At 62.5% G+C, this 114,000-nt stretch carries 102 protein-coding genes and 1 tRNA gene (2 of these 103 running past the window's edge); 41 read left to right on the top strand and 62 right to left on the bottom strand.

What is annotated here, in order from left to right:
• Window positions 1–41, bottom strand: partial view of an acetyltransferase domain-containing protein gene (locus FF124_RS15685; RefSeq protein WP_138749424.1) — the 5' end (the start) only. Its footprint begins 895 nt before the window's first position; the window shows 41 of its 936 coding nt (coding positions 1–41); its start codon is at window positions 39–41; its stop codon lies off the left edge, out of view.
• Window positions 38–751 (bottom strand): DUF599 domain-containing protein, encoded by a 714-nt coding sequence (locus FF124_RS15680; RefSeq protein ID WP_138749423.1) that lies wholly within the window; start codon window positions 749–751, stop codon window positions 38–40. The genes FF124_RS15685 and FF124_RS15680 overlap by 4 nt, the downstream gene beginning before the upstream one ends.
• 533 nt (window positions 752–1,284) lie before the next feature.
• On the opposite strand from FF124_RS15680, the gene FF124_RS15675 reads away from it, so the two are divergent.
• A complete protein-coding gene (locus FF124_RS15675) occupies window positions 1,285–2,697 on the top strand; it encodes an L-serine ammonia-lyase (protein ID WP_138749422.1) in 1,413 nt (470 codons plus the stop codon).
• Between the two features lie 56 nt (window positions 2,698–2,753).
• Window positions 2,754–3,188: a DUF1489 family protein gene (locus tag FF124_RS15670; protein ID WP_138749421.1), complete on the top strand. Its 435-nt coding sequence runs from the start codon at window positions 2,754–2,756 to the stop codon at window positions 3,186–3,188.
• A gap of 285 nt (window positions 3,189–3,473) precedes the next feature.
• On the opposite strand, the gene FF124_RS15665 is transcribed toward FF124_RS15670, so the two are convergent.
• The 4 genes from FF124_RS15665 to FF124_RS15650 all read right to left on the bottom strand — a co-directional run bounded on the left by FF124_RS15665 (window position 3,474) and on the right by FF124_RS15650 (window position 7,753).
• Window positions 3,474–4,250: an amino acid ABC transporter ATP-binding protein gene (locus FF124_RS15665; protein ID WP_138749420.1), complete on the bottom strand. Its 777-nt coding sequence runs from the start codon at window positions 4,248–4,250 to the stop codon at window positions 3,474–3,476.
• A gap of 24 nt (window positions 4,251–4,274) precedes the next feature.
• The gene (locus FF124_RS15660) at window positions 4,275–5,429 is read right to left on the bottom strand and encodes an amino acid ABC transporter permease (protein ID WP_138749419.1); all 1,155 of its coding nucleotides are present in this window, start codon (window positions 5,427–5,429) and stop codon (window positions 4,275–4,277) included.
• A 1-nt stretch (window position 5,430) separates the two neighbouring features.
• Window positions 5,431–6,624, bottom strand: coding sequence for an amino acid ABC transporter permease (locus tag FF124_RS15655; protein ID WP_138749418.1), 1,194 nt, complete (start codon window positions 6,622–6,624; stop codon window positions 5,431–5,433).
• 100 nt (window positions 6,625–6,724) lie between these two features.
• Window positions 6,725–7,753, bottom strand: a complete 1,029-nt coding sequence (locus tag FF124_RS15650) for an amino acid ABC transporter substrate-binding protein (protein ID WP_138749417.1) — start codon at window positions 7,751–7,753, stop codon at window positions 6,725–6,727.
• Between the two features lie 367 nt (window positions 7,754–8,120).
• Here FF124_RS15650 and FF124_RS15645 point away from each other — a divergent pair, with 367 nt between their 5' ends.
• Window positions 8,121–9,308 carry a cystathionine beta-lyase gene (locus FF124_RS15645; protein WP_138749416.1) on the top strand — a complete coding sequence of 396 codons (1,188 nt, stop codon included), beginning with the start codon at window positions 8,121–8,123 and terminating at the stop codon, window positions 9,306–9,308.
• 189 nt (window positions 9,309–9,497) lie between these two features.
• Here the strand turns inward: FF124_RS15645 and FF124_RS15640 are convergent, their stop codons facing one another.
• From FF124_RS15640 to FF124_RS15630, 3 genes are all read right to left on the bottom strand, one after another.
• Entirely contained in the window at window positions 9,498–10,199 is a 702-nt protein-coding gene (locus FF124_RS15640; RefSeq protein ID WP_138749415.1) for an SH3 domain-containing protein, read from the bottom strand.
• Window positions 10,200–10,311: 112 nt separating this feature from the next.
• Window positions 10,312–11,481, bottom strand: a complete 1,170-nt coding sequence (locus FF124_RS15635; RefSeq protein ID WP_138749414.1) for an FAD-dependent monooxygenase — start codon at window positions 11,479–11,481, stop codon at window positions 10,312–10,314.
• Between the two features lie 58 nt (window positions 11,482–11,539).
• Entirely contained in the window at window positions 11,540–11,785 is a 246-nt protein-coding gene (locus FF124_RS15630) for a zinc-finger domain-containing protein (RefSeq protein WP_138749413.1), read from the bottom strand.
• 147 nt (window positions 11,786–11,932) lie between these two features.
• Here FF124_RS15630 and FF124_RS15625 point away from each other — a divergent pair, with 147 nt between their 5' ends.
• The 4 genes from FF124_RS15625 to FF124_RS15610 all read left to right on the top strand — a co-directional run bounded on the left by FF124_RS15625 (window position 11,933) and on the right by FF124_RS15610 (window position 15,167).
• A complete protein-coding gene (locus FF124_RS15625) occupies window positions 11,933–12,712 on the top strand; it encodes an alpha/beta fold hydrolase (RefSeq protein ID WP_138749412.1) in 780 nt (259 codons plus the stop codon).
• Window positions 12,713–12,834: 122 nt separating this feature from the next.
• Window positions 12,835–13,662, top strand: a complete 828-nt coding sequence (gene cysE / locus FF124_RS15620; protein WP_138749411.1) for a serine O-acetyltransferase — start codon at window positions 12,835–12,837, stop codon at window positions 13,660–13,662.
• Between the two features lie 99 nt (window positions 13,663–13,761).
• Entirely contained in the window at window positions 13,762–13,971 is a 210-nt protein-coding gene (locus tag FF124_RS15615; RefSeq protein ID WP_106304892.1) for a DUF3126 family protein, read from the top strand.
• A gap of 374 nt (window positions 13,972–14,345) precedes the next feature.
• A complete protein-coding gene (locus tag FF124_RS15610; protein WP_138749410.1) occupies window positions 14,346–15,167 on the top strand; it encodes a sulfite exporter TauE/SafE family protein in 822 nt (273 codons plus the stop codon).
• 4 nt (window positions 15,168–15,171) lie between these two features.
• On the opposite strand, the gene FF124_RS15605 is transcribed toward FF124_RS15610, so the two are convergent.
• Both FF124_RS15605 and cobS read right to left on the bottom strand, forming a co-directional pair.
• Window positions 15,172–15,882: a TIGR02281 family clan AA aspartic protease gene (locus tag FF124_RS15605; RefSeq protein WP_246072482.1), complete on the bottom strand. Its 711-nt coding sequence runs from the start codon at window positions 15,880–15,882 to the stop codon at window positions 15,172–15,174.
• 59 nt (window positions 15,883–15,941) lie between these two features.
• Window positions 15,942–16,721 (bottom strand): adenosylcobinamide-GDP ribazoletransferase, encoded by a 780-nt coding sequence (gene cobS / locus FF124_RS15600; RefSeq protein ID WP_138749408.1) that lies wholly within the window; start codon window positions 16,719–16,721, stop codon window positions 15,942–15,944.
• A 108-nt stretch (window positions 16,722–16,829) separates the two neighbouring features.
• Here cobS and cobT point away from each other — a divergent pair, with 108 nt between their 5' ends.
• Both cobT and FF124_RS15590 read left to right on the top strand, forming a co-directional pair.
• Window positions 16,830–17,846 (top strand): nicotinate-nucleotide--dimethylbenzimidazole phosphoribosyltransferase, encoded by a 1,017-nt coding sequence (cobT, locus tag FF124_RS15595; protein ID WP_138749407.1) that lies wholly within the window; start codon window positions 16,830–16,832, stop codon window positions 17,844–17,846.
• A gap of 125 nt (window positions 17,847–17,971) precedes the next feature.
• Entirely contained in the window at window positions 17,972–18,340 is a 369-nt protein-coding gene (locus tag FF124_RS15590; protein ID WP_138749406.1) for a diacylglycerol kinase, read from the top strand.
• 9 nt (window positions 18,341–18,349) lie between these two features.
• On the opposite strand, the gene FF124_RS15585 is transcribed toward FF124_RS15590, so the two are convergent.
• Together FF124_RS15585 and FF124_RS15580 are read right to left on the bottom strand one after the other, a co-directional pair.
• Window positions 18,350–18,853: a GNAT family N-acetyltransferase gene (locus FF124_RS15585; RefSeq protein WP_138749405.1), complete on the bottom strand. Its 504-nt coding sequence runs from the start codon at window positions 18,851–18,853 to the stop codon at window positions 18,350–18,352.
• Window positions 18,854–18,868: 15 nt separating this feature from the next.
• On the bottom strand, window positions 18,869–20,596 hold the full coding sequence (locus FF124_RS15580) for a sensor histidine kinase (RefSeq protein WP_187326972.1): 1,728 nt from the start codon (window positions 20,594–20,596) through the stop codon (window positions 18,869–18,871).
• Between the two features lie 170 nt (window positions 20,597–20,766).
• Between FF124_RS15580 and FF124_RS15575 the strand changes: the two genes are divergently transcribed.
• The 4 genes from FF124_RS15575 to thrS all read left to right on the top strand — a co-directional run bounded on the left by FF124_RS15575 (window position 20,767) and on the right by thrS (window position 24,862).
• Window positions 20,767–21,393, top strand: coding sequence for a uracil-DNA glycosylase family protein (locus FF124_RS15575; RefSeq protein WP_138749403.1), 627 nt, complete (start codon window positions 20,767–20,769; stop codon window positions 21,391–21,393).
• Window positions 21,394–21,457: 64 nt separating this feature from the next.
• A complete protein-coding gene (locus FF124_RS15570) occupies window positions 21,458–21,943 on the top strand; it encodes an Lrp/AsnC family transcriptional regulator (RefSeq protein ID WP_138749402.1) in 486 nt (161 codons plus the stop codon).
• Window positions 21,944–22,056: 113 nt separating this feature from the next.
• Window positions 22,057–22,740, top strand: a complete 684-nt coding sequence (locus FF124_RS15565; RefSeq protein ID WP_138749401.1) for an outer membrane protein — start codon at window positions 22,057–22,059, stop codon at window positions 22,738–22,740.
• Window positions 22,741–22,888: 148 nt separating this feature from the next.
• Window positions 22,889–24,862 (top strand): threonine--tRNA ligase, encoded by a 1,974-nt coding sequence (thrS, locus tag FF124_RS15560; RefSeq protein WP_138749400.1) that lies wholly within the window; start codon window positions 22,889–22,891, stop codon window positions 24,860–24,862.
• Window positions 24,863–24,907: 45 nt separating this feature from the next.
• Here thrS and FF124_RS15555 read toward each other — a convergent pair whose 3' ends face one another.
• From FF124_RS15555 to FF124_RS15545, 3 genes are all read right to left on the bottom strand, one after another.
• Window positions 24,908–25,708, bottom strand: coding sequence for a glycosyltransferase family 25 protein (locus tag FF124_RS15555; RefSeq protein WP_138749399.1), 801 nt, complete (start codon window positions 25,706–25,708; stop codon window positions 24,908–24,910).
• 112 nt (window positions 25,709–25,820) lie between these two features.
• On the bottom strand, window positions 25,821–26,618 hold the full coding sequence (locus FF124_RS15550) for a glycosyltransferase family 25 protein (RefSeq protein WP_187326971.1): 798 nt from the start codon (window positions 26,616–26,618) through the stop codon (window positions 25,821–25,823).
• Window positions 26,619–26,646: 28 nt separating this feature from the next.
• Window positions 26,647–27,591, bottom strand: coding sequence for a hypothetical protein (locus tag FF124_RS15545; RefSeq protein ID WP_246072480.1), 945 nt, complete (start codon window positions 27,589–27,591; stop codon window positions 26,647–26,649).
• A 124-nt stretch (window positions 27,592–27,715) separates the two neighbouring features.
• On the opposite strand from FF124_RS15545, the gene FF124_RS15540 reads away from it, so the two are divergent.
• Together FF124_RS15540 and FF124_RS15535 are read left to right on the top strand one after the other, a co-directional pair.
• Window positions 27,716–28,300: a nitroreductase family protein gene (locus FF124_RS15540; protein WP_246072478.1), complete on the top strand. Its 585-nt coding sequence runs from the start codon at window positions 27,716–27,718 to the stop codon at window positions 28,298–28,300.
• Between the two features lies 1 nt (window position 28,301).
• Window positions 28,302–28,904: a flavin reductase family protein gene (locus FF124_RS15535; protein WP_138749396.1), complete on the top strand. Its 603-nt coding sequence runs from the start codon at window positions 28,302–28,304 to the stop codon at window positions 28,902–28,904.
• A gap of 27 nt (window positions 28,905–28,931) precedes the next feature.
• Here FF124_RS15535 and FF124_RS15530 read toward each other — a convergent pair whose 3' ends face one another.
• From FF124_RS15530 to parE, 6 genes are all read right to left on the bottom strand, one after another.
• Window positions 28,932–29,606 (bottom strand): hypothetical protein, encoded by a 675-nt coding sequence (locus FF124_RS15530; protein WP_138749395.1) that lies wholly within the window; start codon window positions 29,604–29,606, stop codon window positions 28,932–28,934.
• 154 nt (window positions 29,607–29,760) lie between these two features.
• Entirely contained in the window at window positions 29,761–30,327 is a 567-nt protein-coding gene (locus tag FF124_RS15525) for an NADPH-dependent FMN reductase (protein ID WP_138749394.1), read from the bottom strand.
• Between the two features lie 263 nt (window positions 30,328–30,590).
• The gene (locus FF124_RS15520; RefSeq protein WP_138749393.1) at window positions 30,591–31,292 is read right to left on the bottom strand and encodes a L,D-transpeptidase; all 702 of its coding nucleotides are present in this window, start codon (window positions 31,290–31,292) and stop codon (window positions 30,591–30,593) included.
• 164 nt (window positions 31,293–31,456) lie between these two features.
• Window positions 31,457–33,130: an alpha/beta hydrolase gene (locus FF124_RS15515; protein WP_138749392.1), complete on the bottom strand. Its 1,674-nt coding sequence runs from the start codon at window positions 33,128–33,130 to the stop codon at window positions 31,457–31,459.
• Between the two features lie 41 nt (window positions 33,131–33,171).
• Window positions 33,172–34,113 (bottom strand): patatin-like phospholipase family protein, encoded by a 942-nt coding sequence (locus FF124_RS15510; protein ID WP_138749391.1) that lies wholly within the window; start codon window positions 34,111–34,113, stop codon window positions 33,172–33,174.
• Window positions 34,114–34,551: 438 nt separating this feature from the next.
• Entirely contained in the window at window positions 34,552–36,606 is a 2,055-nt protein-coding gene (gene parE / locus FF124_RS15505; protein WP_138749521.1) for a DNA topoisomerase IV subunit B, read from the bottom strand.
• A 388-nt stretch (window positions 36,607–36,994) separates the two neighbouring features.
• On the opposite strand from parE, the gene tpiA reads away from it, so the two are divergent.
• From tpiA to FF124_RS15490, 3 genes are all read left to right on the top strand, one after another.
• Window positions 36,995–37,765, top strand: a complete 771-nt coding sequence (gene tpiA / locus FF124_RS15500; protein WP_138749390.1) for a triose-phosphate isomerase — start codon at window positions 36,995–36,997, stop codon at window positions 37,763–37,765.
• 311 nt (window positions 37,766–38,076) lie between these two features.
• Window positions 38,077–38,520 carry a preprotein translocase subunit SecG gene (gene secG, locus FF124_RS15495; protein WP_138749389.1) on the top strand — a complete coding sequence of 148 codons (444 nt, stop codon included), beginning with the start codon at window positions 38,077–38,079 and terminating at the stop codon, window positions 38,518–38,520.
• Between the two features lie 190 nt (window positions 38,521–38,710).
• Window positions 38,711–40,342 carry a CTP synthase gene (locus tag FF124_RS15490; RefSeq protein WP_138749388.1) on the top strand — a complete coding sequence of 544 codons (1,632 nt, stop codon included), beginning with the start codon at window positions 38,711–38,713 and terminating at the stop codon, window positions 40,340–40,342.
• A gap of 44 nt (window positions 40,343–40,386) precedes the next feature.
• Here the strand turns inward: FF124_RS15490 and FF124_RS15485 are convergent, their stop codons facing one another.
• The 6 genes from FF124_RS15485 to FF124_RS15460 form a co-directional block, all read right to left on the bottom strand.
• Window positions 40,387–42,900 (bottom strand): sensor domain-containing protein, encoded by a 2,514-nt coding sequence (locus tag FF124_RS15485; protein ID WP_138749387.1) that lies wholly within the window; start codon window positions 42,898–42,900, stop codon window positions 40,387–40,389.
• A 295-nt stretch (window positions 42,901–43,195) separates the two neighbouring features.
• Complete coding sequence (locus tag FF124_RS15480) at window positions 43,196–43,747, bottom strand: RBBP9/YdeN family alpha/beta hydrolase (RefSeq protein ID WP_138749386.1); 552 nt, start codon at window positions 43,745–43,747, stop codon at window positions 43,196–43,198.
• A 77-nt stretch (window positions 43,748–43,824) separates the two neighbouring features.
• The gene (gene purB / locus FF124_RS15475) at window positions 43,825–45,132 is read right to left on the bottom strand and encodes an adenylosuccinate lyase (protein ID WP_138749385.1); all 1,308 of its coding nucleotides are present in this window, start codon (window positions 45,130–45,132) and stop codon (window positions 43,825–43,827) included.
• 207 nt (window positions 45,133–45,339) lie between these two features.
• Entirely contained in the window at window positions 45,340–46,059 is a 720-nt protein-coding gene (locus tag FF124_RS15470; RefSeq protein ID WP_246072475.1) for a DUF2259 domain-containing protein, read from the bottom strand.
• A 35-nt stretch (window positions 46,060–46,094) separates the two neighbouring features.
• Complete coding sequence (gene rpe, locus FF124_RS15465; RefSeq protein ID WP_246072473.1) at window positions 46,095–46,760, bottom strand: ribulose-phosphate 3-epimerase; 666 nt, start codon at window positions 46,758–46,760, stop codon at window positions 46,095–46,097.
• Window positions 46,761–46,833: 73 nt separating this feature from the next.
• A complete protein-coding gene (locus tag FF124_RS15460; RefSeq protein ID WP_138749383.1) occupies window positions 46,834–47,922 on the bottom strand; it encodes a branched-chain amino acid ABC transporter substrate-binding protein in 1,089 nt (362 codons plus the stop codon).
• 144 nt (window positions 47,923–48,066) lie between these two features.
• On the opposite strand from FF124_RS15460, the gene FF124_RS15455 reads away from it, so the two are divergent.
• Window positions 48,067–48,558 carry a flavin reductase family protein gene (locus FF124_RS15455; RefSeq protein WP_138749382.1) on the top strand — a complete coding sequence of 164 codons (492 nt, stop codon included), beginning with the start codon at window positions 48,067–48,069 and terminating at the stop codon, window positions 48,556–48,558.
• Window positions 48,559–48,898: 340 nt separating this feature from the next.
• Here FF124_RS15455 and FF124_RS15450 read toward each other — a convergent pair whose 3' ends face one another.
• Entirely contained in the window at window positions 48,899–50,338 is a 1,440-nt protein-coding gene (locus FF124_RS15450) for a DEAD/DEAH box helicase (protein ID WP_138749381.1), read from the bottom strand.
• A 170-nt stretch (window positions 50,339–50,508) separates the two neighbouring features.
• Entirely contained in the window at window positions 50,509–50,979 is a 471-nt protein-coding gene (locus FF124_RS15445; protein ID WP_138749380.1) for a peroxiredoxin, read from the bottom strand.
• Window positions 50,980–51,165: 186 nt separating this feature from the next.
• Between FF124_RS15445 and FF124_RS15440 the strand changes: the two genes are divergently transcribed.
• Window positions 51,166–54,588, top strand: a complete 3,423-nt coding sequence (locus FF124_RS15440) for a YhdP family protein (protein WP_138749379.1) — start codon at window positions 51,166–51,168, stop codon at window positions 54,586–54,588.
• 54 nt (window positions 54,589–54,642) lie between these two features.
• On the opposite strand, the gene FF124_RS15435 is transcribed toward FF124_RS15440, so the two are convergent.
• The 6 genes from FF124_RS15435 to FF124_RS15410 all read right to left on the bottom strand — a co-directional run bounded on the left by FF124_RS15435 (window position 54,643) and on the right by FF124_RS15410 (window position 59,711).
• Window positions 54,643–55,353, bottom strand: a complete 711-nt coding sequence (locus tag FF124_RS15435) for a DJ-1/PfpI family protein (protein WP_138749378.1) — start codon at window positions 55,351–55,353, stop codon at window positions 54,643–54,645.
• Window positions 55,354–55,466: 113 nt separating this feature from the next.
• Complete coding sequence (locus tag FF124_RS15430; protein WP_138749377.1) at window positions 55,467–55,928, bottom strand: molybdenum cofactor biosynthesis protein MoaE; 462 nt, start codon at window positions 55,926–55,928, stop codon at window positions 55,467–55,469.
• A gap of 4 nt (window positions 55,929–55,932) precedes the next feature.
• Complete coding sequence (gene moaD, locus FF124_RS15425) at window positions 55,933–56,187, bottom strand: molybdopterin converting factor subunit 1 (protein WP_138749376.1); 255 nt, start codon at window positions 56,185–56,187, stop codon at window positions 55,933–55,935.
• Complete coding sequence (gene pgsA, locus FF124_RS15420; protein ID WP_138749375.1) at window positions 56,184–56,780, bottom strand: CDP-diacylglycerol--glycerol-3-phosphate 3-phosphatidyltransferase; 597 nt, start codon at window positions 56,778–56,780, stop codon at window positions 56,184–56,186. Before pgsA ends, moaD begins: the two co-directional genes overlap by 4 nt.
• A 139-nt stretch (window positions 56,781–56,919) precedes the next feature.
• On the bottom strand, window positions 56,920–58,944 hold the full coding sequence (gene uvrC, locus FF124_RS15415) for an excinuclease ABC subunit UvrC (RefSeq protein WP_138749374.1): 2,025 nt from the start codon (window positions 58,942–58,944) through the stop codon (window positions 56,920–56,922).
• The gene (locus tag FF124_RS15410) at window positions 58,941–59,711 is read right to left on the bottom strand and encodes an SDR family oxidoreductase (protein ID WP_138749373.1); all 771 of its coding nucleotides are present in this window, start codon (window positions 59,709–59,711) and stop codon (window positions 58,941–58,943) included. Before FF124_RS15410 ends, uvrC begins: the two co-directional genes overlap by 4 nt.
• 338 nt (window positions 59,712–60,049) lie before the next feature.
• Here FF124_RS15410 and FF124_RS15405 point away from each other — a divergent pair, with 338 nt between their 5' ends.
• On the top strand, window positions 60,050–60,685 hold the full coding sequence (locus FF124_RS15405; RefSeq protein ID WP_342777067.1) for an outer membrane protein: 636 nt from the start codon (window positions 60,050–60,052) through the stop codon (window positions 60,683–60,685).
• Between the two features lie 79 nt (window positions 60,686–60,764).
• Here the strand turns inward: FF124_RS15405 and FF124_RS15400 are convergent, their stop codons facing one another.
• On the bottom strand, window positions 60,765–61,364 hold the full coding sequence (locus FF124_RS15400) for a glutathione S-transferase (RefSeq protein WP_138749371.1): 600 nt from the start codon (window positions 61,362–61,364) through the stop codon (window positions 60,765–60,767).
• 37 nt (window positions 61,365–61,401) lie between these two features.
• The gene (locus FF124_RS15395; protein ID WP_138749370.1) at window positions 61,402–62,265 is read right to left on the bottom strand and encodes a 23S rRNA (adenine(2030)-N(6))-methyltransferase RlmJ; all 864 of its coding nucleotides are present in this window, start codon (window positions 62,263–62,265) and stop codon (window positions 61,402–61,404) included.
• A 102-nt stretch (window positions 62,266–62,367) separates the two neighbouring features.
• On the opposite strand from FF124_RS15395, the gene FF124_RS15390 reads away from it, so the two are divergent.
• On the top strand, window positions 62,368–62,970 hold the full coding sequence (locus FF124_RS15390) for an NUDIX domain-containing protein (protein WP_187326970.1): 603 nt from the start codon (window positions 62,368–62,370) through the stop codon (window positions 62,968–62,970).
• An 11-nt stretch (window positions 62,971–62,981) separates the two neighbouring features.
• Here the strand turns inward: FF124_RS15390 and FF124_RS15385 are convergent, their stop codons facing one another.
• The gene (locus FF124_RS15385) at window positions 62,982–64,577 is read right to left on the bottom strand and encodes a hypothetical protein (RefSeq protein ID WP_138749368.1); all 1,596 of its coding nucleotides are present in this window, start codon (window positions 64,575–64,577) and stop codon (window positions 62,982–62,984) included.
• An 86-nt stretch (window positions 64,578–64,663) separates the two neighbouring features.
• Window positions 64,664–65,437 (bottom strand): NAD kinase, encoded by a 774-nt coding sequence (locus FF124_RS15380; RefSeq protein WP_138749367.1) that lies wholly within the window; start codon window positions 65,435–65,437, stop codon window positions 64,664–64,666.
• A gap of 174 nt (window positions 65,438–65,611) precedes the next feature.
• Here FF124_RS15380 and FF124_RS15375 point away from each other — a divergent pair.
• Window positions 65,612–65,687: transfer RNA gene (locus tag FF124_RS15375), tRNA-Thr, on the top strand.
• Between the two features lie 199 nt (window positions 65,688–65,886).
• Window positions 65,887–67,458, top strand: coding sequence for a trigger factor (gene tig / locus FF124_RS15370; RefSeq protein WP_138749519.1), 1,572 nt, complete (start codon window positions 65,887–65,889; stop codon window positions 67,456–67,458).
• A gap of 60 nt (window positions 67,459–67,518) precedes the next feature.
• Here the strand turns inward: tig and FF124_RS15365 are convergent, their stop codons facing one another.
• The 5 genes from FF124_RS15365 to sfsA all read right to left on the bottom strand — a co-directional run bounded on the left by FF124_RS15365 (window position 67,519) and on the right by sfsA (window position 72,410).
• Window positions 67,519–68,388, bottom strand: a complete 870-nt coding sequence (locus FF124_RS15365; protein ID WP_138749366.1) for an aminoglycoside phosphotransferase family protein — start codon at window positions 68,386–68,388, stop codon at window positions 67,519–67,521.
• 3 nt (window positions 68,389–68,391) lie between these two features.
• Entirely contained in the window at window positions 68,392–69,807 is a 1,416-nt protein-coding gene (gene sthA, locus FF124_RS15360) for a Si-specific NAD(P)(+) transhydrogenase (protein ID WP_138749365.1), read from the bottom strand.
• Window positions 69,808–70,006: 199 nt separating this feature from the next.
• Window positions 70,007–70,777, bottom strand: coding sequence for a RadC family protein (gene radC, locus FF124_RS15355; protein WP_246072496.1), 771 nt, complete (start codon window positions 70,775–70,777; stop codon window positions 70,007–70,009).
• 61 nt (window positions 70,778–70,838) lie between these two features.
• On the bottom strand, window positions 70,839–71,675 hold the full coding sequence (map, locus tag FF124_RS15350) for a type I methionyl aminopeptidase (RefSeq protein ID WP_187326969.1): 837 nt from the start codon (window positions 71,673–71,675) through the stop codon (window positions 70,839–70,841).
• Window positions 71,676–71,705: 30 nt separating this feature from the next.
• A complete protein-coding gene (sfsA, locus tag FF124_RS15345; protein ID WP_138749362.1) occupies window positions 71,706–72,410 on the bottom strand; it encodes a DNA/RNA nuclease SfsA in 705 nt (234 codons plus the stop codon).
• A 175-nt stretch (window positions 72,411–72,585) separates the two neighbouring features.
• Between sfsA and FF124_RS15340 the strand changes: the two genes are divergently transcribed.
• The 6 genes from FF124_RS15340 (at window position 72,586) to recJ (ending at window position 78,656) form a co-directional block, all read left to right on the top strand.
• A complete protein-coding gene (locus tag FF124_RS15340) occupies window positions 72,586–73,083 on the top strand; it encodes a ferritin-like domain-containing protein (RefSeq protein WP_138749361.1) in 498 nt (165 codons plus the stop codon).
• 116 nt (window positions 73,084–73,199) lie between these two features.
• Entirely contained in the window at window positions 73,200–73,397 is a 198-nt protein-coding gene (locus tag FF124_RS15335; protein WP_138749360.1) for a hypothetical protein, read from the top strand.
• A 199-nt stretch (window positions 73,398–73,596) separates the two neighbouring features.
• Window positions 73,597–74,814, top strand: a complete 1,218-nt coding sequence (locus FF124_RS15330) for an LL-diaminopimelate aminotransferase (RefSeq protein WP_138749359.1) — start codon at window positions 73,597–73,599, stop codon at window positions 74,812–74,814.
• Window positions 74,815–74,965: 151 nt separating this feature from the next.
• Window positions 74,966–76,279 (top strand): homoserine dehydrogenase, encoded by a 1,314-nt coding sequence (locus tag FF124_RS15325; protein ID WP_138749358.1) that lies wholly within the window; start codon window positions 74,966–74,968, stop codon window positions 76,277–76,279.
• 241 nt (window positions 76,280–76,520) lie between these two features.
• Entirely contained in the window at window positions 76,521–76,697 is a 177-nt protein-coding gene (locus FF124_RS20600) for a hypothetical protein (protein ID WP_187326968.1), read from the top strand.
• Between the two features lie 144 nt (window positions 76,698–76,841).
• Window positions 76,842–78,656, top strand: coding sequence for a single-stranded-DNA-specific exonuclease RecJ (gene recJ, locus FF124_RS15320; protein WP_138749357.1), 1,815 nt, complete (start codon window positions 76,842–76,844; stop codon window positions 78,654–78,656).
• A gap of 53 nt (window positions 78,657–78,709) precedes the next feature.
• Here recJ and FF124_RS15315 read toward each other — a convergent pair whose 3' ends face one another.
• From FF124_RS15315 to FF124_RS15285, 6 genes are all read right to left on the bottom strand, one after another.
• Complete coding sequence (locus FF124_RS15315) at window positions 78,710–78,985, bottom strand: DUF4031 domain-containing protein (protein ID WP_210237485.1); 276 nt, start codon at window positions 78,983–78,985, stop codon at window positions 78,710–78,712.
• A gap of 324 nt (window positions 78,986–79,309) precedes the next feature.
• A complete protein-coding gene (locus FF124_RS15305; RefSeq protein ID WP_138749356.1) occupies window positions 79,310–81,700 on the bottom strand; it encodes a glycoside hydrolase family 3 N-terminal domain-containing protein in 2,391 nt (796 codons plus the stop codon).
• A gap of 23 nt (window positions 81,701–81,723) precedes the next feature.
• The gene (locus tag FF124_RS15300) at window positions 81,724–82,887 is read right to left on the bottom strand and encodes an ABC transporter ATP-binding protein (RefSeq protein ID WP_138749355.1); all 1,164 of its coding nucleotides are present in this window, start codon (window positions 82,885–82,887) and stop codon (window positions 81,724–81,726) included.
• A gap of 19 nt (window positions 82,888–82,906) precedes the next feature.
• On the bottom strand, window positions 82,907–83,743 hold the full coding sequence (locus tag FF124_RS15295; RefSeq protein WP_138749354.1) for a carbohydrate ABC transporter permease: 837 nt from the start codon (window positions 83,741–83,743) through the stop codon (window positions 82,907–82,909).
• Window positions 83,744–83,747: 4 nt separating this feature from the next.
• The gene (locus FF124_RS15290) at window positions 83,748–84,680 is read right to left on the bottom strand and encodes a carbohydrate ABC transporter permease (RefSeq protein ID WP_138749353.1); all 933 of its coding nucleotides are present in this window, start codon (window positions 84,678–84,680) and stop codon (window positions 83,748–83,750) included.
• Between the two features lie 141 nt (window positions 84,681–84,821).
• Window positions 84,822–86,114 carry an extracellular solute-binding protein gene (locus FF124_RS15285; RefSeq protein WP_138749352.1) on the bottom strand — a complete coding sequence of 431 codons (1,293 nt, stop codon included), beginning with the start codon at window positions 86,112–86,114 and terminating at the stop codon, window positions 84,822–84,824.
• A gap of 335 nt (window positions 86,115–86,449) precedes the next feature.
• Between FF124_RS15285 and FF124_RS15280 the strand changes: the two genes are divergently transcribed.
• The gene (locus tag FF124_RS15280) at window positions 86,450–87,466 is read left to right on the top strand and encodes a LacI family DNA-binding transcriptional regulator (RefSeq protein ID WP_210237484.1); all 1,017 of its coding nucleotides are present in this window, start codon (window positions 86,450–86,452) and stop codon (window positions 87,464–87,466) included.
• Window positions 87,467–87,484: 18 nt separating this feature from the next.
• On the opposite strand, the gene FF124_RS15275 is transcribed toward FF124_RS15280, so the two are convergent.
• Window positions 87,485–89,941 (bottom strand): beta-glucosidase, encoded by a 2,457-nt coding sequence (locus tag FF124_RS15275; RefSeq protein ID WP_138749351.1) that lies wholly within the window; start codon window positions 89,939–89,941, stop codon window positions 87,485–87,487.
• Window positions 89,942–89,964: 23 nt separating this feature from the next.
• Here FF124_RS15275 and FF124_RS15270 point away from each other — a divergent pair, with 23 nt between their 5' ends.
• Window positions 89,965–90,531 carry a DUF982 domain-containing protein gene (locus tag FF124_RS15270; RefSeq protein WP_138749350.1) on the top strand — a complete coding sequence of 189 codons (567 nt, stop codon included), beginning with the start codon at window positions 89,965–89,967 and terminating at the stop codon, window positions 90,529–90,531.
• Between the two features lie 124 nt (window positions 90,532–90,655).
• On the opposite strand, the gene FF124_RS15265 is transcribed toward FF124_RS15270, so the two are convergent.
• From FF124_RS15265 to FF124_RS15230, 8 genes are all read right to left on the bottom strand, one after another.
• A complete protein-coding gene (locus tag FF124_RS15265; RefSeq protein ID WP_210237483.1) occupies window positions 90,656–92,071 on the bottom strand; it encodes an aromatic amino acid transport family protein in 1,416 nt (471 codons plus the stop codon).
• Window positions 92,072–92,435: 364 nt separating this feature from the next.
• Window positions 92,436–93,203, bottom strand: coding sequence for an SDR family oxidoreductase (locus tag FF124_RS15260; RefSeq protein WP_138749349.1), 768 nt, complete (start codon window positions 93,201–93,203; stop codon window positions 92,436–92,438).
• Between the two features lie 72 nt (window positions 93,204–93,275).
• Window positions 93,276–94,022, bottom strand: coding sequence for a copper homeostasis protein CutC (locus FF124_RS15255; RefSeq protein WP_210237482.1), 747 nt, complete (start codon window positions 94,020–94,022; stop codon window positions 93,276–93,278).
• 18 nt (window positions 94,023–94,040) lie between these two features.
• Window positions 94,041–95,246, bottom strand: coding sequence for an amidohydrolase/deacetylase family metallohydrolase (locus FF124_RS15250; protein ID WP_138749347.1), 1,206 nt, complete (start codon window positions 95,244–95,246; stop codon window positions 94,041–94,043).
• A gap of 71 nt (window positions 95,247–95,317) precedes the next feature.
• Window positions 95,318–95,704 carry a RidA family protein gene (locus FF124_RS15245; protein WP_138749346.1) on the bottom strand — a complete coding sequence of 129 codons (387 nt, stop codon included), beginning with the start codon at window positions 95,702–95,704 and terminating at the stop codon, window positions 95,318–95,320.
• A 27-nt stretch (window positions 95,705–95,731) separates the two neighbouring features.
• Entirely contained in the window at window positions 95,732–96,562 is an 831-nt protein-coding gene (locus FF124_RS15240; RefSeq protein WP_138749345.1) for a carbohydrate ABC transporter permease, read from the bottom strand.
• Complete coding sequence (locus FF124_RS15235; protein ID WP_138749515.1) at window positions 96,555–97,415, bottom strand: carbohydrate ABC transporter permease; 861 nt, start codon at window positions 97,413–97,415, stop codon at window positions 96,555–96,557. Before FF124_RS15235 ends, FF124_RS15240 begins: the two co-directional genes overlap by 8 nt.
• 125 nt (window positions 97,416–97,540) lie before the next feature.
• The gene (locus tag FF124_RS15230; protein WP_138749344.1) at window positions 97,541–98,788 is read right to left on the bottom strand and encodes an ABC transporter substrate-binding protein; all 1,248 of its coding nucleotides are present in this window, start codon (window positions 98,786–98,788) and stop codon (window positions 97,541–97,543) included.
• 82 nt (window positions 98,789–98,870) lie between these two features.
• Between FF124_RS15230 and FF124_RS15225 the strand changes: the two genes are divergently transcribed.
• From FF124_RS15225 to FF124_RS20960, 8 genes are all read left to right on the top strand, one after another.
• The gene (locus FF124_RS15225; RefSeq protein ID WP_187326967.1) at window positions 98,871–100,187 is read left to right on the top strand and encodes a hypothetical protein; all 1,317 of its coding nucleotides are present in this window, start codon (window positions 98,871–98,873) and stop codon (window positions 100,185–100,187) included.
• Between the two features lies 1 nt (window position 100,188).
• Entirely contained in the window at window positions 100,189–100,983 is a 795-nt protein-coding gene (locus FF124_RS15220) for an SDR family oxidoreductase (protein ID WP_138749343.1), read from the top strand.
• Window position 100,984: 1 nt separating this feature from the next.
• Window positions 100,985–102,055, top strand: coding sequence for an ABC transporter ATP-binding protein (locus tag FF124_RS15215; protein ID WP_138749342.1), 1,071 nt, complete (start codon window positions 100,985–100,987; stop codon window positions 102,053–102,055).
• 46 nt (window positions 102,056–102,101) lie between these two features.
• Window positions 102,102–103,154 (top strand): D-TA family PLP-dependent enzyme, encoded by a 1,053-nt coding sequence (locus FF124_RS15210; RefSeq protein WP_138749341.1) that lies wholly within the window; start codon window positions 102,102–102,104, stop codon window positions 103,152–103,154.
• 8 nt (window positions 103,155–103,162) lie between these two features.
• Entirely contained in the window at window positions 103,163–104,371 is a 1,209-nt protein-coding gene (locus FF124_RS15205; protein ID WP_187326966.1) for an MFS transporter, read from the top strand.
• Window positions 104,372–104,410: 39 nt separating this feature from the next.
• Window positions 104,411–105,460: a LacI family DNA-binding transcriptional regulator gene (locus tag FF124_RS15200; protein ID WP_138749339.1), complete on the top strand. Its 1,050-nt coding sequence runs from the start codon at window positions 104,411–104,413 to the stop codon at window positions 105,458–105,460.
• A 141-nt stretch (window positions 105,461–105,601) separates the two neighbouring features.
• The gene (locus tag FF124_RS20965; RefSeq protein ID WP_342777066.1) at window positions 105,602–106,594 is read left to right on the top strand and encodes an HAD-IC family P-type ATPase; all 993 of its coding nucleotides are present in this window, start codon (window positions 105,602–105,604) and stop codon (window positions 106,592–106,594) included.
• Window positions 106,595–106,600: 6 nt separating this feature from the next.
• Complete coding sequence (locus tag FF124_RS20960) at window positions 106,601–107,452, top strand: HAD-IC family P-type ATPase (protein ID WP_342777065.1); 852 nt, start codon at window positions 106,601–106,603, stop codon at window positions 107,450–107,452.
• A 17-nt stretch (window positions 107,453–107,469) separates the two neighbouring features.
• Here FF124_RS20960 and FF124_RS15190 read toward each other — a convergent pair whose 3' ends face one another.
• Both FF124_RS15190 and FF124_RS15185 read right to left on the bottom strand, forming a co-directional pair.
• The gene (locus FF124_RS15190; RefSeq protein WP_138749338.1) at window positions 107,470–110,541 is read right to left on the bottom strand and encodes a CHAT domain-containing protein; all 3,072 of its coding nucleotides are present in this window, start codon (window positions 110,539–110,541) and stop codon (window positions 107,470–107,472) included.
• Between the two features lie 14 nt (window positions 110,542–110,555).
• Window positions 110,556–112,313: an alpha/beta hydrolase gene (locus FF124_RS15185; protein WP_138749337.1), complete on the bottom strand. Its 1,758-nt coding sequence runs from the start codon at window positions 112,311–112,313 to the stop codon at window positions 110,556–110,558.
• A gap of 151 nt (window positions 112,314–112,464) precedes the next feature.
• Here FF124_RS15185 and FF124_RS15180 point away from each other — a divergent pair, with 151 nt between their 5' ends.
• Window positions 112,465–114,000, top strand: the 5' portion of a protein-coding gene (locus tag FF124_RS15180; protein ID WP_138749336.1) for a caspase family protein. It continues 648 nt past the right edge of the window; 1,536 of the gene's 2,184 nt are visible here — the first part of the coding sequence; the start codon lies at window positions 112,465–112,467; its stop codon lies off the right edge, out of view.

Genomic DNA, 114,000 nt, shown 5'->3' with positions numbered 1-114,000 from the left:
ATGCGCCGGCTCTTCGTCGCAGGCGTCGTCTTCTCGTTCATGCGGTCTCTCCGCTTTCGCTTTGGGTGGCTTCCAGTATGGTCCGGCGCGCCTCGGAAAAATACTGGCGACGCGTCAGGATCATGAACACGAAGGCCGTCGTAGCCATGAACGCATAAGGACCGAGAAACCAGCCAAGATAGCCGATCGACAGGAAAATCGCTCTGAGCCCGGTGTTGAAGTGGCGCGCGGCGATAATGTTGACCTCGGCGATCTGCTCGGCCATCCGCTCCATGTCCTTGCCGCCTTCAGGTGTGTCGCTGCGCATCGGCAGCGCGCCGAACAGGATGGTGTTGTAATTGAACAGGCGGTAGGACCAGCCGAATTTGAAGAAGGAATAGCCGAAGATCGCCGCAAGACCGCCGGCCTTCATCTCGAATGCCGCCCGGGTCGAGGGAATGAGGCCGGGCAGGTCCTCGAACAGCATCTGCGCCCGGTCGGCCTCGCCCATCAGCGCGAAACAGCCGCCGATGGCGAAGATCGAGGTCGAGGCGAAGAAGGCGGTTCCGTTCTGCAGGCCGGAGAGGATCTGCGTGTCGATCATCCGCAGATCGCGCGAAAGCGCCGTCTTCATCCAGCGCCTGCGGTGGATCATCATGGCGGAGGTGAGGCTCGTGCGGCGGATCAGGTTGAACCGCCCGCTGACCGAACTGTCGAATACGAACCAGCAGAGAAGAAAAAAACTGAGTGCGAGAAAATCGGTGCCCGTCATGAAACCCGGCCTTCGGTCGATGCGTTTTTCCGGCGCGTACAAGGGGTTGGCGAGAGGCCCTCAGTCGCGTCACTCCTGTTGTGTCGACAGCGCGGGGGCTTTGCAAGCGGCGATCTTCAAAATTTCTCCGCATCCCCCATTGCAGTTTCTGTGACAGTTTAATAAAGCGATAACCATCGGTGCGCATCCTCCCAATAGGCGCACTGGGGTCAAGACAATCGGAGCTATTATGGAAGACACCGCGCACAAGTCCTGCTGGGGTGTAACCCTGCGGGCTGTTATCGGTTTTGGTGCTGTTCTCGGAATTGCGTATCTCGTCATCGCCGTTTGAACAGCCTATCGAATTTTCCGTAAAAACGACGGCGTTCCTGCAAGAGGGCGCCGTCGTTTTCGTTTGACGCCCGGTTTTTCTCCTTCGCATTGATTTCTGCCGCGATCAGGTGCGACCATGTCGGTGAGGCGCGCGCCTTCCTGCCGCCCGCGCCGCCAGATGACAGAATGAACGCAGCATTTTTGGCAATGGAGAGACCGGAATGTTCTTATCGGTTTTCGAGGTCTTCAAGATCGGGATCGGGCCGTCGAGTTCGCACACGATGGGGCCGATGTCGGCCGCCAACCGCTTTCTGGCGCTGCTGGCCTCCAGCGAATGGCCGCGCCCGGCAGGCGCCGTCGTCTCGCATCTTCGCGTCAGCCTCCATGGTTCGCTCGCCTTCACCGGCGTCGGCCATGCCAGCGATCGCGCCGTCATCCTTGGGCTTGCCGGCGAGCGTCCGGATACGGTCGATCCGGACCGGATGGATGCGATCATCGCTGATATCCGGCAGAAGGGCGCCGTCGAGCCCCCGGGCCACCCGTCCTATGCGTTCGACTGCGAGGCGGATGTGATCTTCAACAGGAAGGAGCCGCTGCCGGGCCACGCAAACGGCATGACCTTTTACGCGCTCAATGCCGACGGGGCGATCCTCTTGCGGCAGGTCTATTATTCCGTCGGCGGCGGATTTGTGCTGACCGATACGGAGTTGACGGCGTGGAAGGACGCGAAGGACTTTCCCGCCGGCGAGAGCGATGAGGGCACAATTCCTTTTCCCTTCCGCTCTGCCGCCGAAATGCTGGATATGGCCAAACGTTCCGGCCTGACGATTGCCGCGATGAAGCGCGCCAACGAGGAGGCGCGGATGACGCGCGGCGAACTCGATGCCGGTCTGGACGCGCTGTGGGATGCCATGCATGGCTGCATCAACCGGGGCCTCAAGGGTGAGGGCGTGCTGCCGGGCGGGCTGAACGTGCGCCGCCGCGCAGGCCAGCTTTATGACAAGCTGTCCAGGGCCAAGCTTTCCAACCAATTCGACCCGCTGATGGCCAATGACTGGCTTTCCATGTTCGCCATGGCCGTCAACGAGGAGAATGCGGCAGGCGGTCGGGTTGTCACCGCGCCGACCAATGGCGCGGCCGGCGTCGTGCCGGCGACATTGCGCTATTTCCGCGAGTTCCAGAACACGGGCGGAAAGGAGGCGACGCGCGACTTCCTTCTGACGGCAGCAGCCATCGGCGGCATCATCAAGACCAATGCCTCGATATCGGGCGCCGAAGTCGGCTGCCAGGGCGAGGTGGGCTCAGCCTCGGCCATGGCGGCGGCGGGGCTCGCAGCAGCCATGGGGGGCACGCCGGAGCAGGTGGAAAATGCTGCCGAGATCGCGCTCGAGCATCATCTTGGCATGACCTGCGATCCCATTGCCGGCCTTGTGCAGGTGCCCTGTATCGAGCGCAATGCGCTGGGCGCGGTCAAGGCGGTGACGGCCGCTTCGCTGGCGCTCAAGGGCGACGGCACCCATTTCGTGCCGCTCGACAATTGCATCGAGACCATGCGCCAGACGGGCAATGACATGCATGAGAAATACAAGGAGACCTCCACCGGCGGCCTTGCCGTCAATGTGGTGGATTGCTGACTTTTTCATGCCGTCAAAACCTTGACGATACCCCTTCGCCGCGCTTCATAAGCTCCATGAGCCTTCATATTCTGAAATTATGCGTCGGCGCGACCGGGATTGACGATTTGCGTGGCTGGGTCTCGCAAAGGTCCATGGCCGCGATTGCCGCCGGCCTCGAGCCGCACACCGTCCACACGACGCGGATGACGCCGAAGCGGCGCGACGAAATTCTCGACGGCGGTTCGCTCTACTGGGTCATCAACGGCCAGATCCGCGCGCGCCAGGCCCTGCTCGACATCACCAACCATACGGACGGGCAGGGGATCCAGCGCTGCGACCTCGTGCTTGCCCCGCAGGTCGTGGATACCGTGCCGGTGCCGCGCAAGCCGTTTCAGGGCTGGCGCTACCTTAAAGCCGAGGACGCGCCGCGCGATCTTGATTTCGGCGAGGGCGGCGAGGATATGCCCGAGGAGCTGCGTGCGGAGCTCGCGGAACTGGGACTTTTGTAGGAAGGCGTCAGAAAGGCCGACTGAAGAGTCCACCTCTAATTTGTTGGCAAAATATGTTGCAGACCGATGGGGCTCGCCAACAATTCTCCGTCACCCCGGCCTTGAGCCGGGGTCCAGGGCCTCAAAAACACCTTTTCTGTCAAGGCCTTGAATTTGACGGTCTTTCATACTTGGCCCTGGATGCCGGCTCAAGGCCGGCATGACGGCGAAAGAGATGAGGGCTATTGCCAAAAAAAGCGGGCCCCGGAGCCCGCCTTTTCCATCGTGCTCTGCTGTCGTCCCGCCTCAGTGCAAAATCTGGCTCAGGAACAGTTTTGTGCGCTCGTGCTGCGGGTTGTCGAAGAATTCGTGCGGCGAATTCTGTTCGACGATCTGGCCCTGGTCCATGAAGATCACGCGGTTGGCGACCTGGCGGGCGAAGCCCATTTCGTGGGTCACGCACAGCATGGTCATGCCTTCCTCGGCAAGACCCACCATGGTGTCGAGCACTTCCTTGATCATTTCCGGATCGAGCGCCGAGGTCGGCTCGTCAAACAGCATGATCTTCGGGCTCATGCACAGCGAACGGGCAATCGCCACGCGCTGCTGCTGGCCGCCGGAGAGCTGACCGGGATACTTGTCCGCCTGCTCGGGGATCTTCACCCGCGTCAGGTAGTGCATCGCGATTTCTTCCGCTTCCTTCTTCGGCATCTTGCGCACCCAGATCGGCGCAAGCGTGCAGTTTTCCAGGATCGTCAGATGCGGGAACAGGTTGAAGTGCTGGAACACCATGCCGACCTCGCGACGGATCTCGTCGATCTTCTTCAGATCGTCCGTCAGCTCGATATTGTCGACGATGATATTGCCCTTCTGGTGTTCCTCCAGACGGTTGATGCAGCGGATCATCGTCGACTTGCCCGAACCCGACGGCCCGGCGATGACGATGCGCTCGCCCTTCATCACTTTCAGGTTGATATCGCGCAGGACGTGGAAGTCGCCATACCATTTGTTGACGTGGATCATCTCGACCGCGACCTCGGTATCCGAGACGGTCATGTGAGAAGTGTCGACGGTTTCTACCATGAATTTATCCTCAAATACGCGAAGCTAGCTTCGGTGGCCGGTGTCGAGATGGCGTTCCATGAAGCTGGAATAACGCGACATCGCGAAGCAGAAGATGAAGAAGACAAAGCCAGCGAAGATCAGGCCGGTGATCGGCGTGACCGGCGAGGCCCAGCTTGAATCGGTGAAGTTGAACTTGATGATGCCGAGCAGATCGAACATGCCGATGATCGAGACCAGGGAGGTATCCTTGAAGATCGAGATGAACTGGTTGACGATCGCCGGAATGACCAGCTTGATCGCCTGCGGCAGGATGACGAGACGCATGGTCTGCCAGTAGCCGAGGCCAAGCGAGGCGGCACCCTCGAACTGTCCCTTGGGCATGGCCTGCAGGCCGCCGCGAATGGTCTCGGCCATATAGGCGGAGATGAACAGCGAAACGCCGACAATGGCACGCAGGAACTTGTTGATGGTCATGCCTTCCGGCAGGAACAGCGGCAGCATCACGCTCGCCATGAACAGGATGGTAATCAGCGGCACGCCGCGCACCACCTCGATGAACATGATCGACAGCGTCCGCATCACCGGCATTTTCGATCGTCGCCCCAGTGCCAGAATGATGCCGAGCGGCAGCGAGACGGCAATGGCGAAGTAAGACAGGATCAGAGTGACCATCAGCCCGCCCCAGTCCGAGGTGTCGACGACCGGAAGACCGAATACACCGCCATACAGGATAAAGAAGGAAAAGAAGGGCAGGGCTATGAAGAGAGCGAATGCGTTCCAGCCCTTGTGCGGCGCCTTGGGCATCAGCATCGGAATCAACAGGGCGGTGAACACGATTGCGACGAGGATCGGCCGCCACATTTCCGCGTCGGGATAACGCCCGAACATGATCTGGTCGAACTTGGCGCCGATGAAGGCCCAGCAGGCCCCGCTCCAGCCATCCGGCTGGACGCCGCCCTGGGCGATCGTGGCGCAGGCGGTTCGGTCGGTTCCGGTCCATGCGGCGTTGATGAACAGCCATTCCACGACGGGCGGTACGGCCCAGACCAGAAAGATGATAGCCAGGATCGACAGAAATGCGTCCTTCGGATTGGCGAAGAGGTTGGTGCGCAGCCACAGCGCAATGCTGCCGCTCTTCTGCGGGGCCGGCTCCTGGGCCTGCATTTCCTTGCGGACATAAGCGATTTCGTGCGCCATCTTATCTCTCCACCAGGGCCATCTTGGCGTTGAACCAGTTCATGAAGATCGATGTCAGAATGGAAAGCGTGAGGTAGATGATCATCCAGATGGTGACCACTTCCACGGCCTGTCCTGTCTGGTTCAAAACCGTCTTGCCGACCGCCACGATATCGGCATAGCCGATGGCAACGGCGAGCGAGGAGTTCTTCGTCAGGCTCAGATATTCACTGGTCATCGGCGGGATGATGATGCGCATGGCCTGCGGCACGACGACGAGACGCGTGACCTTGCGCGGGTGAAGGCCGAGCGCATTGGCGGCTTCGGTCTGGCCCTTGGCAACGCCCAGAATGCCGCCGCGAATGATTTCCGCCATGAAGGCGGCGGTATAGAGCGAAAGCGCCAGGTAGAGCGACATGAATTCCGGTCCAAGCACGGCGCCGCCTTGCAGGTTGAAGCGGCCCTTGACCGGAATGTCGAAGGTGACCGGCGAGCCGGCGATGAAATATCCGATCACCGGAAGGATGATCAGGATCGCAACACTCACCGAAAATGTCGGAAACTGTTGGCCCGTCGCCATCTGCCGGCGCTGTGCCCAAAGGGAAAGGGCTATGACAAGACCGATAGCAATGATGAGCGCGGCGCCGATCAGCCAGGAGCCGGGTCCGAAGACGGGGCTCGGGAAGGCGAGGCCGCGATTGTTGAGAAACATGTCCAGCGGCAACGACAGGCTGTCGCGCGCGGAGGGCAGGAGCGCCAGAACGCCGGTGTAGAAGAAGAAGATGACAAGCAGCGGCGGAATGTTGCGGAAAACCTCGACATAGACCTGGCTCAATTTGGCAATCAGCCAGTTGGAGGAGAGCCGTCCGATGCCGATGATGAAGCCGACGATGGTTGCCGTGATGATGCCCGCCACCGAAACGATGATCGTATTGACGATGCCAACCATGAGCGCACGGCCATAGGACATGTCATTGTTATAAGGGATCGGAATTTGCGCGATGTCGAAACCGGCGCGATTGTCGAGGAAGCCGAAGCCCGACGCGATGCCGGCTGCCTGAAGGTTTCGAATTGTGTTGTCGGTGACCCACCAGACGAAGGCGACGACCAGAAGCACTGTAACAAACTGGTAAACGAAGCCCCGGACAGCGGGATTATACATAAGCGCGGCAGCGCGCGATTCCTGAAAAGGAGCGTTGCTTGACGTTTCAGCCATATTTTCCCCGGTTGCCCGTCTAGGGCTATTTTTATGAAGGCACGGGGCGGGTGGCCGCCCCGTGCCGGATCCGAGACAAAATCAGAATGGAAGATCGCGCTTAGCGGATCGGCGGGCCGTACTGCAGGCCGCCATTGGTCCACAGGGCGTTGAGGCCACGCTCGATCTTCAGCTCGCTGCCCTGACCGACATCAGATTCGAAGATCTCGCCGTAATTTCCGACGGTCTTGATGATGTTGTAGGCCCATTTTTCGTCGAGACCGAGATCGGCGCCCATCTTGCCGTCTTCCTCGGTGCCGAGCAGGCGCTTGATTCCCGGATTGTCCGAGGTTTCAGCGATTTCGTCGACATTTTCCGAAGTAATGCCGAATTCTTCGGCATTGACCATGGCGTAATGGACCCAGGAGACGACGTCGCCCCACTGGTCATCGCCCTGGCGCCATGCCGGACCAAGCGGTTCCTTGGAGATGATTTCCGGCAGAATGACGTAGTTGTCCGGGTCCGAAAGGGTCAGACGGATGCCATAAAGGCCGGACTGGTCGGTCGTGTAAACGTCGCAACGGCCCTGGTTGAAGGCGTTGTTGACGTCTTCGAGGGCTTCGAAGACAACCGGGTTGTATTCCATGTCGTTCGAGGAGAAGTAGTCGGCGAGGTTCAGCTCGGTCGTGGTGCCGGACTGGACGCAGACAGCAGCGCCGGAAAGCTCCTTGGCGGACGATACGCCGAGATCCTTCGGAACCATGAAGCCCTGGCCGTCATAGTAGTTGACGGTGCGGAAATCGAGGCCCAGCGAAGTGTCGCGGGAAAGCGTCCAGGTGGTGTTGCGCGTCAGCACATCGACTTCGCCGGACTGAAGAGCCGGAAAGCGGTCGGTGGCGGTCAGAGCAACGAACTTGGCCTTGGACGGATCGCCGAAAATCGCAGCTGCGATGGCGCGGCAATAGTCAACGTCGAGACCGGACCAGTTGCCTTCGCTGTCAGGCGCGGAAAAGCCCTGGAGGCCCGTGCTGACGCCGCAGGTGACAAATCCCTTTTCCTTGACGTCATCGAGCGTCGCGGCCGAAGCACCCTGGACCCCAAGACCGAAGACTGCTGCGCCGAGAGCGACAGACAGAAGCGTCTTTTTCATTTTCCCAACCTTTGTTTATCGTTGAAACTTGAAGTTGTCCCCATGACCGTAGCCTTCGGTCAAGCAGCGACAACTGCCCGCAAACCCCTCGGTGCGAGCCCGTGTATCTCAGTCGTAATTTTCCAGATGGTCAATACTCGCCTCTCAAAAATGGTCTGATTTTGTGAAAAACGTCCATTTTCGTTCAAAAATTGGGCAACACGGCAAAATATGGGCAATTTTATGCTGGTAAATCGGGCAGGATTTCCTTTCTTTAGTCTAATCCTTTAGTCGTAATTCGGTTTTTCTCTTTGCGACTTGACCGCCCGGAAACGACGATTCAAAACAGAGCGCGACTGCACTGCCCTCAACTCAGCGGAACATCATCATGGCTTTTGAAAAGACCGCCGGCAAAAAGGCCGGAGACAACACAATTCTCGCCCATACGGGCCATGATCCGGGCGCGTTCCATGGCTTCGTCAATCCGCCCGTCGTGCATGCATCCACGGTGCTGTTTCCCGATTCCAAGACGGCTGTCAGCGGTGGGCAGAAATATACCTACGGCACCCATGGCACGCCGACGACGGATGCCCTGTGCGCCGCCCTGAACGAGATTGAGAATGCCGCAGGCACGCTGCTCTATCCGTCCGGCCTTGCCTCCATCACCATGCCCTGGCTCGCTTTCTTGCGCCCCGGAGACCACATCCTCATCGTCGATTCTGTCTATGATCCGGCCCGGCGCTTCGCCGACAAGGTGCTGACGGGCATGGGGGTCGAGGTCGAATATTATCATCCCGCGCTCGGTCTTGAGGTCGAGAAGATGTTCAAGCCCAACACCCGCCTCTTTCATACCGAGGCGCCGGGCTCGAATACGTTCGAGATGCAGGATATCCGGGCGCTGTCGGATCTTGCCCATGCCAGGGGCGCGCTCGTCTCCATGGACAATACCTGGGCGACGCCGCTTTTCTTCAAGCCCCTCGATTTTGGCGTCGATCTCTCGCTCAACGCCGCGACCAAATATCCCTCCGGCCATTCGGACGTGCTGATGGGCACCGCTTCGGCCAATGAGCGCTGTTTCGAGCAGCTGGAGGAGCACTATACCTGGACCGGCATGTGCGCCGCGCCCGATGACAGCTACCAGATCCTCCGCGGTTTGCGCACCATGGGCGTGAGGCTTGCCCACCATCAGAAAAGCGCGCTTGCCGTTGCGCTCTGGCTGGAAGAGCGGCCGGAAGTTTCCCGCGTTCTTCACCCCGCGCTGCCGTCCTTCCCTGGCCACGACATCTGGAAGCGCGATTTCACCGGCGCAAGCGGTCTCTTCTCCTTCGTGCTGAAGGCGGAGGAGGGCGCGTTCAGGGCCCGCCAGCACGCTTTCCTCGATGCGCTCGACATTTTCGGGATCGGCTATTCCTGGGGCGGCTACGAATCGCTCGCCGTGCCGGTGAACCTGTCAAACCGCACGGTTTGCACCGCGCCGGAAGACGGCCCGGTCATCCGCCTGCATATCGGGCTGGAAGATGTCGAGGATCTGAAGGCGGATCTGGAAAAGGGGCTGGCTGCGGCGAGCGCAGCATAGCCCGGTTCCGCCTTTTCGCCGAAGAGCATGCATGAAAGGCCGGACCCCATCGGGCTCCGGCCTTGATTCTTGCCGTCGCTGTTTTCCTCGCGCATCGGCTCGAAAATCGGAATCGATTTTCGAAAAGAACGATGCGTAGATTCGATAAGTTAGAGCGTCCTTTGTGCGTCCTAAAGGACGCACGGCGCTCTAGCGGCGTTCCATACGCCTGCCTTCTTCCATGCGCGGTGCCTCGCGGCGAACCGGCTCTTCGGCTCGTACTGGCGCTTCCCGGCGCACCGGTTCTTCAGCGCGAACAGCGGGCGCCTCGCGGCGGACTGGTTCCGCCGGGCGCTCTGCGGGTCGCGCCGCAGCCGGGCGGTCAGCCGGATGGGATTCCCAGACCGGGCGATAGCCGGGCGGAGCCCTCCAGCCGGGCGGCGGGCCGCGCCAGCCTGGCGGCTCGCGCCAGCCGGGCGGGGGAATGTAGGGCCTCGGCACAGGGATCGGAGGATATCTGTTCCAGTTCGGATACCAGGGATAGCTGCGATAATGATTGTCCCAATAGGCCTCGGTAAAGGCGGTGATGGTAATGCCCGCGGCAAAGGCGACGCCGGGCGAGATCGTCTGGCGCTGGTCCTGATAGACGATTTGCATATTGCCGGCGGAAAGCCAGCCGCGATAGCTCGCATAGGAGACATCGCACCAGCTATAATCCGCCAGGCACCCGTAATTGGAAAGCGTAGCGCCGGCAGGAACCACTGTGATCGACGGATAGGTCGTGGCTGGCCCGGCGCGCAGATTGACGTTCGCCGTGGCATAGGCATCGACGGCCTGAGCCCTGGCGCCCGCCGCTCCGAACGCGGTCGACAGCGCGACGGCCGCGATTGCGAAATACCCCTTCATTCCCATATGGCTTTGTTCCCCGGTTGGCTTATGAGGCCAGACGATGACGTCTGGTAACCGCAAGCTTAGCCATGCAGTCTGAAGCGAAGATGAACGGAGTTCGCTTTACGGGCGTTTGTCAGAACCGGTCGAGACCGTAGGCGTGATAGCCGTAAAGCCAGTCGAGTTCGTGCGCGAGCGTATCAGGCGAACGCAGTTTCAGCACGATGTCGCGTCCGATTCTCATCGGGCCTGAGGCATGATAGGCGAACTTGTTGAAGCTGGTGCGCTTGCGCAGCGCCGCAAGGCGCGGCTTGCGGTGGGCAACAAAGGCTTCGAAGGCCTGCGGCGCTTCCATGGTGGCCAGGAAGGCCGCCAGCTCGAAACCGTCCTCGATCGCCATGGCCGCCCCTTGCGCGGAAAACGGCATCAGCGCGTGGACGGCGTCGCCGATCCCAATCGTGTCGCTGCCATTGTGCCAGTTGCCTTCTCCCACCTCATAGAGCGGCCAGAAGGTCGGCTTGTCGGCGGAAAACAGCCGGGTGAGTTCGGGGCTCCAGCCCTTGAAGTGGCGCTCCAGCGCCATCTTCCAGCTGCTATCGACCTCGGTGTGCCAGGCCTCCCCGGCGCTGGCGCCGGCGGCGATGGCGACGAGGTTGAAGCCGCCGACATCGCGCAGCGGATAGGCCACGAGATGCGCCATCGGCCCCATGAAAGCGGTGACGCTGTCTCGCTCCAGAAAGCCGGGCGCGTCTTCCGAGGAGAGCACGAAACGCCAGGCGATATTGCCGGAAAAGCGCGCTTCCGGCGCGCCCTTGATCTGCCGGCGGCTGTGCGACCACACGCCGTCGGCGCAGATAATGACATCGGCGGGCTTTTCCGTCCTGCCGGAAAGCGTTGCCCTGTTTGCCTTGTCGATGCGGGTGCCGAGGCGCAGCGTCGTGAGCGGCTCATCGGCAACGGCGTGTTTGAGCGCCGATTGCAGCGTGGCGCGGTGCAGCGTGCCATAGGGCGCGCCCCAGCGCTTGCGCGCCTCGCCGACGGGGACATGCGCGAGTTCCCTGAGGGTCAGGCCCGAGGCCAGCGCCACTTTCTTCGGTTCCCGCCACTGGCCCTCGAGCCGGCCGAGCACGCCGATCTTCGCCAGGCAGCGCGAGGCGTTGGGAGAAACCTGCAGGCCGGCGCCGACTTCGGCAAGCGCATCGGCCTGCTCGAAGATCTCGCTGGAGATCCCGTGGCGGGCGAGCGCCAGCGCGGCTGTCAGGCCCGAAATGCCGGCGCCGATAATGGCTGCATGTGCAATCGTCATCTTCTCCTCCCGACCCCTTGTCGCGCCGTGACGAGACCGGCGCTGACCAAGGGCTAGGTCAGGCGGCGTCGACGTGGTAGGCGCAGCCGGGCGGGTTGGTCTCCTCGCCGTGAAGCGCGGGCGAGTACTTGTAGAGCGTCGAGCAATAGGAGCAGACCGCCTCATCCTCGTCGCCCATGTCGATGAAGATATGCGGATGGTCGAAGGGGGCGGATGCGCCGACGCACATGAATTCCTTGACGCCGATCTCGATGCTTCTGTGTCCGTCGTCGTTCTTGAAATGGGCGATCCCGTGGCCAGCCATAATTGTCTCCGGTTCCTTGAGCTTTCGGCCCGGACACTATAACTCTTCGCTGCAAATGTGTAGTACCCGAATTGCGATGGCGGGCGGTTTTGAACCGCCGATTTGCCGGGGTCTTTCGGGCAGATGTCGACAATGGAGACGGCCGCGATGAACCTCAACCTCCCGCACTTCGCCACATTCGAACATGACGGGCTCGAACTCGCCTTTTTCGACGAGGGAGAGGGCGCGCCGGTGCTGCTGATCCACGGCTTTGCCTCGACGGCGGCCGTCAACTGGGTGCATCCGGGCTGGCTGAAGACGCTTGGAGATGCCGGCTACCGGGTGATTGCCATCGACAATCGCGGCCATGGGCAGAGCGACAAGCCGCATGATCCCGAGGTCTATTATCCGGCGCTGATGGCCGGCGACGCGGCCGCGCTGCTCGAGCATCTCGGAATCGAGAGCGCCCATGTGATGGGCTATTCCATGGGCGCGCGGATCTCGGCCTATCTGGCGCTCGCCCATCCGGAAAAGGTGCGTTCGCTCGTCTTCGGCGGTCTCGGCATCGGCCTTTGCGACGGGGTGGGCGACTGGGACGCGATCGCGGAGGCCTTGAGAGCGCCGTCGCTTGACGACGTCACCGACGAGAAGGGCCGCATGTTCCGCGCCTTTGCCGACCAGACGAAGAGCGACCGCCTGGCCCTTGCCGCCTGCATCGAGACCTCGCGCCAGAATATTGCGCGCGCGGAGATCGGCAAGATCGCGGCGCCGACGCTGATCGGCGTCGGCACGAAGGACGATCTGGCGGGTTCGCCGCAGACGCTGGCAAGCCAGATGCAGAACGCCATCGCGCTCGATATTCCCAACCGCGACCACATGCTGGCCGTCGGCGACAAGGTGTTCAAGAAGGCGGTTCTGGAGTTTCTTGCGCGCGAGAACGATGACTGACACGAAAATCTGACCGCGCGTGCATTTGTAATCGGCCCGCAGTGATTTATATTCGCGCTCAGAAAGAGAAGCGATTTCGTTGGAAGGACAGGCGCAAAGCGCCCGAACCACAGGAGGCCACGATGGCCGCACATCCCGAAAAGACCGGTCACGAGACCAGCCTGAAGGCCGTCGATCCGATCTGGGCGAGCCTCAGGGCCGAGGCGGAATACGCGCTTGAGAAGGACCCGATCCTCGCCGCCTTTCTCTATTCGACGATCCTGAACCATACCTCGCTTGAGGATTGCGTCGTCTACCGTATCTGCGAGCGGCTCGATCATCCGGACGTGCAGGCGATCCTGCTGCGCCAGACCTTTGATGAGATGCGGCGCGATTGGCCGGAATGGGGCGATATCCTCCGGGTCGACATCCAGGCCGTCTATGACCGCGACCCGGCCTGCACCCGCTTCATGGAGCCGGTGCTCTATTTCAAGGGGTTTCATGCCATCCAGACCCACAGGCTGGCGCACTGGCTTTGGCAGAAGGGGCGCCAGGATTTCGCGCTCTACCTGCAGAGCCGGTCTTCCAGCGTGTTCCAGACCGACATCAATCCGGCCGCGAAAATGGGCAAGGGCATCTTCCTCGACCACGCCACCGGCCTTGTCGTCGGCATGACGGCAACGATCGGCGACGATGTCTCGATCCTGCAGGGCGTGACGCTCGGCGGCACGGGCAAGGAAAGCGGCGACCGCCACCCGAAGATCGGCGACAGCGTGCTGATCGGCGCCGGCGCCAAGGTTCTCGGCAACATCACCGTCGGTCATTGCTCGCGGATTGCCGCCGGCTCCGTGGTGCTGAAGCCGGTTCCGGCCAATTCGACGGTTGCGGGCGTTCCGGCGAAGGTGATCGGCACGGCCGGTTGCTCCGATCCCGCCCGTTCAATGGACCAGCTGATCGGTTCGGAAGACTGACAGCCCGACCTTGAAAAACCATCCGCCCGCGCATTTGCATTCTCGGCTCTTGCGTGTCACAAGCGCGCCAACACTTGAAGACCAGACGGAGTTCATCCCTTGAAGCCAGACGAAATCAAAAAGCTCGACTCCTATTTCAAGCGCATGTTCGGGCCGCTCTTTGCCGTCCGCGCGCGTCCGCGCAAGGACGATTCCTGCGAGGTTTACCGCGAGGACGAATTCATCGGCGTCATCTATCTCGACGACGAGGACGGCGACCGTTCCTTCAATTTCTCCATGGCGATCCTCGACGTCGATCTCGATCCCTGATCGTCGGGCGCATAGGCATGACAGGGACCGGCCGTTCGAATCGGCCGGTTTTTTTGTGTCGTTTTCGCAGTGCGGACAAAAAAGCCGGCCCGTGAGGGCCGGCAAAGGAAAAAAGCGAAAAAGCTTTGGTGATCGGAAACCGTCTTGAACATAAAAACTGAACATGCGCGGGCGCAATATCGTGAGCTGATGAAATCCAGTTCGAGGGATACCGCCGCGAAAAAGCTGCGCCGTGCATCCCCGTTTGCCCTGGCCACGAGATAGTGTAAGAAGATCACGTTTTGATGACACATCGCCAATGATAATCCGACATTCAAGAACCTTCTGACTGCGCTTTGCCGACTGCGCCCGGAAGGAGCGTGAGGGGACTACGCATGCCGCCGATTTCCGAAATCCTGCAACTCGTCGTTCTGCTGGCGGTGGCCGGCTGCGTCGCCGGTTTTCTGGCCGGCCTCTTCGGCATCGGCGGCGGCGCCGTGCTGGTGCCGGTCTTCTATCAGGCCTTTGCGCTTGCCGGCGTGGACGAGGGCGTGCGCATGAAGCTGTGCGTGGGAACCTCGCTTGCCATCATCATTCCGACCTCGCTGCGCTCATTCCAGTCGCATTACAAACGCGGCACGGTGGACATGAAGCTGCTGAAGCAATGGATCATCGCCGTGCCCTTTGGCGCCATTGTCTCGGCCATGGTCATCGCCTATGCGCCGGGCAACGTGCTGCGCGCGGCCTTTGCCGTGATCACGCTCCTGATCGGGCTGAAGATGCTCTATCCAAAGGCATCGAAATGGCGGCTGGGCGAGGACCTACCGAAGAACCCCGCTCTGTTCGGCTGCGGCTGGCTGATCGGGCTTTTGTCCGGGCTGATCGGCATTGGCGGCGGGACGCTCAACAATACCTTCATGACGCTCTATAACCGGTCGATGTTGCAGGCCGTGGCGACCTCGGCGGGCGTCGGCGTGCTGATCTCGATCCCGAGCTTCATCGGCAACGTCATCGGCGGCTGGGGGCATCCCGGGCTCCCGGTTCTGTCCACCGGCTATGTGAACTGGATCGCGGTGGCGCTGATCATCCCGATCACGCTTCTGATCGCGCCGCTCGGCGCACGCGCGGCTCATGCGGTGTCCGACCGGGTGTTGACCGCGGGTTTCGGCATATTCCTGCTGACGATCTCCGCCCGCTTCTTCATCTCGTTCTTTTGAACGCTCAATCGGTGAGGCGCAGTTCCTCGGCGCGCATGTCGACCGAGCTCAGCGTGCCGAGGAAACTCATGCCGAGCAGGCTTTGAGACAGAAGGCCCTCGCCGGCCACCATGGCACGGACGTTGCGGCGCGTGATCGGGCCGATCGCGACCTCATCAAGCGTGACCGGTGCGGCCATCGCCGTGCCGTTCGCGGTGGAGACCATCGCAGTGAAGCTAAGCGCGTCCGCATCGAAGCCGATCCGTTCCGCATCCCCGGTCGTCAGCGTCACCCGGCTTGCGCCGGTATCGACCAGCATCGCCACGCTGATGCCGTCGATTTCGACATTGGCGGTGAAATGCCCGTCTCGGCGCTTGCCGATGACCACCTGTTCCCGGCCGTCGACCGTCGTGGTCGTCATCGACATGCCGGGCACGAGACCGCCGAAGAGGCGTGCGCCGACCTCCCGGAAATCATGGCGGAAGATATAGGCGGCGGAAATGACCAGCAGGATCGCCGCCCAGATCAGCAGCGACTGGAAAACATGGCCGAAATTGCGCTGGCCCTGCAGTACGCCGGCGGCGACCAGGACGAGCAGCGGCGCGAGCCAGAGCGCGGAGGCAAATTCATCATTGGCAAGGCCGAGCGTCGTGCCATCGCCACCCGTCACCATCAACATGATCATGCCGACTGAGACGATGGCGATCAGGATCCAGAACAGGCGCAAGGCGGTCACTCCCCGTGTTGAAGGCGCGGTGGGGTCCACGCCTTGTCATCGTGACCGGATATCGGGTTTCAGACGCAAATGGCAAGGGTAACGAGGAAGGCGGTCTCGCTGATTTGTACCGTCGCGCCCAGCGTATCGCCCGTATAGCCGCCGAGACGGCGGGAGACGAACAGACTGAAGCCGAGAGCGGCGATCGCGGCGGTGCAGGTTGCGAGAAGCGATGGCCACGCCGAAGCGGTGAAGCCGGCGACGAGGAAAACGATGACAGCGCCACCAAGAACCGCGCAAAGCGCCGTCTTCCTTGCGGGACGGCCGAGCGTGGCCGCTACTCCGTCGGTGCGGGCTGACGAAAGGCTACTCCACTGGCAGACCATGGCCGCGCGTCCGGCTGCCGCTGCGGCGATGAGGAGAAGCGCTGCATTCAGCGAACCTTCTGCAACCAATGTCGCAAGCGCGACGGCCTTAAGCAGGATCGAGAGGGTGAGGGCGGTTGTACCGTAAACGCCGGTGCGGCTGTCCTTCATGATCTCAAGGGCAGCCGCACGATCCTTGCCGCCGAAAAGCCCGTCGAAGGAATCGGCAAGGCCGTCCTCGTGCAGTGCGCCGGTGACCAGCATACTGACCCCGATCGCAATCAGCGCGGCCAGCAGCGACCCTGCGCCAAGCGCCAGAAGCGCAACAAGAACAAGCGCCGGGAGCAATGTCGCGAGAACGGCGGCAATCGGGAAGGCCCAGGCTGCGCGCGCGCCGTCTGGCGCAGCGGTTTGCATTTCCGCCGGAATGGGATATCTCGTCAGGAAACCGGTTGCCACGGCGAGGTCTGTCGCTAGGCTCGTCAATCGCGTCATGATGGCATTTCCATTGCTGCTGCCGTATTGCGAGTAGGATTATGGCAGATCAGGACAACCGATGATAACCCCGTTTTACACGTGATAGTTAAAAAGGACTTACTCTAGATGGAACCCGCCGGACAGCCCTTCGATGATTTCCGCGCTCTTCTGGAGGCGCTTCCGGGGGCCGATACGCCGGCCCTTGCGGCGGCTCGCAAACGTAACTCAATTTTGACCAAACCCGAAGGTGCGCTCGGCCGTCTGGAAGAGATCGCCATGTGGCTTGCCGCCTGGAGCGGTCGCCCCCCGGCGGTGAACCGGCCCATGGTCGCCGTCTTCGCCGGCAATCACGGCATCGCGGCGAAAGGCATCACGCCCTATCCGGCGACCGTCACGCAGCAGATGGTCGGCAATTTCGAAAAGGGTGGCGCGGCGATCAACCAGATCTGCGCCTCGGTCGATCTCAGCCTCAAGATTTTCGATCTGGCGCTCGACTATCCGACCGGCGACATCACCGTGGAGCCTGCCCTTTCCGAGCGCGATTGCGCGGCGACCATGGCTTACGGCATGGAGGCGGTCGCGGGTGGGGTGGATCTGCTCTGCCTTGGTGAAATGGGGATCGGCAACACCGCGATCGCCGCAGCGATCTGTCACGGCCTTCACGGCGGCTCGGCCGCCGAGTGGGTGGGGCCGGGCACGGGCGCGGAAGGCGAGATGCTGGAGCGCAAGATCGCCGCCGTCGAACAGGCGGTCACCTTGCACAAGGACCATCTTGCCGATCCGCTGGAACTGCTGCGCAGGCTCGGCGGTCGCGAATTCGCGGCGATTGCCGGCGCGATCATTGCCGCGCGGATGCAGAAAGTGCCGGTGCTGCTCGATGGCTACGCCGTCACGGCCGCCGCCGCCGTGCTGAAGGCCATCAATCCGTCTGCCCTTGATCACTGCATGATCGCCCATGTCTCGGCCGAGCCGGGGCATCTGAAACTGATCCAGAAGCTTGGCAAGACGCCGCTTCTGGCGCTCGGCATGCGGCTTGGCGAGGGGACGGGCGCGGCGCTTGCCGCAAGCCTGGTGAAATCGGCGGCGGCCTGCCACACTGGCATGGCGACCTTTGAGGAGGCGGGCGTTTCCGGCCGGAGCTGACGGAGGCTTTGCCGGGCGCGGCATTTGTGACGCCGTTTTCCGTGCGCCATCAAAGGCTTGTCGCGAATCTGTTACATGCCGGTGGCAGATTGCGCCGACCTGCGTTTGAGCCGAGAGGAGACCGAATGGCCGAGCCGCCGATCGAGAAGAAGAAGGGCATTCGTCATCTGTTCGCAGCCGGCGGCTATTCCTGGCAGGGTTTCCTGCGGCTGCTCAGGGAAGAAGCCTTCCGTCATGAACTGATCGGCTTCGTCATCGGCCTTGCGGTCTTCGCCTTTGTCGGGGCGAGCGGCGTCGAGTTCATGATCTTCGTGATCCTGATGTTCGCACTGTTTGCCGCCGAATCGCTGAACACGGCGGTCGAGGAGATCATCGACCGGGTCTCGCCGGAGCGCTCGGTCGAGGGCAAGCACGCCAAGGACCTCGGCTCCTTCGCTACCTTCTGCCTGATCTGCAGCAATGTCATCTATGCGGTCTATGTCGTGTTCTTCTGACCGGACCGTTCACGCGCGGGGGTGGCGATAGACGAGCGTCGCAGGATGGGGGCGCTGCGCCGTTTCGTCGAGGCTTGCGCCCAGTCGTTTGGCGAGGCTGATGGAGCGGCGGTTTTCCGGATCGATATAGCTGACGATGCTTTGCTCCTCGCGCGCGGTAAAACCCCAGGCAAGCATGGCAGCGGCGGCCTCAATCGCATAGCCATGGCCCTCGGCGCCCTCATAAAGAAACCAGCCAAGCTCCAGTTCGGGAAACAGCGGTCCCTTGCACAGGGCGACCTGACCCAGGACCGCGCCGTCCTTCTTGTCTTCGAGCATCAATGCGCCATGGCCGAAGAGCTGCCACTGCGCGACGTCGTTGCTGAAATAGGACCATGCGGTATCGGGCGTATGCGGGCCGCCCATGAACTGCGCGCGCGGCGAGGCGAGAAAGGCAAGGTAGTCCGGCCAATCGGCGAAGCGCGGCGCGCGCAGGCGCAGGCGTTCGGTCTCAAGCGTGGGGATATTCGTCATGCAGTCTGCCCGCGATCAAGCCGCGTTGGCGGCTTCGTGCCGCGCGCTTTCGCGTTCGCGGTCCAGCGCCTCGATGATCTCCGCTTCCAGCTGGGCCTCGATTGCGAGATCGGAGTCGATTTCTCTGCCGCCGACATCATTGGCCACCTTGTGGGCGCGGCGCTTGAGTGCGGCTGCCAGCCGGTCTCGACCGCTGCGGCCTGATGCCGTTCCGGCGCTTTCCTCCGCCTCGATCCGGATGCTGCCGGGAATGAAGGGCATGTCATGTGCCGGCGACAGCGGCAGGGCAATGTCGTCCGTGCTGAGGCTTGCCGCCGGCAGGTCCGCCACGCGGGCCTCGGGCAATTCGATGCTCGCAAGCGTTCCCCGGCCCGGCGCGGAGCGCAGCACCAGCGCGCCCTGATGCGCCTCGATCAACTGGCGGACGATAGAAAGGCCAAGGCCGAAGCCCTCGACATGGTCTGCCGCCGCGCCGCGTGAGAAAGCGTCCGTTGCCGCCGCAAGCGCGTCCTCGTCCATGCCGCAGCCATAGTCGCGCACGCTCAGATATTGCCCGCCTTCAGCCGTGTTGCCGGCGGAAACCAGAATGTCGGAGCCTTCGGGCGAGAATTTGATCGCGTTCGACAACAGGTTGATCAGCATCTGCTTGACGGCGCGTGCGTCGGCGATGACGGGGGCAAGCCGCTCGCCGGCGTCGCAATGGATGGAGATTGCCCTGGCGGCGGCATCCGGGCCGACCATTGCCATCGAGGCATCGATGACATCGACCAGATAGACGGGCTGTTCGGTGAGCCGGTAGCCGCCGGCCTCCAGCCGGGAAAGGTCGAGCACGCTGTCGATCATGTCGAGAAGATGCGTGCCGGAACTGTGGATGTCGGAGGCATACTCCTTGTAATAAGGGTTCTTCAGCGGGCCCATCATCTCTTCTTTCATGATTTCGGAAAAGCCGATGATGGCGTTGAGCGGCGTGCGCAGATCATGCGACATGGCCGCCAGGAAGGCTGCCTTCGCCTTGTTGGCGTCTTCGGCGGTCCGGGCTGCGTCTTCCGCCTTTTCCAGGCTTTCTGCAAGCTTTCGGTTCAGCGCATCCTTTTCGCTTTCCTTCGTCAGCAGCGCCCGGTCGCCGGCGCCGAGTTGATGGCTGAAATAGGCGATGAACACCATGACGACCGCAAGGGTCGACGCGAGGCCGATGTCGAAGGGATCCCTGCCGAGATAGGCGATCGCGCCGAACGCCATCACGGCCGGCATGAACACGTGCCAGGTCGTCTTCGGCAGCGAAACCGCCCCGAGCGCCAGCAGGGAAAGCGCGATGATCACCATCGCCCCCTTGAAGAAGGGAAAGGCCGCGCCGGTGCAGGCGCTGCAGTCGAGAAGCGCGGTCAGCGCCCAGGCGGCACCTGCCAGCCAGTAGGCGCCGATGACGCGGTTGTTCCATTTGGCAAGCGTTGCGGCATCCTTGCCTTCGCGCGCCGCATTGCGGACGATGGCAAAGGCCGCGCCGTGCAGCGTCAGCGCTGCCAGGGCCCAGAGAGCGAAGACCATGTCCCTGCCGATATAGAGAAAGCCGACCGCGGTGATGACCAGCAGGATCGCAACGGCGGGAATGCCCTTTTCGATGACGGAAAGCGCGTGACGGAAGGCGTCTGCCGCAAGCGTGGCCGACGCCGCGTCGGAAGCGGCCGGGGCAAGCCCGGTCTCGGTGTCCTGAGGATCATGACGCTGTGTCGTATCGCGTTTCATGTGGGCCTCGCTGAGGTTCGCCATCGCAAATCTTGGTTGTCGCTGATAATGAACCTACGAACGAATTGTTAAGAAATACCTTCCGTAAAGGATTTGTTAGCCTTGTTTTTTAATCGGGTCGTAATCTTTGCCGCAGTTGCTGGCTCTCCTGCGGGGCGAAGGAGCGGCCAATGAGCGGAGCGGACGGGCTGTCGCACGCGATTGCACGGTGCCGGGTCTGTCGCGACTGCCCGGCAGGCGGGCCGCCGCGCCGCCTGCCGCATGAGCCGCGGCCGGTGGCGATCCTGTCCGAAACGGCGCGGATCCTGATCGCCGGCCAGGCGCCGGGTCTGCGCGTGCACGAGACCGGCATCCCTTTCAACGACCGCTCCGGCGACCGGCTGCGTGACTGGATGGGGATCGGCCGCGATGAATTCTACGATCCCGACCGCTTTGCCATCCTGCCGATGGGCTTCTGCTTTCCGGGCTATGATGCAAAGGGCAGCGACCTGCCGCCGCGAAGGGAATGCGCGCCTGAATGGCGGGAGGAAGCCATGGCGGCAATGCCGCAGATCGAGCTGGTTCTGGCGATCGGCATCTATGCGCAGAACTGGCATATGGGCGAGACCAGCCGCAAGACGTTGACCGAGACCGTCCGTAATTGGCGCGACAGCTTCCTCGCAAACCGCGCGCCGCGTATCCTGCCGCTGCCGCACCCGAGCTGGCGCAACACCGGCTGGCTGAAGAAGAACCCATGGTTTGAGGACGAGGTGCTGCCGGAACTGAAAAAGGCGATCCGGCTTTACGGCGGCGGCTGAAAATCACTCTTTCTTTCGGTGCCATTTTTGTTATAACGGCAAAAATTTTTTACGGAGAGCGGAAATGGACCGTCTGGATAGAAAGATTTTGCGCCTTCTTCAGGAAGATTCGACGTTGGCCGTTGCCGATATCGGCAAGAAGGTCGGTCTTTCCACGACCCCGTGCTGGCGTCGCATCCAGAAGATGGAGGAAGAGGGCGTGATCAAGCGGCGCGTGGCGCTGCTCGATCCGGAAAAGGTCAACGCCAATGTCACCGTCTTCGTCGCCATCCGCACCAATTCCCACTCGGTCGAATGGCTGAAGCGGTTTTCCGAGGTCATCGGCGACTTCCCCGAAGTGCTCGAGTTCTACCGCATGAGCGGCGATGTCGATTACCTGCTGCGGGTTGTGGTGCCGGATATCGCCGCCTATGACGCCTTCTACAAGCGACTGATCGCCAAGATCGAGATCCGCGATGTCTCTTCGTCCTTCGCCATGGAACAGATCAAGTTCTCGACCGAACTGCCGCTCGACTATATGGCGCTGGAGCCTTCGAAATCCGGCGACTGAGCCGCCCAAACTCAGCGGTGCCAAGTAGAAGTTGTATTATTCTTGGCCACGTGACCATTTGTTAAGCATTCGCTGTTAAACAGTCATAAAGCATAATTCGTGAGGATTGCGTTATGACGAGAGCAGTTGCGGCGGCCTTTCTGGTCGTTCTGGCCGGGGGGCCGTCACTGGCGGCGGACCTGGCGGTGACGGCGCCCGCGCCGGTTTATCAGGAAGTCTATGTCGAGGAAGAGGAACTACCGTGGGACGGTCCCTATCTCGGCCTCAGGGGCGGATATGACTGGACACACGCTCGCGGGACGATTTCGGGCGCATCCGGCAGTTCCTCTTGGTCCAACGGCATGGCCGGCGCGATCGTCGGCGCCTTTGCCGGTTACAATTTTCAGTTCGACAACAATCTCGTGGTTGGCGCCGAGATCGATGCCGACCACACTTTCGACATGAGCCAGTATGTCGCCGGCGGTGTCTCGCGCCACCACGGCATCAACTGGGGCGGATCGCTCCGGGGCCGGATCGGTTATTCCCTCGGCAATGCGCTGATCTACGGCACGGCGGGCGCTGCGGTTGCGAACTTCTATCTCGGCACGGGCTCCAAGCGTCCGCATGAGGTGATCTACGGCTACACGGTCGGCGCCGGCGTCGACTATGCCTTTACCGAGAATATCTTCGCCCGGCTTGAATATCGCTACACCGGCTATCCGAGCGCCGATTTCACCGGCTATTTCGGTGCCGGCAACAAGGCCGATCAGGAGACCTCCTCAAATACCGTCACCGCGGGCCTTGGCGTCAAGTTCTAGCGATCTTCCCCCTGCGGCAGCAATCAGACGGCCTTGCGGCTTTACGCAGGGCCGTTTTTTTACTATTGAGCGGCCTCGTTGAACTGGCCGTGCAAGACGGCCTTTCGTCCACCCGCATTCGTTGGCGGGACTGGTTTTAGGAGAAGATATGTCTGATCAGATTTCCCTCGTTTTCCCCGATGGCTCCAAGCGCGACTACGCCGCCGGCACGACTGGCCGCGACGTTGCCGAGTCAATCTCCAAATCGCTCGCCAAGAAAGCCGTCGCGATTGCCCTTGACGGCGAATTGCGCGATCTCGCCGACCCGGTCGAGGACGGCCGCATCGAGATCGTCACCCGCGCCGATGACCGCGCGCTGGAGCTGATCCGCCACGACTGCGCCCATGTGATGGCCGAAGCCGTGCAGGAATTATGGCCGGGAACGCAGGTGACCATCGGTCCGGTGATCGAGAACGGCTTTTATTACGATTTCGCCCGCGAGACGCCCTTCACGCCCGACGATCTGCCGAAGATCGAGAAGAAGATGAAGGAGATCATCAAGCGCAACGCCCCCTTCACCAAGGAGGTGTGGTCGCGCGAGAAGGCCAAGCATGTCTTCGCCGAGAAGGGCGAGGTCTACAAGGTCGAGCTTGTCGATGCGATCCCGGAAGACCAGGACGTGAAGATCTATGCGCAGGGCGACTGGTTCGACCTGTGCCGCGGTCCGCACATGACCTCCACCGGGCAGATCGGCGATGCCTTCAAGCTGATGAAGGTGGCCGGCGCCTATTGGCGCGGCGACAGCAACAACCCGATGCTGACCCGCATCTACGGCACGGCCTGGGCCGAAAAGCAGCAGCTCGATGCCTATCTCAACTTTCTTGAGGAGGCGGAAAAGCGCGACCACCGCCGGCTCGGCCGCGAGATGGACCTGTTTCATTTTCAGGAAGAAGGCCCCGGCGTCGTATTCTGGCATTCCAAGGGCTGGCGCATGTTCCAGTCGCTGACGTCCTATATGCGTCGTCGTCTCGAGGGCGAGTATGAGGAGGTCAACGCGCCGCAGGTGCTGGATACGGCCCTTTGGCGGACCTCCGGCCACTGGGAATGGTACCGCGAGAACATGTTCGCCGTTGCCTGCGCCGATGAGGAAGCCGAGGACAAGCGCGTCTTCGCGCTGAAGCCGATGAACTGCCCCGGCCATGTTCAGCTGTTCAAGCACGGGCTGAAGTCCTATCGCGAACTGCCGATCCGCTATGCTGAGTTCGGCGTCGTGCACCGCTACGAGCCCTCGGGCGCCATGCACGGGTTGATGCGCGTGCGCGGTTTTACCCAGGACGATGCGCATGTGTTCTGCACTGAGGAGCAACTTGCCGAGGAATGCCTGAAGATCAACGACCTGATCCTCTCGGTCTACGAGGATTTCGGCTTCGACGAGATCGTCGTCAAACTCTCCACGCGTCCGGAAAAACGCGTCGGCTCGGACGAGAACTGGGATCACGCCGAAGCGATCATGACCGAGGTGTTGAAGACGATCGAGGCGCAGTCCGGCGGGCGGATCAAGACCGGCATCCTGCCGGGCGAGGGCGCTTTCTACGGGCCGAAATTCGAATATACGCTGAAGGATGCGATCGGGCGGGAATGGCAGTGCGGCACCACCCAGGTGGACTTCAACCTGCCGGAACGCTTCGGCGCATTCTACATCGACTCGACGTCGGAGAAGAAAAAGCCGGTGATGGTCCACCGCGCGATCTGCGGTTCGCTGGAACGCTTCCTCGGCATCCTGATCGAGAACCACGCCGGCCATATGCCGCTGTGGTTCGCGCCGCAGCAGGTGGTGGTCGCGACCATCACCTCGGAAGCCGATGACTACGGCCGCAAGGTTGCCGAGAAGCTGCGCGCTGCCGGTCTTTCGGTCGGGACCGACTTCCGCAACGAGAAGATCAACTACAAGGTCCGCGAGCATTCGCTGGCCAAGGTGCCGGTCATTCTCGTCTGCGGCATGCGCGAGGCGGAAGACGAAGCGGTCAATATCCGCCGCCTCGGCTCGCGCGATCAGCAATCGATGTCGCTTGCCGACGCGATCGCCATGCTGACCGACGAGGCGACGCCGCCGGATCTGAAGCGCAAGCGCGCTCTGGCGTAAGGGAAAACAGGACGGCGCGGTCTCTTGGCCGCGCCGTTTTGCCTTTCATGGCCGGTACTCGACAATCGCGGCCCGGCGGCGGGCGATGACGGCCGAGATCTTGCGGGCAATCACGGCGATCCTGTCGCGCGTTCTGTTCAGCGCGATTTCCGCTGCCGAACGGCCATAGGATTTGCGCTTGCCGCGCTCCTCGATCGACGTTGCGACATCTTCCGCGCCGGCGCCGCCGGCGACATAGCGGTTCTGCACGCAAAGGGCTGGCACGACCTGCATCACGGAAAGATCGTTGCGGATGCCGGCCCTCGGATCGAACAGAGCGGCGTCGACCGGAACGAAGAGCGTCTGGCTGCGGGCCAGCATTTTTTCAGCGCCCTGCCGGGTGATCACATAGCCGGCCGAGCCGATATGGCAGCCGACGAGACGCTTGAGCGCATGCGCGCCAAGCATGACCTCCGTCTTGCGCGCCAGTTCCGCCGGCTTCATGCTGGTCTCGATCTTCACGATGTCGACGCCGGCGGGCAGGCGGCTTGCGAGGCCGTCAAGCACGGCGCGGGTTGAGGCGCTGATCTCGACATCATCCTCGAAGACGGCTGCTGCCGGCGCGCCGCTTTCCACAAGCGCGCTCCAGGCGCGGCGGTGACTGAGGTAGCAGCCGATTTCCCCGCGCGTCATCTCCCGGCTGAAGGGGGCTGGAAAGGCCGAGAGCCGGGCAACCTCGTCATCGCCGAGCAGGCGGGCATCGCTTGCCGCAAGCCGGGTGAAGTCCAGCCCGCGCGCCGCCATGATCTCCTCGATCGCGGCAAGACGGTCGGTATCCCGGTCGAGATTTATGACGAATGTGAGCAAGGACTGGCTTTCATGGGTGAGTGGGCGAGCGTTTCCGTTCGCCGGCTATATAGCCGAACTCCGGTTGGTGGGAACAGGGAAAACGGCGTCGTCGCGTCCGAAGCGTCAGCTCTCAGCGGAAGGCGACGATGCGCTTGCGGTAGCCGCGCAGGGCGTTGCGCGCCTTGAGATAGAAGGCCCTTGACCGGTCGCGAAGGCGATAGCGAAGCTGAGCGAGGTGATTTTCGCCGTAGGATTTCGTACCGCTCGGGACATTGTGCGACGGAAAACCGAGCTTATCGACATTCGTCCGCTCCGCAAGGTCATCCTGAATGCAGATCGCCGGTTCGAGCTGATAGACAATCGGCCGGCTTTCGACAGCGACCTGCGGGCTGAACATCATCGCGTCGACGCCGACGGCAAGCTTGCGGCTGTTCTCCAGCAGCTTCTCCGCACCCTTGCGGGTAACGATATAGCCTGCCGCGCCATGATGGCGCCCGGTGAGTCGCACGAGATTCCGGCCGACAACCGCACCTTCGGCCTTTTCCGGCAGGGGAACCTTCTGCAGGCAGGTCTCGAGCTTCACGATATCCGCATCATCCGGCAGCCACGTCTCGGGCGCATCGAACAGCCTGTCGATATCCTCCCCGAGATGGACATCGTCTTCGAAGATGGCGGCGACAGCGGCATCGGTTTCCAGGAACCGCTCCCAGGCATGGACATGGCTGAGATAGCAGCCGACCTGGGAGGGGCTGAGATCGAAGCTTCCGGCCGCCGGAAAGGCGAGGTGTTCGGACCGTTCCGCCTCCGACATCTTGCGGCCGTCGACGGCCGGAAGCCGCTCGAAGGCGAGGCCTTTGTCGGCGAAGATGGCAGTCGCATGCGCGAGGCGGTCGCGGTCGTCTTCGAGGTTGAGCAGGTAGATTTTCATGATCGTCTGGTCTCGCTTCGCTCCGGGCTCAATCCACGCTTTCATCCGGCAGTTCTGCCTTGTCTTCATCGAGCAGCAGCTCAACCTGGATGGATTTCACCGGCGCGACAGTGAAGTTCTTTTCATAAACGGAGTCCTTGTTGCGGGCGATTGCGGTATATTCGCCCTCTGCCAGGATCATCGAGGGGTAGGCGCTGCGGCTTTCGGTCAGGACGTCGCCGGAAGCGCCGAGCACGGTCCATGACGTGTCGGCCAGCGCCTCGCCGCCCTTTTCGGACGCAAGCGTGAGGGTGACGACGGCGGCATGCTGCTTCAGCGTCGCCTCGGTGATTTCGCCGGCCTTGACCTTGAGCCGGGCATGAGCCTCGGCGTTGAGATCGCCGTAATAGGAGACGATCTCGTAGGTCCCGGCGCGCAAGCGCAGGATGGTTTCCGGTTTGAGGTCCTCGATCACCAGCTCGCGCTTGTCGCCGCGGTCCTCATAGACGGTGAAGCGGAGGAGGTCCGGATCGGCGCGGCTGTCATCGCCGAGCGTTGCGTTGAGAACGAGGCCGCCTGCCTCGAGCACGAGGGCGACGTCCACCTTGCCCTCGCCGGTGCGTGGAACGGCGACCTTGCGCGTGGTGGAAGCGCGTCCGAAGGCGCAGTTGACGAAATATTCGCCGGCGGGCAGCTCGATCGTCTTGCTGCCGCCCTCGGCGGAGGCCACCAGCTCCAGCCGGCCACTGGCGTCGGGAACAGATTTGAACACCCGCCAGGTCAGTCCGTCGCGCATCACCGCGCCGTCCTGTGTCAGGCGCGCCTCGAAGGAGACCGTGCGCTTGACGCCGGGTTCCTGCGTCCCGCGCATCAGCGAAAAGGGGTCTTCGCCGGCGCTCTGCGCCGCCGCCGGCAGGGCGGAGGTCATCAGGGCGCAGGCGAGAGCGGCCAGGAGCCGGAGGAGGAAAGGTCGGTGCTGAGCAAAGAGAGCCATGTTTCTCGCCGGTTGACTTGCGGATCGCAAGCGTTCAAGCCAAATTCGCAAGAAGCGTTTTGGCCTGATTATCGTGGCCTTTTCAAGGGCAGAGGCCCTTGTTTTTGAATGAATGAGGTTTGCGTTGAACGAGAAGAATGACGCCGTCGTCGAATTTCTGAGAACCCGCCGGTCCACGCCTGTCCTTCAGCTTGGAGAGCCCGGGCCCTCCCGCGCCGAGCTTGAGGAGATCCTGACGATCGCCGCGCGCGTGCCCGATCACGGCAAGCTGGCCCCCTGGCGTTTCATCGTCTATGCCGGCAAGGCGCGGGCCGAGGTGGGCGAGGCGCTCGCCGAGATTACCCTTGCCGATGACGCGGATGCTTCGCCCGAGCGCCTCAAGCTCGAGCGGGAGCGGCTGACGCGCGCGCCGCTCGTCGTAGGCGTCATCAGCCGCGCAGCGCTCCATCCCAAAATACCCGAGTGGGAGCAGATCATGTCGGCGGGGGCGGCCTGCTATAATCTGGTCGCTGCCGCCAATGCCTTCGGCTACGGCGCCACATGGCTCAGCGAATGGTACGCCTTCGACGAGCGCGCCTTTTCGGCGCTTGGCGTTACTGCCGGCGAGCGCGTGGTCGGCTTCGTCCATATCGGCACGCGCGGGGAGCCGCCTTTCGAACGCGTCCGGCCGGAACTGGCCGATGTCGTCACCTGGCGCGGGGAGATCTGAGATGTTCTACACCACCGACCTAAACGAGCACGGCCTGCCGCATGACCCGTTCAAGGCGATCGTTTCGCCGCGGCCGATCGGCTGGATCGGTTCGCGCAGCGGCAGGGGCGAGGACAATCTCGCGCCCTATTCCTTCTTCAACGCCGTCTCCTCGGCGCCGCCGGTGGTGATGTTCTCCTCCGATACGACCAAGGACAGCCTGCGCAACATCGATGAGACCGGCGTCTTCACCGTCAATCTGGTCAGCAGGGATCTTGCCGAACAGATGAACACGACCTCTGCCGCGCTTGCGCGTGGCGAAAGCGAGTTCGCTGCGGCAGGGCTTACCCCGGTCGCCGGTCGGCTGGTCGATGCGCCTTATGTCGGCGAGGCCTACGCCGCGCTGGAATGCAGGATGACGGCAATCATGGCGCCGCCGACGCTTGAGGGCGCGGTCACGCAGAGCCGCATGGTCTTCGGCCAGGTCGTCGCGGTCCACATCAAGGATGAGGCGCTGACCCCCGAGGGTCGCCTCGACATGGCGAGGGTCCGCCCGCTCGCGCGCCTCGGCTATCGCGACTATTGCGACGGCGGCGATGTGTTCGAGATGATCAGGCCGCGATAGGCGCGCGGGAATATCCGGGAATGCCTCTCAAGCCGCGCCGAAGGCGTTCTTGATGATGCCGATATGGTCCGGGTTTTTGGTCAGCTTGCCGGCAAAGCCCGTGCGCGCGGCATGGTGGCAGGAGGTCTCGAATGCCTCCGTCGGCGAGGGGGCGGCCGAAAAGTCGATCGCCGCAACGCCGAGATTGCGCGCGGCGAGCATGGTTGCGACCGCGCCCTGGCGGGCGACGTCGCCATCGGCGGGTCCAAGCGCATCGCCGTCATAGCCAAGCGCGATCAGGCGGCGGTGACGGTGGAGAAAATGGCGGGCGTTGAGAAGCCCGCCGCCATTGTCGCCGATCATGGCGATCAGCGCGATCGAGCCTTCCTCCAGCCCCGCGCGCGCCTCGACCACCCGAAGCAGCGTCTCGGCCATCTGGATGCGGGCGGCGCTTTCCACGCCTTTGAGAATGATGCCGTCGGGCGCAGTGCGGGCGGCGCGCGAGAAATCGTCGACATTATAGGCTTTGGAGATTGGTTCGCAGATCAGGAAGATCGGCAGCGAGGGCAGTACGCTTCTGAGCGAGGCGATGCGTTCCTCAAGCCGGTCCTCGCCCTTGGCGGGAAGACACAGGCAATCCGGGCGGTTTGCCTGCGGATCGAAAGGAAGGGGGTCGTCTGTCGCCACGCCGAGCAGCCAGACTTTCATGCGGCGAATGTCCATCGTCATTCCTCCAACCGGGTCTCCCACGGGAGGCAGAATGACCGAATGCAAGCCGCTTGGAAACGGCATTCGGCGTCTTTCCACTTGTAATATGACAGTTTTGCGTCGTTCGGCGCGCAAAAAGCCGGGCAGGGTAGCTGCCCGGCATCATCGGTCAGGCGGACTTGCGCATTTCCGCAAGCGGGCCGGCCCATTTGTGGAGTTCATCGAGCAGACCGGTCGCGCCTGCCTTCATCTCGTCATTCGGCGTCAGCTCGCCGTCTTCGCCAAGAAATTTCGGGAAGAAGGGAATCGGCACGACCTGGGGAAGGGGGTGGGCGTTGAGGTTGACGATCAGCGTGCGCAGTTCCTGGGCGGCGCGCAGGCCACCGGAAACGCCGCCATAGCTGACGACGCCGGCCGGCTTGTAGCCCCATTCCTTGTAGACCACCTGCAGCGCGTTCACGAGCGTTGCCGGGGCGAAGAAATCATATTCCGGGGTGACGAAGATGAAGGCGTCGGCAGAGGCGACGCTCTCGCTCCACTTGCGGGTATGCTCGTGCTCATATTCCTGCAGCCGCGGATGCTTCGGTTCATCAAGCAAGGGCAGCTTGAAATCGTCGAGATCGACGACCTCGACTTCGAACTTGCCATGTTCGCGGGCGAAATCGCCGACCCATTTGGCAATGGACGGACCCACCCGTCCGGGGCGGGTGCTGCCGATGATGATGTTGAGCTTCATGGAATTCTCCTGGCCGCGGCGCGAGGAACATGTCGTCGGCGCCGAATTACGAAAGAACAGACCGGACGGAAGACAGCCCGTCGGTCTCAGATGAACACGGAAGGAAAATAGGGGGGGGCGATGGGCGAGGCAAGGGAGGACAGGAAAGAGACCAGGTCACATGCCGGTAACCGCAAGCGACCAGAAGACAGTTGCGCCCCACCGAAAGACGGGGCGTGAGGCTTGGCTGACGAGGAGAGCTGGCCGTTTTCGACCGCTTCTCCTTACTGATAGACGACGATCGGAGCGGGCAGGTTGTTGACCCGGTTGTACAGGTCGATGACATCCTGGTTCAGCATGCGGATGCAGCCGGAGGAAACGGCCTTGCCGATCGAGGTCCAGTCCGGATTGCCGTGGACGCGGTAGAGCGTATCCTTGCCGTTTTCGAAGATGTAGAGCGCGCGCGCGCCAAGCGGGTTCATCAGGCCCGGCTCCATGCCGCCGTTTTCGTTGGAATATTTCTCAAGCTTCGGATCGCGCTCGATCATTTCTTTCGGCGGGAACCATTTCGGCCATTCCTGCTTCCACTGGATCACGCCATTGCCGCCCCAGGAGAAGCCGGCGCGGCCGATGCCGACGCCGTAGCGCATCGCCATGCCGTTCTCGCCGACCAGGTAGAGGAAGCGGTTCGGCGTGTCGACGACGACCGTTCCGGGGGCCTCGCCGGTCGGGTCCCGGACTTCCTGGCGGTAGTAGAGCGGGTCGATCTGGCGCCACGGCACGGCCGGGATCATGTAGCCATTATCCTCGAGCGGGCCGTACATCGCGTCGAGTTGCGCGGCAGTGTAGGGCGTGGCGCCGATGCGCGGCTCTGCCGGGGCGACGGGCTGGGACGGGTACTGGCTCACGCAGCCGGTAAGCACTGCGGTGGTCGAAACGGCGCCGAGAAGAAAGGTTCGGCGCGACATCGTCTTGTCAACGAGCATTCAAGCCTCTTGATAAATTGGAAAAGTCTAGTCCTAAACGGCTTTTAGCCGAGCGGGTTCCACCTTGATAGCGTCACCCGGTCACAATCGCGGTATCGCGTCGCTTGGTCGGGCGGGTGTGACCGAAAACACGCAGTTTTGCGGCCCTTGCCCTTCCGGAAGCCTCATTCCACCGCGCAGCCGGTATCCCTGCCCAGATTGCAGATGTTCTTCAGCGCCTGGGTGCGCACCGGGCTCCAGTCGTCGGGATTGGAAACGGCGACCCAGGCGTCGATATAATCGCGGGCGAGGTAATTGTGCCCGAAGCCTGCCGGAAGCGCCTTCGACAGCGCCATGTCGAGGGCAAGCTGGAACTGGGTCACCACCGGCACGAAGCGCAGATAGGGCGAAACGTCCGGCGCCGGCTTTTCCTTCATCCATTCCGGCTCGCGAAAACCGGAGTTGGGTTCAAAAAATACAATCGGATCAGAGGCATACTGGAGGAAATTGATCCTGATCCGACCCCAGGCGTCGCCGCTTTGCGCCGGCTTGCGGAATTGCGAGGAAAAACGCACGACCTCGCCCTTGTCGACCACCGGCAGCACATAGGGCGTGCCCTCATTGCGCGCGGAAACCGTCTGGCGCCAGAGATAGGAGGGGAAGGGCGGGCCCGCCCAGACGGCGCCGGCCACCGGCTGGTCCATCATCTGGAACACGTTGAAGGAATGCATGGACGACCATGCGCCGAGGCTGATGCCGTGCATGTAGAGTTCCGGGCGGCTGTCCTCCGGCAGGGTAAGCCAGTAGCGGTAGACCGTCTCCATGGTCGCGGTTGCCTGAGCGAGACCGGTATCGGTCTCGAAGATCAGCGCCAGGGGCGATTGCAGGAAGGAGTATTGGACGGCGACCGTGGCGACATCGCCGTTCTGCATGAATTCCAGCGTGTCATGCGCGCCGGGGTCGAGCCAGCCGGTGCCGGTGGGGCTTGCGATCAGCAGGATCTTGCGGTCGAAGGCGTCCAGCCGGATCAGTTCCTGAAGCGCGATCTCCGCCCGCTCCTTCGGGTCGTCATCCTCCGACCGGCCGACATAGACGCGGATCGGGCGTTTGGCCGGAACGCCGCTGAAGGTCGCGATGTCCTCCGCCGAGGGCGCGCTGGTGACGAAATCGCGGCCGGGCTGGCCCATCGCCGCCCAGCTGACAAGCGATTCGCGGCTGCCGGGAATGAAGGCATCCGTCGGCGCGGGCGGCGCTGTCTCGAACAGGTCCTGCGCCGTCTCAAAGGTCTCGTCGAGGAATTCGATGGCCGACGGCAGGACCCAGTCGCGCGAGGCGACGAAGACGATAAGCAGCACGATGACCAGGCCGAGCAGATTGGCCGCGCGCGGCGGAATGACCCGGTAAAGCCGCCGTCGAAGCCCGTCGAAGGCGGACTGGAACAGCGAGCCGAACAGGAACAGGACGGCGAAGGTCAAAAGCCCGATGACGAGAATGGCGAGCACCGCGCCGCCTTCGAGAAGCTCCATGTCGACCCGCGAGCGCACGGAGTTCTGCCATTCGGTCCACATCGACAGGCAGAAGGCGAGAAGGCCAAGCGATGCGACAAGAACGACGGCGCGACCGACGGTCCGCCAGGCGCCGCGCGGCTCGGGGATCTGCAGCGCGCGCCAGAGGGACAGCAGAAACCGGCCGATCATGTAGCCGAGCGCCATCACCAGGCCCGCCAGCACGCCCTGCAGCGGCCAGCCGCGCGGGATCAGCGACGGCGTCAGCGAAGCGGCGAAGAACACCAGCCCCAGCGAAAGGGCAAAAATGCTGATGCTGTACCAGCTTCGGCTTTGGCGATCATCCTGTTCCATCTGGTTTAACCCGTCTCTCTGCTTCTTGTTCTAATTGCCTGTTAATTGAGAATTTTCTCGATCCGGCGCCGGAAGGAATCCTGATCCGCGTCGGCGGCGGCGAGGATGTCCTCGACCTCGAAGAAGTCCATCGGATTGAAACCGCCGACCGCCGGTTCAATGAAGAGATCGGGCCGGGCGCACTTGACCTTCTCGGCGACGATCGAGCTTTGGGTGATGCTGAAGGAGCCGGCCCAGGTCTCGAACGAGCCCGGGATTTCGCCGGTGTCCTCGACATCGGTTCCGGTCACGTCGATCGCGGCGGTGAAATAGCGGGCCTTGTCGAGAAGGTCGAAGGGCGTCGGATTGACGAAACCGCCGTCGATCAGCACCCGACCGTCGCGCCTTACCGGCGTCAGCAGCACGGGCAGGCAGGAGGAGGCGGAGATCGCCGACAGAAGCGGACCATCGCGCATCACATATTCGTTCTGGCGATAGAAATCGGTGGCGACGATCGTCAGCGGTATTTCGAGTTCGGAGAAATCCCGCGCCATGCCCTCGGGAAACAGTGCCGCAAACAGCACCTCCGGCTCCACGACGGCTGGCCGGAAGATGTTGATCAGCGATCCCCAGGTGTCGCCGGTGTCGATCAGCAGCTTCTTCAGGAGCGACTGGCGGCGGGTGAAGAGGTCGACGACATAGTCGCGGATCTCGCGGCCGCTCATGCCGTCGCAGTAGAGCGCGCCGAGGATCGAGCCCATGGAGGTGCCCGCGACTTCCCTGGGCCTGACGCCGAGCGCATCGAGGCTTTCCAGATAGGGGATATGGGCGAAGGCCTTGGCCGCGCCGCCGCCGAGCGCCAGTGCCAGCCCCTCTTTCTCGCGTGAAACATCCTCGGCGATGTCAGCCATGGCGGGGTCCTTTGGCAGCGGCGTTTGCGCCCGGGCGGATCCGGCGATCAGGCCGGCGCTTGCGGCAAGCAGGAAGTTTCGACGTCGGACCATGGCTCTTCCCATCACAAGGCAGTGGGCAAACTATAATTTGCCCGTAAATGGCAGGCAAGCAAAGGCGGCAACGACGCGTGCTCAGCGTTAATCCTTTGCATGAACTTCAGCGATATTGATATGAAGTTAACCATATAAGTTTATGAAATTTATGTGAAAAAATATTCTACTGCATAAGGTGCGCGGTGCTGGCTTGCGAAACATGTCGCACGTCGATGCAATCCCGCAGGCAGCGCCGGCTTCCGTTCTTCAGGGGAAGAGCGATGCATCCGGTCCGAGAACCACTCGAACGGCGCGCCACGGATGCCGATACGTGGCGCGCCATCCAAACGCCCGCTAGATCGTATCCGCCTTTCATGGAAACGCGTAAGCGATCTATCTATTTGGTTTGACTCATTTTCGCCGACGTCAGATGTTTCCATCTGACCGCGAAATGCTCTAGATATCCAGGTTCTCCGCAAAGGCGGCGTTTTCCTGGATGAAGCGGAAACGGGCGTCGGCCTTGGTGCCCATCAGGTCGTCGACGGCGGCCTTGGTGCCTTCGAAATCCACCGCGTCGATATCGACCCTCAGCAGCATGCGCTTCTTCGGATCCATCGTGGTTTCCTTCAACTGGGCGGGCAGCATTTCGCCAAGGCCCTTGAAGCGGCTGATCTCGACCTTGCCGCGCCCGGTGAAATAACTCTCCATCAGCTCGGCGCGGTGGACATCGTCGCGGGCATAGGCCGTCTTGCCGCCCTGGGTGATCTTGTAGAGCGGCGGCACGGCCAGGAACAGATGGCCCTGGCGGATCAGCTCCGGCATCTCCTTGTAGAAAAACGTGATCAGCAGCGAGGCGATATGGGCGCCGTCGACGTCGGCATCGGTCATGATGATGATGCGTTCGTAGCGCAGGTCTTCCTCGCGGTATTTCGTCCGCGTGCCGCAGCCGAGCGCCTGGATCATGTCGGCGAGCAGCTGGTTGGACGTGAACTTGTCGCGTCCGGCGCTCGCCACGTTCAGGATCTTGCCCCTGAGCGGCAGGATCGCCTGGTTGGTGCGGTTGCGCGCCTGCTTGGCCGAGCCGCCGGCCGAATCGCCCTCGACCAGAAACAGCTCCGCCCCGGCCGCCGTGTTCTGCGAACAGTCGGCGAGCTTTCCGGGAAGCCGCAGTTTCTTGACGGCGGACTTGCGGTTGACCTCGCGCTCCTTGCGTCGGCGCAGCCGCTCCTCGGAGCGCTCGATTACCCAGTCGAGCAGCTTTTCCGCTTCCATCGGGTTGGCGGAAAGATAGAGGTCGAAGGGGTCGCGCAGCGCGTTTTCGACGATGCGCTGGGCTTCCACGGTCGCCAGTCGGTCCTTGGTCTGGCCGACGAATTCCGGCTCGCGGATGAAGACGGAGAGCATGCCGATCGCGGAAATCATCACGTCGTCGGTGGAGATCTGGGCGCCGCGCTTGTTGCCGATCATCTCGGCATAATTCTTCAGGCCCCGCATCAGGGCCTGGCGCAGACCCGCTTCATGCGTTCCGCCCTCGGGCGTCGGCACGGTGTTGCAGTAAGAATGGACATCGGGGTCGCCGCCATACCAGGAGACCGCCCATTCGACCGCGCCGTGGCCGCCTGTCTTTTCCGTCTTGCCGGCGAAGATCTCGCGCGTGACGGTAAAATCCTTGCCGATGTTGGCGGCCAGATAGTCCTTCAGCCCGCCGGGGAAGTGGAAGACGGCCTTGTCCGGAACGTCCTCATTGCCTTCCACGAGAGATGGGTCGCAGGACCAGCGGATCTCCACGCCGCCGAAGAGATAGGCCTTGGAGCGGGCCATGCGCATGACGCGGGCCGGATCGAATTTCGCCCGCGGTCCGAAGATTTCTGCGTCGGGGTGAAAGCGCACGCGCGTTCCCCGTCGGTTCTGGATCGGCCCGAGATCCTGCAATTCCCCCTGCGGCACGCCGCGCGAGAAGGCCAGCCGGTAAAGACGGCGCTCGCGGGCGACTTCCACTTCAAGCATGTCGGAAAGCGCGTTGACCACGGAAACGCCGACGCCGTGCAGGCCTCCGGAGGTCTCGTAGGCCTTGCCGTCGAACTTGCCGCCGGCATGAAGCTTGGTCATGATCACTTCGAGCGTCGACTTGCCCGGGACCTGCGGATGGTTCTCCACCGGAATGCCCCGACCGTTATCCGTCACCGTCAGAATGCCCTCGGCGTCGAGATGCACTTCGATGAAATCGGCATGGCCAGCAACGGCCTCGTCCATGGAGTTGTCGATGACTTCGGCAAACAGATGATGCAGCGCCTTGTCGTCGGTGCCGCCGATATACATGCCCGGCCGCATGCGCACCGGCTCCAGCCCTTCCAGCACGCGGATGGAGGATGCGCCGTAGTCGCCGTCCGCCGCCTTGATCTCCGCAGGGGGCTTTCCTGCCGTCTTGCGTGCAGGGGGCGGGGCCGCATCCTCGGCTGGTTTCTTGCTGTTGCCCGAAAGATCGGCGAAGAGGTCTTTGCTGTTGTCCATAAGGTCCGGCAGAGTGTCCATATTGGTTTGCATGCGCCTTATAGGCGAATCACCGCTCTATTCTGGCAAAGAATGGGCCGTTAGGCGATGCTGTGCCAAATTGTCGCAGGCTGGCTGTGGATGAAGGCGCGGCGGCATGGCAAAAGGGCTGCGGCCAAGGGGCGGTTCGGGCGGGACGATTCGGTTTAAGCGGGCGTCAAACCGATTAGGAGGAGCGCAGAACAGGAAATTTCGCCATCGCGTGTCTGCCGTTTGTTCTGGAACAAGACGGAAGATTTCCGGCCGGCGCATGAGGAAAACCGGCATCGCGGCATTTGCGCCCCGACCCCGAATAGGGGAAGAAGGACCCTCGGTGCCTGACGCAAGACAGATAGGGAGAAAAAGACAGATGACATCCGACATCCGACCGCTGGTCGCCGGGAACTGGAAGATGAACGGCACCCGGGCTTCGCTTGACCAGATCAGGGCGATCGCCCACGGCGTCAGCGGACCCCTGTCGCGGAAAGTGGATGCGCTCGTCTGCCCGCCCTCGACGCTGCTCTATGTGGCAACCACGCTGACGGTGGACACCAGGCTCCTGATCGGCGCGCAGGATTGCCATCAGAAGGCCCGCACCGGCGCGCATACGGGCGACATCTCGGCGGAGATGATCCGCGATTGCTTTGGAACCCATGTCATCGTCGGCCATTCCGAGCGGCGCAAGGAGCACAGGGAAAACAACAAGGTTGTCTCCACCAAGGCGCGCGCGGCCTATGACCAGGGGCTGACGGCGATCGTCTGCATCGGCGAGACCCGCTCCGAACATGCAAGCGGGCGCACCATGGACGTGCTGCACCGCCAGCTCTTTGAAAGTATGCCGGACGATGCCACAGGCGAAAATACGATCATCGCCTATGAGCCCATCTGGGCGATCGGCACGGGTCAGACGCCCGGTCCCGAACAGGTGGCGGACGTGCATGCGGCCATGCGGCGCGACCTGATCGAACGCTTCGGCGATGCCGGCGAGCGCTTTCGTCTGCTCTATGGCGGCTCTGTAAAGCCAGGCAATGCCAAGGAGTTGATGAGCGTACCGCATGTCAACGGAGCGCTGATCGGCGGGGCAAGCCTGAAGGCGGCCGATTTCCTCTCCATCTACCACGCCTATGAGGATATCGTTTAGGCGATGCATTCGATCGGAGCGTTCAAACAGGCCGATACTTCATTGAAGTAAAAAGAAAAATAGAGATATTGTCGTATCTGCCCGGCTAGGCGGCTTCTCTCCCGGTGCCGGTGTCTTCTGACGGAATGCCAAGGCCCTTTCAGAACAAGCGGGCCGTCTGCCGTCTCACCCGCGGCAAACCGGCGGCTGCGGGTTTGGCGGACAGGCATTGAAAAAGGGGTTGGATTGACAGCGCGCCTCATGTAGAGAAGCGCCAGATATTCTTCGATTGCCCCGTTTGCACCTCGCGGGCGGGGCCGGATTGGACATTCATGCAGACGGTACTGATCGTAATTCACCTGATAATCGTCGTTGCGCTTGCCGGTGTGATCCTCATTCAGAGGTCTGAAGGCGGCGGGCTCGGCATCGGCGGCGGATCCGGCTTCATGACGGCGCGCGGAACGGCCAATGCGCTGACCCGCACGACCGCCATCCTCGCCACGTTGTTTTTCGTCACCTCGCTCGGTCTCGGCATCCTCGCCCGTTACCAGGGCAATCCGTCGGATATTCTCGACCGGATCGAACAGAACGCCGAGACCGATGGCCAGGGCATCCTGAACCAGCTTGGCGGCTCGATCACCACCGAGACCCCGGCGACCAATGACGCAGGCGTACCGACGGGCGCTGACAGCGCGGTTCCGGCCGACAGCCAGCAGCCTGCGGTTTCGACCCCGGCGGCGGATTCGAACGCGACGGGCGTTCCCACCGGCGACTGATCGCCGAAAATCGGAAAAACATATCCGGCGGGAGGCAACAGCCCGCCGGATTTTCTTTGGGCCCAACCGTGCGAAGCAGCAGGCGCTGCACGCACGGAAGGGCATTCTTGTGACAATGCACCGGTCGCCTGTGGTTTTTTACGGAAAGCCTCTGGCAGAATCGGCCAGGAAACGGTATCGGAATAAGCCCATGGCGCGATATATCTTCATCACCGGCGGCGTGGTTTCCTCACTTGGAAAAGGGATCGCCGCAGCAGCACTGGGTGCTTTGTTGCAGTCACGGGGTTACCGGGTCCGTCTGCGCAAGCTCGACCCTTATCTCAACGTCGATCCCGGCACGATGAGCCCGACCCAGCACGGCGAGGTCTTCGTCACCGATGACGGGGCGGAGACCGACCTCGATCTCGGCCATTACGAGCGTTTTACAGGGCGCTCGGCGACCAAGACCGACAACATCACCACCGGCCGCATCTACAAGAACATTCTCGACAAGGAACGGCGCGGCGACTATCTCGGCGCCACCGTCCAGGTCATTCCGCATGTGACCAACGAGATCAAGGAATTCGTTCTCGAGGGCAATGACGACTTCGATTTCGTGCTTTGCGAGATCGGCGGCACTGTCGGCGACATCGAGGCGATGCCGTTCATGGAGGCGATCCGCCAGCTCGGCAATGACCTGCCGCGCGGCAACGCCGTCTATGTCCACCTGACGCTGATGCCCTATATTCCGGCCGCCGGCGAGTTGAAGACCAAGCCGACGCAGCATTCGGTGAAGGAACTCCAGGCGCTCGGCATCCATCCCGATATTCTTCTGGTGCGCGCCGATCGCGAGATCCCGGAAGCCGAGCGGCGCAAGCTGTCTCTGTTCTGCAATGTCCGCTCCTCCGCCGTCATCCAGGCGCTCGACGTCTCCAACATCTATGACGTACCGCTCGCCTATCACCGCGAGGGGCTTGATGACGAGGTGCTGCACGCCTTCGGCATCGATCCCGCGCCCGTGCCGCGCATGGATGCGTGGAAGAATGTCTGCGAGCGCATCCGCACGCCGGAAGGCGAGGTGACGATCGCCGTTGTCGGCAAATATACCGGCCTCAAGGACGCCTACAAGTCGCTGATCGAAGCGCTCACCCACGGCGGCATCGCCAACCGGGTGAAGGTCAATCTGGAATGGATCGAGTCGGAGATTTTCGAGAAGGAAGACCCGTCGCCCTATCTGGAAAAGGTCCACGGCATTCTCGTGCCGGGCGGTTTCGGCGAGCGCGGCTCGGAGGGCAAGATCCGCGCGGCCCGTTTTGCCCGCACCCACAAGGTGCCCTATTTCGGCATCTGCTTCGGCATGCAGATGGCCGTTATCGAGGCGGCGCGCAATCTCGCCGGCATCAAGGACGCGTCGTCAACCGAGTTCGACCGCAATGCGAGTGAACCCGTCGTTGGCCTGATGACAGAGTGGGTGAAGGGCAATCAGCTGGAAAAGCGCAGCGACCGCGACGATCTCGGCGGCACGATGCGGCTCGGCGCCTACAAGGCGCATCTGGGCGCAGACACCAGGATCGCCGAGATCTACGGCACGACGGAGATTTCCGAGCGTCACCGCCATCGCTACGAGGTCAATTTCGGCTATCGCGAGAAGCTCGAGGCCTGCGGCCTGGTGTTTTCCGGCACCTCTCCGGACGGCGTTTTGCCGGAGACGATCGAATATGCCGATCATCCCTGGTTCATCGGCGTGCAGTATCACCCCGAGCTGAAGAGCCGACCGCTGGAGCCGCATCCGCTGTTCTCCAGCTTCATCGCCGCCGCTCTGGAGCAAAGCCGGCTCGTTTGAGATGAGGGTCGCTCTCGCGGCTTTCGCCTGAGGCTGTTGGCGTCTCAGGCGGAGGCTTCGGCCATCTTCCGGCGCAGAAGCGTTTCCATCGCGTCTGCCGGCATTGGCCGGGCGAGCCAGTATCCCTGCAGCGCATCGCAGCCGAGATCGGTCAGGATCCGGGCGTGCTGGCGCGTTTCAACGCCTTCGGCGATCACCCTGATATTCAGGGTTTTTCCAATATCGACGATCGACTTTACAATGGCCCGTTGCTCGTGCGAGCGGGTCAGCGGCAGAACCAGCTCCCGCGCAATCTTCAGGCCGTTCGGCGCGACCTTCAGAAGTCCGGTGATCGAGGTATAGCCGGTTCCGAAATCATCGACATCGATATTGATGCCGAGCCGGCGGATCTGTTTCAGATTATAGGCGCTGACATCGTCCTGCTGGTCAAGAAAGATCGATTCGAGCAGTTCGAAGGTGAGGGTCCCGGCCGGAAGCTCGGTGCGCTGCAATGCGGCCACGAGGGCAGGGTCGCTGAGGCGGTGCGGCGACAGGTTGAGAGAGAGCCGGGGCGGCGCAAGTCCGCTCTCCCGCCAGTGGCGGTGATCCTCGAGCGCCTGCGAGAGGATGCTGGCGTCAATCATGTTCATGATGTTCAGCGACTGGGCAAGCGGTATGAAGCTTGACGGCTCGCCGAGCGATCCATCTGTCTGGCGCCAGCGCGCCAGTGTCTCGATCCCCTGGATCTCGAAGGTTTTGGCGTCATATTGCGGCTGATAATAAGGCAAGAAGTCGTTCTGCTCGATCGCCTGCATCAACTGGTCGGCAGGTTTGCGGTCGGCCGTGTCGGTGACGCGGATGCTGGGCGTATAGAACGCGATCTGGCCGAGGCCCTTCGATTTGGCATGCTTGAGGGCGTGGTCGCTGTCTCTCAACATGGCGGCGGCAGCATCGGCGCCTTCTTCCTTCAGCGTCGCTATGCCGATGCTGGCAGAGAGCCGCACCCGGCCGTCATTGAGAGCGATCGGCTTGGCAAGTTCGAGCTGGATCCGCCTTGCGGTCTGCTCCAGCCTGTCGCTTCCGCCCTCATAGCTGATGATCATGGCGAACTCGTCCCCGCCCATGCGGGCGACGAAATCATTGTGCTTGGACATGTCGAGCAGGGTCTGCGCCGAGTGGCTGAGCACGCGGTCGCCGGCGCCGTGGCCATAGCTGCTGTTAATCCCTTTGAAGTCGTCGATATCGATCTGCAGAAGCCCGACCTTCAGGTCGGAAGCGGCGGCGATCTCCGCCCGGCGCTCCAACTCGTCCTCCAGGTACCGGCGGTTTGGCAGCGCGGTCAGATAATCGTGCAACGCGGCGTATTCGATATCCGATTTCGCCCGGTCGAGTTCGAAGTTGCGCGCTTCCGCGAGCTGCTTTGCGGTCACCAGGTCCTGCCTGAGGCGCACCTCCTCAGTCACGTCCCAATTGATGCCGACGATCGTCTCCTCGCCATCCTCCCCGATATGCAGCCGCAAGAGATGACGGATATGACGCATCGCCCCGTCATTCTCGCGATAGATACGGAACTCGGCCGAGATCGGTTCGCTGCCGGCGACAAGCTCGGCGGAGCGTGCGAGCGTGCGTTTCAGGTCTTCCGGATGAAGGAGATCGAACACGCGCTGGATATCGAAGCTCTCCGGCTGGTCGTCAAAACCATATATCTCGCAGATGCGGGCATCGGCACTGACGATACCCGTGGCCCTGTCATGTTCGAAAACCCCGATGCGTGAGGTGGTCAGCGCCATTTCCAGACGCTGGCGGGTATGGGCCAGCATGGCTTCCGCGTTCTTGCGGTCGGTCACGTCCTGGTCGGTTCCGATGATGCGTGAAGGCCGGTTGTCGGGAAAATACTCGACCGCATCGCCGCGGCATTCGATCCAGATCCAGTGGCCGTCGCAATGGCGCTCGCGATATTCGAAGTTCATGTAATGCAGGTCGCCGGCCTTCTGGCGCTCGATCGCGTGGGCGACGAAGTCCCGGTCGTCGGGGTGGACCAGCTGCAGCCATTGCTCGGTGCTGGCAAACGGGGTCGCGCCCGTCGAGGCGTAACCGCGCATGGCCCGCCAGGTCTGGGAGTAGAAGAATTCCTGCTTGCGATAGTCATGGTCCCAGACGCCGAGGCCGGAGCTGACGAGCGCGTAGTTCCAGCGCCGTGCGCGCTCGCTCTCCATCAGCTCGTGGCTTTTCTGGGTATGGATGTCGAGGAAGTAGAAAAGCGCACGTCGCCGTGCGCCTGCGTCGCTCTCGTTGATGATGCTCGCTGAAACCAGCATCCATCGCCAGGGGCCGTCCGGCTGCCTGCCAATGCGCATCTCGCATTTCTGCTCTCGCTCTGAAAGTCCGGAAGCCGGACCGACGAGATTGCGCAGAAGCGGCTGGTCGTCCTTGTGTATCCATTCCAGAATGCTTCGCCCTTGGGCTCCTGCGCCGGGCGTGAGCGCCTCGAAGTTCCGGTTGCTTGCAGTAATTGTGCGGCCATCGAGTTCCACGACCGCAACCGCCATCGGCGATTGCTCGATCGCAGCGAAGGCCAAATCGGCCTCGCCTGACAAAAATGAACTCCTCGTTTCCCTCGCCAAACGGTCATCCTTTCGGGGATAACGGGCATTCGATACGGTTTGTTCCGCTTTTCGAATGGATCGAGCCGCCACAACCCGGTCCGCGCTCCGTCATGTCAATACTGCCCGCCGGGCACGAGAATTTACGTGCTCCAGAGGTGTTAGTGTGATGAATGAAGGGAGAATGTCAATTCTATCCATTAGCTGAGGATGATATTAGGGTTAGCGCAAGGCTGCCTTGATCAGCGCCGCAGCGCTTTCAACCGCACCTTCAGCGCAGGCCGGAGACGAAACGGCCGAACATCAACGTGCCTTCCGGCCAGGGGCCGAAGCCGGCTTCGTCATTGATGTGTCCCGCCTCGCCGATGTCGTAGAAATCCGCGCCCCAGGCGCCAGCGATGTCGCGCGCGTGTTCGAAGCGGCCGAAGGGGTCGTTGCGGCTGGCGATCACGATCGTCGGGAAGGGCAGCGGGTCGCGCGGGTAGGGGCCGAAGGTCATCATGTGCCTGGGTCGCACCGAGGGATTGTCGACCTCCGGCGGCGCGACGAAGAAGGCGCCGGCAATACGGTTCCTGATTTCCGGAAGGGCCTGGACCGCGGTCGGAATGCCGAGCGAATGGGCGACGAGCACCACCGGCCGCTCGGCGCGATTGACCTCTTCGGCAAGCCGCGCCGTCCAGTCCGCCCGCTCCGGTTTCGACCAGGCTTCCTGTTCCACGCGCCGCGCAGTCGAGAGCTTGCGCTCCCAACGGCTCTGCCAGTGGTCGGGACCGGCATTCTTGTAGCCGGGGACAATCAGGATCTCGGTTTCGGAAATCTTCATGGCACTTCACATGATGCTTCTATTGGCCGCGCCCGGCAGGCACCGGACGCAGCGGATCGTTTTGCGGGCAGCGAGGCTCAGCTTTCGCCAAAGACGCGCTGAAAAATCGTGTCGGCATGTTTGGTGTGGTAGCCGAGGTCGAATTTCTCGCGGATCTGCTCTTCCGACAGGGCGTCGGTCACCTCCTTGTCGGCGAGCAGTTCCTCGAGGAAGTCCTTGCCTTCCTCCCACACCTTCATGGCGTTGCGCTGGACCAGACGATAGGCATCCTCGCGCGAGACGCCGGCCTGGGTGAGCGCCAGGAGAACGCGCTGCGAATGCACCAGACCGCGGAACTTGTTGAGATTGTCCATCATGTGGTCGGGATAGACCAGCAGCTTGTCGATGACGCCCGTCAGCCGCGCCAGGGCGAAGTCGAGGGTTACGGTGGCGTCCGGCCCGATCATCCGTTCGACGGAGGAATGCGAAATGTCGCGTTCATGCCAGAGGGCGACATTTTCCATGGCCGGCAGCGCGTAGCCGCGCACCATGCGGGCAAGGCCGGTGAGGTTTTCGGTCAGCACCGGATTGCGTTTGTGCGGCATGGCGGACGAGCCCTTCTGGCCGGGCGAGAAATACTCCTCCGCTTCCAGCACTTCCGTACGCTGCAGGTGACGGATTTCGGTCGCAAGCCGCTCGACCGAAGAGGCGATGACGCCGAGCGTGGCGAAGAACATTGCATGCCTGTCGCGCGGAATGACCTGGGTGGAGACCGGTTCGGCCTTAAGCCCCATGGCTTCCGCGACGTGTTCTTCCACGCGCGGGTCGATATTGGCGAAGGTGCCGACGGCGCCGGAAATGGCGCAGGTGGCGATTTCCGCGCGGGCGGCGACAAGGCGCGCCCGGCAGCGGTCGAATTCGGCATAGGCCTGGGCAAGCTTGATGCCGAAGGTGGTCGGCTCGGCGTGGATGCCGTGCGAGCGGCCGATGGTGACCGTGTCCTTGTGCTCGAAGGCGCGGCGCTTCAGCGCGGCGAGTAGGCCGTCGAGGTCTGCGAGCAGCAGGTCGCTCGCCCGCGTCAACTGAACGTTGAAACAGGTATCGAGCACATCCGAGGAGGTCATGCCCTGATGAACGAAGCGGGCATCGGGGCCGACGATTTCGGCCAGATGGGTGAGGAAGGCGATGACGTCATGCTTGGTCACGGCCTCGATCTCGTCGATGCGCGCCACGTCGAAGGTCGCGGCATTGCCCTTTTCCCAGATCGTCTCGGCGGCGCTTTTCGGGATGACACCGATCTCTGCCAGCGCGGTGCAGGCATGGGCCTCGATCTCGAACCAGATGCGGAACTTGGTTTCCGGCGACCAGATGTCTGTCATTTGCGGGCGGGAATAGCGCGGTATCATCGGGGCTGGGATCCTTCTTAACATCGGGCCGGCCTGGATTTTCAGGCCTGACACGCTTTTGAGCGGTTCAGCTTTTCACGGCAATGCTGAACCGCCCTGTCTTTTTGTCTTGCCGCATTTTCGCGGACCTCAGATGTGTCCACCTGACTGCGAAATGCTCTAGAGCATTTTTTCCGCAAAGGAAACGGCGCGCGCCCATAAACAGCGTCAGGGCCTGAAGGGGACGGCGATCCAGCGGCCGTCCGGTCCCTCGAAGCCCTGCGAGAGCACGGTGATCAGCGCGACATGGACGGCGTTCGCTCCGCCGCCGCCATAGGTCATCACCCCGCCGAGCCGGTAATCCGTCGGGCAATTGCGGCTTGTGGGAATGCGGCTGTCCTCGTGGATCGTGCGGGTCTCTCCTTCAGGATCGGTATAGGCAAGGCGAAAGCCCCGCGCATCCGGCGTGACCGCCGCGCAGGCCGAGATCGGATCAAGCGCGAAGGTTTCCAGCGAGAGCGTTCCGACCGGCGAAAGGTTCGGATGCGAACGATAGCGGATCGTCTGGCTGTCGCCCGCGACCTCTTCGGTGACGGGATTGAAGGCCGCAAGCCAGCCGGGATGGGCCAGCAGGTTATAGTCCTGGATCAGCGGCAGCGCCTCGCCGACGGCAAGGCCGCGCGCGGAGCTGATGGTCGCGTTCTCGTCCTCCTGCCGCACGCGGAAAGGGGTCTCGTCGAGAAAGGCGTCGCGTTCGGTATCGATGAAGAAGATGTTGGAATAGGGGAAGCCGGAGCCGTCTTCCACGCCGAACTCCTCGAAGGCGAAGACGCTGCCATCATCGGAAAAACCGAGCGGCGTGAAGGTCGCGAAATCGCCGGCTTCGGCCATCGGTGCCGAAAGCCCGATTGCGGCGGCCAGAATGGCGAGCGGCATGAAACGCGGCATGTCTTCCTCCTCTCTTCTTGCTCCTGGTTCTCGCGTTATTCCTCTCCGGCGCGCAGAGCCTCGATCGGGGGGCGGTAGCTGCCGTTTTCCGCCTTGCCGAAGATCGCGGAACCCGCCACGAGCGCATTGGCGCCCGCCTTGGTCACGGCGCCGACCGTGTCCGGCGCAATGCCGCCGTCGACCTCCAGATCGATCGGCCGGTCGCCGATCAGCGCATTGGCCTGCTCGATCTTCCTGAGGGTCGCGGGGATGAATTTCTGGCCACCGAAGCCCGGATTGACGGTCATGATCAGGATCAGGTCGAGATCGTCGATCACATGTTCGATCGTCGACACCGGCGTTGCCGGATTGAGCGCGACGCCCGCCTTCTTGCCGAGGTTGCGGATGGTCTGCAGCGAGCGGTGCAGGTGCGGGCCGGCCTCCTGGTGAACGGTGATGATGTCGCATCCGGCCTTGGCGAAGGCTTCGATATAGGGGTCGGCCGGCGCAATCATCAGATGGCAGTCGAAGATCGCGTCTGTGTGGGGGCGCAGCGCCTTCACCACTGGCGGGCCGAAGGTGATGTTCGGCACGAAATGACCGTCCATGATGTCGAGGTGGACCCAGTCGGCGCCATCGTCGACGACGGCCTTGACCTCCGGGCCGAGATTGGAGAAGTCAGCCGACAGGATGGACGGCGCGATGCGGAGCGGACGTTTCACTTGCTTATTCCTCAATTCTGGCCCGAGGGCCATTTCCTCAAGTCTTGCCGGTTCTCAGGCATTGCCGGCCGCCTTACTCCCGCGCGCTGTCGAAGACGGGAACGAAATCGCCGTTCTGCCAGCGCAGCAGAAAGAACGGGTTGTCGGCCAGCTCGTGCTGCTTTGTGAAGCGGACAGGGCCGAGGGCTGTATCGAACGTGTCGTTCAGAAGCGCCTGGTCAATCCCGATGCCATCGGCACGCGCGGCGGCAAGCGCCCGGCTCGCCACCTGGACGGCGGCCGCGCCCGGCACGACATAACCTTCCGGCACGATATCGGCGGCGATGGCCGCATCGGCGATCTCGGCGGCCGGCGGCAACGCGCCATAGTCAGGTAGCGCGATCGCCAGCGTGCCGCTTTCAAGCGGTGGGCTGGTTTCCGCCGCGCGCAGGCCGTCATCGCCAAGCAGCGTCAGCGCAACGCCCTGTTCGCGCGCGTCCCGCCCGATAATGGCGACATCGCCGCGCGTGCCGCCGACGAGAACCCGCGTGGCGCCCGCCTGGGCAAGGCGGCGCACAAGCGCCAATTGCTGCTGCTGGGCGGGGCGGAACGTGTCGGTGAAGACCGGTTCGAGCCCGCGCGCCTCGATCGCGTTGCGCACGCCGTTGACGAGTTCGCGGTAGTAGATCGTGCCGTCGTCGACAAGCGCCACCGGTTTGTCGACCCACTCGGTCATGATCAGTTCGACGATCGCGTCCACCTGGTCCTGCCGGTTCGGCGCCAGCCGGAAGAGCGGCCAGCCATTGGCGAGAGCGTCGGCCATCAGCGGCAGGGAGCGGATGGAAACGGTGATGGCGGGAATGCCGGCTCTGGCGAGATCGGGCAGGGCGGCGCGCAGGGTCTCGCTGCAGAAAAAGCCGATGGCAATCTCGACGCCCGCATCCTCGAGCGTCTCGGCAAGCGCTGCGCCGTTGGCCTCTTCGCAGCTTTCGTCGACGACCGTCAGATCGTAGCCGAGATTGCGCGCTGCAAGCTCTGCGCCGTCCAGCATCTGGGCGCCGAGCACGGCATAGTCACCGTCGAGCGGGGCCACGACGCCGATGCCGGCCTGCTGGGCGTTTGCGGGCGCGGCGGCACTGACGGTCAGCGCGGCAAGGGCAAGGAGGGCCTTAAAAAATCTCATGATGACAGGTCTGGTTCTCACTCCGGCGCGTTAACAAGACTCATACCCCTTGCCAGAGTGAGGGGCAACGCCGTAAGTACCCGGACCAGGAGATGAAGGGACGGTTTTTGTCTATTTCACCAGATCATCGGTATCGTTTTCACCATGCATGACGAAACACCTCTAACCCGTGCCTATCGCGATGCGATGGCGCGTTTCGCCGGCCATGTCCAGGTTGTGACCACGGCGCATGACGGCGCGCTGCGGGGCGTTACGGCGACTGCCTGCTGCTCGGTTTCCGACGCGCCGCCCACCGTCCTTGCCTGCGTCAACCGGCTGAACGCGAAGAACATGGTCTTTCTCGAAAGCGGAAATTTCGCGGTCAACACGCTCGGCGCGCGCCACAAGCCGCTGGCCGATGCCTTTTCCGGGCTTGGCGGTCTGTCCCCGGAAGAGCGCTTTGCCAAGGGGGATTGGGATATGGGCGGTTCCGGAGCGCCGGTGCTGAAGGATGCGCTTGCCAGTTTCGACTGCCGCCTGATCGAGGCGAAGGAGATGTCGACCCACTGGATTCTGATCGGCGAGGTGGTCAGGACCGACTGCGGCACGGACGACGAGGCGCTGATGTATTACCGCCGTGCATACCGGACCCTGTGACTGTCACGAATTTGTCTAAAAAATAGGCTTGACCAAAAAACAAGCTTGATTTAAGTATATTTGCATACTGCAAGTTTGTTATAAGACTTTTATGAGTTCCTTTTGAATGAAGGTGAATTCACTCAAAGCCTATTCAATTCTTATCAAACGAACCATTTGACAGCACAATTAGAGCCGCGCTTCACTCCCAGGAAGTGCGGCTCTTTCTCGTTGGCGATATGCGACTTTTTTGCTGCGTCGAGTGCGTGACCGCATTTTCTGACTTGTAGAATGATCGCGGCCCTTCCGCAGGCACCCGCTTGTCCGGAAGTGGCATCCGGGGCTGATCGCCCCGGTTCCGTCAGTTTTTCGCGCCGATCAGCATGAAGGCGGGAATGTCATCGCCGAAGCCCACGGGTGTCGGTTCATCGTCGCGGTCGCGGCGGCGCGAGCGCTTGCGATCATCATTGGCGGGCCTGCTGCCGGCGGACTTGCCGTTTGCGGCGTTGGCCGGCTTTGCGGCGCGGTAGTCCTGCTGGGGTGCAGCCTTGGACTCGGATTTGGGCTCAGCCTTCGGCTCGCTCTTGCTTTCCGCTGCGGGGGCCTGCTTCCTGGCGCTCCTGCGCGCGCGCGGCGCTGGCTTTTCGTCGGCCTCGTCGGCGGCGTGAGCGGAGGGCGGGCCGTCTTCCCAGTCAATCTTCCGGTCGATCAGTTTCTCGATCGCGTCAACGAACTTCGCGTCCTTGGCCGTGGCGATGGTAAAGGCCTTGCCCTTGCGCCCGGCGCGCCCGGTCCGGCCGATGCGATGAACATAGTCTTCCGCATGGATCGGAACATCGTAGTTGAACACATGGCTGACATCGGGGATGTCGAGACCGCGGGCAGCGACGTCGGAAGCCACTAGTAACGGCAGCTTGCCATCGCGGAAATTCTGCAGGATCGTCGTGCGCGAATGCTGGTCCATGTCGCCGTGCAGCGCGCCGCAGGCATATTCATGGCGCTGCAGCGAGCGCAACAGGTCGGCGACCGATTTCTTGCGGTTGCAGAAGATGATCGCGTTCTTCAGGTCGTCCTGCCGATCGATGATTGCGCGCAGCGTCTCACGCTTTTCGTAGTCCTTCGCCTTCGAGGCGACGAGCTTCTGCTCGACGGTCGCGGCGGTGGAGGAGGGCGGCGCGACTTCGACGCGGGCCGGGTTCTGCAGGAACCGGTCGGCCAGCTTCTGGATTTCCGGCGGCATGGTGGCGGAGAAGAACAGGGTCTGGCGCGTGAACGGGATGAGCTTGGCGATCCGCTCGATATCGGGGATGAAGCCCATGTCGAGCATGCGGTCGGCCTCGTCGATGACGAAGATCTCGACGCCGGTCATCAGAAGCTTGCCGCGCTCGGTATGGTCGAGGAGGCGTCCGGGCGTGGCGATCAGAACGTCGGCGCCGCGTTCGATCTTGCGGTCCTGCTCGTCAAAGGAGACGCCGCCGATCAGGAGCGCGACGTTGAGCTTGTGATTCTTGCCGTATTTTTCGAAATTCTCGGCGACCTGGGCCGCGAGTTCGCGGGTCGGCTCGAGAATCAGCGTGCGCGGCATGCGGGCGCGGGCCCGGCCGCGCTCGAGCAGCGTCAGCATCGGCAGCACGAAAGAGGCGGTCTTGCCGGTGCCGGTCTGGGCAATGCCGCAGACGTCGCGGCGGGTCAGCGCGTGCGGGATTGCGCCCGACTGAATGGGCGTCGGTTCGCTGTAACCGGCCTCGGTTACGGCGGAAAGTACTTTGGGGCTGAGCCCAAGATCTGAGAATGAGGTCAAAGGGAAACGTGTTCCGTGTTGTCGTTGACAAATAGACGGATCCTTGGCCGCCTTCGCGTTTACGAAGGCGGGATAGTCTCAAACCGCGCAAGAGTCAAGAAAAGCCCGGAAGCATGGGGGCTTGCGGGCTCTTTTCGCGTCGTTTTCCGGGCCGTGGCCGAGAAGAAAGTTCAGCCTTCGCCCCTGACTTCGGCGAGAACGGCCTCGGCATGGCCGTCGACCTTGACCTTGCGCCAGATCTTTTCGATGACCCCGTCCGGCCCGATCAGGAAGGTGGAGCGCTCGATGCCCATGAACTTGCGGCCATACATGCTCTTCTCCTTCCACACGCCGTAGGCCTCGGCGACGCTGTGGTCCTCGTCGGCGCCGAGCAGCACGGCAAGATCATGTTTCTTCTCGAAACGGGCGTGGCTCTGCAGCGTATCGGGCGAGACGCCGATGACGATTGCGCCCGCCTCTTCGAACGCGCCGGCAAGGGCGGTAAAGGCGATGGCCTCCACAGTGCAACCCTTGGTGTCATCCTTGGGGTAGAAATAAAGCACCAGCGATTTGCCCTTCGCATCGGCGAGCGAAAAATCGCGTCCCTCGGCAACGGGCAAAGAAAAATCAGGGGCTTTTTCGCCCTCTTTCACGTCGCTCATCGGCAAACACTCCTCGTTCATATCATGTTCAAGTCGAATTCAGGATATATGGCTTTGGGCAAACTCCGTTCGCGCTGATTGTCTGCTTGCCAGCTATGCGCGTCGTCATGATTATCGTAACCGTGTCCCAGGGGATTCGCGCCAGCTTTTTCCCTGATCACGACTATAGTATTCGTCGGGGCAGATTTGAAAGACAGGAACGACAAGGAGACCTACATTCGCGGAGAGCGCACGCGCTTCAGCCGTCGCGAGCGCGTGGCGTTTCATCGTTTCCCCTCGGCGCAGACGCATGATCCGAATATCGTCCACACGCGCCCGCATCACAGGTTTTCGCATGCCTGCGCCCGGCTGTTCCTGTTCTTCGTCCTCGGCTTCGCCATCATCTTCGCGGCCATCTTCTATATCATCGAAAGCGGCTCGCTCGACCGGTTCCTCGCGGAAAAGGCCAATGAGCAGATCCGCACCGCCATGCCGGAAGGGTATCACGCGCGGATCAATGCGGCGGCTTTGAGGGTCGGCTCCGGCCTTTCGCTCAGGCTGAATGTCAGCGGCGTGAACCTGATCGGGCCCGGTGAGAAGCAGATCGCCTCGATCGGCGTTCTGAGCTTTGCCATTGATCCTATGAGCCTTGCGCGCGGACAGATCTCGGTCAATTCGGTGCAGGCCGACAATATCGACGTCGATTCCTCCGCTCTGCCTTCGACAGGAACCTTCCGGCTGACCGACCATCGCATCGACAGCCTTCCGATCCTTGTGGAGCAGATCTTCACCCAGACCGATTTTGCCCGCGGGATCCTGAGCGCCGCGGACACACAGACGATCCAGCTCAGCGATATCCAGTTTCCCGTCGGCAGCGCCTCGCCCGGCAGGACCGTTTCCGTCGATATCCGCGAGGTCAATCTGAACCTTCTGCCTGACGGCGTTCTGCGGGTCGACGGCGCGGTTTCGCTCGATGACACGACGACCGGCTTCACGCTCGAGGCGATCGCCGAGCGTGGCCGCACGAAAAGCCTCCAGGCCGAGCTCAGCAACATCAAGCTGACGCCGTTCCTGTTGCAGGAAAACAATGCAGGCGAGGCGATGATGGGGGTCGAGGGCACCGCCGACATGGCGATCGCGCTGACACGGGCCGCGCCCGGCGGGCTGCCCGCAGTCATGGCCGAGTTCGATGTGGCCAAGGGGCGCTTTGTTGCCGATTCCATTGCGCGCGCCTTTTCAGATGCGCGGCTCAATCTCACCTATGATACGACGAAACAATCGCTGGAACTGACGGATTCCTCGATCGAGTTCGACGGCAGCCGCTTCCCCTTCACCGCCGGCATCATGGATATCGACAACTTCCGGCCCGACGCGGCGCAGACGGGCTACGCGCTTGACGTTCTGGTGCGCGGCGGGCGGTTCAAATCGCGCGAGCCCGGGCTGCCGGCGCTGATCTTCGATGCCAAGTTCACAGGCGAATACCAGACGGACAATCCGCGCCTGCTTCTCGACAATATCGCCGTCAGCTCGCCGCAGGGCATCATGGCCGCCTCGTTCAAGGCCGTCTTCGGCAACGCGACCAGCCCCGAGCTTTCCTTCGGGGCCCGGATCGAGCGCATGGACACCGAGGCCGTCAAGCAGCTCTGGCCGTTCTGGATCGCGCGCAAGCCGCGCGAATGGGTCAGCCAGAACCTGCATGGCGGAGTCGTCACCGATGGCGATATCGCCGTCTATCTGCCGCCGGGGCGGATCGAGGGGCAGGGCGTTCCCGTCAATCTCGACGAAACCGAGCTGAAGATCGCCTTTGATATCGACGATACAAGGATCACGCTCAACGAACAGTTCCCCGACGTGAACCGCAGCGATGCGCGGGTGGAGATCAACGGCGGCAGCGTCGACGTCGAGATAGAGGAGGGGACGCTCAATATCGCCAAGGGCAGGACCATCCGCCTTGCCGAAGGCACATTCGCCATCGCCGACAGCTATGCCAAGCCGCTGACCGGCGAGGTCGACGTGATGCTCGCCGGCCGTATCCCCGATCTCGTCGAGCTTGCCGCCGCACCGCCGATCAATGCGCTGAAGGGGCTGGACTTCACGCCGGACGATTTCACCGGCGACGCCCAGGTGAACGTCAGGGCCCGCTTTCCGCTGGACGAGCCGGGGCCGCTGCCGCCGAACTGGAGCGTTGCGGCCGATATCAGCGAGGGAAAACTGGCGAAACCGGTGAGCGGCTATACGGTCGCCGACCTTGCGGGTCTTCTGGAGATTGTCCCCGACCGGCTCGCCTTCGAGGGAAGCGGCAGCGCCAACGGCGTGCCGCTGGATATCGAATGGGCCGAGCCGCTCGGACCGAATTCGAAGGCGGAATCCGTGCTCTGGCTTGCGGCAGACCTCGATGATGCCCAGCGCGAGAAACTGGCGCCCGGTCTCGGCAGCTATGTCGACGGGCCGATCTCGATGGCGGTTGTGAATGAACCGGAAGGTAGCAGGGTGACGCTTGATCTGAGAAAGACGGTGCTCTCCCTGCCGTGGTTGGGCTGGCAGAAGCCAAGCGGCACGCCGGCGACGCTCTCCTTCCGGGTGGACACCGAAAGCAAGGAGGGGCTGACGGTTCTCGAAGACCTGGAACTCTCCGGCAGCGGACTTGCCGCGAGCGGCAGCGTGACGCTCGACAAGGACGGCCTGCTCTCGACAACGCTCGCCCATGTGGCCCTGACCAAGGGCGACGATGTCAACATCGCCATTCAGCGCGAGCAGAACGGCCTCGATGTCGTCGTGACGGGCCGAAGCTTCATGGCGAGCCCGATTCTCGATCATCTCAGTTCGCCGGAGGATGATAGCGGTTCGACCGGTGACAGCGGCAACGCCCGCATCCATTTCGATCTTGCGCGGGTCACCGGCGAGGGCGGCCGGCAGCTTTCGTCCGTCGCCGGCGACCTTCTGGTCAGAAAGGGCGACATAGCCTCCGGTTCGCTTTCGGCGACCACGGCCACGGGCCAACCGGTGACGCTGAAGCTTGGCAGAGACGGCGCCGACAAAACCGTTTCGCTGGCAACGTCCGGAACCGGCGCGTTGCTGCGCTTCCTCGGCGTCTATCAGAAAATGTCCGGCGGCACGCTCGATCTCAACCTTGTCGAGACCGGGTCGGGATGGCGCGGCATGCTCGACCTGGCTGAATTCCGCCTGATCAACGACCAGCAGCTGAAGCAGCTTCTGTCCTCGCCGACGGCTGCCAACGGCAAGAGCCTGAACGCGGCCTATCGCAACCAGATCAACGAGTCCGAACAGCGGTTCCAGCGCGCCCAGGCGGTGATCGATATCTCCGACGGCGTGCTGCAGGTCTCCGATGCCTTCGTGCGCGGCGACCAGGTGGGCGCGACCTTCAAGGGCGTGGTGCGCGATGCCGCCGGCAATATCGACATGACCGGCACCTTCATGCCCGCCTACGGACTGAACCGGATTTTCGCGGAAATCCCGATCTTCGGTCCGCTTCTCGGCAATGGCAACGACAAGGGCCTGTTCGGCATCACCTTCAAGCTGACGGGCAAGACGGCGGACCCCGACCTGGTGGTCAACCCGCTGTCCGCCATCGCGCCCGGCGTCTTCCGCAAGATTTTTGAATTTCAGTAGCGATGGCTCTTCCGGAAGATGAAGGGGCGGCGCAGGCCGGCCCTCGTTTCGGGTTCAGCCGCTCTTCTTGCTGTTCAGCCGCTCGGCGGCGCGCTCGCTGGCGGAGCGGCGGCTGGAGAGGAACATGTGAAGGCGGGCGCGCACGCTGTCGAGGATTTCCGGCGGGGCGGTCTTCGGCGTGCCGCAGCGGTAGGGCGGTTCGGGGTCGTATTCCATCTGCAGCTGGATCTGCTGGGCGGTGGTTTTGTCCATCAGGTTTTCCACCACGCGCAGGGCAAAATCGATGCCCGAGGTGACGCCGGCGCCGGTGATCCGGTTGCGGTCGATGACGACGCGCTCCTCCACCGGTATCGCGCCGAACAGCGAAAGCTGGTCGATCGACGACCAGTGCGAGGTGGCGCGGTAGCCCTTCAGAAGCCCGGCCGCCCCCAACACCAGCGAGCCGGTGCACACCGAAGTCACCAGCTTGCAGCCGGGCGCGATCCGGCGCAGAAAGTTCAGCGTCTCGTCGTCGTCCATCAGGGCGATCTGGCCGGGCCCGCCCGGAACGCAGATGATGTCGAGCTTCTGGCACTGCCCGAAGGTGGTGTTCGGCAGGATGCGCATGCCTCGGTCGACGATCACGGGGTCGAGGTTCTTCCACAGGAACTTGATCTCGGTGCCGGGCATCCGGTTCAGGACATCGGCAGGCCCGAACAGATCAAGCTGCGTCAACCCCGGATACATGATGAAGCCAACGGTAAGCGAATCGGAACTGGAAGGCATGGTGTCCTCGTTCAGGGGTGAAGCCGCAAAGCCAAATCGATTAGAATCTCAAACAAGAATAGGCCGTCTGCGTCTTTCGACAAGCGCTATCTTAGGGCCGGCTCATGTCTCTTTTATTGCCAGTGGTCGCGAGCGGAGAGATCGCGCTCGCGCGCCTCGACCCAGCCATTGTCGCCGCCGCCCTTCAGATGCTCCTTCTTCCAGAAGGGAGCGTCCGTCTTCAGGAAGTCCATGACGAAGGTTGCGCCGTCGAAGGCGGCCTGCCTGTGCGTGGCGGCGGCAATCACCAGTACGATGTTCTCGCCGGGTTTGATCCGACCGTGGCGGTGGATCGCTGTGAGGCCAAGCAGCCCGAAGCGATCGATGGCGGTTTCGGCGATGCGGGTGATCTCGCTCTCGGCCATGCCGGGATAATGTTCTAGTTCAAGGGCTTCCAACCGCCCGTTCTCGTCGCGGCAAAGCCCGGTGAAGCTGACGAGCGCGCCGATATCCGCGCGCCCCCTGCCAAGCGCTGCCTGTTCGGCGGCGATGTCGAAATCGTCTGCCTGGATACGAATATCGAGGGTAACGGGCATGGCCTCAGCCCCCGGTCATCGGCGGGAAAAGGGCGATCTCGCGGGCGCCTTCAAGCGGTGCGTCATGTTCCGCATGCACGCGGTCGAGCGCCACGCGGATGACCTCCGGTTCCTGCAACGCGAGTTCATAGCCCTCGCCGCGGCCCTGGAGAAAGCTCAGCAGGCCGCCGACGTCGGTGACGTCTTCAGGCAGGTCAATGTCTTCCTCGGCCAGGCCGATCCGTTCGCGCACCCAGGCGAAATAGATAAGTTTCGTCATTTCTCGGCCTCCACCACGTGTTTCAGCCCAGCCCGGAAATAATCATAACCGGTATACATCGTCAAAATGGCCGCGACCCACAAAAGCACGATCCCGGATTGTGTCGTGTAGGGGAAGACCTTGTCGCCGGCAGGGCCGGCCAGCAGCAGGCCGATGGCGATCATCTGGAAGGTCGTTTTCCATTTGGCGATCCGCGTTACCGGCACGGAAACCTTCAGCCCGGCGAGATATTCCCTGAGGCCGGAGACCAGCACCTCGCGACACAGGATGATGATCGCGGCCCAGAGCGACCAGCCGGCAATCGTCCGCTCGACATCGGCGGCGAGCAGAAGCAGGCAGGTGGAGACCAGAAGCTTGTCGGCGATCGGGTCCAGCATGCGCCCGATATTGGATTGCTGGTTCCAGGCCCGCGCCAGATAGCCGTCGAAGAAATCGGTGATCGAGGCGATCAGAAAGATCGTCAGCGCCGCCCAGCGGGCCGGATCCGAACTGGAAAGCTTACCCTCAAGGAAGAAGCACAGGACGATCAGGGGCACCGCAAGAATGCGGCCATAGGTCAGGAGGTTGGGGATATTATACGCTTTTGATGCCATGGCTTCATTCCGTGTGCTCGCACTGCCGGCCGGGCAGTCCGCTCTATGTAGGCGCAAATTGCTTCCATTGCAGGGGCAAGGTCAATGCCGGCGCGGATTAATCGCGCCTTCTGTCGCATTTGCCGGCCCATGCGGGCTTTTATTTGGCGCCGCCGTCGTGGAAGTGGTCGTAGATCTGCTGGGCCATTGCCTCCGATATGCCCTCGACGGCGCTCAGATCCGTCAGGCCGGCGCGCGAGACGGCCTTGGCCGAGCCGAAATGCTGGAGCAGCGCCCGCTTGCGCGACGGGCCGATGCCGGCGATCTCGTCGAGCGGGTTCTTCACCATCTCCTTCTTGCGTCGGGCGCGGTGCGAGCCAATGGCGAAACGGTGCGCCTCGTCGCGCAGGCGCTGGATGAAATAGAGCACCGGATCGCGCGGCGGCAGCGAGAAATCGGGCTTGCCCTCCATGAAGAAGCGCTCGCGACCGGCCTCGCGGTCCGCGCCCTTGGCGACGCCGATGGCCGTCACCGCATCCTTGATGCCCAGCTCTTCCAGAATGGCGCGCACCGCCGACATCTGCCCCTGGCCGCCATCGATGAGGATGACATCCGGCCAGGCGGGGAAGGGGGCGTCGTCATCGGCCTCGACCGGCTGGCTGCGGTCGGGGATGCCGTGTTCCTTGACGAGGCGTGAGAAACGGCGGGTCATCACCTCGCGCATCATGCCGAAATCGTCGCCCGGCGTGATCTCGGTCGATTTGATGTTGAACTTGCGGTACTGCGCCTTCACGAAGCCTTCCGGCCCGGCGACGATCATGCCGCCGACGGCATTGGTGCCCATGATATGGGAGTTGTCGTAGACCTCGATGCGGCGCGGCGCGGAGGACAGCCCGAAGGTCTCGGCAAAGCCCTGCAGCAGGCGCGATTGCGTTGCCGTCTCGGAGAGCTTGCGGCCATGCGCCTCGCGCGCATTGGCGAGAACATGGCCGACCGCCTCGCGCTTTTCGCCCCGCTTAGGGACCGCGATGGTCACCTTGCGCCCGGCGCGTTCGGAAAGCGCCAATTCGAGCAAAGCCCGTTCCTCGATCTCCTCCGACAGGAAGACGTCGCGCGGGATCGGCTTGTCATCGTAGAACTGCGCCAGGAAGGCGTTGAGGATTTCGGCGGAGGACAGCGAGGGATCGGTCTTGGGAAAATAGGCGCGATTGCCCCAGTTCTGGCCGGTCCGGTAGAAGAACACCTGGATGCAGCAGAGCCCGCCTTCGTTATGAATGGCGAAGACATCGGCCTCCTCGATGCCCGCCGGATTGACGCCCTGGTGGCCGAGCACATGGGAAAGCGCCGACAGCCGGTCGCGATAGATCGCCGCGCGCTCGAAATCGAGCTCCTCGGAGGCCTGGTTCATGGCGTCCGCGAGTTCGGCATGGACCTGCTTGCTCTTGCCCGAAAGAAAAGCCTTCGCCTCGTTCACCAACGCGGCATAGTCCTCGGTGGAGATCTCGCCGGTGCACGGACCGGCGCAGCGCTTGATCTGGTAGAGCAGGCAGGGCCGCGTGCGGCTTTCATAGACGCTGTCGGTGCAGGAGCGGATCAGGAAGGCCCGCTGCATGGCGTTGATCGTGCGTCCGACCGCGCCGGCGGAGGCAAACGGCCCGAAATAGTCGCCCTTTCGCGCGCGCGCGCCGCGATGCTTGAACAGCGCCGGCGCCTCGTGGTCGCCGGTGATCAGGATATAGGGAAAGGACTTGTCGTCGCGCAGCAGAACGTTGAAGCGCGGCCGCAGGCGCTTGATCAGGTTTGCCTCCAGCAGCAGCGCCTCGGTCTCCGTCCGCGTGGTGACGAATTCCATATGCGCCGTCTGGGTGATCATCCGGGTGATGCGGTTGGAATGTCCGCGCCCCTGGGCGTAATTGGTCACGCGCTTTTTCAGCGAGCGCGCCTTGCCGACATAGAGCACATCGCCATTGGCGTTGAACATGCGGTAGACGCCGGGGCTGTTGGGCAGATGCTTGACGAATTCGCCGATCAGGGCAGCGCCCTTCAGCGCATGCTTTTCGGTCGCGGCGTCGTTCCAGACGATTTCGCCGGCCTCGACCGCGGCGCTTGTCTCCGCTACCTCCGGCAGGTCGCCGTCGTCTTCGTCATAAAGGATGCCGCCGTCGGACGGCGTCTGTCGTGTCATTCGTTGATACCCGTTACGTCCGGTGTTTCCCAGGCCAGGTGCTGCCCGCCATCAAGCGCGATCATCTGTCCCGTGATTGAAGGCGTTTCAAAGAGATAGCGAATCGTTGACCCGAATTCGCCAAGCTCCGGTCCTCTCCTTAAGATAAGAGCCGCGACCTGGCTTTCAAAATCCGCATCGCTCTGACGGCTGTTTTTCAGCGTCGGCCCCGGTCCGATGGCGTTGACGCGGATGCGCGGCGCGAGCGCCTGCGCCAGCGTCTGCGTTGCCGCCCACATGGCGCTCTTGGAAAGCCCGTAGGTGAAGAAGTTCGGTACCGGCGACCAGACCCGCTGGTCGATCATGTTGACGATCAGTCCGTTCCCGTCCTCCGGCAATTGCCGGGCAAAACGCTCGGCCAGAATAAGCGGCGCCTTCACATGGATGGCGAAATGCTGATCGAACTGCGCCTCGTCGAAGTGACCGGCGCTGTCGGCGCGAAACAGGGAGGCATTGTTGACGAGCAGGCCGACCGGCCCCATCGCCGCATTGACTGCGCCGAAAAGCCCGCCGGTCGCTTCGGTATCCAGGAGATCGGCGCCGAAGGCTTCGGCCGCGACACCCGTCCGGCGCAATGATTCCGCCAGTTCACGGGCCTCGGAAAGGGAGGTATGGGCATGGATTGCCACATTGAAGCCGCAATTGGCCAGGTCCTCGACGATCGCGCGGCCAAGTCTTTTCGCGCCGCCGGTCACGAGCGCGGTCTTTGTCGGTGTCGTCTGCTGCATCGTGATGTTCCCTCGCTTCGGCCGCAAGCTTATATCGTCTGACAGGAAAAAGCGCCAAATGGAAGTTGACGGTTCTGTTGCGCCTTGGCGATGTTTTTGACGATAGGTCTATAGTTTAAATTTCTGCAAATTTGGATAAATATAATATTAATCATTATATACATACCAAATCAGAATGTAAATAGATCATTAACCAAGGAAATTACAAGGTATTTTAGAGTATTGAAAAGGTGTGCTCCCGGTTCTATTTCATCTTTTAAGCGCATACGGCGCGGTGATCGTCCTTTCCCGGGCGTCCGGCAGCCGGTATCGACTGAAGGAGAGACAAGATGCGGAACATGAACAAGACACTTGCTGCCGCAACCGCGGTACTGATGGGCGCCGGCGCGGCTCAGGCTGCCGATGCCATCGTTTCCCAGCCTTATGAGCCGAGCCCGGCGACCTATGCGGCTCCGGCGCCGATTTCCAACTGGAGCGGCTTCTACCTCGGCGGCGCCGCCAACTGGGACTGGGGCACATTCGATGAGGGCGACTTCAAGGCAGACGGCTGGGGCGGCACGCTGTTCGGCGGCTACAACATGCAGTCCGGCAATATCGTTTACGGTGTGGAAGGCGATCTCGCCACCTCCAACCAGAGCGAGAACATCAATCCCGGCCTGAAGATGGAGCAGGGCTTCAACGGCTCGTTGCGTGGTCGCGTCGGCTATGCCATGGATCCCGTCCTGCTTTACGGCACGGCCGGTCTCGCCGGTTCCAAGCTGGTTGCCAAGCAGGCCGGCGACAAGGATACGCAGATGGGCTGGGGCTGGACCGTCGGCGCCGGTGTCGAAGCCATGGTCACCGAGAATATCTCGGCCCGCGTCGAATATCGTTACACCGACTACGGCAAGCAGGACTTCAAGCTCAACGGCAACACCTATGAGCGCGGTTTCCAGGAAAACACCGTCAAGGTCGGCCTCGGCGTCCACTTCTGATCGCCGGACCGCTGCAGGAACATGGAAAACCCGCCATCACGGCGGGTTTTCGCGTTTCTGCCCTGTATGGGCGAACGTCTCAGACGTGCGGCTTCAGGGTCCGGTAGGCCGGGAAAGCCTCCTCAAAGGCCGAGGGCCAACGGGTAAGCCGGACGCGGTGTTCTTCCCATTCCCCCGGAAACCGGAGCATCAGATAGCCGAGCAAGCCGCCAAGGGCGAAATGGCCGGCATTCAGCTTCTTCTTGAAGATAGGCGGGTTTTCGTCGAGATAATCGAGGCCGCGACGGATCTTGTCCCATTGCCGGTCGACCCAGGGCTGGTGCCAGGTTTCGGGCGTGCGATAGCGCTTCTCATAGACAACCAGCACCACCGCGTCGCAGATCCCGTCGCAAAGCGCTTCCATGCGCTCGACCGCTGCCCGCTTTTCCGGCTTGCGCGGGTAGAGGCGCTTTTCCTCCGCCATGCTGTCGAGAAAATGCATGATGGTCCGGCTGTCATAAAGTGTCTCGCCATCGTCGGTGATCAGCGTCGGGATCTTGCCGAGCGGATTGGCGGCGAGCAGCGCCTCGGCCGGTGCGACCGTATCGACCGGCTCGAGATTAATGTCGATATCGAGATAATGGGCGGCCATGACCACTTTGGCGGAAAAGGGCGAGGCAGGCGCATAAAGCAGTTTCATCGGTCACTCCCTCCGAGAAAAACCGGTTTGGTTCAAGTCAACTTTCGCCGTCGCTCTCCCCGGCGATCCAAAACGAGCGTTGGCTGGCGAAACGGTCCTGTGCAAGACGCTCCTTCAGAAAGGGGAGCAAGATGTTGAGCTCCGCCTTCAGCGTGAAGGGCGGATTTACGATGACGAGGCCCGAGCCGGTGAGCCCTTCGGTCTCGCGATCGCTTCTGACCGTAAGCTCGGCGCACAGGATCTTCGGGATGCCGAGGCCTTGGAGCGCCGCGTGAAAGGCTGCGACCGGCGCGCCCTTCTTGATCGGGTACCAGAGGCAGTAGATGCCGGTGGCAAAGCGACGGTGGGCCTTGGCAAGACCGTCGACAAGACGCTCGAACTCGCCTTCCTTCTCGAAGGGCGGATCGACCAGGACGAGGCCACGCCGTTCCTTCGGCGGCAGATGGCCGGCAAGCGCAAGCCAGCCGTCGAGCATTGTCGCGCGGACCTGATGGTCGCCGGCAAAGCGCGCCTGAAGCGTGGCGAAATCGGTCTCGTGCAGTTCCATCAGCGACAGCCGGTCCTGCTTGCGCATCAGCATGCGCGCAAGCTTTGGCGAACCGGGATAGGCGGTAATCTGCGGGGCGGCATTCAGCGCCCGCACGGCGTCCAGATAAGGAGCAAGGAGCGCTGCCGCGTCATTCGGTATCTCGGTTGCCAGAAGCCGGCCGATGCCTGTCTGCCACTCGCCGGTCTTCTGCGCTTCCGCGCTCGAAAGATCGTACTGCCCGGTGCCGGCATGGGTGTCGAGAATGCGGAAGGCGGCGTCCTTCTTTTGCAGATAGGTGATCAGCCGCGCAAACACCGCATGTTTGAGCACATCCGCGAAATTTCCGGCGTGGTAGATGTGGCGATAGTTCATTGCGGCTCCGCATTGTGTTTGCCGGAGAAGTTATTATGAGTCTCGATCATGTTTTACAACTGGCCGGCTCGAAACCGACCGGGATATTTCAAGGAATATTTCATGATGAACGATCAGCGCGACCGCATCTCCAATCTCGCAAAGACCACGCTTCACGACGGCTGGAGCCGGCTGGTCGACTATTCCTTCGATTATCGGTTCAGCGACGGCACGGTGATCGGGCGGTCCTGGGAAGTCTGCGAACGGCCGGCGGCGTCTTCGGTGCTGGTGTTCGATCGGACCGCCGGAAAGTTCGTGCTCGTCCGCCAGTTCCGCGTACCGGTTTATGCCATGGGCGAGGGGGACGGCTTTTTTGTCGAGGCGGCGGCCGGGCTGATCGACGAGGGCGAAACGCCGGAAGAGGCCGCCATCCGCGAGGCGCGCGAGGAGACCGGCTATCATGTCGAAAATCTGCTGCCGCTGCGCTCCATCATCTCCGCTCCCGGCCTGATGACCGAAAAGGTGCACTGCTATGCCGCAATCGTCGACGAGACGATGCGCGTCGGCGCCGGCGGCGGACTTGACGAGGAGCACGAGGATATCGAGCTTGTCTTCCTTTCCTTCGACGAGGCGATGGCCATGATCGAGAGCGGCGCGCTGTCCGATGCCAAGACGGTGGTGATGCTGCAATGGGCCGCCCTGAACCGCCATGTGTTCGGTCTGTAAGGTTTGGAAAACTACGGGGCCTCGAAATCGATGCGGTAGCGCGGCACCTGAAGCGTGTCGAAGCCGATCGCGACCAGTTTTCCATGTTCCTGCAAGAGCGCGTCGAGAAAGGCTGTGTCTTGGCCTTCGAGGACCGCCGCGTCCGGGCTGACGGGCGTTGCCGAAATCCGCTCCATGATGGCATCGCGGCGACCCCAATTGCCCATGGTCTGCGTGGTCGTGTCGAGCCAGAGGCGCAAGCGGACCAGAAGATCGACCGTATCGCGAACGACCGGCGCGCGGGGATAGTAGATTGCCAGTGGCGTGGCGGTGAAATCGTCGGTCGGCGCCTCGGCATAGAAGCGGACGGATACGAGATCATCCGCGTTGCTCAGCTTTGACATCGCATGCTCGTCCAATCTCTCGGCCGCAAGATTGCCGAGAGGCCGGATCGTTTCCGCCGGGCTTCCCCAGAGGAGCGCCTGCCGGGTCGCCGACAGTTCTCCCGCATAATCGAGCATGCCGGCGGCTTCGCTGGTGCCGTCCAGATCGGCATGCGCGGCGTCCGGATAGAGCGAGAAAGCGCCTTCATCGGGCAGGTAAAAGAGCGCGAAGCGTGTCGTGATGAAGCGCTCGAGCAGGTCCTGCACCGCCTCCCTTTCCGCCGGAGTCGCGTTCTTCCAGACATATTTCGTCAGGAAGCGAAAGCCGCGATCCTGATCGATGATCCAGCGGTGGAGCCGGTCGGGAGCCTCAGGCATCGGCCTTGAGAGGCCGGCGATCACCGATGCGAAGATGCGGTCGGCATAGCGAAGCGGCATGCCGGGGCGAAGATTGTCGCCATCGGAATCAACGAACATCTTGATGATCTTGCCGCTGTCGCCGATATCGCCGCCCTCCAGCATCTCGCCGGTTCTTCGGTCCCTCGGACCCCACAGGCCAGTCTCGGGGTTCTGTTCGTCATAGAACCACCGGTAGTAGGACTGCTTCCAGTCTTCCGGGAACCCGTAAATTCCGAGCCGTTCATCCTGTTCGATCAGCTCCTGCAACTCGACGGCGCTGACAAAGGCCGGTTTGATCATGGTGCCGATCCAGCCGACCTGCGAGGCGTCGTCCAGCATGGCCGTCAGTTCTTCCGACGTGTCGATCCTGTTAAGAAAGGAGAGCGGGTAATCGAGCGCGAAGGGCTCGCCTGCCTTGACGCTCAGGGCTTCGATCAGATTGATCATGTTGGCCGTCACCCCGATATTGGTGACCACCGGATCGTCATCATTGGGGTAGAAGGCGCCGGTGTCCGGGTTCTGCAGGCCCTTGAAGAAGGCGAGTTCTTCCTGTGCATCGGAGAATTCGGGAATCCTGACCAGCCCTTCGCGCGTCGTCATCTGCTCGTGGATTTGGTTGAGGCGGGAAATGCCCTTCAGATATTGCCCGTGGTCGAGATAATAGGAAACGCTCAGCAGTTCGAACTCGAAGGGCGAGAGGTAGTAGCCTTCCTCCTTCAGCGCCGCATTGGCGGCAAAAATCTGCCTGACCCGGTTCGCCTCGAAGGCAACGAACGCCGTAGCGGCCAGAACGACCGCAACGCCGGCCAGGCCCAGCGCGAAGATCAGCGTCCTTCTTCTCGACATCCCTCCCTCCCGCAATACGATTGTCAGGATGCCGTTATTATTAGTTGTGTCTTTGATTTCAAGCAAATTTAGCGGGCATTTACGCCTCAATCCGAAAACTGCTCGGCGAGGATCCGTTCCGACCAGGAGCGGTTCGGGTCCGACAGCACCTTGGCGCGGGCTTCCGGGTCCTGCTCGATGCGCACATGGAGCACGTGCTTGACCTCGGTGTGGTCGGCGAAGGCGTTGACGAGGCGCTTTTCCGGCTCCAGCACTTCGATATCGACGACCGAGCGGTTCGGCAAAAGCGCGCCGCGCCAGCGGCGTGGGCGAAAGGCGCTGACCGGGGTGATGGCGAGAAGCGGGGCCTCGAGCGGAATGATCGGCCCGTGAACCGAGAGATTATAGGCGGTGGAGCCGGCCGGTGTCGCCACGAGAATGCCGTCGCAGGCCAGTTCCGGCAGGCGGACGCGATCATCGACCCGCACCTGAAGCTTGGCTGCCTGGTGCGACTGGCGCAGCATCGACACCTCATTGATCGCGAGCGCGATGGATGACGTTCCATCGGCATTGCGCGTGGTCATCCGCAAAGGCCGAAGCTCGTTCATGTCGGCCGCCTGAAGGCGTTCATGCAGGTTTTCGGTTGAATACTCGTTCATCAGAAAGCCGACGGATCCGCGGTTCATGCCGTAGACCGGGGTCTCGGAATTCATTGTCTCATGGAGCGTCTGCAGCATGAAGCCGTCGCCGCCGAGCGCGACAATATAGTCGGCCTCCTCCGCCGGCACGCTGCCGTAACGCCCGACCAGCTCCGCCTTGGCTTTCCTGGCGTCATCCGCTTCCGAGGAGAGGAAGCAAAGTGCGGGCGTTTTCTCGGGCATTGTCGCATTTCCGTTTGCGGGAAGAGGTCTTTCGCCGCGCCAGATCACCCGAGAGGGCCGTCTTTTGCAAGCCCAAAGCACCGATGAACTTGCGCTAGAGCGCGAAAATACCGGCCATATTGTTGATTTTTTCGTTTTACAGCGAGGGCAAATCTGCTAGTGGGCATGCCCAATGCCCTTGTAGCTCAGTTGGTAGAGCATCTGATTTGTAATCAGAGGGTCGCGGGTTCGAATCCTGCCGGGGGCACCAAGTCGCTTTCAGGGTAATCGCTGCCGGGCGTTTCGAGAACGTCATTTCCGCACGCTTACCCTGGCGCCATTTTGTCCGAGCTCTGAAAAGCTTGTCAAAATGCCGAGGATATTGCATGAAGTCGCGCCCGGTCATGCCGGCCTGTTGTGCGCATGAAACCCAACGGCTTGATAAGCCGAGATGAAATGAAGGTATGGATATGCAGGTAACCGAAACGCTCGCCGAAGGGCTGAAGCGCGAAATCAAGATCACAGTTCCTGCGGACGATCTGAAGGCGCGTATGAATGAGCGCCTGGCTGAGGCCAAGGACAAGGTTCGCATCAACGGCTTCCGTCCCGGCAAGGTGCCGATCGCGCATCTGAAGAAGATGTACGGCAAGTCGATCATGGCCGAGCTGATCAACGAGACCCTGCAGGAAAAGCCGCAGGAAGTCATCACCGAGCGCGGCGAACGCGCTGCCGGCCAGCCGAAGATCGACATGACCGAGGACGAAGGCGAGGCCAACCGTGTCCTCAACGGCGAGATCGATTTCGAATTCACCGTCGCCTACGAAATCCTTCCGAAGTTCGAACTGCAGCCGACCGACGGCCTGAAGGTCGAGCGTCCGGTTGTCGCGATTTCCGATGAGGAAGTCGAGGAGCAGGTCAAGGCGGTTGCCGAAAACGCCCGCGAATACGAGACCAAGGATGGCGCTGCCGAAGACGGCGACCGCGTCACCATCGATTATGTCGGCAAGATCGACGGCGAAGCCTTCGACGGCGGAACCGATACCGATTCGCAGCTCGTGCTCGGCTCCGACCGCTTCATCCCCGGCTTCGAGGCCCAGCTTGTCGGCGTCAAGGCCGGCGATGAGAAGCAGGTCACGGTCACCTTCCCGGAAGACTATCCGGCCGAGCATCTGGCCGGCAAGGAAGCCGTCTTCGAGGTTAGCGTCAAGGAAGTCGCTTCCGCCGGCGAACTGGAAATCAACGACGAACTGGCGGAAAAGCTGGGTCTGGAATCGGCCGAGCGCCTGCGCGGTCTCGTCCGCGAGCAGATCGAGGGCCAGTACAACCAGTTCACCCGCCAGAAGGTCAAGCGTCAGATCCTTGACCAGCTCGACGAACAGTATTCCTTCGAAGCCCCGGCCTCGCTGGTTGATGCCGAGTTCGAGAACATCTGGCGTCAGGTGAATGCCGATCTGGAACGCAGCGGCAAGACCTTCGAGGACGAGGAAACGACCGAGGAAGACGCACGCGCGGAATACCGCAAGCTCGCCGAACGCCGCGTCCGCCTGGGCCTGGTTCTCTCCGAGATCGGCGAGAAGGCCGGCGTCGAGGTCGGCGAGGACGAGATGCAGCGCGCCCTTTATGACCAGATGCGCCAGTATCCGGGTCAGGAGCAGGAAATCCTCAAATTCTTCCGCGAAACCCCCGGCGCCGCCGCTTCGCTGCGCGCTCCGATCTTCGAGGAAAAGGTTGTCGATCACCTTCTGGAGCAGATCGACGTCACCGACGTCACCGTCTCCAAGGAAGAGCTGATGGCTGACGACGAGGACGAAGTCGCCGAAGCAACCAAGAAGGCCGAGGAAAAGTCCGCGCCGAAGAAGAAGGCAGCGCCGAAGAAGAAGGCTGCCGCCAAGACCGAGGAAAAGGCCGAAGCCACCGAGGAAGCACCTGCTGCCGAGGAAAAGCCTGCTGCAAAGAAGGCTGCTCCGAAGAAGAAGGCCGCACCGAAGAAGAAGGCGCCGGCCAAGGCCGCCGACGATGCTGAAGGCAAGACCGAGGAATAATGTCCTCTTCTCGTTTGGATATCAAAGCCGCCCGGTTCATCGCCGGGCGGTTTTTTCGTTTCAGGGCGCAAGCGGACCTTCGATGCGCGCAAGCGCAAGCCCCGCGATTTCCAGCGGTATGTCCGCGCGCGGATCTTCGTCCTGCATGAACCATGTGGCTGAAAGTCCGCCCCATGCGGCGATCCAGCGCAACAGGCGCTCGGGATCGAGCCTGGCCTGTCGCGCGATCTGGCCGAGACGATGCTCGAATGTCACGGGGTCGCGGGCAATCCGAAGCGCCGGGTCGGCGAGATCGGGATTGCAGAAGATATTGGCGAGGTCGAAGTCGCGCTCGCCGAGCAGGCCCTTGGGATCGATGGCCTGAAAACCGCGGCTGCCGAAATCCAGCACATTGGCATGATGGAGATCGCCGTGCAGGGGCCGGATATCCGTCTGGCTTTGAAGCAGGTCGCGGGCATGACCGGCACAGGCCGGCAGGATGCCGCCGAAATCGGACGCCCGGGCGAACAGCGCCCTGAAGCGCATCTCCAGCGGGACGAGATTGTCCGGCGGCGGGAGAGGGCGCTTGCGGTGAAGTGCGGCGGCAACGGTGCAGAGAATGTCCGTGGCCGCGTCATCTCTGCCGGCGGCGCTCATCTCGGAAAGGGAGCGGTATCCGCAGGCCCGCTCCATCAAGATTGCGCCGTCATCGGCTTCGATGACGAAAGCAGCGCCATCGCCTGCCCACCAGCCAAGAAGCGTTGCGCCCGTTTTCTCCTCCTCGTCCAGGAAGAGCTTCAGCATGGCAGGCTTGGTTCCCCGGAGGACGGGAAGCAGCGCGCCCGTTGCTGTTGCGATCGGCGCGCCGTCCGGTTCGAGCTGCCAGCGGGCGAGCCAGGGGGCAAATTTGGCGCCTGCCGAAGCGTTCCGTCCGGCAGGCGCATTGCTCATTGTCTATTCGCCCTGATCGGCGCTTTCCAGCATCGCCATCCGGTTGGAGGCATCGAGGCCGGCGATCTTGTAGGCTTCGGCCAGCGTCGGATAGTTGAAGGTATTCTCGACAAAATATTCGACAGTACCCTTCAGGTTCAGCACCGCCTGGCCGATGTGAATGAGCTCGGTCGCGCCTTCGCCGACGATGTGGACGCCGAGCAGGCGGTGGGTCTTGAGCGAGAAGATCATCTTCAGGAGACCGTTCTGCAGGCCCATGATGTGGCCGCGCGAGGTTTCGCGGAAGAAGGCGACGCCGCATTCATAGGGAATGCCGCGCTCCTGGATTTCCTCCTCCGTCATGCCGCAGGTCGACATTTCGGGCACGGCGTAAATGCCGTAGGGAAAGAATTGCGGCGGCTCCTGCGCTTCCGCGCCGACGGCATGGCGGGCGGCGATGCGGCCCTGTTCCATCGAGGTCGAGGCGAGGGCCGGGAAACCGATCACGTCGCCGGCGGCATAGATGTGCGGCACGTCGGTCTGGAAGGTGATCGGGTCGACCTTCAGCCGGCCGCGATGGTCGGCCTTCAGGCCGACGGCTTCGAGGTTGAGCGTGTCGGTCGCACCCTGGCGGCCGGCGGCGAACAGCACCGATTCGGCCATCAGCACGCGGCCGTTGGAAAGCGTCACCCGCGCCTTGCCGTTGGACGCCTTTTCCACCTTGTCGGCGCCGGCGCCGAACAGGAGCTTGACGTTGCGGTCGCGCAACTGGGCTGCGAAATTGTCGCGGATTTCGCGGTCGATGAAATCGAGCATGCTGTCGCGCGGCTCGACGACGATCACCTGGGTGTCGAGCGCGGAGAAGATCGTCGCATATTCGATGCCGATCACGCCGGCGCCGACGACGATCATCGAACGCGGGATGGATTTGATGTTCAGCAGCTCATCGCTATCCATCACCGTCTGGCCGTCAAAGGGCACTTCCGGCGGGCGGTAGGGGCGGGTGCCGACGGATACCAGAACGGCCTCGGCGTGAACGCGCTGGATTTCGCCCGTATCCTTCTCGATCTCGATCGTGTGCGGATCGACGAAATGGGCGAAGCCGCGCACCTGGTCCACACGATTGCGCTCGAACTGCCATTCGAGAACGTCGATCTCGTAGTCGAGCGTCTTGATCAGGCGGGCGCGCAGGTCATCGGCGGTGATCTTGTGCTTGACCCGGTAGGAGCGGCCGTAGAAGCCGCGCTCGCGCCAGCCGGTGAGGTTCAGGACCGTTTCGCGCAGGGTTTTCGAGGGGATGGTGCCCGTGTGGACGGAGACGCCGCCCACCTGCGAGCCCTTGTCGATGACCAGCGCGGTCTTGCCGAGCTTGGCGGCCTGAACCGCGGCGCGACGGCCAGCCGGACCGCTGCCAATCACGACCAGATCGTAAGAATCCATAAAACTACCCCGATTTGGTTATTGAAATTCCGGATGTGAAAAGTCTCACGACGATGAAGACCTTCATAGAGGTTTTGCGCTCGGGTTGAAACCGCCCGTTTATGCCTTCCGGCCGCCCGTCAGAAATTGCCTTGTAATCGCCCAATGTGATGGTTTCACTAAATACAGCCACAAGCTGTGCGCGATGTCCATCCCGGTCTCAGATGAGTTTCAGCCCCTTGAAGCTGACATAGCCGTCCTTGCCGATGATGATATGGTCATGCACGGTGATGCCGAGCGGCTTGGCGCTGGAGATGATCATATGGGTCATGTCGATATCCGCCCGTGACGGGGTCGGGTCGCCGGAGGGGTGATTGTGGACGAGGATGATCGCGGTCGCCGAAAGTTCGAGCGCTCGCTTGACCACCTCGCGCGGATAAACCGGCGTGTGATCGACAGTGCCGACGCCCTGAATCTCGTCGGCGATCAGCTTGTTGCGCTTGTCGAGGAACAGGATTCGGAACTGTTCGCGCGTCTCGTGCGCCATGGCGGCGTTGCAATAATCGATCACCGACGACCACGAGCCCAGCACCGGGCGCTCCATCAGCGTGGCCTTGAGGCTGCGCTGGGCAAGCGCGGAAATCAGTTTCAGGTCGAAGGCGACGCTCTCGCCGATGCCGGAGACCTCCTGCAAGAGGTCCGGCGGCGCTCCGAAGACGCCGCCGAGCGAGCCGAAGCGGTCGATCAGCGCCTTGGCGATCGGCTTGGTGTCGCGGCGCGGAATGAGGCGGAACAGCAGGAGTTCGAGGACCTCATAATCGGCGAGCGCGTTGGCGCCGCTCTCGCGGAACCGCGTGCGCAGCCGGTCGCGGTGACCATGAACATGGCGCGCATCCTTGTCGCCCGCGGCATCCTGACGCTTGCCACGCAGCGGCCGTTCCGGCGGCTGGTCGGCGAAGAAGGAGCGTTCGTCAGCGCCTTCCTCCTGCATGCCGGCGGGCTCCTGCCTTTCGCTCCGGTCTTTGCGTGGCGGTTTCGTCATGGGCGTTCCGTCAGCCGGCAAGGTCCGGCAGGCCCGGGCGGTCGCGTCCGCCGGGCGACAGGGTGAAGACCTCGCAGCCATCCTTGGTCACGCCGACGCAATGCTCGTACTGGGCCGAGAGTGAGCGGTCGCGGGTGACTGCCGTCCAGCCGTCGTTCAGGACCTTCACATGCGGCTTGCCGAGATTGAGCATGGGCTCGATGGTGAAGATCATGCCCTCCTTCATCACCGGGCCCTCATTGGCGTGGCCGTAGTGGAGAATGTTCGGCGTGTCGTGGAAGAGACGGCCGACGCCGTGACCGCAGAAATCGCGGACAACGGCGCAGCGTTCGCTTTCCGCATAGGTCTGGATCGCCTCGCCGATGGCGCCGGTGCGCGCGCCCGGCTTGACCGCCGCGATGCCGCGCAGCAGCGATTCATAGGTCACTTCCAGAAGTCGCTCGGCGGCGCGCTTGATCTCGCCCACCGGATACATGCGGCTTGAATCGCCATGCCAGCCGTCGCGCACGAAGGTGACGTCGACATTGACGATGTCGCCTTCCTTCAGCGGCTTGGCGTTGGGCATGCCGTGACAAACGACATGGTTGATCGAGGTGCAGCTCGAATATTTGTAGCCCCGGTATCCGAGCGTTGCCGGCACGACGCCGTGGTCGAGCCCGAATTCGAGCACGTAACGGTCGATCGCCTCGGTCGTGACACCGGGTTCAATGAGATCGGCAAGCCCGTCAAGGCAGGCCGCCGTGACCTGGCAGATCTCGCGCATCCGCTCGAAGGCCTCCGCGTCATAGAGGCGGATCGAGCCGTCATTCTTCAGCGGCGCGCTGGCCGCATCAACATAAGTCACCATGATTTCTTCACCGTCCGCGCGCTGTCGCGTTCACTTGTCTTCAAGCGTCACTGTAGCATCTGGCGTGATGCTGTCACAGGTCACCGCGCATTTTATCGCATAAGCCTCGACGCCGGCAGCCAGCGCCGCCGTGAACGCCCGGTGATAGGCGGGGTCAAGATCATCGGCGATCTTCAGGCGCGCGCAATCATTGCGCTGGATGACATAGACCATGGCCGCGCGATTGCCCGCGGCCACCATGTCGGCCAGTTCCTCGAGATGGCGCGCGCCGCGCGTCGTGACCGAATCAGGAAATTCGGCAAGGCCCGGCGTGCGAATAAAGTGAACATTCTTGACCTCGACATAGAGGTCCGGCGCGCCTTGCTTGCGCAGGAGGAGGTCGATGCGGCTCTGCCGCCCGTATTTCTGCTCACGGCGAATGTCGGTGTATTCGGCGAAATCGGCGATCAGCCCGGCGCGGATCGCTTCCTCGGCAAGCCGGTTGGGCAGTCCCGTATTGACGCCGACCGTGGTTCCGTCGGCCTCGATCAGCTCGAAGCGGTGCGGATATTTGCGCTTGCCGTCGTCATTGCGCGACAGCCAGATGCGCGACCCGGGCGTCGTCAGCCCGCGCATGGAACCGGTATTCGGGCAGGAACCGGTGATCGCGGAGCCATCTTCCATAACCGCGTCGAACAGAAACCGCTTGTAGCGGCGAATGAGGCAGGCGGGCTGCAGGGGCGGGTCAAAGTTCATGGCTTTGGTTTTAGGCGCTGTGAACAGGGGCGCAACCGTCCCGCTGCGATTTTGGGGCGGCGCGCCGAACCTTACCAACAATTAACTCGTATTCGTAAATACGAATATTAGTATCAATATCGAGCGACGGCCATGAAGGCAGGTCGCCGAGATCTCCGAACGGGAGGATGGAAAGATGAGAATTCCGACGACAATTCTGGCGGGCGTCGCGCTTGCCGCAGGCATGGGCGGCGTCTCGGCAGCCATGGCAGCGCCGGTTCTGCCGGACGATGTCCAGGCGGCGCTGACACGCGCGCTGGAGGACGAGTACCACGCGGAGGCCTTCTACACGGCCGTCATTGACGCCTACGGCCCGGTTCGTCCCTTCGTCAACATCGTCGCCGCGGAACAGCAGCATGCCAGCGCGGTCGTGGCGCTGATGGAGGCCTATGGCATGGCGGTTCCGGAAAACGCCATGCTCGGCTCGGCGGAGATCGCGGCCGCCGTTCCCGGCAGTCTTGCGGGAGCCTGTCAGATCGGTGTGGATGCCGAGCTTGAGAACCGCTCGCTTTATGACGGGCAACTGATTCCCGTCTCCAGCGCCTATCCGGACATCGTCACTGTCATGCAGGCGCTGCGGGATGCCTCGGAGAACAATCACCTTCCGGCCTTCAGCCGCTGTGCCGGCCGCTGAGGGCGCAATCGGCAAAGCGCTTGCGCATCGGGGCCAAAGCGGGCAGATTTCGGGCCGCATCAAAGGGTTCCGGTGCCATGTCGATGGCGCCGGACCGAAATCGGGGGTCTGAAACCGTGAGAAAATTCCGCGTCGCTCTGTCCGTTCTGTTTGCCGTTTTCGCATCGCTCGGCCTGTCGTCCTGCTCCACCACATGCGGGGACCCTGATGTCTGCACCGAGATCAGCCCGGCCTATCAGCAGATGAGCGATGAGGATGTCTCCGCGATGACGGAGAAGATGGACGGGCTCGCCGGGATATCCTCCGGTCAATAACCCGTCCGGGACTTTTCATTCGGCGCGGACCGATCGGAGCGCTTCCTCTGTGGCAATGATGAAACAGAGTATTAGCTTTTCTGCCCCAAAATTGACGCAAGTGCAGATGATTCTTGCGTTGGGTGGCATTTTGCTGCTCTCGTTTCGTCGATCCTGCGAAGAGCGCGGATCCTAGCTTCAAAATCCCATGAGGAAGAAAATGGAAGAGTTCCACAAGGTCAGGCGACTGCCGCCATACGTTTTCGAACAGGTCAACCGTTTGAAGGCGAGCGCGCGAGCGGCGGGCGCCGATATCATCGACCTTGGCATGGGCAATCCCGATCTTCCTACCCCGCAATCGATCGTCGACAAGCTGTGCGAGGTCGTGCAGGATCCGCGCACCCACCGCTATTCCTCGTCGAAGGGTATTCCCGGTTTGAGGCGCGCCCAGGCCGGCTATTATGCCCGCCGCTTCGGCGTCAAGCTCAATCCCGAGACCGAGGTCGTGGCGACGCTCGGCTCCAAGGAGGGGTTTGCCAACATGGCCCAGGCGATCACCGCGCCCGGCGATGTGATCCTCTGCCCCAACCCGACCTATCCGATCCATGCCTTCGGTTTCCTGATGGCAGGCGGCGTGATCCGTTCCATGTCGGTCGAGCCCGACGACAGCTTCTTTCCGCCGCTGGAGCGTGCGGTGAAGCACTCGATCCCGAAGCCGCTGGCGCTGGTGATCAACTATCCGTCCAACCCGACGGCGCATGTGGCGACGCTGGACTTCTACAAGGAGATCATCGCCTTTGCCCGCAAGCACGAGATCATCGTGCTGTCGGACCTTGCCTATTCGGAGATCTATTTCGACGGCGCGCCGCCGCCCTCCGTTCTGCAGGTGCCGGGCGCAAAGGATGTCGCCGTCGAGTTCACCTCCATGTCGAAGACCTTCTCCATGCCGGGCTGGCGCATGGGCTTTGCCGTCGGCAATGAACGGCTGATCTCGGCGCTGGCGCGGGTGAAGTCCTATCTCGACTACGGCGCCTTCACGCCGATCCAGGTGGCCGCCACCCACGCGCTCAACGGCGACGGCAAGGATATCGAGGAAGTGCGCTCGATCTACCACAAGCGTCGCGACGTGATGGTGGAAAGCTTCGGCAAGGCCGGCTGGGACGTCGCCCCGCCTGCGGCGACCATGTTTGCCTGGGCCAAGATACCCGAACCTTTCCAGGCGCTCGGCTCGCTCGAATTTTCCAAGCTTTTGGTGGAAAAGGCCGACGTTGCCGTCGCGCCGGGCATCGGCTTCGGCGAGCATGGCGACCAGCATGTGCGCATCGCCCTGGTTGAAAACGAGCATCGCATCCGCCAGGCCGCGCGCAATCTGAAGCGCTTCTTCGCGTCCGCCGATGTCGCGACCGACAATATCGTGGCGCTCAACGCCCATCGTTGAGGCTTTCTGCGGGGCAGGGCCGTCGCGCCATGCCCCGTATGGCCAAAATTCCGCTGCCCGATGTTTCATTTCGACGTGAAACGATCTAAATGAAGCGCGGGTGCCGGGAATGGCGCCCGACATTGAAATCCGGGCCACTAGGAATACCCCCATGGCAGATGCCTTGAAAATCGGCGTTGCCGGTCTCGGGACCGTCGGCGCTTCGCTCGTGCGTATCATTCACGAACGGCAGGAAAGCCTCGCCGTTTCCTGCGGACGCGCCATCGAGATCACAGCCGTATCGGCGCGCAATCGCGACAAGGATCGCGGCACCGACCTTTCCGGCACGACATGGTTCGATGATCCCGTCGAAATGGCAAAGAGCGGCGATATCGAGGTTCTGGTCGAACTGATCGGCGGCGCAGACGGCGCGGCGCGCGAGGCGGTCGAGGCGGCGCTTGCCCGCGGCGTCCACGTGGTCACGGCCAACAAGGCGCTTCTGGCCGAAAGCGGCGTGGCGCTGGCAGCCGCGGCCGAGGAAAAGGGACTGCTGCTCAATTTCGAGGCGGCGGTCGCGGGCGGCATTCCGGTGATCAAGGCGATGCGCGAATCGCTGACCGGCAACACGATCTCGCGCGTCTACGGCATCATGAACGGCACCTGCAACTACATCCTGACCCGGATGGAGAAGGAGGGGCTGTCCTTCGAGGATTGCCTGCAGGAGGCGCAACGCCTCGGCTATGCCGAGGCCGATCCGACCTTCGATATCGAAGGCAACGACACCGCCCACAAGCTTGCCATCATGACGGCGCTTGCCTTCGGCTGCGAGATTTCCTGCGATGACATCTATCTGGAGGGGATTTCCAACATCACCCAGGAGGATATCCGCGCGGCGGCCGAACTCGGCTACCGGATCAAGCTTCTGGGCGTGGCCCAGCGCACCGAGGGCGGCATCGAGCAGCGGGTTCATCCGACCATGGTGCCCCATGACACCGTGATTGCCCAGGTCGACGGCGTGACCAACGCGGTTGCGATCGAAAGCGATATCCTCGGCGACCTGCTGATGGTCGGTCCCGGCGCGGGCGGCGATGCCACCGCGTCCGCCGTGCTCGGCGATGTCGCCGATATCGCCAAGTCGCGCCCAGGGATCCAGACCGTGGCAGCGCTTGGTCGTCCGGCGAAATCGCTGACGCCCTACAAGAAGGCGCGCATGCGCAGCCATGAGGGCGGCTATTTCATCCGCCTGCGCGTGGTTGACCGCATCGGCGTCATCGCCGCCATTGCCCGCCGCATGGCAGACAACCAGATCTCGCTCGAATCGATCGTCCAGCATTCCGCCAATGGCGGCGGCGAGGCGCCGACCAAGACGATCATCATGGTTACGCATGCAACCACCGAGCTTTCCGTCCGCAACGCCGTCTCGGCGATGGAAAGCGACGGCTATATCGTCGGCAAGCCGCAGGTGATCCGTATCGAAAAGCCCTGAGGTCTTTCGCGGCAGCTCGCTTTTTTTGCATGCCGTTGCGTGCTCCATCGGGCGGACGGGTTTACACCCGTCCGTCGGCAATTTCTCCGATTTTTTGTCCTGCTCTTCCCTCTCCGGTTGAAACGTGCCATCATGCGCGCTGCATGGTCTCGTTCATGACGGGTTCATGGCGCGCGGACTACACGTCCGGCTGGTTTCCACGAAAGAAAACGGCAAGAGCATGCATCGGGAGGATCGGAAGTTGCGGTTTGACAGCGCTATCAGAGCCTATGGCGAGCCGGGAAGACGGGATGACGGCAAGAAGGCGAAGCGCTGGGTGCGTCTGCGTCGCAGGCGCAGCCCCGGTCTTGCATTTATCGTTCTGGCGGGGGCCGTCTTCTGGGGCGGGCTGGTTGTCCTTCTGGTGGGGGTTATCTGAAGGCTTCCGGCCCGCCCCGGAACAGAGGCTCGAACCACGGGCGTTCGCGCGGTCCTGAACGAGGCATCCGAAGTTAATTCATGACATTGCGGCCTGATTGGCGCTAAACAGGGGCGAACGATCCCCCTGCAAGAGCGAGGCCAGATGACGGACAATCCCGCCAGCCGGAAAGCAAGACAGCGCGCCTTTCTCGGCGTCGAGCGTTCCGCGCGCGGCCTGCGCTGGGTTCCGCGGCTGGGGGCAGCCGGCGAGAACCGGGCGCTTGCCATGGCGCAGAGCCACGGCATGTCGGAACTGGTCGCGCGCGTGCTTGCGGGCCGCGATGTGCCCGTCGCCGAGGCGGCGGCGTTTCTTGATCCGACGCTGCGCCAGCTGATGCCGGACCCGTTCACGCTGACCGATTGCGAAGCCGCCGTCACCAGGCTCGTCGAAGCGATCCGGAGGGGCGAGAAGGTCGCGATCTTCGGCGACTATGACGTTGACGGCGCCTGTTCCTCGGCGCTGGTCTACAAGTTCCTCCGCGCCTTCGACGCCGAGGCCGAAATCTACATTCCCGACCGCATCTTTGAAGGCTACGGCCCCAATCCGCAGGCGATCGGCGCGCTGATCGATGGCGGGGCGAAGCTCATCGTCACCGTCGATTGCGGCTCGACCAGCCATGAATCGCTTGCCGTTGCGCGCGAGCGCGGCATCGATGTCGTGGTCATCGACCACCACCAGATCGGCGTCGACCTTCCCGAATGCGCGGCGCTGGTCAATCCCAACCGCGAGGACGATCTTTCCGGCCAGGGGCATCTGTGTGCGGCCGGCGTCGTCTTCCTCGTGCTCGTCGCCGCCCTGCGGGCGCTGCGCCAGGCGGGCGACATGCGGGCAGGGCGGGTCGACCTGCTTGCCTGGCTCGATATCGTCGCCCTTGCGACCGTGTGCGACGTGGTGCCGCTCAAGGGGCTGAACCGGGCCTATGTGGTCAAGGGCCTGGTCGTGGCGCGCGCGCTTTCAAATCCCGGCCTTGCGGCCCTCTTCAAGCGCGCAGGCCTTGCCGGGCCGGTCACGCCCTATCATTTCGGATTTCTGATCGGCCCGCGGATCAATGCCGGCGGGCGCATCGGCGATGCCGCGCTTGGCAGCCGGCTTTTGACCGTGGACGAGCCAGAAGAGGCCGAAGCGATCGCCGAAAGGCTCGACCAGCTCAACCGCGAGCGACAGGCGATCGAGGCGGCGATGCTGGAAGAGGCCGAGGCCGATGCAATCGCCGAATTCGGGACCGGCGAAGGCGTCGGGGTCATCGTGACGGCGCGGGAAGGTTGGCATCCGGGCATTGTCGGCCTGCTCGCCTCGCGGCTGAAGGACCGCTTCGCGCGTCCGGCCTTTGCCATCGCCTTTGATGCAAACGGCAAGGGCACCGGCTCCGGTCGCTCGATTTCGGGTTTCGATCTCGGCCGTATGGTGCGCGCGGCGGTGGAAGAGGGGCTCCTGGTCAAGGGCGGCGGGCACGCCATGGCCGCCGGCCTCACGGTGCGCCGCGAGCGTCTGTCGGCCCTGAGGGCTTTTTTCGAGGAGCGTGCCCGGGATGCCGTCGAGGCGCTGACGGCCGATGCCGAACTGAAGATCGACGGCGCGCTCAATGCCTCCGGCGCGACGCTGGATCTGATCGACCGGCTGGAGGCCGCAGGACCATACGGTTCCGGCCACCCCCAGCCGATCTTTGCCTTGCCCGACCACAAGCTGCGCGATGCGCGCGTGATCGGCGTCGGCGGACATGTGAAGGTGACGCTGGAGAGCGCGGAAGGCGCGCATCTCGACGGGATCGCCTTTCGCGCCGCCGACAAACCGCTGGGCGAGGCGCTGCTTGCCGCGCGGGGGCGCAGGCTGAGCGTGGCCGGCACGCTGTCCGGCGACTATTTCCAGGGTCGGCGGCGGGTGCAGATCCGCATCATCGATGCGTCGAGACCGGTATAGCGCCTGGCGCATCGGCCCGAAAATCGAGCTTGGCTCTCGGACAGCGCAACGCACTACCGGCGGCTGCGGATCAGGGTCACCATGAAGCGCCAGCTGACCTCCACCGCGCCGGCTTCCACGGCGATCACGCGGCGCGACATCGGCACGTCGTAGTGTTCCTTGGCCGTGCCCGGATATTGCACCCAGCGGCGCTCCATGCCGATCAGCTCGGCCATGGCGTGCAGTTCCTCGCTGGTGTCCGCCAGCATGTGGCACATCATCATGCCCTTGAAGGGCCATTTCATATCGTCGACATAGACGGCCATGGCGTCGCGCGGCTTCCGGGTCATGGTTTGATTGAACCGGCCGTGATAGCCGAATTCCGCCGCTTGTCAACGCGGATGCCGCCGATCCGGCCACGACGGCCGTTCTCGGCGTGCCGGTGATCAACGGGCTGTAGCCGGGGCCACGCCTTCCGGAGCAGCAGGTCGATCTGATCGCGCCGATGATCGTATCGCTGTTCATCGCGGCGCTGATCTTCATTCCGCTGTCGGTTGGTATCCACACGCACCCGCGGACATGCGCCACGGCATGGGCATGCACAGACGCAACCTCGCAGTGAAGACAGGAAAGGGGCCCGCAGTGCAGGCCCCTCGGCGTTCGTGCTCTTGTCTTCAGGCTTTCTCGGCGGCGAAGCTGCTCAGCATGCGCCAGTCAGCGGGAAGCTTCCGACGTTCGCCGGTGACTTCGACGCGGGCCTTCAGCTTGATATCGCCGCTCGAAGCGCCGACCATCAGGGTGAAGAAACCGGGCTCGACGACGCGGTAGCCTTCATAACCGGTGAAGTTCAGCATGTCGGTCGGCACTTCGAAGGTTACGCGGGCGCTTGTCCCGGGCCTCAAGGCCACCTTGCCGAAAGCCTTCAGCTCCTTGACCGGACGCACCAGCGTGGCGATCTCGTCGCGCACATAAAGCTGCGGCACGGCAATGCCGTCGCGGTCGCCAGTGTTTTTCACCGTAAACGAGAGCCGCACGGTGCCCTTCTCGATATCGACAGCTTCGCTCTCGAGCGCCACGTCGGAATAGTCGAACGTGGTGTAGGCGAGGCCGTGGCCGAAGGGATAGCGGCTGCCGAAGTGGCGGGCGATCGGCGTGCCCGAACTCTTGAAGCTGTGATTGTAGAAATAGGGCGCCGCGCCGACATTGTGCGGGATCGACAGCGTCAGGCGGCCGGAGGGCTCGACCGCGCCGGTCAGCACGCTTGCAAGTGCGGTGCCGCCTTCCTGGCCGGAGAAGAAGGTCATCACCTGAGCGGCGATCCTGTCTTCCGCGCCGCCGAGATTATAGGGGCGGCCCGAGGAGATGACGACGATCACCGGCTTGCCGGTCTCAATCACGGCATCCAGCAGCTTCTGCTGCACGCCGGGCAGTTCCAGCGTATCGGCATCCGATCCTTCGCCGACCGTGCCGGTCTGGAAGATGCCGGAGAGGTCGCCGACGCAGACGATGGCGACATCGGCGTTGTTCGCGGCTTCCACGGCGCTCGGGATCATGTCGAGGCGAGTCGACAATGAAGAGGCCTGTTCCAGCGATGTGCTGTCGTCGACATCGCCGGGAAAGACCGGCGCGCCGGCCTTGCGCTCGTCGAGAATATTGCAGCCACGGGCATAGATGACGTTTTCGGCGCCGAGCTTTGCCCTGAGACCCGCCAGCGGCGTGACGACGCTTTCGACCTCTTCCTGCGCCTCGTTGTGGATCAGATGAACCGGGAAGGCATAGTCGCCGAGAAGGGCGAGCGGATCATCCGCCGTCGGGCCGATAACGGCAACCTTCTTGCCGGGGGCAAGCGGCAGGATGCCGTTATTGTCCAGGATAGTGACCGATTCTTCCGCTGTCTGTCGTGCGACGTCGACATAATCCTTGCGCTGAAGAGCGATCTTCGAATCATCCGCATAGGGTTTTTCGAAGAGGCCCAGGCGGAACTTTTCCTTCAGAATACGACCGACGATCTCGTCGATCTTCGCTTCGGTGATCAGGCCGCGTTCAAGCGCTTCCTTCATATCCTTGGCGCAGTCGTCGCCGGGAAGCTCGATATCGAGGCCGGCATTGAAGGAGAGGGCTGCGGCTTCGGCCCGGTTTTCGGCAATGCCGTGATGCTGGTAGAGCAGGCTGACGCCGACGTAATCGGCGACGATCAGCCCGTCAAAGCCCCAGTCATCGCGCAGCACCTTGGTCATCAGGTGATGCGAGGCATGCACCGGCTCGCCGTCAATGTCGTGGTAGGCAGGCATGACCGAGCCGGCATTGGCAAGCTTCACCGCCATTTCAAACGGCAACATGAACATGTCGTTCAACTCGCGCCAGCCCATGTGCACCGGCGCGTGGTTGCGACCGCCTTCGCTGGCCGAATGGCCGGCGTAGTGTTTCAGCGTCGCCAGAACGCCGCGATCCTCACCCTGCAGGCCTTTCACATAGGCAGCGGCGATGACGCCGGTGAGATAGGGATCCTCGCCGATGCTTTCTTCGGTGCGGCCCCAGCGGGCATCGCGGGCGACATCGAGCACGGGGGCAAGGCCCTGATGGCAGCCGATGGCGCGCGATTCCTGGCCGATCGCGGCGCCCACTTTCTCGATCAGTTCCGGATTGAAGGTCGCGCCGAAGGACAGCGAGGAAGGAAACAGCGTCGCGCCCTTGATCATCAGACCGGAGAGGCATTCTTCATGCGACATGACCGGAATGCCGAGCCGTGTTTCCTCGACCATGAATTTCTGCAGCGCGTTCAGCGCCCGCACGCCTTCCGCCGCATCAATGCTGCGGGTGCCGAGCGGGCGGGTGACCTGGCCGAGACCGGAAGACAGCATCGCCTTCAGCGTTTCGGGATCGGTCGAACCGGTGAACTGGTCGGAGCGGGTCCGGTGATTGCCGTCTTCCTCAAGGAACAGCCAGACGGCGTGCAGCTGACCGATCTTTTCCTCGATCGTCATGCGGCCGAGCAGGTCCGAAACACGGGCTTCGATCGGCTGCGAGGCGTCCTTGTAGACGGGATTTTTCTGTTCGTTGCTCATCTTGTCATTTCCGTATTTCGTTCTCAGACCGCGTCGGACTCGGAGAGCTCGTGCGGGCCGGGCACGCTTGGCAGATAGGAAAGCGCCTCGCCGTCACCATCGAAGAGGTGGCAGGCCGCGGGCTTGACGAAGAAGGCCATCGGCTTTTCCGGCACCTTCAGCACATCCTCGGCGACCTTGGCGATCATCGGCTTTTCCGTGCTTTCGTTGAGGTAGAGGTGGCTGTATTCGCCGAAATTCTCCACAGCGCGCACCTTGCGGCGGATCACCTGTTCGCTCGTTTCATCATCGGCCGGATGCATGTGCTCCGGACGGACGCCGAGAGTCAGTTCGGCGCCGTTCGAAAGGCCTTCGGTCGAAACCGGAACCTGAAGCACCTCGCCGGTCTCAAGCTTCACCCGGGCGCCTTCGCTGTCGGCGTTTTCCAGAGTCACCTTCAGGAAATTCATCGAGGGCGAGCCTAGGAAGCCGGCGGCAAACAGGTTTGCCGGGCGGTGGTAGAGTTCCAGCGGCGCGCCGACCTGGGCGATGCTGCCCTTCTTCGTCACATCGGGGCCGGCGCGCAGCAGCACGATCTTGTCGGCAAGCGCCATGGCTTCCGTCTGGTCGTGGGTCACGTAGATCATGCTGGCTTCCGGATAGTCGCGGTGCAGATTGGCGATCTCGGAACGCATATGGACGCGCAGCGCCGCATCGAGGTTCGACAGCGGTTCGTCGAACAGGAAAACGGCGGGCTGGCGCACGATGGCACGGCCAATGGCGACGCGCTGGCGCTGGCCGCCGGAAAGTTGCTTTGGCTTGCGGTCCAGCAACGGCTCGATCTGCAACATGCGCGCGGCGTCGTTGACGCGTTTGTCGATGTCGGCCTTCGGCGTTTTCGCCTGTTTCAGGCCGAAGGCCATGTTTTCATAAACGCTCATATGCGGATAGAGCGCGTAGTTCTGGAACACCATCGCGACGCGGCGCTCGGCCGGCGGCACGTCATTCATGATCTCGTCGCCGATCGTCAGGTCGCCCTCGGTGGTTTCCTCGATCCCGGCGATCATCCTCAGAAGCGTGGACTTGCCGCAGCCCGAAGGCCCGAGGAAGACGCAGAACTGGCCGTCTTCGATGTTGAGGTTGATGTCGTGCAGGACGGTGAGTTTACCGAAGCGCTTTTCGACGTTTTCGAGAAGGATCTGTGTCATTGTTGTTACTCCGGTTCCATCAGCCCTTGAGCGAGCCGGCCATCATGCCGTTGACGATCTTTTCCTGACCGATGGCGTAGACGATGATCAAAGGCAGGGCGGAAAGGGTGACGACGGCCATGATGGCAGGGACATTCGACGCGTACTGGCCCTGGAAGTCCCAGACCGCCAGCGGTAGCGTGCGCCTGTCGGGAGACGACGTCAGCACATAGGCGAAGACGAATTCGTTCCACAGCATGATGCCGTTATAGATGGCGACCGTGGAAATGCCGGGCCCGGCCAGCGGCAGGAAAATCTTCCAGTAGATCTTGAACGGGCCGCAGCCGTCGAGCATGGCGGCCTCCTCGAGCTCCTTTGGCACCTGCCGCATGAATTCCGTCAGGATGAAGACGGAAATCGGAAGGCTGATGGCGACATAGGGGCCGATCAGGCCGGCCGGCGTGTCGTAGAGCCCCATGGATCGGGTCATCAGATAGACGGGCACGAGCGTGACATGGAGCGGGACGATCATGCCGGCGACGATCAGCGCGAACAGGCTGTCGGAGAACCTGAACTTCAGCCGCGCCAGCGCATAGGCCGCCATCGAGGAGAAGAGGACGATGATGACGACCGAGGTCGTGATCACGAACAGGCTGTTTCTGAGGTAGATCAGAAAGGAGCCTTCCAGCACCTCGATATAGTTTGAAAGGTTGAAGCTCTCCGGCAGCGCCCAGACCGGGTTGACGAAGGTTTCCTGCTGCGTCTTCAGGCTCATGAAGGCGACAAAGATGAAGGGCAGCGTCGTGACGGCCAGCCAGAAGGTGCCGAGCACCGGAATGGCGACGCGTCCGACCCTGAAGCCTTGTTTCTTTTTCATCGGATCAGACCTCCGTCTCGAAACGTTTGGAAAGGCGGAATGCCGCTGCCGCGATCACGGTGATGATGATGAACATGGCGGCGGCGACCGTGGTGCCGTAGCCGAGCTCGAAGGAGGCAAAGACCTGCTTGTACATATAGCTCGCCATCACCTGGGAGGCGTTTTCCGGCCCGCCCTCGGTCATGACGTAGATGAGGTCGAAATAGCGCATCGAGCCGATGGTCGCGAGCAGCACGGCGGTGCGGAACGTGCCCTGGAGATGCGGCAGTTTCAGCCGCCAGAAGATGGTCGTCTGGGTTGCGCCGTCGAGTCGTGCGGCTTCGGTGATCTCGCGCGGGAAGGATGCGAGGCCGGCGAGGAACAGCACCATATAGAAAGGGATGTTCTGCCACAGCACGACGGCAATGACCGAGCCCAGCGCATAGCGCGGGTCGCCGAGCCAGTCATGCGCCCAGCCGTAAAGCCCCATGGCGTCGAGTATGGAATTGATCGGCCCGAAATTCGGGTCGTAGATGTTCTTGAACAGGACGCCGAGCGCCACCGACGACATCAAAAGCGGGATGAAATAGAGGATCTTGAGGATCCGCGAGCCCTTGCTCGCCTCATCGAGAACGACGGCGAGAACCAGCGCGATCGGCAACTGGACGACAATCGAGAACAGCGCCAGCAGGATGTTGTTCCAGGCGGAATGCCAGAACACGCCGTCATGCATCAACCGGACCCAGTTATCGAGGCCGACGAATTGCGCCGTGTTGCCGAGGCCGTTCCAGTTGACAAAGGACAGTCGGAAGCTGGAGACCAGCGGGTAGAGCAGGTAGACGGCCAGAAAGAGGACCGCCGGGGCCATGAAGACGAAGGGCGCCGCCTTCCGGGCAAGGAGCCATTTTTTCCGCTGCCTTTGCCGGTCGGCAGCCGTCCGCGTTATCGCCGTGGACATGTTGTATCCTTTCTCTGCCGCGTTTCCCGGCCTTGCGGAAAACCTCACAAGCAGCATGACGGCCGCCGCCGGAAGGGGCGGCGGCCGGTACGGGGCGCGTGAGAATCACGGACGCCTCGGGAGGTTTTGGGGTTGACAGTCCTACTGCTGGGCTTCGGCCTGAGCGGCCTGTTCCATTTCGGCGGCGGCTTCTTCCGGCGTGATCGACATGCCGAAGAGCTGCTGGACCGTGTCCTTGTGGACTTCGCCAAGGGCCGGCGGCAGTTCCTGATCGTACCAGAGTTGAACGCTGCCGGCCTCGCCGACGACTTCCAGAACCTTGTTCAGGAAGGGGTCCTCGGTGGTGATGCCTTTCAGCGGCATGACGCGCTGGTCGGCCAGACGGGCGGCGGCCGCATCGTCATTGGTCAGGTAGGTCAGAAGCTCGAAGGCCTTGTCCTTCTCGGGGCAGGCGGAGGCGATGCTGACATAGTTGTCGCCGAGCGTGCCGATGACGTTGGACGGATCGCCCTTGCCATCCGGCACGGACGGGAATGTGAAGAAGTCGACCTTTTCGGCGAATTCCGGATTCTCGTTGCGGATGGTGGCCATTTCCCAGCTGCCCATCAGCTCCATGGCGGCGCGATCGGCGTAAAGCAGGCGGCGGGAGCCGCCGACGTCATAATCGAGGCCGTTATAGCCGCGGGCGAAGGCATCGGCTTCAACGAGCTCCTGAAGGCGTTCGCCGGCTTCGATGAAGACCGGATCTTCGAACGAGCCGCCATCTTCGCGGGCAGCCGCCTTGCGGAAGGCTTCCGGACCGCCGATACGGTCTGCGAGCAGCACGAAGTACATGGACCCCGGCCACTTGTTCTTGTTGGCGAGCGCGAAGGGGGCGATGTTGTTCTCGTTCAGGACGTTGATGACGTTCATCAGTTCGTCCCAGGTCTCCGGCGGCGTCAGGTCAAGCTCGTCGAAAATCTCGGTGTTGTAGAAGATCACGGCGACGGCGGTGTTTTCAGCCGGCAGGCCGTAGATCTTGTCGTTGAAGGTGACCGGGCCGAAGCTTGCCGGCACGAAGCGATCCTTGAATTCCGGGTTGGCGTCGAGATAGGGCGTGAGGTCGACGACCTGGTCGGAATCGACATATTCCTTCAGCGGCCCGCCGCCCCAGGAAGCGAAGACGCAAGGCGGTTCGTTTGCGCCGAAGGCGATCTTCAGCTTGGTCTTGTAGGCGTCATTGGCAAAGTGCGAATCCTCGACGACATAGCCGGGGTTCGCCTGCTCGAAACGGTCCATAGCGTCACGGACGATGCCGGCCGTGTTTGTGTCCGAGCGCAGGTCCCAGGAGGTTATCGTCGTGGTGTCCTGCGCCTGGGCCGCGAGCGGCACGAGGGCGGCGACAGCGGCGGAGCCCAGAAGACGCGTGAAAGTTCGGGATGGTTTGAATTGCATTGTGTCCTCCCATGCAAGACAGTTGTAAATCTTACGATATGAGGTACGTTACCGGTAACGATACAGAGTGTCAATCGGGTTTCCCTGGCTGCGAAAAGACGTCGCACCGGTTCTGTGAAAAGACAGGTCATTGCCCGGTTTGCGGGTATGAAGCCCGCCGGAATGGATCGGCTGCGCTTCATGTCGCTATTGTGACGAGACTGTGCTAATCGACATATTTGCCCGGCGTTTGTGCGCAAGGGCGGGCAGGAAGAGGATAAGGCATTGATCGTTCTGGTATCTTCGGGCGATGCTGCGGGCGTAATGCCGGCGAGGCTGCGCCGGTGGGGGCTATTGTGGCTGTGAAGAAACGAGCGGCGACGCTGGCCGAGATTGCAAAGGTCGCGGGCGTCTCGCGGATGACAGCGTCACGCGCGCTCAACAATCAGCCGGGCGTTTCGGCCGAAACGCGCGAGGATATCCTGCGCATCGCCGACGAGATGGGCTATTCGGTCAACCCTTTTGCCCAGAAGCTTTCCAACGGACGCTCGCGAATCATCGGAGTGATGGCGGAACTCCATGCGCCCTTTACCAGTGACATCGTGCTCGGCATCAGCGGCGCGGCGAAAAGCGCCGGCTACGAGGCGCTCGTCTATTCTTTGCCCGATCGCGACAGCACCGCGCCGAGCAGCGTGGCGAGCCTGCTGCAGCAGATCGCCGGCGGCATCATCGCCATCCTGCCTTACGAGGCGAGCTATCTGGAGCAGATCGCCAGCGAAGCTCTGCCGGTGGTGACGATCGACACGCTTTATGACGATCCGCCCTTTCCCTCGGTCGACGGCGACAGCTATCAGGGCGCGCGGCTTGCCGTGCGCCATCTCGCCGATCTCGGCCACCGGCGCATCGGCTTCATCTCCGGCGACAATCGCCTGCGTTCGGCCCGCGAGCGTCTGACGGGCTATCGCGATTCCGTCGCCCAGTTCGACCTTGACCGGGATCCGCAACTCGTCGTCGACGGCGATTTCCTGCAGAAGAGCGGCTTTGACGCGGCCAAGCGGCTTCTGGCGCTGAAGGAACGACCGACCGCGATCTTTGCCGCCAATGATATCAGCGCGCTCGGCGCCAGCCAGGCGCTCAGGGAGAAGGGGCTTTCGATCCCGGAGGACATGTCGCTGATCGGCTTCGACGACATTGCGATTGCCCAGCAGATGCACCCGCCGCTGACCACCATCCGCCAGCCGCTGCGTCAGATCGGCCGCTCGGCGATGAACACGCTGCTGGCGCGCATTGGTGGCCTCGACGCACCGAGCAACCGGATCACGCTGCCGACCGAACTGATCGTGCGCCAGTCAACCGCCGAGCCGCGCCGGTAAGGGCGCGACCGGAGGCGGTCAAAGCGGCATCAAACCGCCGTCGGTCGCCTTCGTAAGGGTTGCGATGGTCTGAACGCGGTCGGAGCTTTCTCCGATCTTGATATCGTAGTCGCCTGCAGCAATACGCCAACCCTTCGCCTCGGCGTCGAAATGGGCGAAATCGCGCGGCGAAAGCGCAAGGCGGACAGTGCCGCTCTCGCCGGGCGCAAGGACCACCTTGGCGAACGCCTTCAATTCCTTCTGAGGACGCTGCCCGCCGCTGTCCCTCGGGCAGACATAGAGCTGCACCACGGTGGAGCCGCGCCGATTTCCGGTATTCTCGACCGTCAGGCTGACGGTTGCCGTCGCCTCGGCATCGAAATTCTCCGCCTCGACCACCGGTTCGCCCAGCCTGAATGTCGTATAGCTGAGGCCGAAGCCGAAGGGGAAAAGCGGTTCAATCCCGTGGCGGTCATAATGGCGGTAGCCGATGAAAACGCCCTCGCGATATTCCACCTCGCCGTCCTTGCCGGGATAGACGCGCGGGTCCTGGCTGTGGGCCGGGTTGTCCGACCATTTCGCCGGAAAGGTCTGGGCGAGACGCCCGCCGGGCTCAGCCTTGCCGAGAAGTACGTCTGCGATCGCATTGCCGGCCTCCTGTCCGGGGTACCAAGCGGAAAGGAGCCCCGCCACGTCATCGATCCAGGGCATTTCGACCGGCCCGCCGGTTTGCAGCACGACGATGGTCTTCGGGTTGGCGCGGGCGACGGCAGCCACCAGCGCGTCCTGCCGGCCGGGCAGCGCGATCGATTCGAGATCGCTGCCTTCCGTATCCCATTCGCCGCTACGGCCGGCAAAGACCAGCGCGACATCGGTCTTCGCCGCAATGGCCGCGGCCTCTTCGATCGCCTCTTCGCCGAGCGGCACGGAAATGCCGACGCGGATGGCGGATAGGCCAAGCGCGGAAGACGGGCGGGTGGCGTATTCGACGACGATCTCCGCCGGCTCGCCGGCGACGAGATCGACGTTGCCGACGACCTCGTCACACCCTTCCTCGAAATAGGTCCGGCCGCGCGTCCAGTTGGTCCAGGCATCGGCGACCAGTTCGCCGTTCACATAGAGTCGGGAGAGGCCGGCCGAGACGAGCCCGACCTGATGGGTCGCCGTCTCCCTGGGAATATAGTCCCCGACTAGCCGCGCGGAGAAATGGTCCGGCGCGACCTTGCCTTCAGCGACATTGCCGATCCAGATCAGTTCCGCCTCATCCTCGGTGGTGGTGAACACCGGTTCGCCCGAGAGCGCGTCATTGTCGAAATAGGAAACCTCAAGCGGGGTCTTCAGCAGCGGCTGGAAGCGGAAATTGGTGCACCCCTCGGCATAGGTCAGATTTTCTTCGCCAAGGGCTGCGGCAAAGCCGTCATAGGGGCTGACGCGGTAATGCGGGTTCAACTGGGCGCTGCCGCCGCCCATGATCTGCGCGGTCTTGGCATTGGGGCCGATTATGGCAATGGTCTCCTTGCCCGAAAGCGGCAATGCGTCCTCGTTCTTCAGCAGAACGGCGGCCTCCGCGCCCGCCTTGCGGATCAGGGCGCGGTGCTCCGGTCGGTCATCGGCGCGTTCGGCGAACGGCTCGCAACTGCCAAGCGCGCCGGTGCGCTCCATCACCATAAGGATCGCGCGGACGCGTTCCCGGATCGTCTCGGGCAGGACCTTGCCGGCCTTGACCGCTTCGACCAGCTTCTCGCCCCTGTCGCGCGTCGGGCCGGGCATTTCGAGGTCGAGCCCGGCATTCACGGTCTCGACCGTCGAGTGAGAGCCGAACCAGTCGGACATCACCACCCCGTCAAACCCCCAGTCGCCCCTGAGCACCTCGGTAATTAGCCATTCATGCTCGGAGGCAAAGGTGCCGTTGACCTTGTTATAGGCCGTCATGATGCCCCAGAGGCCGGCATCCTTCACCGCGCGCTCGAAGGGCAGGAGATAGACTTCGCGGAGCGAACGCTCGTCGATGACGGAGGAGTTCGAGGTGCGCGCGATCTCGGATTCATTGCCGGCGAAATGTTTGGCGACGGCGGAAATGCCCTTTTGCTGCAGCCCTTTGACATAGCCCGAGGCCAGTTCGGCGGTCAGCACCGGATCTTCCGAATAGCATTCGAAATTGCGGCCATTGGTGACGGTGCGCTGGATGTTGATCGTCGGGCCGAGCAGCACATGTGCGCCCTTGGACTTGACTTCGTCGGCAAGCGCGGCGCCGATTTCGGCTACCAGCGCCGGGTTCCATGTCGCGCCGATGGCGATGCCGACGGGAAAGGCCGCCGACTTGACGCCGCCGATCAGCGAACCGCCGCCGCGCGCGCCGTTCGGTCCGTCGGTGACTCGAAGTTTGCCGATGCTGAGCCTCTCGATTGCCGGAAGCGACCAGAAATCCTCGCCGGAAAGCAGTGAGACCTGTTCCTCAAGGGTCATCCGGTCGATCAGGTCATCAAGGTTCGGCATTGTTCTGCTCCAGCGGGGAAGATGTGAAAGGGGTCGGCGACAGTTGCTGTCGCGGTCTTCGGGCCAAGATAGAGTGGCATGGGGTCGTCGACAAGGACGCGGCGTTTGCGGCGAAAAAGCGCATGGCCAAACCGTTTACAACATCCTGCCCTTATGCCGCCACTCTATTGGTTTTTATTAAGAAAACAGCGGGAACAAAATGCCGGCTCCCCGGTTTTCGAGGGATACCTGCCGGCCAGGGCCGACAGTGGCGCAACAACAAGACGAGGAAAAAGAAGATGTCGAAGCTTGCCACATTTTGGAGCATCCCCGTTCACGTGCTTACGGCGGACGGCGATGCCGCGACAATTGAAGGCCCGGAGGGCGCTGCGGAATTCCTGCGGAACCATTGCCGGCAGAAGGAAGGCCGGCATTACCGCAGCGCATCCGGCCTTTGCGCCGATGCCGCCGCGCATAACGGCAAGCTGGAGGTTTCCCGCGAGGCTTTCATCGCCGCCATGCTGGAGGCGGGCCTGATGCAGCCGGTTCAGCGCGCTCCCGCAGCAAGCGCGATCCGGACGGCAGCGGCATCTTCGCGCAGTTACGCCTGATATTCAGCGCCGAAGCGTTCATCAAACGCCCGCCTTCCGGTCTAGCGGAGGGCGGGCGTCTTTCTCTCTGTTCGATTGCCGCCTGGGGCTTGCGCTATCCCGGGCCTGCCGGCCGAAGGTTCTGCTATCGGAGGATCTGGAAGAAGATCGCGGACACCGCGGCAATGCCGGTTGCCGTGACGAAGACATTGCTGATGTGCCCCTTGTATTTGGCCATGGCCGGAACCTTGTGGATGGCATACATGGGCAGCAGGAACAAAATCGCCGCGATAAGGGGGCCGATGAGCGCCTCGATAAGTCCGAGAATGGAAGGATTGAAGATCGCCACGATCCAGACGCTCAGGATGAAGAACAAAACAATGAAGATATTGAGCGTCTTCGGGTCCGTCTCGAACCCCATATTGCGGGCCTGTTGGTTTATAATGCCGCGCATGCCTTCTCTCGCGCCGAGATAGTGGCCGAAAAACGAGCTGACGATCGCTGCGAAAGCCACCACCGGTCCCAGAAGCGAAATGACCGGATTGTCGAACTCGTTCGCGAAGAATGAGAGGACGGATATGTTCTGGCTTTTCGCCGCGACGAACTGTTCAGGCGTCAGGCACATAATGCATGAAAAGACAAAGAACATCACGAACACCAGAAGCATGGATGCCGTTACACCGAGAATGGCGTCACTCTTCCTGACGGCATTTGCGCCATGGTCGCGCCGCTGCAGCCGAGCAAAACTGGATATCGCCGGGCTGTGATTGAATGAAAAAACCAGCACCGGAAGGGTAAGCCAGATCGTGACGACAAAATCCTTAGCGGACGGAACTTCAAAAAGCGCGCCGAAATTCCACCTTGGAATGAGGTAGACGGATAAGCCGAACAGAATGAGGATTAGCGGGTAGACGAGGAACTCCGTGACCTTGAGCATGATATTTTCGCCGGCCATCATCACGCTCATCATCAACAGGATGAGCGACAGTGACAGAAGCCAGCGGGGCGGGGGCTGAAATTGCATCTGGTTGACGATGAAGCTGTCAACGGTATTGGTGATGCCGACGCCGTAGATAAGCACGATCGGATATATCGCGAAGAAGTAGAGGACCGTTATCAGGTTCCCGGCAACCAGGCCGAAGTGCTCTTCGACCACATCCGTAATGTCGGACGTCTCGACACGCGAGGAAAGCACAAACCGGGCAAGGGCGCGATGCGAAAGATAGACCATCGGTCCGATCAGGATTGTCACCGCCAGCAATGGCCAGAAACCCGATTGCCCGGCGCTGATCGGCAGGAACAAGATGCCTGCGCCGACCGCCGTTCCGAAAAGGCTGATGCTCCAGAGCGTGTCCTTGTGTTCCCAGGAAACAGGTCCCGGGGTTGTTGTTGGCTGTTGTTTCTCGGCTGGTTCGGCTTCGACGGTCATGGTCGGGGTCTCCTTTCGTTCGTCAACTGAACGACGGGTTGGAAGAACCCGGGCGAACAGTCCTGTTCCGGCGGTTGACCCTTGTCTTTGGCACGTCGGCTGCCGATGTCCCGCGAGGCCCGCTACAACCATAAAAGGCGCCATCAACGGAATGGAACAGCCGGCGGCATGGGGCTGACGAAAGCGAGAGGCTCCCGGTCAGCTCTTGTCTTCTTCGATCCGCCGGAGCCGCTTTTTCTCCAGATATACGGCGATTTGAAGGCATGTTTTCAAGTCGATCGTTATGCGTAATGCTTCCGCTTTTTCGTCGCGGCATTTGATGGATTGGATCGAGCGTGACGCTCACAGGTTCCTGTGTTCGGCTCTTGCAGTCACAATCATTGGATGCAAACCCTTGAGTGTCTTGAGACGTCGGGAAACAGCGGGCCGTGCGACGCATTCGCGCGCCCGGCACGACGCCGGTCCGGCAACGCGTCAGCACGTTTACTGACCCGCCCTAAGTCACCAGGCTCTGGCCGCCATCGACGAAGATCGGCGTTCCCGTGACGTGGCGGGACTTGTCTGAAGCGAGGAACGAGACGACGTCGGCAATCTCCTCGGCGGAGCCTGCGCTGTCGCCCGTCAGGGGGATGTGGGTTTCGGCGTCGATCCCGCTCTTTTCGGCGTTGCGGATCTGCGTATTGTCGCCGATCTCGGTGTCGATCGCGCCGGGGCAGATGGCGTTGATGCGGATTTTCGCCTGTCCGAGCTCGGGCGCAAGCTGTTGCATCATGGCGAGCTGCGCCGCCTTGGTGGCCGAATAGGCGGTGGCGCCGGGGGAGACGAATTTGCGCGTGCCGTTGATCGAGGAGATGATGGTGATGGAGCCGCCGCCGGCCTTCCTCAGATGCGGCACGCTTGCCCGTATGGTCAGGAACGTGCCGCGCAGGTTGACGGCGATCGTCTTGTCGAAATCGGAGGGATCCAGCTCGTCGATCGGGGCCCAGACGCCGTTGATGCCGGCATTGGCGACAACGGCGTCGAGACGGCCACAGTCGGACACCAGCTTGTCGAGCGCCGCATCGATCTCTTCGGCACTGGTCACGTCCGCCGCAAGCGAAAGCGCCATGCCGCCTTCCGCCTTGATGGCGTCGACGGTCTCCTGATTTTCCGCCGGCGTGTGCCCGAGAACGCCAACGGCCATGCCGTCGGACGCAAGAGCAAGAGCCGAAGCGCGGCCGATGCCGGAGCCCGCGCCTGTCACGAGTGCCACCTTGTTTGTCATGTCTGTAACTCCGCATGATTGGACTGATGCCCGATCAACTGCCGGAGTGATGTTTCTGTTCCCGGTTGCGGGTCAGGAGACAACAAGCCGGCGCAGCCGTTCCGCCCTTTGGGTGATGGCCGGGCCGTCCAGAACGCGGCGGATGTATTCGCGTTTATCCTCGCCCTTGCCCATGAAGACGTGGGGATTTCTGAAGCGCATCGGGCTTTCGCCGTAACCGGTCGCGCCGAAGTGAAAGTCGACGGCATCGGGGTTGACCGGGCCGTCAAACAACAGCGTCGGATCCGGATCGCCGCAAACCATGACAATGATCCGGCCCTCTGCGCGGTTGATCATGGCCTTGAGGGTATCGATGCCGTCCTGCGCATTGGCGCGCTGGCCGGACGACAGAACGCGGTCGACGCCCGCCGCGATCAGGTCGTCGATCGCTTCCTTTGGATCGCGGGTCATGTCGAAGGCGCGATGGCAGGTGACGCCCATGGGCCGGGCGGCCGCGACTGCCTCTTTCGTGCGGGCGATATCGATGCGCCCTTCGGCAGTGAGAAAGCCTATGACCACGCCGTCTGCGCCGGCTGCCTTGGCCGCCGCGATATCTTCCATGACCGCCTCGAACTCGCCGTCCGAATAGAGAAAATCACCGCAGCGCGGGCGGATGATGACAAAGACCGGAATGGAGCACCGCGCCTTGGCAAGGCGGATCTGGGCGATGCTCGGGGTGATCCCGCCCTCCGAAAGCGACGCGCAGAGTTCCACTCGGTCCGCGCCGGCCTTTTCCGCAGTCAGCGCTTCCCCAAATCCTTCGACGCAGATCTCGATCATGGCCATCGTCCGGAGCCCTCAGCAACAGCCGCAACGTCTGAGGAAGGGCTCCTCGAAGGGCCGTCGTCCCACCTCCATCGCCCTGCCGCCGAGATAGCAGGCAACCGGCTGGAGCATGCGGTTGCCCGGGCGTTCCTCGCCGCGCACATCGCAGAAGATGAAATCCGCCTCGCAGTCATCGAGCACGGTAATATCCGCCGGCGCGCCGACGCCGAGATGGCCGAGATCGGGACGGCGGATCGAGAGGGCAGGACGGCTGGTTGACATGCCGATCACATCCGGCAGAGACAGGCCGCAATTATAGAGCTTGCTCATGACGTGAAGAAGGTCGTAGCCCGGGCCTTCGACGGCCACCACATGCACGTCGGAAGAGATGATGTCGGGGAGAAAATCCTGACGGATGGCCGGCTCGGCCGTTTCATAGGAAAATGCGCCCATGCCGTGGGCGATGTCGAAGAGCACGCCGCGTTTGCGCGCGGCCGTGATCTCCGGAAGGATTTCGCCGTCTTCCGTCAGCGCCGAATTGGGCGACGGGCGGTAGCAATGGGTGAGAATGTCGCCGGGCCTGAGCATGGAGACGACATCGGCATAGCTCGGCGGCGGGCCGCCGATATGGGTCATCAGCGGCAGGCCGACCTTGTCGGCGGCTTCCAGCGCCAGTTCCAGCGCGCCGAGCGCCAGTTCGCCGGTCGCAGGCCCGCCGATGCGCACCTTGACGCCGATGATCTTGTCGCGGTTTTCCTCGATCTTCGCCACGCAGCGGTCCACGGGCAGCATCTCGCGAAGCGTCGCCTCGCCGATGAAGAGCCCCTTGTCGAAGCCGAAAATGCCGGGAAAGGAGATGTTGAGAAAGGCGAGGATGCGGTAGGGCGAATTGGCCATCACATAGTCGCGGAACCCGTCGTAATTGCCCGCGCCCGCGCTGCCCGCATCCACCAGTGTGGTGATTGCCGAACGGCGCGCGATCATGTTCGGATCGACGCTGAGCGAGGTCGCCTTGTGATAGACATGGGTGTGGAGATCGATCAGGCCGGGAGCGACGATCCTGCCTTTGACATCGTGTACGGATTTTGCGCCGGCGACTGGGAGATCGGCCGCGACGGCGGCGATCTTGCCGTCGCTGACGGCCACGTCGAAAACGCCATCGAGGCCATTTCGCTCATCGATCACGCGCCCGCCCTTCAGGACGAGATCATAGGGGGCAGGCGCTGCGGGTGCTGTCATTTCAAAGGACTCCATATGGTGCCCGCCAATCGTGTGGCGGATCTTTCTCGTTCGTCTGGCGTGCTGCGTTCCTAGAGCGGCTTGTAGGCGACCGCCTCGATCTCGACGAGGATGTTGATCATCAGCTTCGCTTCGCTGGTGGTGCGCGCGGGGAACTTGCCGGGCGTGAAAAAGGCCGAATAGGCCTTGTTGAAGCGGCCGAAATCGCGGGCGTCATGCAGCCATGCGGTGGTCTTGCAGACGTCTGCCATTTCGCAGCCGGCAAGCTTCAGCGCCTTTTCGATGTTCCTCATCACCTGCGTTGTCTGCGTCTCGATGTCATGGGCGGCCACCGAGCCGTCATCCATCACCGGCACCTGGCCGGAGACGAAGACGAAATCGCCGGCACGGACGGCAGGGCTCAGAGGGGCAGCACTCGGCGAGGTCTCGGGCGCATGAAAATGTTCGATCTTGGACATTGTGTGTTTTCCTTTGTCTGTTGGGTCTCAACCCTTCACCGCGCCGCCGGAAAGACCGGTGATCATATGGCGCTGCAGCCACATGAAGACGATGGCGACGGGAATGGTGGCGACGAAGGTGGCTGCCATCACATGATGCCATTCGACCTGGTAGCGGCCGGAGGAAAGTGCTGCGATCTTGAGGGGCAGGGTGTAGTGCTCGGCAGAACGCAGAATGGCGAGCGCCAGCGCATATTCGTTCCAGGCGCCGATGAAGGTGAAGATCGCCGTGACTGCTACGGCCGGCGCCGCCATGGGCACGAATACGGTGCGGATGGCGTGGAGAGCGGATGCGCCCTCGAGCCAGGCGGCGTGTTCCAGTTCCGCCGGAATGGAGGCGAAATAGGAGCGCAACATCCAGACGGCAAAGGCGATATGGAAGCAGCAGTAAAGGACGGAGAGCGCGACCAGCGAATCGAGCGCGCCGATGCCGACGACCAGCCGGAAAAGCCCGATCACCAGCACGACCGGCGAGAACATCTGCGTGATCAGCAGGAAGGTCTGGAAAGCCGTCTTCCCCTTGAAATCGAGCCGGACCATGGCATAGGCGGCCGGAACCGAGACGAGGATCGTCAAAACGGTGGTCAGCACGCCGACGACCAGCGAGTTCATCAGCGCGGTGCCGAAATCGACCGTTTGCCACATGTCGACGAAGTTTTCCCAGGCAAAGCGGCTGGGGATCCATTGCGTATCGCCGGAAAGAACCTCATCGGCCGGCGTCAGCGCGGTGGAGATCATCACCGCAAACGGAAAGAGGTTGATCAAGAGCAGCGGTGAAAGAACGATCCAGTAGATCAGCGAGCGGCGTCTGTCAGGCATTGGCCGCATCCTTTGAAACGAGCCGCAGGTAAAGCGCGGCAAAGGCCAGAAGGAAAACAAACATCAAGAGCGAGACGACGGAGGCTTCGCCGAGCTTTCCGTATTTGAAGGCGATCTTGTAGAGATAGGTCACCAGAATGTCGGTGGAGTTCGCGGGGCCGCCCTCCGTCAGGATCCAGATGATCGGGAAGGAGTTGAAGACGTAGATCACGTTCAGCACGATGGCGATGTTCACGTAAGGCTGCATCATCGGCACGGTGATGGTCTTGAAACAGTGCCAGTGCGACGCGCCTTCCATGCGCGCTGCCTCGTAGAGATCGCCGGGAAGCGAGGAGAGGCCGCCGAGGAAGATCGTCGTCGTGAACGGGATCGAGACGATGATGCCGATCAGGATCATGACGGTGAAGGCGGTCGAGCCGCTTGCAAGCCAGACGACGGGACCGTCGATGATGCCGAGCTGTTCGAGCAGGTGGTTGAGGTAGCCGGTCTCGCCGTTGAGCGCCCAGCGCCAGACGACCGTCAGAAGTGACAGCGACACCGACCAGGGCAGCATGATGATGACGCGGGCAATGGCGCGACCGTGGAATTTCTCGTTCAGGATCAGCGCGATCCCGGCCGCGCAGATCAGCGTTCCGCCAACGACCAGCAGGGTCCACCAGACGGAGCGGATGGCTGCCTCCTGAAACAGGGTATCGGAGAAGACCGCTTCGAAATTGGCGAAGTCGTTCAGCTTGGTCACTTTGCCGAAGCGGGTGACCTTGCGCAGCGAGGTCTGGATCAGTTCCCAGACCGGATAGATGATGATGAAGGCTGAAAGGATGAGGCCGGGCAGGATGAACAGCACCGGCACCATCTTTTTCTGCCAGACCGAAAACGGCCCGGCTTCATATTCGGCGGTGGCCGCAATGCCAGCGCCATTCACCCTGTCCGGATTGGGGGCGGAGTGTCGTGAAGAACCTGGCATTGCGGGTTTCTGCCTTACTCGAGGATGTCGTTGACCCGGGTTTCGATATCGGCAAGCGCCGCGTCCGGTTCCATCTGCCCGAGATAGGTTGCCTGCAGATCGGTGATCGTGCTGTCGGCGATTTCCTCCCAGCCTGCGACGAGCGGCGCGAAATGGGCGCCGGCAAGCAGATCGGTGAAGACCTTCAGGTCCGCATTGTCGGCGAACATCGGCATGGCTGCCTCTTCCTTGTTTACCGGCAGGAAGCCCTCGGCCTCGTCGAACTTGACGCGCTGGTCGGTGGTGAACAGGAAGTCGAGGAAGGCCCAGGCCTCGTCCTTCACATCGGAGTTCTCGAACATCACGATCGAGTCGGTGACGCCATAGGTGGCCGAGGTCGTGCCGGCCGGCACCTTGGCAAGGCCGTAGTTGAGGTCCGGTGCCTGTTCCTTGATCTGGTTCGACAGGAACGGACCGGTGATCACCATGCCGAGCTTGCCCTGTTTGAACAGGTTTTCGATATCGGCGCGCTGGTAATCGGTGACGCCCGGCTGGGTCAGTCCCTCATTGATGAGGGTCATGTAGATGTCCATGGCCTTGGCGCCGGCCTCGGTGTTGACGCCGGAAAGACCGTCCTCGTTCAGGATCGTGCCGCCATAGCTCCACATCGGGTAGTAGAAATAGACGTCCGTCTCCGTGCTCTTGCCCTGAATGCCGTAGGCGAAGACGCCATCCTTTTCGAGCGCCTTGATCGCTTTCGAGGCTTCGATCAGATCGTCCCAGGTGGCCGGCGGCTCGGAGTAGCCGGCCTCTTCGAGCAGGTCCTTGTTGTAGAACATGGCGCGCGCGGAGGCGGCGATCGGCAGGCCGAATGTGGTGCCGTCAACGACCGAGGGCGTCAGGAAGGTTTCGAAGAACCGGCCCTTGAACGCGTCGTCCATATAGTCGTCAAGCGGTTCGATCACCTCCTGCTCGGCATAGTCGAGGATCCAGCGCGTGCCGATGACGGCGAGGTCGGCGTTCACGCCGCCGGAAATGTCGGTCACCAGCTTCTGCTGCAGATTGGCCCAGGGCACCATTTCGAGCTCGATCGTGGTGTCGGGATTTTCCGCCATGAACGCGTCGGCCGCCTGCTGGAAATAGGGCATGGTCTTCGACGAATATTCCGGAATGGTGACCCGCACGGTATCAGCGGATGCCGCGCCGGCGGAGATCATGGCAAGCGAGGATGCGGCAAGCGCAAGGCGCACTGCGCGCGGCAGTGCCTTTCTGGTCTGATGCATAATTGTTCTCCAGTTGGTCCCGGCTTTGCTGCCGGTGTTCCCCTACGGATGGAAGCGTAAGCTGAAGTTTCGAAGATCGTCAATGCAAAATATCCAAAAAAGCGCAAATTCCCATATTGCGCAAATTAGACGGCTGTGTAAGCTTTTTCGGAAAACAATTGACCGACCAGACGGGACAATATTGCAAAAAATGAAGACGGGAACAGAAACGGCGGATTACCGCGCCATGTTTGCCTATACATGGGACCTTGCGGACTGGCACGACGACGCATTTGTCGAGGAATTGCATCGGCTTAACATGAATACGCTGACGCTTGCCGCAGCCTATCACGCGGGCAAGTTCACCCGGCCGAAGGGCAAGGGATCAAAGATTTTCTTTCCGCAGGATGGCCATGTTCATTTCCGCTCGAGGCGCGAGAATTACGGCCGGATTGCCCCGGATACAGGCGATTTGGCGCAGCGAAATGACATCTTTGAGCGGTTTGCGGCGCGTGGCGACATCGCCCTCAATGCCTGGACGGTGCTGCTGCACAACAGCCATCTCGGCATGAAATTTCCCGATTGCACGGTCGAAAACGCCTTCGGCGACCGTTACCCCTATTCCTTGTGTCCGTCCCATCCGGATGTCCGGGAATATGCAGTGAAGCTGTGCAGCGAAATCGCCGGCAATCCGGGCGTCGGCGGGCTGTCGCTGGAGACGCCGGGCTTTCTGCCGTTTCGCCACGGCTACCACCATGAATTTGCATTGCTCGGATCCATGCCGGGCACTGAAAACTATCTGGGACTGTGTTTTTGCGCAAATTGTGCAAATAATGCGCAAAGTTTTGGTGTTGATTTCGAAGGACTGCGTGAGCGTGTTCGGTCCCGCATTTCGCTTGCGCTGGAAGCGGGCTATGAGCCGGATCCGGACGCCAACAGGGCACGCTTTGAGGGCGACCTTGTCACCGACCCCGATCTTTCGGCTTTTCTGAAGATGCGCTGCGATGTCGTCACCGGGCTTGTCGGTGAAATTCGCGCTGCCGTGCGCGCGGATGCCGCTGTTTACATCATCCCATCGGTCAATCAGCCGCTCGGGCTTTCCTATCTGGAAGGCTCCGATCTTGCCGGACTGTCCAAGGCGGCTGACGGACTGGAGGTCTGCTTCTACCGATCGCCCTGGCAGGCTGCGCTGACCGAATATGATGAGATCCGCCTGCGTTGTGGTTCAGACGCTTCCATCCGCGCCGTGTTGCGGCCCGCCGCGCCCGATTATCTCGAGGAGGGCGGGTTTGTCGCGACCGTTGATGCACTGGCTGATGCCGGCGTCGATGGTTTTGGTTTCTACAATTACGGACATGTGCGCCAGAGCGGTCTCGAATGGGCTGGACGGGCGATGAACAGATATAAAACGGGGAACTGACATGAAGAGACTGGAAGGGCGCGTCGCGCTTGTCACCGGCGGCGTCGGCGGTATCGGCACGGCCGTCGTCAAGGATTTTCTGGCCGAGGGCGCCAAGGTGATCATCGCCGATATCAAGCAGGATGCCGTCGATGCAGCTGTCGAAGGCTACAAGGCGGAGGGGTATCCGGTTGCGGGCGCTGCCGCCAGCATCACCGATCTCGATGCCCTGCAGGCCGCGGTCGATGCGGCCGTTGCCGAACTTGGGCCAGTCGATATCGTGGTCGCCAATGCCAATACCGGCGGCGCGACCACGACGCTCGACAAGACCGAACCGGAGCGTTTCCGCCAGGATGTCGCCGACAATCTGGCTGGCCAGTACAATACGGTGCGCGTCGTCATCGATGGCATGAAGGCGAAGAGGCACGGTTCGATCGTCATCGTCGGCTCCGTCAACGGCCTCGCAACCTTTGGTCAGCCGGCCTATTCGGCGGCAAAAGCCGGTCTCGTCTCGCTCACCCGCACCATGGCAACCGAATATGGCGAGCACAATATCCGGGCCAATATTGTCTGCCCCGGAACGGTGCAGACGCCCGCCTGGGACCATCGTATCGCGCGAAAGCCGGATGTGCTGGACGGGCTGAAGAAATGGTATCCGCTCCTGCGGGTCGCCCAGCCCGTCGACGTCGCAAAGGCGATCACCTTTCTGGCGTCCGACGATGCGGGCTTCATCTCCGGAGTCACGCTTCCCGTCGATGGCGGGCTGATGGCCGGCAATCTCGCCATGTCGCGCGAGCTGACCCTGGAGGACCAGTAGGATGGCCGATCTCGTCCTCAACCAGATCAACAAGCAGTATGGCGACAACCAGGTTCTGTTCGACATCGACCTGCGCATTCCCGATGGCGAATTCGTCGTGCTTGTCGGCCCGTCCGGCTGCGGCAAGTCGACGCTTCTGCGCATGATCGCAGGGCTGGAGGACATCTCCTATGGCGATCTCTTGATCGGCGGGCACCGTTCCAATGCCGTGCCGCCGCAGCGGCGCAACATCGCGATGGTGTTCCAGTCCTACGCGCTTTTCCCGCACATGACGGTGCGCGACAACATCGCCTACGGTCCAAAACTGCGCGGGGAGAAGCCGGATGAGATCGCCGCCAAGATCGAGCGCGCGGCAGAGATCCTCAACCTTCAACCCTATCTGGAGCGCTATCCGCGTCAGCTTTCCGGCGGTCAGCGCCAGCGCGTCGCCATGGGCCGCGCGGTGGTGCGCGAACCCTCGCTCTTCCTGTTCGACGAACCGCTTTCAAATCTCGATGCCCAGTTGCGCGTGCAGATGCGCACCGAGATCAAGGCGCTGCACAAGAAGGTCGGCCGCACCTCGATCTATGTGACCCATGACCAGATCGAGGCGATGACGCTCGCCGACCGGATCGTGGTGATGAATGGCGGCCATATCGAGCAGATCGGCACGCCGCTCGAACTTTACGACCGGCCGGAAACCCTGTTCGTCGCCAGCTTCATCGGTTCGCCTTCGATGAACCTTCTGGATGCGACCGTAGCGTCCTCCGATGGCCGGCCGATGGCCGTGCTTGACGACGCGGTGTCGATGCCGCTGCCGGAGGGCATCGGGGCTGGGGTCGGCGAGACGATTAAGGTCGGCATCCGCCCGGAAAATGTGGAGCTCGCCGACTATGGCGATGGCCTGCCGCTGGTTGTCGATCTGATCGAGCAGACGGGGGCTGATACTTACGTTTACGGAAAAATAGCCGGTCAGGCCGTTGTCGCGCTTTTCCGCTGGCGTCTGGAGGCGGAATCCGGTTCAACGCTCTATGTCAAGCCGCAGGCGGGCAAGGAGCATTGTTTCGATTCGACCACCGGCAAGCGCATCTGACGGGCATGTGTTGTGGCCGCAAGGGCCGAAAAAAGGACATGAAGCATTGAAAATCGAAGACCTCGACACGCCCGTTCCCGTCGCCGATCTTGCAATCGTCGATGCCAATCTGAAGCGGATGCAGGATTACTGCGACGAACACGGCATTGCGCTTCGCCCGCATATCAAGACCCACAAGATCGTCAGACTGGCCGAACGGCAGCTTGCGCTCGGGGCCAAGGGCATCACCTGTCAGAAGTTGGGCGAGGCCGAGGTGATGGCCGATGCGGGGATTGAGGATATCCTGATCTCCTATCCCCTGATCGGGCCGATCAAGGCGAAGCGGCTCGCCGCACTTGCCAAACGCGCGAAGATGAGCGTGGCCGTCGATAGCGATGTCGCGCTCGAAACGGTGGCGTCCGCGGCAGAAATGGCCGATGCGCCGATCGGCGTTCTGGTGGAGTTCGACAGCGGGCTTGGCCGCACCGGCGTCGTCACCGTTGACGAGGCGCTGGCGCTGGCGCAAAAGGTCAGTGAGACGCCGCATCTTTCCTTTGACGGGCTGATGACCTATCCGGCGAGCGAGGCTTCGGTCGCCTTTGTGAAACAGGCGCGCGACGCCTTTGCCGCAGCCGGCCTCACCATCCCGAAAGTCTCCGGCGGCGGCACGCCGAATGCGTTCAGGACCCATGAATTCGGCGTCATCGATGAATTGCGGGTCGGCACCTATATCTACAATGACCGGATGATGATGGGGGTTGGCCACGCCGCTCTGGAAGACTGTGCATTCGACGTTCTGGTCACCGTCGTCAGCCGGCCGACGCCCGATCGCGCCATTATCGATGCCGGCACCAAATCGCTGACCAGCGATCCCGCCGGCAAGGGCGGTCCCGGCCATGGCCTGATCCGCGAATACCCGGATGCCGTGATCGAGCGGCTGACGGAAGAGCATGGCATGGTCGACCTTTCGGCCTCAGCGAAAAAGCCGGAGATCGGAGAGCGGCTCAGGGTTGTCCCGAACCATGTCTGTCCGGTTTCCAACCTTCACGACAGTATTGTCGTCGTGGAGGACGGCAGCGTTTCCGAATGGCGCGTCGATGCCCGCGGCCTGACGCGATAGGGGAATTCATGTCGGCAGCCACGGACCTGCGCGCGCTTTTCGCCCGGCGCAATTTCGCGCTCTACACGCTCGGAAATGCCTCGGGCCTTCTGGCGCAGTGGATGTTCAAGACCACGATCGCCTGGCTTGCGTGGGAGCTGACGCACAAATCGGTCTGGGTCGGGCTTGCCGTGACGGCGGAGATGGTCCCGACCGTGCTGGTCGGGCTTTATGCCGGCGTGGTGGCGGACCGGGCTGATATGCGCAATCTGCTGATGCGCATCCAGTTCTCGACCGTCTGCATCTATTCCGCTCTTGCTCTTCTGGCGATGCAGGGCGCGCTGAACATTCCGCTTCTGCTGTCGCTGATGGCGGTCAACGGCGTTGTCGTCGGCTTCGCCCAGCCGGCCAGCCAGGCGGCGATCACAGGGCTTGCCGACAATGCCGAGCTTGGAACCGCGATCTCGCTCAATTCCATCCTGTTCAATCTCGCCCGCTTTGCCGGACCTGCGATCGCCGGCGGCCTGATTGCAGTCTTCGGAGGGGCCGTCTCGCTCGTGGCAACGGCATGCTTTGCCGGCGTGTTTTTCCTGATGCTGATGGCCGTGCGCTTCAACGTGCTTCCAAGGCTTTCCTCGGACGGGTCGATCTGGTCGAAAATCGCCGAGGGCATGCGCCAGGTCTTCGTCGAGCCGACGGTCGCTTTCGTCTTCATGCTCTATGCCACGGCGGCCTTCCTGATCCGGCCGATCAGCGAGCTTCTGCCTGAGCTTGCCGACCGCGTCCTGGACGGCGGCGCGGAGACTCTGGCGCTGTTGTCATCGGCCATGGGGCTGGGCGCCATCATCGCCGGTTTCGCCAACATGATCGGCGGCATGCGCATGCAGGTGCCGCTTGCCGTCTGGGGGACGCTGCTTGCGGTGCTTGGCGCGCTGGTTCTGGCCTTGACCCAAAACACCGCGGTCGCGTTCATCGGCGCCGTCCTTTTCGGCGGCGCGCTGGCCGCAGGCGGGGTTGCCTCGCAAACCGTGCTGCAGCTTGGCAGCCCCGCCCATCTGCGCGGGCGGGTCATGTCGCTGCACGGCATCATCTTTCGCGTCGGACCGGCGCTCGGCGCGGTCACGCTCGGCGGTCTTGGCGATACCCTCGACTTGCAGCAATCCCTGCTGATCGGTATTGCAGCGATGCTGCTCGTCTGGGTGTTGCTGATGAAGCGGCGGATCGCGGCGCATGGTTAGCGCGGTTGTCTGCGGGAATACCAAACGGGGAAGGTTTCGATGACGGCAAGAGGCAAGAAGATCAGTCAGGCGGATATCGCGCTTCGCGCCGATGTCTCGATCAGTACGGTCTCGCGCGCGCTCGGCGGCGCCCAGCGCATCAGCCCGGTGGTGCGCGAAAGGGTGCGCCGCATTGCCGAGGAACTGGGCTACAGCGAGCGTGAAAGGGCTTTGCCCGCGCGCATGCCCGAGGCGGAGATCAAGACCGTGGTCTACCTGCCCATGCATCCGGTCACGGGCGGCCTGCATCCGATCTTCCAGGAAACCTATGACGGCATGGTCGCCGCCGCCGCCGAGAACGGGCTTCAGCTTTTTCCGAAGCTTATCCCCGAGGAAGACCTGGATCTCGACTTCGTCACCCGCCAGGCAGAAGCGCATGGAACCGCGACCGCCTTCATGTTCTATGTCGACCCGATCCCTGAAGTCGCTCGTTTCTTTCAGGAAAACGGAAGTCTGGTTCTGGTCAACAATGTCGACACCAAGATGCGGTTCGACAGCGTCATCGTCGACAACTACGCCGGCATGAAGCTTGCCACCCAGGCGATGCTGGATGCCGGCCACAGACGGCTTTTGTTTGTTGCGGGCAATCTGCGTTACAGCCCGCGCGAACGCATGCGCGGCTTTTTCGACGCCGTCTCGGAATGCCCGGATGCCAACGGCGAACAACTTGTCATCGGCCACGACCGCCACGAAACCGCGCTGGAATATTTCAAGCGCTATTTCGGCGAGCACGAAAGCTGGGACTGGACCGGCATGGTCTGCGGCAATGACCTGATGGCGATCGGCACGATGCAGGCCGCGCGGGAGAACGGGCTGACCGTGCCGGACGATTTCTCCGTCATCGGCTTTGACGATATAAGCTGGTCGGCGATGACCGCGCCGCGCCTCGACACGATCCGCTATGACCGCATCGGCATGGCCGAGGAGGCGATCCGGCTTCTGCGCCGGAGGATCGAAAAGCCCGACGCGCCGGTGATCAAGGCGGTCCAGGGCGTCACCTATACGGCTGGCGGATCGATCCGGCGGATCGGAAGTGGCATCGCCACATAGCGGGTAAGCGGGTTTCGACGCTCTAGACCGTCAAACCGCCTGTGGCATGACCTCGATCATTGTCCGTTTTTCACGTCCATCAAGAATGGATGTGATGAACAGCGAAACGGCGGGTCGGACTGCCCGCGAAAGGCGCAAGCCATGATGTCCCGCGAACAGCTGCGGCGATTGCTCGTCGCGTTTCCCCTTGTCGGCCTGACGGTCGGTCTCGTCGCGCGCTTTTCCGGCGCCGCCGATTTGGCAGTTGCGGCCTTTTTCGCTGCGACCCTGCCGGTGCTTGTCTTCCTGGTGGCGGATGCGGTCTCCTCGCTGAAGCGCGGCGAATTCGGCATCGACCTTCTGGCGGCGCTGTCGATGACGGGCGCTCTCGCCTTCGGCGAGACGCTCGCGGCCGCCATTGTCGCGCTGATGTATGCCGGCGGCAGCTATCTCGACGTGCTGGCCGATCGTCGCGCGCGCCGGGAGATGACGGCGCTTCTCGAACGGGCGCCGCGCACGGCGCTGCGTTATCGCGACGGGCAGACCGAGGAGGTGCCGGTGGAAACCATCCTGCCGGGCGATCGCCTGCTGATCCGCCGGGGCGATGTCATTCCGGCCGATGGCGAACTTCTCTCGGGCGTGGCCGTGCTCGACCAGTCGGCGCTGACGGGCGAAGCCGAGCCTGTGCGCCAGGCCTCCGGCGGCAGCCTGTTGAGCGGAGCGACCAATGTCGGCAATGCCTTCGACATGACGGCGCGACGGGCGGCTGCCGAAAGCACCTATGCCGGGATTGTCCGACTCGTGGAGAAAGCGCAGGGCGCAAAGGCGCCGATGGCGCGCCTTGCCGATCGCTACGCATTGTTCTTCCTTGCCGCGACGCTTGCGGGCGTTGCCGCCACCTGGTGGATCACCGGCGATCCGCTGCGCGTAGTCGCCGTGCTGGTGGTGGCCACGCCGTGTCCCCTGATCCTTGCCGTGCCGGTGGCGCTGATGTCCGGTGTCTCCTCTGCGGCCCGGCAGGGCATATTGCTGAAGGGCGGCAAGGTGATCGAGGCGATCGCCTCGGTACGTTCCGTCGTTCTGGACAAGACCGGGACGCTGACCGTCGGCAGGCCCGGACTGACGCATATCCATATTGAGGGTGGCTATGCGTAGGAGGAGTTGCTGCAAATCGCCGCCTCGCTCGATCTCGCCTGCAAGCACCCGATGGCAAGCGCGCTTGTCGCAACGGCGAAGCTGAAGGGGCTTTCGCTCAGCCAGCCCGAAAGGGTTGTCGAGACGCCGGGCGAGGGGGTCGAAGGCTATGTGGACGGGCGTTACGTAGTCGTCGGCGGCCGGCATTTCGTCGAGGCGCACCGGCGGGACAAGCGTTGCTCCGGCGGTTGGGCAAAGCCCGCGACGCCGGCCGGCACGTCGGTGGTCCACGTTCTTGTCGACGGCGAGCACGTCGGCGAGTTGCACTTCTCCGACCGGGTGCGCGAAGGCGCCAGATCGGTCTTCGATACACTGAGAGGCAACGGCGTCGAAAATATCGTGCTTGCGACCGGCGATGCCGAGGCAGCGGCGCGGCACATGGCCTCCGGTCTCGGCTTCGACCGGGTGCTCTCAAATCTCACCTCCGACCAGAAGGTGTTGAGCGTGCTCTCCGAGCGCAAGAACGGCGCGGTGATGATGGTCGGTGACGGCGTCAACGACGCGCCGGCGCTGGCGGCGGCCGACATCGGCGTCGCCATGGGCGCGCGCGGCTCTGCGGCCTCCGTCGAGGCGGCGGATGCGGTGCTGTTGCTCGACGATCTCGGCCTTCTGGTCCCTGTCTTCTCGATCGCCCGCCGCACCATGCGGATTGCCTATCAGAGCATGATCGCGGGCATCGCGCTTTCCGTCGTGGCGATGGGCTTTGCCGCCGCCGGTTATCTCGATCCGGTCGCCGGCGCGCTGTTGCAGGAAGCGATCGACCTTGCCGTGGTGCTCAATGCCCTGCGCGCCCTGTCATCCGGCCGTGACGGCAACTGATGGCCAAGACTTGCGCCTCACCAGCCGACGGTGACGAAGGGCGCCCAGACGCCGGGATGGCTCCAGGACGGGTTTTCCGGATCGTCGATCATCGCGAGGATCGACCGGCGGAGCGCCCTGGCGCCGCTGTCATTGTCCGGCATGTCGGCGAGCGCGTCGAACATGCCGGTCGTCAGCGCCACCGTGGCGTCGCTCTGCACCGCCCAGTGCGAGACGACGAGGCGGCGCGCGCCGGCATAGAAGAAGGCGCGGGCGAGGCCAGACAGGCCCTCCGAGCCTTCGCCGCCCTGGCCCTGGGCCGTATTGCAGGCCGAAAGCAGAACCCAATCGGCGTCGAGCTCCAGCGCGGCAATTTCGCTTGCCGTCAGCAGGCCGTCGCGCATCCCCGCCATGCCGGCGACCTGATTGTCGAGCGGCGTCAGCGCCAAGGCCGGCTCGGTGAGCCCGTTCGCTTCTCCGCCCATCAGACCGTGGGTGGCAAAGGCGATAATCGCGGCGTCCTCGAGGGCCGTCCGGGCCAGCGCGTCCTCGTTCGCCGCATCGCCGAGCAGCAGCGTGCCGCTATCGTCGGCGACAATGGCGTTGAGCGTTTCCAGTTCGACGCCGGTTTCCGGCAGCGGCGCGAGCCTGAGCCAGGCAGGATCTTGCCGGAAATGCGGATTGCCGATGCCGAGAAACCCGCCGACCGGACGCGAGGCGTTTTCAGCGCGCAGGGCGCGGAGCGTCGAGGGCAGGGGAAGCGTGGCGAAGGCATTGTCGCGGATCGCCCAATGGGCTTCGGCAAACCGCGCCGGCCCGGTCACGCTTTCATCCGGGGCTTCGGCGACCATGGCCGCAAAGGGGATCGCCTGTAATGGCCCGTCGGGGGCAATCAGCAGGGTCGCGCCCTCGGGCAGCAGGGCATGGACGGGGCCGAGCGCCTTTTCGTAGAGCGCATGGGACAGCGCGAGGTCGAACCCGCCCTCCGGCGTCTCGGCCGGTCCTGAACCGAGGTCGAACGGGGTCATCGCGCCGCGCACGGGCGCGCGCAGCGGTCCGCGCGGATCAAGCGTCGCGCGCAGCTTGCGCACGGTTTGCTCAAGCCAGCCATCATCAAGCACGGTCCGGTCCCAGATGACGTTTTCGCGGGTCACGGCGAAGATATGCAGGCCGCGCCCGGTGAGGAGGTAGGTCACCAGCGCTTCGTCGGCGCGCAGCAGGCCGCGTGCCACCTCAAGCGAGAGCGGTCGGCTGGCGACGTAGTTGCCGTAGTCGGGATAGGCTGCGTCGAGTTCGGCTTCCACCGCATCAAGGCGCGGCTCGATATCGGCAAGCAGATCGTAGCGGGTGATCGTCTCCTCGCCGGCGCGCTCGAGAATGCGGTTGCGTTCCGCAATCAGCGCGTCGCGCTGGCGCAGCAGCAAGGCAAGTTCATCCGAGCCGGCGCTCATGCGCGCTGTCATCGCCGCGATCGCGCGGCCCGCGCTGCTCTGGCGGGAAAGCTGGATCTGACGAAAGGCATCGTCGAGAATGTCCGCATAGTAGCCCTCTCCGGCGGAAGCGGCGTAGCCCTTGGCAAGCGCATCTTCGAAGGGAAACACGTAGGGACCGGTCTGGTTGAAGGCTTCATCGACATTTGAGGCATCCATCGGCCCGATGATCGTGCGGGCCTCCAGCAGATCGAAGCCTAAATCGACCGCCTGTTCCATGATCTCGGAAAGGCGGGCGATCTGTTGCTGCTGCAGCCCTTCGGAACGCGCGGGAATGCCGCTCAGAAAGGCCTCCGCCGCGCCGGCAGCGGTCTCGGAGAAGGTGAGCTGCAGATCGAGATCGTCACGGAGTTCGCCCTCCACCGATACGCCGAGGCGGGCGAGACCGGAAGCTGCGGCGGCTGTCTCCAGCAGCGAAGCGGCGGTGGAATAATAGACGTCCTGATAAAGCGTCCGCGCGCGATCCATCATGCCGAGGGTCTCGGCCGCGCGGGCAAGCTTCAGGCGGGTGTCGGCGAGCTTGTGCCGCGCAAAGCTGTCGGAGATGAAGAGGTCATCGATCTCGTCAAGCGTGGCAAGCGTGGTTTCAACGAAACCGCCTGCGGCCGGGTCGTCCAGCGCAGGCTCGTCCACGGTGCTGACCATGATCGAGACGATCTCGAGAAGATCGACGGCGTCCTCATAGGTCAGCGCCGCGCCCTTGTCCGCGATGACGGCCATTTGCTCCATCAACGCATCGACATCGGCTTCGCTTAACCCCTCCGCGGTCGCGACGATCAGCAGCGACCGCATGACGGCGGCGCGCGCCTCGTCCAGATGTTCGGCGTTATCAAGCGCGGCCCTTGCCGTTCCCGCCGCCGCCTCACGCGCATCAAGTGTCCATTCCAGCACCGCGAGACGGGCGAGCGCCCGGGTGCGGAAAGGTTCCGCCGCTGCGGTAATCAGGTCGAGAAAGGCGGCGCGCGCCTCGATCTCGAAGCCCTGAGCGGAGAGCGCCTGGGCAAGCAGGTAGCGATCATGGGAATTTTCCGCGCCGGTCAGCGCCTCATGATTGGAAATCGCCGCGGAGAGCGGATCGATCGTCAACCTCGCCGAGGGCACGGTCGATGAGCGGGCCCAGAGATAGGCCTCCTGCACCCGCATGGCCGCGAGCGTTTCGGGCGCAAATCGGCCGGGCTCGCCCTCATTATAGGCTTCCGCCAGGCCGACGCCGGCCGAATAGGATGCAGCCGCCTGCGCAATGAAACCGAGCCGCGCCTTGGCCCAGCCCTCGACAAAATAGAATTCCGGATAGCGGCTCACCAGTTCCGGGCGATAGGCAAAGGCCGCCTGCGTTGTATTCAGGGCCGCATTCGCATCGCCTGCATTCACATAGGCTAGCGCGAGATAATAGGCGAGGCTGGCGCGTTTGATCGGATTGCCGGGGTTCCGGTCATAGACGGCGATCGCCTGTTCCATGACGGAAGCCGCCGCATCGTAGTCGCCGCCCTGAAACAGCGTCGAGAATTGCTGGAACAGCGCCTGGAACGAAGTTGCGCCCTCCTGGCCCCGCGCCGGAACGACGCTGAGCAACAGCGCAAGCAGAAGAGCGGCAAACGGCAGCTGCCGACCAGGTGACACCAAGCGCGCGGACGTCAATTCGCGGCCTGTCCCTCGGGCGCGATATAGGTATCGAGCCGGCCTTCGATCTCGCTTGCCGCCGCCTGATCCGTGACGAGTTCGGAAATCAGGGCTGAGATATCCTCGCGTGAAATATCGTTCTTGCTCCACAAATGGCTGATCAGACCGATCATGGTTTTGTCGAAACAGCCGCCCTTTTGATATTTCCAGGCGGTCTCGCCCGTCGCGGTTTCGGTCTCGGTCATGCCGCACCGCACGTTCGGCGGCGGGTTGCGCCAGATCAGCGAAACGATGTCGGCAAGCGCGGAACTGTCATCGGCGAAATAGGTATGCGCCAGCATGTCCTCGCCGAGGTCGGACATGTCGATCGTGTCGAACAGCTCGTCCGTCGTCACGCTGTCGCCGCCCTGACCGGCGCGCGGCGCATTGCCGTGCAGCTTCCTCGAGGCGACCAGCGCCCAGTCGTTTTCCGAAGTGTAGAGGGTCAGGCGCTCGGCCAGCGGATGGATGGTCTTCATCATCTCCTTGAAAAGTCCGGCATCGACATCGGGCGCGGCGAAGAACACCTGCCCGAAGACCGGGTCGTCGCCTTCCTCAATCCCGTCCCGCAGCGCCATCAGTTCCAGCGCGTCGGTCAGCGCGCGGTTGCCCATGCTGTGGGCGACGATGTGGATCGTGTCGGCGCCGGAGCGGGCGCGCAGGTCTTCCAGAAACATGGAAAGCCGCCGTCCGCTGAGCCGGACGACTGCCGTATCGGCAACATAGCGCACCGTCTGGCCGGCGGACGGCCAGGAATAGAGCACCGGCACGCCGCGATAATCCATGTCATAGGCAAGCTGGGCGGCGCGCTTGGCGGCGGCATCGAAACGCGTATTGAAACCGTGAATGAAGACGACGATCTCCTTGCGTTCGCGTTCCGCAAGTTCGTCGTTCATCTTCGCGAAATAGGCATTCGCCTCCATCGGGTCGACCTTCTGCACCATCACGTGCTTTGCGGGCGAGGGACCGAATTCGAGTTTCCAGATGGATGGCGTCTCGATGGCGCCGGGCACATGCGTATCGGGAATGGTAACGGTGACGACGCCATATTCGAGATCACCGCGCCCGTAGCCGTAGAATTCGGCAGGGTCCGTGTCGCCGGTGCGCGCGCGGTCCGTGGCGTAGAAGACGTCGATGGCGCTGAACCCGCCGTCCTGTCCGCTGCGTCTGCTCATGCGCATCGACATGATTGCGAAATTGGCCTGACCGGCGAATTCTTCGGCCGCTGCCATATCGCCGCGCAGCCGGGCAATCTCGGCCTTTCGGTTCAGGAGATCGGCGAGGACCTGGCCTGACTGTCCGCCATTCCGGCGATAGGCGATCTCGGTATCGAGCACGCGCAAGGCTTCGCGATAGGCTTCCGTCTCGGTGTAGAACGTTGCCGCAAGATCAAGATAGGGGAGGGGATTGCGGTCAAGCTGCCCGCTCATGCGGATCGCGAAATCGGCAAGCCCCTCGGCAGCGGCCGCCGCTGCCGCCGTTTCGCCGGCCTCGCGCAGGATGTCGAGCCTCAGCGCCGAAAGATCGAAATAGATTTCGGGGTCCGGATCGGGCGAAGCTTCCAGTGCTGCAATGGCCGCGTCAACCATGGCAAGCCGCTCCGCTAGAGCTTCGACGGCAGCCAGTTCAAGCTCGAAGCCGATCGGATCGAAGGGCGCGGCTTCCTGGGCGAGGACCGGCGGCGAAACGATCACGGGTACGAGGGCGAGGAGGGCAATTCGCGCAAGACGCATGTTTCAGGCCTGTGAAATTGACGATTGAATATCAGCTAGTCTATCGTCAGTGTCGACTAAGTAAACAGCCGATCTGCGCGGAAGGAGCGCAAGCTTCTATCGTTCTTTTAATCAGTTGTATAATATTGCATTTACTGCGCGGGAATTCTGCATGAGAAAACTGTTCCGTCTGTTCTTTCTGGCACTTGTCCTCGGAGCAAACGTCGCTCATGCCGAATCCCGCGCGCTGATTATCGGCGTCGCCGGCTATGATGATCCCGACATTCCCGATTTGCGCGGCCCGACCAATGACGCGCTCTTGATGCGCGACGTGCTGGACAAGTCCGGCTTTGCCGACATCACGCTTCTCGGCGATATGAAAGAGGCCGATGCGCGGCCGACGCGGGCGGCGATTTTCGAGGCCTTTGCCGGGCTTGCGGACCGGGCGCGGGATGGCGACCAGATTTATGTTCACCTCAGCGGCCACGGTTCGCGCCAGTTGGATCCGCAGGGTGACGAAACAGACGGGCTCGACGAGATCTTCCTTCCGGCCGACACGGCGCTGGCGCAAGCAGGGTCCGGTCTTGTGCCGAATGCGATCAGCGATGACGAGATCGGCGCCCTGCTGGGACAAATCCGCGGGACCGGGGCCGATGTCTTCTTCGTCATGGACAGTTGTCATTCGGGCAGCGGCACGCGCGCCTTCGAGCGCGGCATCGCCGACCGTCAGGTCAGTCCCGCCCTTCTGGGCGTCGATCTTTCGCAGGCCGCAGGGCAGAGCCGTTCTCTCGATGCCGCGCCGGATGCGGTCGGCGATGTCGCGGGCGGCGGCGGTTTCATGGCCTTTTATGCCACGCGCTCGAACGATGTCGCCCGCGAGGTCGACATGAGCGGCGGTACTGCCGGCGATGACAGCGAGTGGTTCGGCCTCTTCACCGCCGCGATCGCTTCCAGGCTCGAAAGCGGTCAGGCGCTCACCTATCGCCAGCTGTTCCAGTCGGTCCTTTCCGAACTGAACCAGGGCAGCGGCTTCGGCATGGGCGCGGTGCAGACCCCGCTCTGGGAAGGCGACATGATCGATGAGCCGGTCTTCGGCCGGCAAGGCTATGCCGGCCCGGAGCGCTTCCTCGTCGATGGCGATACGGTCGATGCCGGCAGGCTGCACGGTCTGGAGGAGGGGACGGTGATGGCGCTCGTCGCCGATATCGCCGATCCGGAAAACGCCGTTCTCGGCTATGCCCAGGTGGAGGCCGTGGAGCCCCGTCGGGCCTATCTGCGCCCGGTGGCTGACGACTGCGTGCCGGAGGCGGACGCGCTCTGCGCCTTTTCCGGCCGCCTGCCGGAGACCGCGCGTTTCGCTCAGATCGAGGCAAGCCCGGTGACGCTGACCGTTGCCTTCTCGCCGGTTTTTGAGATGGGGACCGGGCTGCCGCTGGCGTCGGAGACGGAAACCAGCACGCGTATTGCCGAAGCGCTCGAGGCCGCCTCGCAGGCAACGGGAATCGGCGCCGGTTTTCCAGAAGAGGTCTTCGACGTGCAGATCGTGCTGAAGGACAACACGCTCTGGTTCGGTCCCGCCGCAATGATCGACGACACGCCGACCGGCCTTGCATTCGACCTTTCCGGAGACGGAAAGCGCCTTGCTATGCTTCTCGCGCGCGTCCTGAAGGCGGAGCGTCTGGCGCACACGCTGGATGCGCTGGGCGAG

It is taken from the genome of Martelella lutilitoris (assembly GCF_005924265.1).
Taxonomy (GTDB): domain Bacteria; phylum Pseudomonadota; class Alphaproteobacteria; order Rhizobiales; family Rhizobiaceae; genus Martelella; species Martelella lutilitoris.
Note: the sequence above shows the minus strand (reverse complement) of the source record. Positions and strands in the feature narration are given on the sequence as shown.

Excerpts from the sequence above, each read along its gene's own strand:
- FF124_RS15390 (WP_187326970.1), top strand. The coding sequence starts at position 62,368 with ATGATGAACGATCAGCGCGACCGCATCTCCAATCTCGCAAAGACCACG.
- FF124_RS20965 (WP_342777066.1), top strand. The coding sequence starts at position 105,602 with ATGATGTCCCGCGAACAGCTGCGGCGATTGCTCGTCGCGTTTCCCCTT.
- cysE (WP_138749411.1), top strand. The coding sequence starts at position 12,835 with ATGGCCGCACATCCCGAAAAGACCGGTCACGAGACCAGCCTGAAGGCC.
- FF124_RS15575 (WP_138749403.1), top strand. The coding sequence starts at position 20,767 with ATGAGCGGAGCGGACGGGCTGTCGCACGCGATTGCACGGTGCCGGGTC.
- FF124_RS15530 (WP_138749395.1), bottom strand. The coding sequence starts at position 29,606 with ATGGACATTCGCCGCATGAAAGTCTGGCTGCTCGGCGTGGCGACAGAC.
- secG (WP_138749389.1), top strand. The coding sequence starts at position 38,077 with ATGCAGACGGTACTGATCGTAATTCACCTGATAATCGTCGTTGCGCTT.
- FF124_RS15290 (WP_138749353.1), bottom strand. The coding sequence starts at position 84,680 with ATGTCCACGGCGATAACGCGGACGGCTGCCGACCGGCAAAGGCAGCGG.
- uvrC (WP_138749374.1), bottom strand. The coding sequence starts at position 58,944 with ATGACACGACAGACGCCGTCCGACGGCGGCATCCTTTATGACGAAGAC.
- radC (WP_246072496.1), bottom strand. The coding sequence starts at position 70,777 with ATGCAGGAGGAAGGCGCTGACGAACGCTCCTTCTTCGCCGACCAGCCG.
- FF124_RS15365 (WP_138749366.1), bottom strand. The coding sequence starts at position 68,388 with ATGAGCAATGCGCCTGCCGGACGGAACGCTTCGGCAGGCGCCAAATTT.
- FF124_RS15635 (WP_138749414.1), bottom strand. The coding sequence starts at position 11,481 with ATGACGATTGCACATGCAGCCATTATCGGCGCCGGCATTTCGGGCCTG.
- FF124_RS15405 (WP_342777067.1), top strand. The coding sequence starts at position 60,050 with ATGAACAAGACACTTGCTGCCGCAACCGCGGTACTGATGGGCGCCGGC.
- FF124_RS15245 (WP_138749346.1), bottom strand. The coding sequence starts at position 95,704 with ATGTCCAAGATCGAACATTTTCATGCGCCCGAGACCTCGCCGAGTGCT.
- map (WP_187326969.1), bottom strand. The coding sequence starts at position 71,675 with ATGGTGACTTATGTTGATGCGGCCAGCGCGCCGCTGAAGAATGACGGC.
- FF124_RS15325 (WP_138749358.1), top strand. The coding sequence starts at position 74,966 with ATGGCAGATGCCTTGAAAATCGGCGTTGCCGGTCTCGGGACCGTCGGC.
- tpiA (WP_138749390.1), top strand. The coding sequence starts at position 36,995 with ATGACATCCGACATCCGACCGCTGGTCGCCGGGAACTGGAAGATGAAC.
- FF124_RS15250 (WP_138749347.1), bottom strand. The coding sequence starts at position 95,246 with ATGACAGCACCCGCAGCGCCTGCCCCCTATGATCTCGTCCTGAAGGGC.
- FF124_RS15480 (WP_138749386.1), bottom strand. The coding sequence starts at position 43,747 with ATGAAGATTTCCGAAACCGAGATCCTGATTGTCCCCGGCTACAAGAAT.
- FF124_RS15610 (WP_138749410.1), top strand. The coding sequence starts at position 14,346 with ATGCCGCCGATTTCCGAAATCCTGCAACTCGTCGTTCTGCTGGCGGTG.
- FF124_RS15525 (WP_138749394.1), bottom strand. The coding sequence starts at position 30,327 with ATGAAGCTCAACATCATCATCGGCAGCACCCGCCCCGGACGGGTGGGT.
- FF124_RS15445 (WP_138749380.1), bottom strand. The coding sequence starts at position 50,979 with ATGAGCGACGTGAAAGAGGGCGAAAAAGCCCCTGATTTTTCTTTGCCC.
- FF124_RS15220 (WP_138749343.1), top strand. The coding sequence starts at position 100,189 with ATGAAGAGACTGGAAGGGCGCGTCGCGCTTGTCACCGGCGGCGTCGGC.
- FF124_RS15675 (WP_138749422.1), top strand. The coding sequence starts at position 1,285 with ATGTTCTTATCGGTTTTCGAGGTCTTCAAGATCGGGATCGGGCCGTCG.
- FF124_RS15550 (WP_187326971.1), bottom strand. The coding sequence starts at position 26,618 with ATGAAAATCTACCTGCTCAACCTCGAAGACGACCGCGACCGCCTCGCG.
- FF124_RS15590 (WP_138749406.1), top strand. The coding sequence starts at position 17,972 with ATGGCCGAGCCGCCGATCGAGAAGAAGAAGGGCATTCGTCATCTGTTC.
- tig (WP_138749519.1), top strand. The coding sequence starts at position 65,887 with ATGCAGGTAACCGAAACGCTCGCCGAAGGGCTGAAGCGCGAAATCAAG.
- FF124_RS15565 (WP_138749401.1), top strand. The coding sequence starts at position 22,057 with ATGACGAGAGCAGTTGCGGCGGCCTTTCTGGTCGTTCTGGCCGGGGGG.
- FF124_RS15330 (WP_138749359.1), top strand. The coding sequence starts at position 73,597 with ATGGAAGAGTTCCACAAGGTCAGGCGACTGCCGCCATACGTTTTCGAA.
- FF124_RS15665 (WP_138749420.1), bottom strand. The coding sequence starts at position 4,250 with ATGGTAGAAACCGTCGACACTTCTCACATGACCGTCTCGGATACCGAG.
- recJ (WP_138749357.1), top strand. The coding sequence starts at position 76,842 with ATGACGGACAATCCCGCCAGCCGGAAAGCAAGACAGCGCGCCTTTCTC.
- FF124_RS15630 (WP_138749413.1), bottom strand. The coding sequence starts at position 11,785 with ATGGCTGGCCACGGGATCGCCCATTTCAAGAACGACGACGGACACAGA.
- FF124_RS15670 (WP_138749421.1), top strand. The coding sequence starts at position 2,754 with ATGAGCCTTCATATTCTGAAATTATGCGTCGGCGCGACCGGGATTGAC.
- FF124_RS15455 (WP_138749382.1), top strand. The coding sequence starts at position 48,067 with ATGCATGACGAAACACCTCTAACCCGTGCCTATCGCGATGCGATGGCG.
- FF124_RS15520 (WP_138749393.1), bottom strand. The coding sequence starts at position 31,292 with ATGCTCGTTGACAAGACGATGTCGCGCCGAACCTTTCTTCTCGGCGCC.
- sthA (WP_138749365.1), bottom strand. The coding sequence starts at position 69,807 with ATGGATTCTTACGATCTGGTCGTGATTGGCAGCGGTCCGGCTGGCCGT.
- FF124_RS15645 (WP_138749416.1), top strand. The coding sequence starts at position 8,121 with ATGGCTTTTGAAAAGACCGCCGGCAAAAAGGCCGGAGACAACACAATT.
- FF124_RS15285 (WP_138749352.1), bottom strand. The coding sequence starts at position 86,114 with ATGCAATTCAAACCATCCCGAACTTTCACGCGTCTTCTGGGCTCCGCC.
- FF124_RS15660 (WP_138749419.1), bottom strand. The coding sequence starts at position 5,429 with ATGGCGCACGAAATCGCTTATGTCCGCAAGGAAATGCAGGCCCAGGAG.
- FF124_RS15200 (WP_138749339.1), top strand. The coding sequence starts at position 104,411 with ATGACGGCAAGAGGCAAGAAGATCAGTCAGGCGGATATCGCGCTTCGC.
- FF124_RS15510 (WP_138749391.1), bottom strand. The coding sequence starts at position 34,113 with ATGGTCCGACGTCGAAACTTCCTGCTTGCCGCAAGCGCCGGCCTGATC.
- FF124_RS15655 (WP_138749418.1), bottom strand. The coding sequence starts at position 6,624 with ATGGCTGAAACGTCAAGCAACGCTCCTTTTCAGGAATCGCGCGCTGCC.
- purB (WP_138749385.1), bottom strand. The coding sequence starts at position 45,132 with ATGATACCGCGCTATTCCCGCCCGCAAATGACAGACATCTGGTCGCCG.
- FF124_RS15650 (WP_138749417.1), bottom strand. The coding sequence starts at position 7,753 with ATGAAAAAGACGCTTCTGTCTGTCGCTCTCGGCGCAGCAGTCTTCGGT.
- FF124_RS15400 (WP_138749371.1), bottom strand. The coding sequence starts at position 61,364 with ATGAAACTGCTTTATGCGCCTGCCTCGCCCTTTTCCGCCAAAGTGGTC.
- FF124_RS15545 (WP_246072480.1), bottom strand. The coding sequence starts at position 27,591 with ATGGCTCTCTTTGCTCAGCACCGACCTTTCCTCCTCCGGCTCCTGGCC.
- FF124_RS15205 (WP_187326966.1), top strand. The coding sequence starts at position 103,163 with ATGTCGGCAGCCACGGACCTGCGCGCGCTTTTCGCCCGGCGCAATTTC.
- FF124_RS15410 (WP_138749373.1), bottom strand. The coding sequence starts at position 59,711 with ATGCAGCAGACGACACCGACAAAGACCGCGCTCGTGACCGGCGGCGCG.
- FF124_RS15470 (WP_246072475.1), bottom strand. The coding sequence starts at position 46,059 with ATGCCGCGTTTCATGCCGCTCGCCATTCTGGCCGCCGCAATCGGGCTT.
- cobT (WP_138749407.1), top strand. The coding sequence starts at position 16,830 with ATGGAACCCGCCGGACAGCCCTTCGATGATTTCCGCGCTCTTCTGGAG.
- parE (WP_138749521.1), bottom strand. The coding sequence starts at position 36,606 with ATGGACAACAGCAAAGACCTCTTCGCCGATCTTTCGGGCAACAGCAAG.
- FF124_RS15490 (WP_138749388.1), top strand. The coding sequence starts at position 38,711 with ATGGCGCGATATATCTTCATCACCGGCGGCGTGGTTTCCTCACTTGGA.
- FF124_RS15305 (WP_138749356.1), bottom strand. The coding sequence starts at position 81,700 with ATGAGCAACGAACAGAAAAATCCCGTCTACAAGGACGCCTCGCAGCCG.
- FF124_RS15515 (WP_138749392.1), bottom strand. The coding sequence starts at position 33,130 with ATGGAACAGGATGATCGCCAAAGCCGAAGCTGGTACAGCATCAGCATT.
- FF124_RS15585 (WP_138749405.1), bottom strand. The coding sequence starts at position 18,853 with ATGACGAATATCCCCACGCTTGAGACCGAACGCCTGCGCCTGCGCGCG.
- FF124_RS15570 (WP_138749402.1), top strand. The coding sequence starts at position 21,458 with ATGGACCGTCTGGATAGAAAGATTTTGCGCCTTCTTCAGGAAGATTCG.
- FF124_RS15460 (WP_138749383.1), bottom strand. The coding sequence starts at position 47,922 with ATGAGATTTTTTAAGGCCCTCCTTGCCCTTGCCGCGCTGACCGTCAGT.
- sfsA (WP_138749362.1), bottom strand. The coding sequence starts at position 72,410 with ATGAACTTTGACCCGCCCCTGCAGCCCGCCTGCCTCATTCGCCGCTAC.
- FF124_RS15255 (WP_210237482.1), bottom strand. The coding sequence starts at position 94,022 with ATGATCGAGATCTGCGTCGAAGGATTTGGGGAAGCGCTGACTGCGGAA.
- FF124_RS15435 (WP_138749378.1), bottom strand. The coding sequence starts at position 55,353 with ATGCCTTCCAGTTCCGATTCGCTTACCGTTGGCTTCATCATGTATCCG.
- FF124_RS15680 (WP_138749423.1), bottom strand. The coding sequence starts at position 751 with ATGACGGGCACCGATTTTCTCGCACTCAGTTTTTTTCTTCTCTGCTGG.
- FF124_RS15625 (WP_138749412.1), top strand. The coding sequence starts at position 11,933 with ATGAACCTCAACCTCCCGCACTTCGCCACATTCGAACATGACGGGCTC.
- cobS (WP_138749408.1), bottom strand. The coding sequence starts at position 16,721 with ATGACGCGATTGACGAGCCTAGCGACAGACCTCGCCGTGGCAACCGGT.
- FF124_RS15535 (WP_138749396.1), top strand. The coding sequence starts at position 28,302 with ATGTTCTACACCACCGACCTAAACGAGCACGGCCTGCCGCATGACCCG.
- FF124_RS15580 (WP_187326972.1), bottom strand. The coding sequence starts at position 20,596 with ATGAAACGCGATACGACACAGCGTCATGATCCTCAGGACACCGAGACC.
- FF124_RS15240 (WP_138749345.1), bottom strand. The coding sequence starts at position 96,562 with ATGCCTGACAGACGCCGCTCGCTGATCTACTGGATCGTTCTTTCACCG.
- FF124_RS15265 (WP_210237483.1), bottom strand. The coding sequence starts at position 92,071 with ATGGTTGTAGCGGGCCTCGCGGGACATCGGCAGCCGACGTGCCAAAGA.
- moaD (WP_138749376.1), bottom strand. The coding sequence starts at position 56,187 with ATGACGAAACTTATCTATTTCGCCTGGGTGCGCGAACGGATCGGCCTG.
- FF124_RS15395 (WP_138749370.1), bottom strand. The coding sequence starts at position 62,265 with ATGAACTATCGCCACATCTACCACGCCGGAAATTTCGCGGATGTGCTC.
- FF124_RS15640 (WP_138749415.1), bottom strand. The coding sequence starts at position 10,199 with ATGGGAATGAAGGGGTATTTCGCAATCGCGGCCGTCGCGCTGTCGACC.
- FF124_RS15315 (WP_210237485.1), bottom strand. The coding sequence starts at position 78,985 with ATGACCCGGAAGCCGCGCGACGCCATGGCCGTCTATGTCGACGATATG.
- FF124_RS15260 (WP_138749349.1), bottom strand. The coding sequence starts at position 93,203 with ATGACAAACAAGGTGGCACTCGTGACAGGCGCGGGCTCCGGCATCGGC.
- FF124_RS15430 (WP_138749377.1), bottom strand. The coding sequence starts at position 55,928 with ATGCCCGTTACCCTCGATATTCGTATCCAGGCAGACGATTTCGACATC.
- thrS (WP_138749400.1), top strand. The coding sequence starts at position 22,889 with ATGTCTGATCAGATTTCCCTCGTTTTCCCCGATGGCTCCAAGCGCGAC.
- FF124_RS15295 (WP_138749354.1), bottom strand. The coding sequence starts at position 83,743 with ATGAAAAAGAAACAAGGCTTCAGGGTCGGACGCGTCGCCATTCCGGTG.
- FF124_RS15230 (WP_138749344.1), bottom strand. The coding sequence starts at position 98,788 with ATGCATCAGACCAGAAAGGCACTGCCGCGCGCAGTGCGCCTTGCGCTT.
- FF124_RS15275 (WP_138749351.1), bottom strand. The coding sequence starts at position 89,941 with ATGCCGAACCTTGATGACCTGATCGACCGGATGACCCTTGAGGAACAG.
- pgsA (WP_138749375.1), bottom strand. The coding sequence starts at position 56,780 with ATGGCATCAAAAGCGTATAATATCCCCAACCTCCTGACCTATGGCCGC.
- FF124_RS15380 (WP_138749367.1), bottom strand. The coding sequence starts at position 65,437 with ATGCCCGAGAAAACGCCCGCACTTTGCTTCCTCTCCTCGGAAGCGGAT.
- FF124_RS15300 (WP_138749355.1), bottom strand. The coding sequence starts at position 82,887 with ATGACACAGATCCTTCTCGAAAACGTCGAAAAGCGCTTCGGTAAACTC.
- FF124_RS15235 (WP_138749515.1), bottom strand. The coding sequence starts at position 97,415 with ATGGTGCCGGTGCTGTTCATCCTGCCCGGCCTCATCCTTTCAGCCTTC.
- FF124_RS15185 (WP_138749337.1), bottom strand. The coding sequence starts at position 112,313 with ATGCGTCTTGCGCGAATTGCCCTCCTCGCCCTCGTACCCGTGATCGTT.
- FF124_RS15340 (WP_138749361.1), top strand. The coding sequence starts at position 72,586 with ATGAGAATTCCGACGACAATTCTGGCGGGCGTCGCGCTTGCCGCAGGC.
- FF124_RS15385 (WP_138749368.1), bottom strand. The coding sequence starts at position 64,577 with ATGTCGAGAAGAAGGACGCTGATCTTCGCGCTGGGCCTGGCCGGCGTT.
- FF124_RS15215 (WP_138749342.1), top strand. The coding sequence starts at position 100,985 with ATGGCCGATCTCGTCCTCAACCAGATCAACAAGCAGTATGGCGACAAC.
- FF124_RS15225 (WP_187326967.1), top strand. The coding sequence starts at position 98,871 with ATGCAAAATATCCAAAAAAGCGCAAATTCCCATATTGCGCAAATTAGA.